Annotated in this window: 68 protein-coding genes, 1 other RNA gene and 6 pseudogenes; 65 read left to right on the forward strand and 10 right to left on the reverse strand. The window is 38.5% G+C overall.

What is annotated here, in order from left to right:
- The first annotated feature begins 893 nt into the window (after positions 1-893).
- The 11 genes from AC3WLU_RS00005 to AC3WLU_RS00055 all read left to right on the forward strand — a co-directional run bounded on the left by AC3WLU_RS00005 (position 894) and on the right by AC3WLU_RS00055 (position 14,631).
- Positions 894-1,511 (forward strand): hypothetical protein, encoded by a 618-nt coding sequence (locus AC3WLU_RS00005; RefSeq protein ID WP_057277581.1) that lies wholly within the window; start codon positions 894-896, stop codon positions 1,509-1,511.
- Between the two features lie 901 nt (positions 1,512-2,412).
- The gene (gene galU, locus AC3WLU_RS00010; RefSeq protein WP_034306886.1) at positions 2,413-3,318 is read left to right on the forward strand and encodes a UTP--glucose-1-phosphate uridylyltransferase GalU; all 906 of its coding nucleotides are present in this window, start codon (positions 2,413-2,415) and stop codon (positions 3,316-3,318) included.
- 1 nt (position 3,319) lies between these two features.
- A complete protein-coding gene (locus AC3WLU_RS00015) occupies positions 3,320-4,639 on the forward strand; it encodes a UDP-glucose dehydrogenase family protein (protein WP_492596549.1) in 1,320 nt (439 codons plus the stop codon).
- Between the two features lie 375 nt (positions 4,640-5,014).
- On the forward strand, positions 5,015-6,520 hold the full coding sequence (locus tag AC3WLU_RS00020; protein WP_492596550.1) for a glycosyltransferase: 1,506 nt from the start codon (positions 5,015-5,017) through the stop codon (positions 6,518-6,520).
- Positions 6,507-7,688, forward strand: coding sequence for a hypothetical protein (locus tag AC3WLU_RS00025; protein ID WP_427524820.1), 1,182 nt, complete (start codon positions 6,507-6,509; stop codon positions 7,686-7,688). Before AC3WLU_RS00020 ends, AC3WLU_RS00025 begins: the two co-directional genes overlap by 14 nt.
- A gap of 355 nt (positions 7,689-8,043) precedes the next feature.
- Entirely contained in the window at positions 8,044-9,048 is a 1,005-nt protein-coding gene (locus AC3WLU_RS00030) for an NAD-dependent epimerase (protein WP_063577735.1), read from the forward strand.
- A gap of 288 nt (positions 9,049-9,336) precedes the next feature.
- Positions 9,337-9,669, forward strand: coding sequence for a hypothetical protein (locus AC3WLU_RS00035; RefSeq protein ID WP_063576167.1), 333 nt, complete (start codon positions 9,337-9,339; stop codon positions 9,667-9,669).
- Positions 9,666-11,360: a glycosyltransferase gene (locus tag AC3WLU_RS00040; protein WP_492596551.1), complete on the forward strand. Its 1,695-nt coding sequence runs from the start codon at positions 9,666-9,668 to the stop codon at positions 11,358-11,360. Before AC3WLU_RS00035 ends, AC3WLU_RS00040 begins: the two co-directional genes overlap by 4 nt.
- Before the next feature lie 113 nt (positions 11,361-11,473).
- The gene (locus AC3WLU_RS00045) at positions 11,474-11,692 is read left to right on the forward strand and encodes a hypothetical protein (protein ID WP_413005282.1); all 219 of its coding nucleotides are present in this window, start codon (positions 11,474-11,476) and stop codon (positions 11,690-11,692) included.
- Positions 11,644-13,374: a phospho-sugar mutase gene (locus tag AC3WLU_RS00050; RefSeq protein ID WP_413005284.1), complete on the forward strand. Its 1,731-nt coding sequence runs from the start codon at positions 11,644-11,646 to the stop codon at positions 13,372-13,374. Before AC3WLU_RS00045 ends, AC3WLU_RS00050 begins: the two co-directional genes overlap by 49 nt.
- Positions 13,375-14,244: 870 nt before the next feature.
- A complete protein-coding gene (locus AC3WLU_RS00055) occupies positions 14,245-14,631 on the forward strand; it encodes a DUF192 domain-containing protein (RefSeq protein ID WP_057277585.1) in 387 nt (128 codons plus the stop codon).
- 767 nt (positions 14,632-15,398) lie between these two features.
- Here the strand turns inward: AC3WLU_RS00055 and AC3WLU_RS00060 are convergent.
- On the reverse strand, positions 15,399-16,589 hold the full coding sequence (locus tag AC3WLU_RS00060; RefSeq protein WP_098185960.1) for an MFS transporter: 1,191 nt from the start codon (positions 16,587-16,589) through the stop codon (positions 15,399-15,401).
- Positions 16,590-16,890: 301 nt separating this feature from the next.
- Here AC3WLU_RS00060 and AC3WLU_RS00065 point away from each other — a divergent pair, with 301 nt between their 5' ends.
- The 10 genes and pseudogenes from AC3WLU_RS00065 to speD all read left to right on the forward strand — a co-directional run bounded on the left by AC3WLU_RS00065 (position 16,891) and on the right by speD (position 25,625).
- Entirely contained in the window at positions 16,891-17,106 is a 216-nt protein-coding gene (locus AC3WLU_RS00065; protein ID WP_034306869.1) for a hypothetical protein, read from the forward strand.
- Between the two features lie 424 nt (positions 17,107-17,530).
- Positions 17,531-17,929 (forward strand): hypothetical protein, encoded by a 399-nt coding sequence (locus tag AC3WLU_RS00070; protein ID WP_063576171.1) that lies wholly within the window; start codon positions 17,531-17,533, stop codon positions 17,927-17,929.
- Between the two features lie 67 nt (positions 17,930-17,996).
- A pseudogene (locus AC3WLU_RS00075) lies at positions 17,997-18,457 on the forward strand (flavodoxin).
- A 36-nt stretch (positions 18,458-18,493) separates the two neighbouring features.
- Positions 18,494-19,276 carry a hypothetical protein gene (locus AC3WLU_RS00080; protein WP_440438525.1) on the forward strand — a complete coding sequence of 261 codons (783 nt, stop codon included), beginning with the start codon at positions 18,494-18,496 and terminating at the stop codon, positions 19,274-19,276.
- Positions 19,277-19,812: 536 nt separating this feature from the next.
- A complete protein-coding gene (locus AC3WLU_RS00085; protein WP_492596552.1) occupies positions 19,813-20,988 on the forward strand; it encodes an acyl-CoA dehydrogenase family protein in 1,176 nt (391 codons plus the stop codon).
- A 208-nt stretch (positions 20,989-21,196) separates the two neighbouring features.
- Positions 21,197-22,351, forward strand: a complete 1,155-nt coding sequence (locus AC3WLU_RS00090) for a betaine/proline/choline family ABC transporter ATP-binding protein (RefSeq protein WP_053535096.1) — start codon at positions 21,197-21,199, stop codon at positions 22,349-22,351.
- 12 nt (positions 22,352-22,363) lie between these two features.
- The gene (locus tag AC3WLU_RS00095; protein WP_063576176.1) at positions 22,364-23,017 is read left to right on the forward strand and encodes an ABC transporter permease; all 654 of its coding nucleotides are present in this window, start codon (positions 22,364-22,366) and stop codon (positions 23,015-23,017) included.
- An 11-nt stretch (positions 23,018-23,028) separates the two neighbouring features.
- Positions 23,029-23,946 carry an osmoprotectant ABC transporter substrate-binding protein gene (locus AC3WLU_RS00100; RefSeq protein WP_492596553.1) on the forward strand — a complete coding sequence of 306 codons (918 nt, stop codon included), beginning with the start codon at positions 23,029-23,031 and terminating at the stop codon, positions 23,944-23,946.
- Between the two features lie 17 nt (positions 23,947-23,963).
- Entirely contained in the window at positions 23,964-24,626 is a 663-nt protein-coding gene (locus AC3WLU_RS00105) for an ABC transporter permease (protein ID WP_034306858.1), read from the forward strand.
- A 162-nt stretch (positions 24,627-24,788) separates the two neighbouring features.
- Positions 24,789-25,625 (forward strand): adenosylmethionine decarboxylase, encoded by an 837-nt coding sequence (speD, locus tag AC3WLU_RS00110; protein WP_054395755.1) that lies wholly within the window; start codon positions 24,789-24,791, stop codon positions 25,623-25,625.
- Positions 25,626-25,649: 24 nt separating this feature from the next.
- Here the strand turns inward: speD and AC3WLU_RS00115 are convergent, their stop codons facing one another.
- Positions 25,650-26,675 (reverse strand): YeiH family protein, encoded by a 1,026-nt coding sequence (locus AC3WLU_RS00115; RefSeq protein WP_492596662.1) that lies wholly within the window; start codon positions 26,673-26,675, stop codon positions 25,650-25,652.
- Positions 26,676-26,808: 133 nt separating this feature from the next.
- Between AC3WLU_RS00115 and AC3WLU_RS00120 the strand changes: the two genes are divergently transcribed.
- The 14 genes and pseudogenes from AC3WLU_RS00120 (at position 26,809) to AC3WLU_RS00185 (ending at position 46,282) form a co-directional block, all read left to right on the forward strand.
- Positions 26,809-27,702 (forward strand): selenium metabolism-associated LysR family transcriptional regulator, encoded by an 894-nt coding sequence (locus AC3WLU_RS00120; RefSeq protein WP_063576179.1) that lies wholly within the window; start codon positions 26,809-26,811, stop codon positions 27,700-27,702.
- Between the two features lie 238 nt (positions 27,703-27,940).
- A complete protein-coding gene (locus AC3WLU_RS00125) occupies positions 27,941-28,846 on the forward strand; it encodes a hypothetical protein (RefSeq protein ID WP_057277591.1) in 906 nt (301 codons plus the stop codon).
- A 498-nt stretch (positions 28,847-29,344) separates the two neighbouring features.
- A complete protein-coding gene (locus AC3WLU_RS00130; protein ID WP_098185970.1) occupies positions 29,345-29,971 on the forward strand; it encodes a metal-dependent hydrolase in 627 nt (208 codons plus the stop codon).
- A gap of 222 nt (positions 29,972-30,193) precedes the next feature.
- Complete coding sequence (locus AC3WLU_RS00135) at positions 30,194-30,364, forward strand: hypothetical protein (RefSeq protein ID WP_492596554.1); 171 nt, start codon at positions 30,194-30,196, stop codon at positions 30,362-30,364.
- Positions 30,336-30,638: a C40 family peptidase gene (locus AC3WLU_RS00140; RefSeq protein ID WP_492596555.1), complete on the forward strand. Its 303-nt coding sequence runs from the start codon at positions 30,336-30,338 to the stop codon at positions 30,636-30,638. Before AC3WLU_RS00135 ends, AC3WLU_RS00140 begins: the two co-directional genes overlap by 29 nt.
- A gap of 967 nt (positions 30,639-31,605) precedes the next feature.
- Entirely contained in the window at positions 31,606-33,735 is a 2,130-nt protein-coding gene (locus tag AC3WLU_RS00145) for an ATP-dependent Clp protease ATP-binding subunit (RefSeq protein ID WP_492596556.1), read from the forward strand.
- A gap of 388 nt (positions 33,736-34,123) precedes the next feature.
- A pseudogene (gene pulA, locus AC3WLU_RS00150) lies at positions 34,124-36,010 on the forward strand (type I pullulanase); the annotation flags it as partial.
- A gap of 178 nt (positions 36,011-36,188) precedes the next feature.
- The gene (gene fdhF, locus AC3WLU_RS00155) at positions 36,189-39,152 is read left to right on the forward strand and encodes a formate dehydrogenase subunit alpha (protein ID WP_440438522.1); all 2,964 of its coding nucleotides are present in this window, start codon (positions 36,189-36,191) and stop codon (positions 39,150-39,152) included.
- Positions 39,145-39,666: pseudogene (locus AC3WLU_RS00160) on the forward strand (helical membrane plugin domain-containing protein); the annotation flags it as partial. The gene fdhF and the pseudogene AC3WLU_RS00160, both read left to right, overlap by 8 nt.
- A 508-nt stretch (positions 39,667-40,174) precedes the next feature.
- Positions 40,175-40,375, forward strand: coding sequence for a hypothetical protein (locus tag AC3WLU_RS00165; protein ID WP_492596557.1), 201 nt, complete (start codon positions 40,175-40,177; stop codon positions 40,373-40,375).
- A gap of 549 nt (positions 40,376-40,924) precedes the next feature.
- Entirely contained in the window at positions 40,925-41,428 is a 504-nt protein-coding gene (locus AC3WLU_RS00170; RefSeq protein ID WP_170956451.1) for a PCYCGC motif-containing (lipo)protein, read from the forward strand.
- A gap of 1,630 nt (positions 41,429-43,058) precedes the next feature.
- Entirely contained in the window at positions 43,059-44,234 is a 1,176-nt protein-coding gene (locus tag AC3WLU_RS00175; protein WP_492596558.1) for a trans-sulfuration enzyme family protein, read from the forward strand.
- 16 nt (positions 44,235-44,250) lie between these two features.
- Positions 44,251-45,222, forward strand: coding sequence for a UV DNA damage repair endonuclease UvsE (uvsE, locus tag AC3WLU_RS00180; protein ID WP_187049417.1), 972 nt, complete (start codon positions 44,251-44,253; stop codon positions 45,220-45,222).
- Positions 45,223-45,709: 487 nt separating this feature from the next.
- Positions 45,710-46,282: a site-specific integrase gene (locus AC3WLU_RS00185; protein ID WP_194719377.1), complete on the forward strand. Its 573-nt coding sequence runs from the start codon at positions 45,710-45,712 to the stop codon at positions 46,280-46,282.
- Between the two features lie 574 nt (positions 46,283-46,856).
- Here AC3WLU_RS00185 and AC3WLU_RS00190 read toward each other — a convergent pair.
- On the reverse strand, positions 46,857-47,567 hold the full coding sequence (locus AC3WLU_RS00190) for a Dph6-related ATP pyrophosphatase (RefSeq protein ID WP_063576190.1): 711 nt from the start codon (positions 47,565-47,567) through the stop codon (positions 46,857-46,859).
- A 391-nt stretch (positions 47,568-47,958) separates the two neighbouring features.
- Between AC3WLU_RS00190 and AC3WLU_RS00195 the strand changes: the two genes are divergently transcribed.
- From AC3WLU_RS00195 to AC3WLU_RS00215, 5 genes are all read left to right on the forward strand, one after another.
- Positions 47,959-48,630 (forward strand): GntR family transcriptional regulator, encoded by a 672-nt coding sequence (locus tag AC3WLU_RS00195; RefSeq protein WP_106026344.1) that lies wholly within the window; start codon positions 47,959-47,961, stop codon positions 48,628-48,630.
- A 17-nt stretch (positions 48,631-48,647) separates the two neighbouring features.
- The gene (gene lhgO / locus AC3WLU_RS00200) at positions 48,648-49,865 is read left to right on the forward strand and encodes an L-2-hydroxyglutarate oxidase (protein ID WP_098864534.1); all 1,218 of its coding nucleotides are present in this window, start codon (positions 48,648-48,650) and stop codon (positions 49,863-49,865) included.
- A 26-nt stretch (positions 49,866-49,891) separates the two neighbouring features.
- Positions 49,892-50,233, forward strand: a complete 342-nt coding sequence (locus AC3WLU_RS00205; protein ID WP_034306813.1) for a DUF3870 domain-containing protein — start codon at positions 49,892-49,894, stop codon at positions 50,231-50,233.
- Positions 50,234-50,561: 328 nt separating this feature from the next.
- Positions 50,562-51,500 (forward strand): glutarate dioxygenase GlaH, encoded by a 939-nt coding sequence (gene glaH, locus AC3WLU_RS00210; RefSeq protein WP_095392070.1) that lies wholly within the window; start codon positions 50,562-50,564, stop codon positions 51,498-51,500.
- A 207-nt stretch (positions 51,501-51,707) separates the two neighbouring features.
- Positions 51,708-52,469, forward strand: a complete 762-nt coding sequence (locus AC3WLU_RS00215) for a uracil-DNA glycosylase family protein (RefSeq protein WP_264641266.1) — start codon at positions 51,708-51,710, stop codon at positions 52,467-52,469.
- Positions 52,470-52,786: 317 nt separating this feature from the next.
- On the opposite strand, the pseudogene AC3WLU_RS00220 reads toward AC3WLU_RS00215, so the two are convergent.
- Positions 52,787-53,105 (reverse strand): annotated as a pseudogene (locus tag AC3WLU_RS00220) (transposase); the annotation flags it as partial.
- Positions 53,106-53,479: 374 nt separating this feature from the next.
- Positions 53,480-54,595: an NAD(P)/FAD-dependent oxidoreductase gene (locus AC3WLU_RS00225; RefSeq protein WP_492596559.1), complete on the reverse strand. Its 1,116-nt coding sequence runs from the start codon at positions 54,593-54,595 to the stop codon at positions 53,480-53,482.
- A 173-nt stretch (positions 54,596-54,768) separates the two neighbouring features.
- On the opposite strand from AC3WLU_RS00225, the gene AC3WLU_RS00230 reads away from it, so the two are divergent.
- Complete coding sequence (locus AC3WLU_RS00230; RefSeq protein ID WP_098864531.1) at positions 54,769-55,365, forward strand: branched-chain amino acid aminotransferase; 597 nt, start codon at positions 54,769-54,771, stop codon at positions 55,363-55,365.
- A 438-nt stretch (positions 55,366-55,803) separates the two neighbouring features.
- Positions 55,804-56,742, forward strand: a complete 939-nt coding sequence (locus tag AC3WLU_RS00235; protein WP_413002320.1) for an MBL fold metallo-hydrolase — start codon at positions 55,804-55,806, stop codon at positions 56,740-56,742.
- Positions 56,743-56,947: 205 nt separating this feature from the next.
- Here AC3WLU_RS00235 and AC3WLU_RS00240 read toward each other — a convergent pair whose 3' ends face one another.
- Positions 56,948-58,555, reverse strand: a complete 1,608-nt coding sequence (locus AC3WLU_RS00240) for an FMN-binding glutamate synthase family protein (protein ID WP_268565949.1) — start codon at positions 58,553-58,555, stop codon at positions 56,948-56,950.
- Positions 58,556-58,696: 141 nt separating this feature from the next.
- Positions 58,697-59,791 (reverse strand): CdaR family transcriptional regulator, encoded by a 1,095-nt coding sequence (locus tag AC3WLU_RS00245; protein WP_492596560.1) that lies wholly within the window; start codon positions 59,789-59,791, stop codon positions 58,697-58,699.
- Between the two features lie 300 nt (positions 59,792-60,091).
- Here AC3WLU_RS00245 and AC3WLU_RS00250 point away from each other — a divergent pair, with 300 nt between their 5' ends.
- From AC3WLU_RS00250 to AC3WLU_RS00265, 4 genes are all read left to right on the forward strand, one after another.
- Positions 60,092-61,237 carry a glycerate kinase gene (locus tag AC3WLU_RS00250; protein WP_492596561.1) on the forward strand — a complete coding sequence of 382 codons (1,146 nt, stop codon included), beginning with the start codon at positions 60,092-60,094 and terminating at the stop codon, positions 61,235-61,237.
- A 4-nt stretch (positions 61,238-61,241) separates the two neighbouring features.
- Positions 61,242-62,588 (forward strand): GntP family permease, encoded by a 1,347-nt coding sequence (locus AC3WLU_RS00255; protein WP_063576201.1) that lies wholly within the window; start codon positions 61,242-61,244, stop codon positions 62,586-62,588.
- Between the two features lie 160 nt (positions 62,589-62,748).
- Complete coding sequence (locus AC3WLU_RS00260; RefSeq protein ID WP_063576202.1) at positions 62,749-63,096, forward strand: PadR family transcriptional regulator; 348 nt, start codon at positions 62,749-62,751, stop codon at positions 63,094-63,096.
- The gene (locus AC3WLU_RS00265; protein ID WP_098864526.1) at positions 63,083-64,072 is read left to right on the forward strand and encodes an HAAS signaling domain-containing protein; all 990 of its coding nucleotides are present in this window, start codon (positions 63,083-63,085) and stop codon (positions 64,070-64,072) included. Before AC3WLU_RS00260 ends, AC3WLU_RS00265 begins: the two co-directional genes overlap by 14 nt.
- 176 nt (positions 64,073-64,248) lie before the next feature.
- On the opposite strand, the gene AC3WLU_RS00270 is transcribed toward AC3WLU_RS00265, so the two are convergent.
- Positions 64,249-64,776, reverse strand: a complete 528-nt coding sequence (locus AC3WLU_RS00270) for a DL-endopeptidase inhibitor IseA (protein WP_057277613.1) — start codon at positions 64,774-64,776, stop codon at positions 64,249-64,251.
- Between the two features lie 647 nt (positions 64,777-65,423).
- On the opposite strand from AC3WLU_RS00270, the gene AC3WLU_RS00275 reads away from it, so the two are divergent.
- The 5 genes and pseudogenes from AC3WLU_RS00275 to ssrS all read left to right on the forward strand — a co-directional run bounded on the left by AC3WLU_RS00275 (position 65,424) and on the right by ssrS (position 70,402).
- On the forward strand, positions 65,424-65,816 hold the full coding sequence (locus AC3WLU_RS00275; protein ID WP_063576204.1) for a sporulation protein: 393 nt from the start codon (positions 65,424-65,426) through the stop codon (positions 65,814-65,816).
- A gap of 22 nt (positions 65,817-65,838) precedes the next feature.
- On the forward strand, positions 65,839-66,720 hold the full coding sequence (locus AC3WLU_RS00280; protein WP_034306785.1) for a mechanosensitive ion channel family protein: 882 nt from the start codon (positions 65,839-65,841) through the stop codon (positions 66,718-66,720).
- A 459-nt stretch (positions 66,721-67,179) separates the two neighbouring features.
- Positions 67,180-68,425, forward strand: a pseudogene (locus tag AC3WLU_RS00285) (MFS transporter).
- A gap of 204 nt (positions 68,426-68,629) precedes the next feature.
- On the forward strand, positions 68,630-70,111 hold the full coding sequence (locus AC3WLU_RS00290) for a UDP-N-acetylmuramoyl-L-alanyl-D-glutamate--2,6-diaminopimelate ligase (protein WP_412992145.1): 1,482 nt from the start codon (positions 68,630-68,632) through the stop codon (positions 70,109-70,111).
- Between the two features lie 104 nt (positions 70,112-70,215).
- Positions 70,216-70,402: non-coding RNA, 6S RNA (ssrS, locus tag AC3WLU_RS00295), on the forward strand.
- Between the two features lie 139 nt (positions 70,403-70,541).
- Here ssrS and AC3WLU_RS00300 read toward each other — a convergent pair.
- Positions 70,542-71,084 (reverse strand): ribonuclease H-like YkuK family protein, encoded by a 543-nt coding sequence (locus AC3WLU_RS00300; RefSeq protein ID WP_034306780.1) that lies wholly within the window; start codon positions 71,082-71,084, stop codon positions 70,542-70,544.
- A gap of 871 nt (positions 71,085-71,955) precedes the next feature.
- Here AC3WLU_RS00300 and AC3WLU_RS00305 point away from each other — a divergent pair.
- From AC3WLU_RS00305 to AC3WLU_RS00325, 5 genes and pseudogenes are all read left to right on the forward strand, one after another.
- The gene (locus AC3WLU_RS00305) at positions 71,956-73,161 is read left to right on the forward strand and encodes a nitrate/nitrite transporter (RefSeq protein ID WP_268564052.1); all 1,206 of its coding nucleotides are present in this window, start codon (positions 71,956-71,958) and stop codon (positions 73,159-73,161) included.
- Between the two features lie 53 nt (positions 73,162-73,214).
- Positions 73,215-75,536: a nitrite reductase large subunit NirB gene (gene nirB, locus AC3WLU_RS00310; protein ID WP_492596562.1), complete on the forward strand. Its 2,322-nt coding sequence runs from the start codon at positions 73,215-73,217 to the stop codon at positions 75,534-75,536.
- 106 nt (positions 75,537-75,642) lie between these two features.
- Positions 75,643-77,793, forward strand: coding sequence for an assimilatory nitrate reductase catalytic subunit NasC (nasC, locus tag AC3WLU_RS00315; protein ID WP_492596563.1), 2,151 nt, complete (start codon positions 75,643-75,645; stop codon positions 77,791-77,793).
- Between the two features lie 101 nt (positions 77,794-77,894).
- Positions 77,895-78,665, forward strand: coding sequence for a uroporphyrinogen-III C-methyltransferase (gene cobA / locus AC3WLU_RS00320; protein WP_413002338.1), 771 nt, complete (start codon positions 77,895-77,897; stop codon positions 78,663-78,665).
- 348 nt (positions 78,666-79,013) lie between these two features.
- Positions 79,014-79,204: pseudogene (locus tag AC3WLU_RS00325) on the forward strand (transposase); the annotation flags it as partial.
- 244 nt (positions 79,205-79,448) lie between these two features.
- Here the strand turns inward: AC3WLU_RS00325 and AC3WLU_RS00330 are convergent.
- The gene (locus tag AC3WLU_RS00330) at positions 79,449-79,775 is read right to left on the reverse strand and encodes a MerR family transcriptional regulator (protein WP_034311054.1); all 327 of its coding nucleotides are present in this window, start codon (positions 79,773-79,775) and stop codon (positions 79,449-79,451) included.
- A gap of 204 nt (positions 79,776-79,979) precedes the next feature.
- On the opposite strand from AC3WLU_RS00330, the gene nirB (AC3WLU_RS00335) reads away from it, so the two are divergent.
- The 9 genes from nirB (AC3WLU_RS00335) (at position 79,980) to AC3WLU_RS00375 (ending at position 89,183) form a co-directional block, all read left to right on the forward strand.
- Complete coding sequence (gene nirB / locus AC3WLU_RS00335; RefSeq protein ID WP_492596564.1) at positions 79,980-82,394, forward strand: nitrite reductase large subunit NirB; 2,415 nt, start codon at positions 79,980-79,982, stop codon at positions 82,392-82,394.
- A gap of 17 nt (positions 82,395-82,411) precedes the next feature.
- Positions 82,412-82,729 (forward strand): nitrite reductase small subunit NirD, encoded by a 318-nt coding sequence (gene nirD / locus AC3WLU_RS00340; protein ID WP_054395784.1) that lies wholly within the window; start codon positions 82,412-82,414, stop codon positions 82,727-82,729.
- A gap of 197 nt (positions 82,730-82,926) precedes the next feature.
- Positions 82,927-84,543 carry a family 14 glycosylhydrolase gene (locus tag AC3WLU_RS00345; RefSeq protein WP_492596565.1) on the forward strand — a complete coding sequence of 539 codons (1,617 nt, stop codon included), beginning with the start codon at positions 82,927-82,929 and terminating at the stop codon, positions 84,541-84,543.
- Positions 84,544-85,054: 511 nt separating this feature from the next.
- Complete coding sequence (locus AC3WLU_RS00350) at positions 85,055-85,480, forward strand: OsmC family protein (protein ID WP_095678434.1); 426 nt, start codon at positions 85,055-85,057, stop codon at positions 85,478-85,480.
- Between the two features lie 360 nt (positions 85,481-85,840).
- Positions 85,841-86,161, forward strand: a complete 321-nt coding sequence (locus tag AC3WLU_RS00355; protein ID WP_492596566.1) for a hypothetical protein — start codon at positions 85,841-85,843, stop codon at positions 86,159-86,161.
- 270 nt (positions 86,162-86,431) lie between these two features.
- The gene (locus tag AC3WLU_RS00360) at positions 86,432-86,899 is read left to right on the forward strand and encodes a hypothetical protein (RefSeq protein ID WP_492596567.1); all 468 of its coding nucleotides are present in this window, start codon (positions 86,432-86,434) and stop codon (positions 86,897-86,899) included.
- A gap of 889 nt (positions 86,900-87,788) precedes the next feature.
- Positions 87,789-88,112, forward strand: coding sequence for an ArsR/SmtB family transcription factor (locus AC3WLU_RS00365; RefSeq protein ID WP_189337287.1), 324 nt, complete (start codon positions 87,789-87,791; stop codon positions 88,110-88,112).
- 2 nt (positions 88,113-88,114) lie between these two features.
- Positions 88,115-88,507: an SRPBCC family protein gene (locus AC3WLU_RS00370; RefSeq protein WP_278089441.1), complete on the forward strand. Its 393-nt coding sequence runs from the start codon at positions 88,115-88,117 to the stop codon at positions 88,505-88,507.
- 82 nt (positions 88,508-88,589) lie between these two features.
- Positions 88,590-89,183, forward strand: coding sequence for a YdeI/OmpD-associated family protein (locus AC3WLU_RS00375; protein WP_413002345.1), 594 nt, complete (start codon positions 88,590-88,592; stop codon positions 89,181-89,183).
- Positions 89,184-90,037: the final 854 nt, after the last annotated feature.

Raw genomic sequence — 90,037 nt, forward strand, 5'->3', positions numbered from 1 at the left:
AACACTCTGTACATTCTAAATACTAATAAATTAATTCAAACAAAGACATTGACTAATCGTAAGAAAGGCATGAGCCCGGTACAATACCGAGCTCATGCCCAACAGGCTGCCTAACGATATAACCTGTCTAACTTTAGGGGGTCAGTTCACATAAAGGAGTTCGACTTTTTAGTTTGGAATTCTCCAGACTCTAAAATTCGCAATATGGGCGGAAATGCATTATTTCTCCCGTTCCTAAAAGTGCACGTTCGGCATTTATTAGGACAAATTACAATATTCGTAAAACCATTTTTACAAACCAGATAACGATTTTTCCTTATTAAAGTGGTTTTTTTATTTTTTTTTTTGATGATGTATAAGTTTAACGTCTACACATGACAAACGCTCAGTCATTCAAAGGCGTGTTGAATAACTATAGAAAGAAAGTGATGGTTATTTATCTATGAAAGATCTGTCTATGCAAATAAGAAAATCGGAAACCACATGTATGGTTTCCTAAACTAAAATGAGGTGAATCATTTTCAAACATCCCTAAATTTGATACCAAACATTTAGATTAAGACTGCTTAAACTGTACCATTTTTTGGGCTTCCATTTCTCTTGAAGTATAGACCGGAATGATTACGATGGATCAGTTGTTGTCCCGACACAATAAATTACAAGTACATTGCTATCATTATGATCGGCAACGGCAACACAATCATGTCGACAATACTAAGAAATAGTGAAATAGCCTATCTCCGATTGTCCATATACTGATTCTGCAACAAAAGTTATTTGAAACATAAAAAGGTGAAAGTAATTTCAATCGGGAAGACGATTTTTCCAACTACACAATATGTAATACAAATGTGCCTCCATAACCAATAAATAGTGAAAAGGGTGGGAACCTAATGGGTAAAAATGATCAAACAGATAATCACAAGGAAGACAACAGGAAAAAATATAACCATATATTAGAAAATATTCAAGGCCAACTCCAACTCCAAGAACAAAAACAGAAGGATCTTCAGGTTCAACTTCAGAATCAATTAATTAAACAACAAAATGATACTTTAAATAAAATCTTACAAGAAATAACGAAGATTTCACAACCACTGGAAAAAATTCAAGACCAACTCCAACTCCAAGAACAAAAACAGAAGGATCTTCAGGTTCAACTCCAGAATAAATTATCTAAACAACAAGATGAGCATTTAGATAAAGTCTTACACGAAATATCGAAGCGTTCACTGCCACTAGAGAAAATTCAAGACCAACTCCAACACCAAGAAGAACAACAGAAGGAACTTCAGATTCAACTTCAGAATCAGTTAATTAAACAACAAGATCAAACTTCAGATAAAATCTTGCAAGAAATAACGAAGATTGCACAACCACACCCCCCCTTATTAAAATCACCTTTTAGCATAATCGATACCCTTGATTTAGATGTAGAAAAAAAGGCGCAAATTGCGATGTTTATAGCAAATAGCAGTAGTGGTAATAAAAATGAAGATGAAACTCAATAAAGAAGAGGCTGTTAAAGCCTCTTCTTCTTTATTTGAAAACAAGTTCATTTCCATCGGATTTCGGTGCACAGTAGTTGCCATACGTCGAAACTAGACGAAGGTTGCAAATGGAGCGAAATGATTCATTAGAATTGTATCCAATATGCTAAGTTTTGCTCTTCACGTACCGAGAAAGTAAAAGTGTTGCATTAGCCTCTAAAAGGATGATAAGTGTTGTTGCTTTAGGAGTGAAATTCCTTAACTATATCCATTCAACATAGATCGAATTCTTATTAAAAAAACCTCCCCTTTCATTTGAAAATTCCCACCTCAAAATCATGAATACAGTCCGTCATATTTTTTAAAATGGCTGTTTTCACATACTTTGTTGCTATTTACCAAGTAGTGAGGTGTGGTTGATTTCCCCTCCAGATGCTCGCTTTCCTTGGTGCGGGCGGTGAGCCCCCTCGGCGTAAACGCCTGTGGGGTCTTCACCTGTCCCGCCACTCCCGCAGTAGTCTCGCACTTCCGCTCCAATCAACCTTAGATAGTTTCATTTTAAAAACAACAACCTTTACGAAAAGAGCCTTTAAAATTAAACAAAAAACTGATCCTGCGATGGAGTTTTTCAAAGAAAGAGAAAGGGAAATCGGTTAGGTTACTGTACCGGAAAAAGCTCTACAGTGGTTAATCCAAACCGTATATCGATCATTTCAACATCCATTACTTAAAAAGTGTAATTGATGTTTTAAAGGGCACTAACCGACAGGCTGCGGGGCCCGGCCACAGCCAGATTGGAATTCTTCCATATATATCCTACTGGCCCCTGTTAAATAAAAATGGACGAATTGGGCTACTAACTAGACCGTAAGTTGTCCTATTGCATATAAAGGATTAATGAATGACAAAAGGGAGGCAGCTTATGAAAATCCGAAAGGCCATTATTCCGGCCGCAGGTCTAGGGACCCGATTTTTGCCTGCTACAAAAGCTCAGGCTAAGGAAATGCTGCCGATTGTTGATAAACCAACGATTCAATATATTGTTGAAGAAGCAGTAGCTTCGGGCATAGAGGAAATAATTATCATAATCGGTAGAGGAAAAAGATCAATAGAGGATCATTTTGATAAATCCTATGAGTTGGAAGATGCACTTTTAAGAAAAAATCAGCTCGATATTTTAGAGGAAGTTCAGAAAATATCCAGCTTGGCAAATATCTATTATGTCCGCCAAAAGGAACCGATGGGGCTAGGACATGCAATTCTCTGTGCTAAAAGCTTCATTGGAAATGAACCTTTTGCCGTTTTGTTAGGGGATGACATCGTTATGTCTAAAACACCCTGTCTGAAACAAATCATCAGTGTTTTTGAGTATTGCAACAGTTCAGTCGTAGCTGTTCAGAATGTTCCGGAAAAGGATGTCAGTAAATATGGAATTATTAAGCCAAAAGGGACAATGATTGAGCCAAACCTTTTTCATATAGATTCTTTGGTGGAAAAACCGAAAAGGGAAGAGGCGCCTTCCAGATATGCGATAATGGGGCGTTATGTTTTTAGACCCGAGATTTTTGAAACGCTTTCCAAGCTTCCGGTTGGACATGGTAATGAATTACAACTTACTGATGCCATTAATGAGCTAAATAAACAGCAGGCTGTATTAGCATATAACTTTGAGGGAAACCGATATGATATTGGTGATAAAGTTGGATTCATTAAGGCAACAATAGACTTTGCTTTGCGCAGGGATGATATAAGAGACGAGGTACTCTCCTATTTAAGGGATGTAAATAAGAAAGAAAACCTCCAAATTATAAAGAGAGAGCTTGAATGATATGAAAATAGCTGTTTTGGGTACAGGTTATGTCGGGCTGTCCACTGGTGTTTGTTTGTCAGAAATAGGTCATAATGTCATTTGTATCGATACAGATGAACAGAAAATTAAAAGCCTACGTCAAGGGATTTCTCCAATATATGAACCTGGTCTGGAGAATTTGCTTATTCAAAATGCTGCAGCGGGTAGACTGCTATTTACTACATCTCATCGAGAAGCGCTAAATGGTGCCGAGATTATCATAATTGCCGTAGGAACACCGCAAATGGAGGATGGGGGAGCAGATTTATCTTATATTGTGCAGGCCGCGAAGGATATTGCTGCGAACCTGGTACAGAGTCCAGTAGTCGTTATAAAGAGTACTGTGCCTGTTGGTACGAATGATTTTATTAAAAACATCATTGAAGAACATTGTAACGAAAGTGTCACCTTTAATATGGTATCAAATCCTGAATTTTTAAGACAGGGGTCTGCCGTCATGGATACGATGCAAGCAGATCGAATCATAATCGGTTCTGAAGATGATGAGGCTGCTAAGAAAGTACAAGAAATGTATCGTCCATTAAATGTACCATTTATACTAACAAGCATTCGAAGTGCGGAAATGATTAAGTACGCATCTAATGCCTTTTTGGCGACCAAGATTAGCTTTATCAATGAAGTTGCCAATTTATGCGGAGTAGTGGGGGCAGATGTTAAAGATGTAGCAAAGGGAATGGGAAAAGATAAAAGGATCGGAGAAGCTTTTTTACAGCCCGGCATTGGTTATGGAGGATCTTGTTTTCCAAAGGATGTTAAAGCGTTGCTTCATACTGCCAATTTAAATGGAGTACATTTTTCCCTGTTAAAAGAAACAGTAGCGATCAATGATTTTCAGCAGGAGCTCCTTGTAACCAAAGCGATAAATCGCTTAGGAGATTTAAAAGGGAAAAAAGTTGCAATGCTTGGTCTCGCTTTCAAGCCAGAGACAGACGACATGAGGGAAGCTCCATCAATCAAAATTGCGCGTTCATTAACCAAACTTGGAGCAGAAGTGGTAGCTTATGATCCGGTTGCAGTGGATAATGCGAAGAACATATTAGGGGATACAATCAGGTTTGCAAGCACAGTCCGCGAAGCGGCAGTGAATGCGGATGCTGTATTCATTGTTACCGAATGGAAAGAGTTTAGACTTTTAGATTTGAAAACATTGATGACAACAATGAGACGGCCAATCGTTTTTGATGGTAGAAATTGTCTTGAAGAAGATCGAATCAGGGCCTGCAAGAAAATTGAATATTACCCAATAGGAAGACCAGCAATTGTTATTGGAATGACATAAAGCGAAAAAAATTTTCTAACACTTCTTTAACTCAGACATGTTGAAAATGTATATTAGGTTCAAACTGGCAATGTAGCACCTTTGATCGTATCTTGGGTACTTTTTTATATTTCTTAAATAGAAGAAAAATCATCATCGACGATTAAAACTTCAGATTAACATCAACTATAACATGTTGTTTTATTATCATTGTTTGTAAATGATCTAGTGTCATGGCACCTACTTAAATCCCACTTTGTATTAGACAAACGCATACTCTCTGTCATTTAGCTTTACTGTATGTTATTAGTCCATGCGTACCTAGGGAGTCCTGCATAATATACTTGAAAAGGTCCAGGAAATTTGCCTTACTATGCATGAAAGGAGATCATTTATTTGCACACAGTTATGCATTTGAATTTAAGAGTTGATCCGACCCAATATATCTCACAGATTCGAGAAGTTCCTGATTATGATTATATTCATATGGTACGACAACCTAAGTATATGTTAGATCTTTCCCTTTTAAATGAGAAGGTTCATTATCTCAATGAAGTTTTCTCACCAAAAGAATATGTCAAAAGAAATAATATCTCCCTATTACATGCTCATCATGGCCAATTAGGGATGTTATTACTTCCTTTTAAAGAGGAAACAAACCTTCCGTTGGTAACAAGTATTAGAGGCAGGGATGCAACCCTGGCTAATCAGCCCATTGGCTATCTAGATAACATGAAAATGCTATTTGATCGAGGGGAGCGTTTTTTTCCAGTTTGTCAGTATTTAGCAGATAGGTTAATTGCTTGGGGTTGTCCTTCAGAAAAAATTAGAGTGCTATATGGGGGCGTTGACCTTAACGAATTCAAATACCGGGCACCACATAAAGGGGATTCTCAAAACATTCTATCCATCGGTAGGTTGGTGGAAAAAAAAGGACATCACATCTTAATGCAAGCTTTCCAAAAAATCAGAGGTAAATTTCCAAATGCAACCTTGACGATTATCGGTAGAGGGGGGCTTGAAGAATATCTCATTTCATTGGCAAATCAACTTAATTTAGGAGACTCTTTTCGCCTATTAAACCATCTCCCTAAAGATCAAGTTCGAGAACAAATGACCAATGCAGATATATTTTGCGCCGCGAGCTTAGAAGCTGCCGATGGAGATGTAGAAGGTATACCTAATACATTAAAAGAAGCTATGGCGATTGGAGTACCAGTGATTTCGACCAATCATGCCGGCATCCCTGAATTAATAACAAATAACAAAGAAGGGGTTTTAGTACAAGAAAACAATGTAGATGAACTGGCAGATGCTCTTGAATTTATGCTATCTAACAGAGAGAAATGGGAAACATATACAGTAGCGGCTCGTCAAAAAGTAGAACAAAACTTTAACCTCGCCCAACAACTTCAACAACAAGCTGAATTTTATGATGAACTTGTAGCCCCTTATAAAGTAGGTAAACGATATTTAGTAACACCGCGCCAAGAAGATAAAAAAGTCCTTAAGGAGACTCCACAGTCTCAACAGCAAGGTAAGTATGATGGCGAAACGATAAAGCCTGGAAAAAAAGCCGAATTAGCCGAAAAAGCCCTTATTTATATGCAACAGCTACAACAGCTTCAAGGACTTCCACAGTTACAACAACTTAAACAGTTTCCGCAGCTACAACAGCAGACTAATGATAAAGTCAAAGATGAACTTGTAACATCTATTAAAAAAGAAAAAGAAGCTAAAGTTCAACAGGGAGCTAAGGATCAAGATGAAAAAATAGCTTTTCGTAAAAAAGAAAAAAAGGCTCAGAAAGCCGAAAAAGTAAAAAAAGCCCTTTATAAAATTCAAAAATTTCAACAGCAGGCCATAGATGAGCAGTTAGGAGGAGATCATGGAGGACTTTAAAACCATTACTGTTACCAAAGGTGAAAAATCTTTGGAAATTCACAATCCAACAAGCTATCCGCTGATTGGAATGGGAGCTCAAGGTGCAGTTTTTCAACTTTCAGAAGATAAATGTGTAAAAATCTATTCAGACCCAGTACAAGCGAAAATGGAGGAAGAAGCTCTTGCAGCTGGAAAACATCTACCCTTTATGCCTTTGATATATGATACAGGACCAAACTATATAGTCATGGAATATTTTAATGCCCCGACCTTAAAAGAATATCTGAGAAATTGTACGTATATCCCTGATTCTATAGTAAAGAAACTTCTCTATATATTAAAGGAATTAAAACAAGCAAAGTTCACCATGATAGATGCCCCTCTACGCCATATTTTTGTCGTCGGTAATGAGGAACTTAAGGTGATTGACCATGTGAATTCCTTCAAAAGGATACACCCTGTACCATTAAAATTATTAAGAGATTTGAAAATAATCCTTTTAAAGGACTCGTTCCTAGCTCAAGTGAAAAAGCTTGAACCGGACACCTTCAATGAGTGGGAGGATTATTTCAATCAAAATAGTTTGGACTTTAGAAATATTCCAGTCCACTCAGGAGGTTCAGGTAATGGAGTGAAAGTGGATAGCGCCATAACACAAACCCTCATTGGAAAAGGGCATCAAGGTGCTGTTTATCGAGTGTCTGAAGAGACTTGCGTCAAACTTTATGGAAAAACTGAACATGCAAATCAGGAAAAAATGGTCCTTTTATCAAGTCAAGACTTGCCCTTTATACCGAAAGTCTTTGAAACAGGACCCAATTATATTTTAATGGAATATCTATTAGGACCAGATTTAAATACGTTTCTTAAAAAACAATCTGTACTTTCTGAGGACATCACAAAACGGTTACTCTATATATTGAAAACAATGGAAAAATCAGGTTTCAAACAAATTGATGCCCCATTACGACATATCATTATAACCAAGAATGGTTTTAAATTAGTCGACCATGTGTACTCTTTTTCACGTGAACAAAAAAGACCTCTCGAGTTATTTAAAGACCTGCGGGAAAGAAATTTTTTAGATGCCTTTTTAGAACAAGTAAAGGCGATAGATCCAGATACGTATGCTGAATGGACAAAAACACCAATCCCATTAGATGAAAATGAAAATACCCTTGTATAGTCTTAGTTATCTAACCGTAACCGAGCATATAAAAAACCGATGATGATTTCGCATTCACCGGTTTCCAAAATGGTTTTAGCATTAACTCACTTAAGTAAGTGCTAGTTCACAGCGGGTATAAGAGTGAATAACTCATGAGGCTTAAAGCGAAAAAAATAGCATGACATTAGTGGTTTACGAATAAAACGTAAGTCTCTCTCCAATGAGAATTTTGAGTTTATTTCCTCTTTTTATCCGTCATGAATTCTGTTCTGTTGGTGTAAAGAATCGAAAGTATCACTTTATAAATAATGTAGTCAGTGTTCCGAAAAAGTGTCAGAATCCTAATGTAATAGAAAGGATTGAAATTAATGCTATGAACATTTTAGTAACAGGGGCAGCAGGATTCATTGGTTTCCATTTAACAAAACGTTTGTTAGCCCTAGATAACAAGGTTATTGGAGTAGACAATATTAATGATTATTATGATGTTATTTTAAAAAACAATCGACTGAAGATATTAGAAGAAAACCCTGATTTTGAATTCCACAAAATGGATTTGTCAAATAAAGAAAAATTAAATCAATTATTCAAAGACAGAACCATTGATATAGTCATTAACTTAGCAGCCCAGGCTGGAGTACGTTATAGCATAGAAAATCCGGATTCTTATGTTAATTCCAACCTTGTTGGGTTTGTCAATATCTTGGAGGTTTGTCGACACAATAACGTAAAGCACTTAATTTATGCATCCTCTAGTTCTGTATATGGAGCAAATACTAATATCCCCTTCTCAACCAAAGACCCAGTGGATCATCCAGTAAGTTTATACGCTGCCACTAAAAAGTCTAATGAATTAATGGCTCATACGTATAGTCATTTATATAATATTCCAACCACAGGACTCCGTTTCTTTACAGTGTATGGCCCATGGGGGAGACCTGATATGGCTTATTATTCTTTTACTAAAAATATTATCGAAGAGAATACAATAAAGGTTTTTAATAATGGAGATATGAGAAGAGACTTCACTTATATTGATGATATTGTTGAAGGAATAGTCCGGTTACTTGATAAACCACCGATTCATACTATTGGATGGGACAGAGCTAACCCTGATTCAAGTTCAAGCTATGCCCCATACAAAATTTATAATATCGGTAACAATAAACCTATAAAATTAATGGATTTCATTAACACATTAGAAAAACTAATTGGCAAAAAGGCAAAAGTAGAATTCTTACCAATGCAACCGGGGGATGTTAAGGAGACATATGCAGATATTGCCGATTTACATGCTGATGTGGGGTTCCATCCTTCAACAACAATAGAAGAAGGTTTAGCTCATTTTGTAAATTGGTACAAAAAGTACAATAAATAAGGAAAAAGAAACAGTGAGTTTTACCAAATGGGATATTAATCGATAAAAAATAAAAGTAGGAATCTCTTTTGAAGTCCAGCCTTGAGGAAATGTTACTAGTCATGGGTGTATGTGAAAAATAGGTGTTGTCAAACTTCAATGTGCATATTAGGCAGCACTGATCAATAATCAATAAATTTAAAGTTTAATATGTAAAAACCCAAAACCAAAGAATGGGTATATGGACGAATAATGCAAGTGAAAAAGATAAATTAAAAATTTTGTAAGTTATTAAAAGGAGAAAGTAATTTGAATCCTGAAAATATGAAAACTCCATTGGAAGTTCTTAATGAGTATAATTTGTCAGATTTTCTCATGACATCCATTAAACGAAATTCTACAAAAAAGCCTCTATTCAAATTAAATCCTCTGTTTGAAAACTACTTTAAAGTTTGTTCTGAAGATCTGCCATATAAAGACATTTATAAAGCCGATTCTATGTTCCCTCAAGAATTTCACAAACAAGTGAAACAAATTGCAGAACGAGGAAAATTAAAAAAATCAGGCAAATATCATGAACTTTCAGTTTTAGCAGAACGCGAAAAGAGAAAATTTCTTATTAAAGGGACTGAGGTGGCATGAAAACCATTGCTTATTTTGTAAGTGAAAACATTAAAACACACCAACGTTTTATATATAATCAAATCGTAAAAATAACTAACTATCGCACAATCGTAATCGGTCCATTCGACAATACCGACCGTACAGAATTCCCCTTTGAAAACTACTATAATATAAACAAAATTAAAGATCTAAAAAAGTTCTTCGAAGAACAAGATATCATAGCCATTCATGCTCATCACGGATCACACGGACAAGAGATTTTGCCATTATGTGAAAAATATAATATTCCTTTGATTGTTAGCATTAGAGGACGAGATGGTTCGGACAGACCGGAAATTTTCAAAAAAAATGCTAAGCGATATTCAGCTTTAAATAAACATGGTGCACACTATTACCCTGTATGCCAATATCTTGCAGAAGGATTAAGAAGGTTAGGAATTCCGGCTAGGAATATGCATGTATTATATGGTGGTATCGAATTAGATCTTTTCCCCTATGCTAACCGCACTCTTCCTACAGTAGGCGAAATAAGAGTTCTATCGGTAGGTAGACTTGTAGACAAAAAAGGATTTGTAACTCTTATAAAAGCATTTAAACACATTTATTCACAATATCCAAATGCTAGACTGCATATTATTGGAGCAGGTGAAGATGAGAAACGAATTAAATCCACCATTGTAGAATATAACCTTAAAGATGTTGTGATTCTTAGAGGAGCTATGGATTCAAAACAGGTTTCGGACGAATTGAAAAATGCCCATATCTTCTGTCTAGCAAGTCAGACAGCTAATAATGGTGATATCGAAGGTATTCCTAATGCCTTAAAAGAAGCAATGGCTAGCGGTGTACCTGTCGTTTCCACTCGACACGCAGGAATCCCTGAATTAATTGAACATCAGAGAACAGGATACCTAGCGCCAGAAAAAAATGATATGGAGTTAGCGAAAGGCATACAATTCTTTATAGAAAATCCAGATGTTTGGACCGACTATACGGAAAGAGCACGGAAAGTCATTGAAGAAAAATTTGATGTCAATAAACAAATTATTGAGCAACAAAGACTATATTCTCTTGTAAATACAGTGAAAACAGAAAATGCAACAGAAAAGAAAACGTATACGCAAACGGAAACGGAAAAGAAAACGAAAGCGGAAACGGAAAAGAAAACCAAAGCGGAATCGGAAAAGAATACGAATACGGAAACGGAAACGGAAAAGAAAACGAAAGCAGAAACGGAAAAGAAAACCAAAGCGGAATCGGAAAAGAATACGGAATCGGAAAAGAAAAAGAAAACCAAAGCGGAATCGGGAAAGAATACGAATACGGAAACGGAAAAGAAAACCAAAGCGGAATCGGAAAAGAATACGAATACGGAAACGGAAACGGAAACGAAAAAGAAAACCAAAGCGGAATCGGAAAAGAATACGAATACGGAAACGGAAAAGAAAAAGAAAACCAAAGCGGAATCGGGAAAGAATACGAATACGGAAACGGAAACGGAAACGAAAAAGAAAACCAAGGCGGAATCGGAAAAGAATACGAATACGCAAACGGAAAAGAAAAAGAAAACCAAAGCGGAAACGGAAAAGAATACGAATACGGAAACGGAAACGAAAAAGAAAACCAAAGCAGAATCGGAAAAGAAAAAGGAAATGAAAAAGAAATCGAAAACAAAAACGAAAACGGAAAAGAGTAAAAAGAAAAAATAAATCAAGTTAGGAAACAGCGGTGCGTGAAGGAAAAGAAGAATAAATGACACTCTTCTAAATTATTGGTAGGTAAAATGATTAGAGTGTAACCAACAACTTTGGAGGTAGCGCATTTGGCGATGCTACCACGTCCGTTACGGGATGAAGAACGAGAAAAGGGAGCTAATGCTCTAGGAACGATGGTTAGACTTCATATTCAATTGATCGCTTGCAATGTGTACTACGATCAAAAAGAAATGCCAAAGAAAGCAAAAAACATACAGGCAGGAGGAGCTGTATTTTCATGGACTGGAAGTCTTTATATACTATTTGGACTAGTTATCCCAATTTAAATAATGAAATGCGTTTAATGCTTGAAGAAATGAAGGATGATGAAATATCACTTGAAGACGCCTTTTATAAAAATTTGGAATTCGGGACAGGTGGTATGAGAGGGGAAATGGGTCCAGGTACGAATAGGATGAACATTTATACTGTTCGTAAAGCGACTTTAGGACTTGCTGAATATATTCAATCGTTTGGGAATGAGGCAAAATCCAGAGGAGTCGTAATTGCTTACGATTCAAGACATAAATCTCCCGAATTTGCATTGGAAGCAGCCAAGACTTTGGCCACAAAGGGAATTAAAGCTTATGTATTTGATGAATTACGCCCTACCCCACAGCTCTCTTTTTCTGTACGTAAGCTGAGTGCATTTGCAGGGATCGTCATTACAGCAAGTCATAATCCGCCTGAATATAATGGGTATAAAGTGTATGGTCCAGATGGGGCACAACTACTTCCTGAGGCGGCGGATCAAGTCATTAATTACGTGAACGCGATTGAAAGTGAGCTTTCCATTGTAGTGGAGGAAGAAGAAGCCCTAAAGAACAGAGGGCTCATTCAAATCATTGGCGAGGAGCTGGATACTGCTTATAACGAGCATTTGCTCACTATTCCGGAAGATTCAAAGTTAGCAGATGAAATCGATGTAAAGCTGGTGTTTACACCGCTTCATGGTACAGCCAATAAATCAGTAAAACGTGCTTTGCATGATCTAGGATATCGAAATGTCCATATTGTTAAAGAACAGGAATTGCCTGATTCTCATTTTCCTACTGTTAAAGTGCCTAATCCAGAGGAACATGATGCTTTTGAATTGGCCATTGCGCTGGGGAACCGTGTTAATGCTGATTTATTGATTGCCACCGATCCGGATGCGGATAGGCTTGGAATTAGCGTGAAGAACAATGCTGGAAATTATGTCGTATTAACAGGCAACCAAACTGGCGCTCTCTTTTTGAATTATTTAATTTCACAAAAACAAAAGAAAGGGACCCTTCCTCAAAATGGAGTCGTATTAAAGACCATCGTGACTTCAGAAATAGGACGGGCGATTTCTGAGCAAAATGGTTTAAAAACTGTAGATGTTTTAACTGGATTTAAATACATTACAGAAAAAATCAATGAATACCAGACAAGTGGAGAACATTCTTTCCTGTTTGGCTATGAAGAAAGCTATGGATATTTGATCAAAGATTTTGCTCGTGATAAGGATGCCATACAGGCTACTATTCTGGCAGTGGAAGTCTGTGCCTATTACAAAAAGCAAGGTAAAACGATGTACGAAGGTTTACTGGATGTATTCGATAAATATGGATACTATATGGAAGATTTACGGTCGTTGACTTTAAAAGGAATTGAAGGTACGAAGCAAATTCAAGCGATTCTCAATGAATTCCGGAGTAATCCACCAAATCAAATCTCTGGTCATCAAGTCGTGATTCAAGAGGATTATCTCAGCAGTAAAAAATACATGTATGGGACAAATAGGGAAGAGGACATCAAACTCCCAAAGTCGAACGTATTAAAATACTTTCTTGAAGATGGGACATGGGTATGTTTACGCCCTTCCGGAACAGAACCTAAAATAAAATTTTATTTCGGTGTTCAAGGAAGCTCGATGAAGGAAGCTCAGGGAAAATTATCCGCCGTTACGACAGGCTTTATGAAAAGTATCAATAAAATGCTTTAAAGAAGTACCCTCATTCAGAGGATTTTCATAAAAACCTAGAGTCAGCATTCAAGAAATGCTGGCCTTTTTTTGTCCATTAATGGATAGCACCCATCCTTTCGGTATCATAAAGACCCTTCTTAAAAATCAAGAATTCCGGGGGGCGAATTAAGTTTTTGTGGCTGAATAGTCCAAACATGTTCAGGGGATCGGGGGCTTATGCGGATATGTATGACCATTAGACACTAACTGAAATATTGAGCATATAATATACTATTCCAATCCACCAAATCCCCCTATGATAGTAGCCTTGCTGATACCGTATGACGTTACGTAGTACAGTTGTACAGGCCCTAGGATGGGCCTTATGAAAGGTGCTAAATAGGGAGGGTTTTTTTAGGATCCTCATCGGCACTCATGTTGAGGCCATAAAGTCTTAAAAAGTAAGACAAGTACATTGAAAATCATACATAATCGTACATTCAAACAAAAAACTGCCAATATAACTATGGCATAGTAATGTTATAAAGATATATTTATATAACCTGGAACCCGATCTGGTTCCCTACGGTGTCTCCATCACTTTCCGCTTGACTTGGCGAAATCATAAAGGAACTGGAGTAACCGTCACTCAGTCTTTCGAGTTGCTATACGGACAGCAGGTTTTGATAAAAACAGGGTATTAAATTTAAAAGTCATGGAATAAAGTATTAGAAGTCAAATGGACCCTGCTTAGTTATTTTTTTCCTATATTCGCTTCATGATCAATTTTCTTCCCTTTTTATTCTTTAGAAGCAGGGAAAGAAAGTTGCTGTCTTTTTAAAAGAAGTTCATGAGATTGACATTTTCTTTTTTTGAAATAAGGTCTATTCCCTGCGAAGGTGAGTGAACATGAAAAATAGAATTAAAACAAAAGTGATAAAAATAATCAGTGGAAACAAGGTAACTGGATTAACTGTTCAAGTTGCAGATACTCAAAGAAAAAGAGAAAAGGGCTTGATGTTTGTCGGAAAATTACCCGAAAATGAGGGGATGTTATTTGTGTTTTCAGAAGAAATATATGGTGGATTTTGGATGAAAAACACATTTATCCCTTTATCCATCGCTTTTCTTGATTCATATGGGGAAATTCTAAAAATACTTGATATGGAACCTTGTATAGAGGATTATTGCCCTACCTATGATCCAGGAATTTTTTATTATTATGCAATTGAAGTGAATCTTGGATGGTTTGAAAAGAATCAAATCAAAGAAGGGGACTATGTAAAGTTTAATTGATTCCTATCTCCACCTCTAGTTCTTGGAGGTGAACTTTTAAAAATGGGTATTTATATTGATTATGCTAGGAAGATTGTGAAGAATTTTACTTAAACGAACATGGTGTTTTCCCTTCATTACCGAAAGCTCAGCAGCTCCTATTCTTATGCAACTAGAGAGGCAGGTTTCTTGAAGGGGCAACTTATATATTAACTTTTATTTCTCCGTACCTAACAAAGGCTACCCCCAGGCCTTGCAGTAGTGGAACCGCACCATAAGTCATAAGGTTTTTAAATTATGCCAAGCCATATTCCTCACTTATGAATTCAAAAGAAGTTTGACAGCATGATTAATAAATTTTAAGTAATGGAGAAATTTCACCCAAAGATCTATTCTGTATAAAACAAATCTTCTATATGATGAACTACAATTTTAATATTTCACTATAAAGAAGTAGATGAATTCAAAAAAGCCTTCTTAAAAAAAAGAAACCGAACTCAAATGACCGGTTTTCTTTTTATTATGGCTCTTTTCGTAAAGAATGTTGTTTTTAAAACGAAACTATTTAAGGTTGATTGGAGCGGAAGTGCGAGACTCTGCGGGAGCAGCGGGACAGGTGAGACCCCACAGGCGTTTACGCCACCAGATGCTCACCGCCCGTCCCGAGGAAAGCGAGTATCTGGAGGGGAATCAACCACAACTCACTACCTGGTAAATAGCAACAAAGTATGTGAAAACAGCCTTGATCATTGATGTTTATATACTAATCGCCTCAATCCTTTAACATCTTATGCTGCCTGCTTTTGTTTCTGGTCTAAGCGATGACTCAGGAAAGTTAAAAGACTTGCCAAGATAGCAATCAGCCCGCCTACCCATGTGACACTCATCAAATTTCCCTGATGGTAAACAATTCCGCCTAATGCGGAACCAAAGGCGATACCGACATTGCTTGCCACAGGCATCAGTGAAGCGGCCAATCCTGTAGCTTTAGGTTGATAAATACCTGCTAGGTCTATCAAATATAGCTGGGTAGATGTTGTTAAAAGGATGGCCATTAATGACATCAAGCTAATGTTAACCAAGCCAAAGATAAAATTATCTGTCGTCCAATATAAACTGATCAGGACCACTGCTTGCACGAGAAAAACAAACCGGAGGCGTCCGATGGCATTGTAGCTGGCAATTTTACCAGCGAGTATGTTGCTGAAAATGGAAATGAATCCGTAGCCAAACAAGATCCAACTGATTGAACCACTTGGTGCTTCCATTCCTTTCAGGATCGGAACAAGATACGTATAAACGGCATACGTCGCTCCAAATCCAAGTGATGGAATGAAAAAAGCCATTAAGATTCGCGGGTGTGTCAACAAAGAAAATTGATCACGCATTGAACTGCGGAATGGACTGTGCATAGTAGGCAAAATGAAGAAAGATGCCAAAAATGCAATAGCTCCGAGTAAAGTCGTTAACAGGAAGGTTGCATTCCAGTCGTACCTTTCAGCGATGACAGTTCCAATTGGTACTCCGATCACGTTTGCAAGTGTAAAACCACCGAAAACGAATGAAATAGCAAGTCCACGTTTTGCGATTGGCATGTTTTCACTGGCAACGATCATGGCAAGAGAAATTAAAACTCCTGTTACAATCGCAGTCATCATCCGAAGTGCAAGGAGCATGACGTAGGTCGTCGAAATCACGCACAAAGCATTCAGGATGATGAACAAACCTATCAAAAACAACATCCATTTCCGTTTTGGAAAATGGCTGGTTGCCGACATCACGAGCGGTGTGGCAATGGCAAACGTAATGGCAAACGCAGAAACGAGTGTGCCTGCTTTTGCATTTGTAATATGGAGACTCGAGGAAATATCGGTTAAGATCCCGACGATAACAAATTCGCTTGTCCCGAGAACAAATGTTAATAAAGTAAGTGTTAAGATGAGCAGCCAATGCCGCTTGGTTAATTCTGTGGTGTGCATAAATACCTCTTTCCTTGATGAATGTAAAGTTGTCACAGGGTGGAAAAACAATCTAACTATCATACCATAAAACATTTTTATGAGGAAAACTCTTGCTTGCATAGTACCCATGATTATTTCCTGCTAAAAAAGCTTGTACCTGAATCATTCACTCATTTTACCGTAACCTGTTATGATATTAAAACAAAAAAAGAATTCGAAACGGATTAATAAGGAAAAGCATAAGGGTAACAAGATAATAAAAATGTAATACTCTATATCAGGGAGAAGAAATAAATCAAACAAGAAGGATGTGATCCTGATGGTTGATGAAATAAAACGGGAACAATGGAAAAAGAAAGTTATCGAAAATCTGAAGAGGGAAGCTGTCAAAAATATCATAGCAATAACGGGAGACCTAGCAAGATTAGATGCTAAAGTCAATAATACTTACACTGTATACATCAAGGATGGAAGGATGATAAAGAAGCAAACAAATGGGAAGTGTGTTGTCATTAATGGGAAAATACAAGGATAAAAAGTAGTGTAGGAACAAAGAAGGCACTTTTTAGAATGCGAAGGAATATAGCGGCAGGACAGCTTCCTGCTTTTAAACCGGGTAAGGGATAAAGACGATAAAATAGTTGTATAGCGTAAAAAATACTCTGGGATGAGTTATTCTCCAGAGTATTTTTTTGTACTTGGCAGCGGTAGTTAGGCATCTATTTTTCCGAGGCAACAAAACAAAAATATGAAAACTTAGCTAAAACAGATTGATAATGATAATCATTATCACATAAAATACTAATTGAAAATGATTATCAATTTCGATTGTTTCTCTGCATGTTTATAAAATGAATTTCGAATAGGCGGTACCTCTGTCAAAAACGAACGGACTGACCCTAGTGCCAAGGTTGAAGAAGAATTCAAAAAAACTGAATGTGAGTGAAGGAGGAGCACCTATGGATAAAAATTTTATAATTTTAGAACTATTTCAGCATGAAGTAAGCTGCTGCTGCCCGGGTCAAAGGCACCAACATATAATTGAGTTTCTTCAAGGAGATGTTTGGACAATTACAAATGAACGGAAGTACATTGATTGCCTAGGATGGCATTCTTTAATAGTTGTCAACAACGAGTTTCAGTTTTTTATGCACGTGGAAGATATCGAGGAACTGTATTCCAAGGGCAGCATTTGCTCCATTTTAGATTTGAACCTTAAAATTAACCATTTGAGTTTTAAAGTAAACGAAGCACTCGATGCACATGATAGGGAGTCATTTCTTTCATTTTCCGATGAACTGAGCAACGTACAAAAAATTAAGAATAAAATGAACTCTGGTGATGTACATGCTTTTTAAGAAAACAAATTTCATGTACATATAACATAAAAACAATAAATCGTTCGAGATGTTGGAAGGGGAACTCATGTCTAAAATCATTATAATTTTTGCCAGTATGAGTGGAAATACAGAAGAAATGGCGAATACCATTGCAGAAGGAATCACAGAAATCAGCGATGTGAGTATCGAAAAGATAGATATTATGGATGTCCTGAAGCTTCCATGCTTGAAGATTACGATGGGATCATATTAGGAGCATATACGTGGGGAGACGGAGAGTTACCCGATGATTTTTTAGACTTTTATGAGGATATGGATCATATCGATCTAACTGGAAAGAAAGCTGCGGCGTTTGGTTCCTGCGATTCATCTTACCCACAATATGGTGCAGCCGTAGATATTTTAACAGAAAAATTAAGAGAACAGGGTGCTGTTATCGTCCTGGAAGGGTTAAAAGTAGAATTAACCCCAGAGGATGAGGATATTAAGAACTGCCAAAATTTCGGGAGGGAATTTATTAAGAATAGTTTTGTCACTTCAATATAGAATTTGAAATTTTATGAGGAGAGAGAGGAGAAGGGAATGATTGGTAGGGAACATCGGATTTCCATTGCTACTTTAACTGATTATCATTTACAGGATTTTATAAGATGTCCTTATCAATTTTACTATTTACATATAGAAGGAAAAATCACCACTCAATCGGATTGGAGGAAGATGGTTCAAGTTGTGGTTAATCAAGTTGTAAGTCGATATTATAAACTTCCTCCAAAAAGTCAGACGACTAAGAAGGTTTTGGAGTTCATAGATGATCATTGGAGTGCCATTGAAGTACGTCAGTTCGAGTCGAAGATTCATTATTATAAGGCTCTTGCTATTATTACAGATCATTTACTCCAATGTTTAACTACTGAAAGAATTGAAAATCCACCTTTGTTTTTATATGAAAAATTTAACATGAATATGGATGAGTTGGGTACCGAACTTTCCTTAACTTTTGAAGTGGCAGAATGGTCAGGCAACTCATTCATCATAAAGAAGTATTTAGTTGATACAGATGAAGAAATGAATCTTTTATTTAATAATATGATTTCGGTATTTTGTGAAAAGGCATTTGGTCAATTACCGGAAAGAATAGAGATATACTCGCTTATGGAAGGTAAAAAAGGAACTTTTATACCGACCAAGAAGGATGTTTCTGGTGGATTGGAATACCTCAACATGATCAAGAATCTTTTACAAGAGCCCAAAAAGTATTTGAAAACGGATTCCTTAACAGTTTGCAAAAGCTGTTCACACCAAAAAAGATGTTATGATGGAATTAATATAAACCAAGAAAGATTTAGTAGTCAAAAATCGTGTTAAAAAAACTGTAATTTCAATCTGTATTATTACTAATTATAGTTTATTAAAGAGAAAAGAAGCGTTCCTAGCTTTTGCCTAATTAACTGAATCAGAGAAATATCCTTCCTAAAAGGTTTTGGAGGGTTATTGGGCATGGCCCAAAATAGTGGAAAATAAAAATTTTAGAGTAGGATTTGACATGCTATTAGCTGTATATTTCACTAACGAGGGCTGTTAAAGCAACCATTGTATTAAGCAAAAAAAGAATGAGATTTGAGCGTAAAAAGTAGAATTGTCTATTTATTACATTTTGTATTCCAAGAATAACCTCGACAGAATATAAGTTCAAAACCAAAACCAAAGCAGTTAAGTCATAATCAAACCATTAAAAATGGGGAAAAATTGATTTTTAAAAGGAAATTCCATACTTTTGTTGAACATGAATATTGAGGAACATTTTAATTGTTTGGAATTGTAATCGTTTACATCGAAGCGTTTAACATATTTTATTTGTTAATGGTGGTAATTATTAGTAATAAAAGAATGGAGGTTAGCCCATGGTTAGCACGATGGCAATCAATAAGGATGATTCCCGTTCCTTTCTAACGGAAGAACTTCTAATATTTAAACAATCAATTCGTGAATTTCTCGCCAAGGAGGCTGTCCCCTTTTATGATCAATGGGAAAAAGAGGGGGAAATACCTTACTCATTTTGGGGAAAGGTAGGAGATAATGGATTTTTATGTCCATGGATTGAAGTGGAATTCGGTGGAATAGGAGCAAATTTTGGATATTCTGTTGTACTGGCAGAGGAATTGGAGAGGGTGGGTTCAGCCTTGGGGGGAATATCCATTCATTCTGATGTTGTAGCCCCTTATATTGCTTCATTCGGAACAATAGATCAAAAACAAAGATATTTACCAAAGTTCATTACAGGGGAAATGATTTCTGCCTTTGCATGGACAGAGCCGGAAATGGGATCGGAATTAGCTGATATTCAAACCACAGCCATCAAGAAAGATGGCTATTATCTTCTCAATGGAGCCAAAACGTTCGTTACAAATGGCTTTAAAGCTGACTTCATGATAGTAGCATGCAAAACAGATCTAAATGCTGTTCCTCCCAAGGACGGAATCAGTCTACTGCTCATTGATAGAGATACACCAGGGTTATCACGGGGTAGAAAGCTTAGTAAACCAGAACAGGGAAGCCTAGGTACAGCCGAACTATTTTTCGATGATGCTTCAGTTCCAGTTGGCAACCTCCTTGGGGAGGAAGGGAAGGGCCTTTCATATATCATGCAAAAACTGCAGCAGGAAAGACTAATCTGTGCGATCAGTTCTATAATGGCAGCAAAAGACATGCTTCACTTGACGATGAATTTTATAAAAAGTCAAAAAGCTATTGATAAGAAAAGAAGTGCATTTAAAAATGCACAGTTTACCATCGCTGAAATTGCGACAGATATTCAACTGGGAAGAACGTTTATTGATGAGTTGATCTGTAAACATATGACTGGGGAGAATATCATAACTGAAGTATCGATGGGTAAACAATGGGTAACGGAGATGTCTAAGCGAATATCTGATAAGTGCATGCAGCTGCATGATCGTTACGGAAGTATGGGTGACGATAAAATTGCCCGGCGTCATCGGGACATTTCTTTGCCAACATTCTTTACAGGGACAGATGAAACTATAAAAACCCTGATTGCTAAAAATATAGGATTTTAATTCATTTTTAATACTATAAATCTATCAAACTGCCTCAGTTAAAATGGGGCAGTTTTTTTTACCATTTTATCAATATAAATACAATGAACTAGTTTTTTATAAAAAATGGTTTAAGCAGTTTACCTTATGGGTACAAGAGACTGTGCATATCAAAAATTAATATTTTTGTAAAATTTGTAATTGTATGCGAATGATGGAGGTGCTTTTTATGTTAAAAATCGAAAATGTATCGAAAATCTATAAGGGAGGAAAGAAAGCTGTAAAAAATATATCATTGGATATTAAAAAAGGGGAGTTCATTTGCTTCATTGGTCCGAGTGGATGTGGAAAGACAACGACAATGAAAATGATTAACCGTCTTATCGAACCATCTGAAGGCAAGATACTTATTAATGGTGAAAATATCATGGATAAAGACCCAGTCGAGCTTAGAAGACAGATCGGGTACGTTATCCAGCAAATCGGCCTTTTCCCTCACATGACCATTCTTGAAAATATCACCCTCGTTCCAAAACTTCTTAAATGGAATGAACAGAAGAAAAAGGAACGCGCACTGGAATTGCTTCAGCTTGTCGATATGGGACCTGAATACCTGGAAAGGTATCCCTACGAATTGAGCGGCGGGCAGCAACAAAGGATAGGCGTTCTCAGAGCGCTTGCTTCCAATCCTCCACTCATTTTAATGGATGAACCTTTTGGCGCACTAGATCCAATCACCCGCGATGCCCTTCAGGAGGAGTTTAAAAATCTGCAGCGCACACTTGATAAAACAATCGTTTTTGTTACGCATGATATGGATGAAGCCATTAAGCTAGCCGACAGGATCGTCATCTTAAAGGCTGGTGAAATCGTCCAAGTGGGAACTCCGGATGAAATCCTCAGAAACCCAGCCAATGAGTTTGTTGAAGAATTCATCGGCAAAGATCGTTTGCTTCAAACTAGACCTAATGTTGAGTTGGTTGAACAAATCATGAGTCGAAACCCAATTTCCATTACAGAAGAAAAATCCCTTACCGATGCTATTACGATAATGCGCGAGAAAAGGGTCGATTCTTTACTTGTGGTCGATGAGCAAAATGTTTTGAAAGGCTTCGTAGATGTTGAAACGATCAGTGAATATCGAAAAAAAGCTAAATTTATCAGCGAAGTCATCAATACTGAAGTCTATTCAGTGAAACAGGATACTTTAATCCGTGATTCCGTTCAAAAGATTTTAAAACGAGGTTTCAAATACGTGCCTGTAGTTGACCAAAATAAACATTTGGTCGGAATTGTCACTAGGGCTACATTGGTCGACATCGTATATGACAGCATTTGGGGAGAGGAAGAAAATCAAGTGGCAGAAGTAGTAGAAATGTTTTAGGAGGTGTAAGAGATGGAAACAATGCTCGATTTTTTACAAACGAACTGGCAAGAATTGATTTTTAAAGCATGGGAGCACTTATATATTTCCATGATCGCTGTTTTCCTTGGAATAATAGTCGCTGTACCACTAGGGATAATGTTGACACGAATGAAAAGGAGCGCATCGATTATAATCGGAATTGCGAACATTATGCAGACATTGCCAAGCTTAGCGGTTCTCGCCTTTTTCATTCCTTTCCTTGGCGTTGGGAAAACACCCGCAATCATTGCGTTATTTTTCTATTCCGTTTTACCCATACTCAGGAATACATACACAGGCATTAAAGGAGTAAATGAAAATCTGCTGGAATCCGGACGGGGCATCGGGATGTCAAGCTGGGAGAGGATTCGTCTGGTAGAATTCCCGCTTGCACTTTCCGTCATTATGGCTGGTATCCGTACGGCTTCCGTCTATTTAATTGGATGGGCCACCTTAGCTTCCTTTATTGGAGGCGGGGGCTTGGGAGATTACATTTTTATCGGTTTGAATTTATACCAAACAGAATATATCATCGCTGGTGCAGTTCCGGTAATCATCATGGCTATCCTGGTTGATTATGTATTCTCGATCATAGAGCGAAAAGTCGTACCAAAAGGCTTGAAAGGCATGAAGGAAGTTGCTTGAGGAGGATTACCATGAATAAAAAAATAAGAAATACAATTTTAATGGCTCTTATCGTTTGTGCATTAATGATCACCGGCTGTTCTTTGCCTGGTCTAGGGTCATCTTCTGAGACTACTGTAAAGATCGGTGCCCAAAGCATGACCGAATCTGAAATCCTGGCGAACATGATCGCTCAACTCCTTGAAAGGAATACGGAACTTGATACGAAAATCATCAAAAATCTAGGTTCGAATTTCGTTCAGCAAAAAGCGATGGAGACCGGTGATATAGATATAGCCGCAACTCGATATACAGGGACTGATTTAACGAGTGTCCTGGGACAGGAAATCGAAAAGGACCCAGTAAAGGCGATGGAAATTGTTCAAAGGGAATTCAAGGAACAATATGGGTTCAAATTTTTTGATTCTTATGGATTCGATAATACATATGCCTTTACGATTTCAAATGAATTGGCTGAGGAAAAAGGGTATCAGAGTATATCGGATCTGGAAAAGGATGCAGATAATTTAAGGTTAGGTGTGGATAGTGCTTGGCTGAAAAGAAAAGGGGATGGTTATAAAGGATTCGTCGATACATATGGATTGGAGTTTGGCGAAATTTATCCGATGCAGATTGGCTTGGTTTACGATGCAGTCAAAAATGGTCAGATGGATATTGTCCTTGCATATTCCTCGGATGGACGGATTAAGGTTAATGATTTGAAGCTCTTAGAAGATGATAAACAATATTTCCCTCCATATGACTGTTCACCGGTCGTTACTGAAGAATTGTTGGAACGGTATCCTGAAATTGAAGAGGAACTTAACAAGTTAATTGGCGAGATCACTACTGAAACCATGCAGGAACTGAATTATGAAGTGGATGGGAACTTGAAGGAGCCATCGGTCGTAGCATCGGAATTCCTTAAAGCACATAAATATTTTGAATAATTGGGAGGTGCAAACTAATGGAAACCTTGCAACAGTTGGGAACTTATTATTCCCAAAATTGGATGTATGTTCTTACTGAATTTTATCGCCATTTTTTAATGTCTGCTTATGGAGTGTTATTTGCAGCAATTGTAGCCATCCCGATAGGCATTTTCATCGCGAAACATAAGAAATTGAGTAATTGGGTATTTTCGATAACGAATGTCATACAAACCATACCAGCATTGGCTATGCTTGCACTCCTGATGCTAGTGATGGGGCTGGGGACAAATACGGTAATCTTATCGTTGTTTTTGTATTCATTATTGCCAATCCTGAGAAACACGTATGTCGGGATTACAAGCATAGATCATGCTTATTTAGAATCTGGCAAGGCAATGGGAATGACAAAGCTCCAGTTACTAAGAATGGTCGAACTGCCATTATCTCTATCTGTCATCATGGCTGGCTTACGTACAGCTCTTGTCGTTGCAATTGGGGTAACTGCTGTCGGTACATTCGTAGGGGCAGGCGGACTGGGAGATATCATTGTCAGGGGAACGAATGCGTCAAATGGAACGGCAATCATACTTGCAGGAGCAATTCCGACGGCATTGATGGCCATTCTTTCGGATCTTTTACTCGGATGGCTGGAACGGATTCTTTCACCGATAAAGAAGAAAAAAGTTCATACTGCCTAGAACAAATCAAGAAAATAAAAAAGCCGTTGCATGTTAATGCAATGGCTTTTTCTTAGCTTACCGATTAGAAGTCAGAAGCTTAGACTGGCAGATTTAGTTTTTTATTTCACGAAAAGGGTAACTATAAGGGTAGTCCTAAAAAAAGTATAAGGGGAATCATTCATGAAACTTACACCTGAGCAGCGTATTGAACTTCATGGCTTTAATAATCTTACGAAATCTTTAAGCTTTAATATGTATGATATTTGTTACACAAAAACCAGGGAAGAGAGGGAGTCCTACCTGGATTATATCGACGAACAATATAATGCAGAGCGGCTTTCGAAGATCCTGCACAATGTTGCGGATTTAATAGGGGCGCATGTTTTAAATACGGCCAAACAGGATTATGTCCCTCAAGGCGCCAGTGTAACCATTCTTGTTTCAGAAGGGCCTGTCGTCGAAGTGCCTATGGGGACTTATGAGGAATCACCAGGGCCTTTACCTGATAATGTGGTCATGCAACTGGATAAAAGCCATATTACCGTACATACTTACCCTGAATACCATCCAAATGAAGGCATTAGCACATTCAGGGCAGATATCGATGTCTCTACATGTGGAGAAATATCACCCCTTAAAGCCCTTAATTATCTCATTCATTCCTTCGATACCGACATTATCACGATCGATTACCGAGTAAGAGGATTTACGAGAGATAAAGATGGGAGAAAATTGTTCATTGACCATGATATAAATTCCATTCAAAACTATATTCCTGATGAAGTAAAAGGTTTATATGACATGATCGATGTAAATGTATACCAGGAAAATATTTTCCATACGAAATGTAAGCTGAAAAGGTTCGATATTAATAATTACTTATTCGGTTATACAGAGGAAAAGCTGAATAAAGAGGAAAGGCAGGAAATTATAGAAAGGCTTCAAACGGAAATGGATGAAATTTTTTATGGTGCCAATGTTCCGCATCCAATAGAAAAAAACAAGCATGCCGATTAAGGGATGCTTGTTTAAATTGAAAAGTTAATTTAAATGGAAAGCCTGAACCAATACATACCCGAGGCAAGTCAAAAATATAGAGCCGACTAGTCCAGCAATAAAAGGTTTACCGCCATATTTCTTAAAAGTGACAAGGTCAATGCTCAATCCTAGTCCCGCCATCGCCATTGCCATGAAGATATAGGAAAGCATAACAAGCATTTCGCCCAAAGGTTCAGGAACTGCACCTGAAGAATAAATGGCACTCATCAATAAAAACCCAAAAATGAACCACGGTATCTGAATGGATTTCCAGGAAAATTCCCTTCCGGTATCCGTTGACCGTTCTTTCCAATTCATGATGATTCCAATTAAAATGGCAACGGGAATGAGCAGGGCCACCCTAGCTAATTTGACCACCACTGCCAAGTCGACAGCCTCATTTCCCCCTGGTGCCGCAGCAGCGATGACGTGAGCAATTTCATGGAGTGTTGCACCCGAAAAAACACCATATCCTTGATCGGATAACTCCAATAATGGATATAGGATCGTATATCCGAAAGTGAAGGTTGTACCTAATACAGCAACCGTCGCTACAGCTATTGCCGTATCTTTTTCTTTTGCTTTTATTTGGGAGGAAATTGCCAGTATGGCAGCAGCTCCACAAATTCCCGTTCCGCAAGCTGTCAATATGCCAAGCTTTTTCTCAACATTAAATAGGCGGGTCAATCCATAAACTACCAATATACCAAATGCAAGACTAATGGCACCAACTGCAAATGTTTTCGGACCGGCATAAATAATATCCTTTAGGTTCAAGCGCATACCCAATAAGATAATGCCCACTCTCAAAAGGACTTTACTTGAATAATTTGTCCCTGCAACGGCGTAAGCCGGGACACCGATTAGCGATTTCCAAACAACACCAATCAGAATTGCAATGACTAACTGTCCCATTATATGAAGGAATGGAAGCTCCGCTAAGTATTTTGCTGCAATGGCAATTAGAAAAGTCAATGCTATTCCTTTTGTAAATCCGAGTTTTCTAGTTTCAACTTTTATTTGTTCCAGTGTGATCACTCCATCTATGTTGATGCTTTAACTTTAAAACTAAATTAAAAATAAGTGAAATATATTTTTGCTATTTCAATGATTACTTCTACTTATGGTAAAATGAAACGCATAGGAAAATAAGGAGGTAACAATGGATCCGTTAAAAGTATTCGTAACTGTAATCGAACAGCAAAACTTTTCAAGGGCTGGGGATATCCTGAACCTGTCGCAGCCAGGAGTCAGTCTTCACATAAGGAATCTGGAAAATGAGTTAGGAACGAAATTAATTTATCGTTCCCCCAAACAAGTTCAAATAACAGAGCCGGGAAAAATTTTGTATAGACATGCAAAGCAAATGCTTAATCATTATGAAACAGCAAAAAGAGAAATAAATGAATTTAATAACGTGGTTAGCGGAACGATGAAAATAGGTGCAAGCTTCACGATAGGGGAATATTACCTTCCAAAAGTATTGGCAGAATTTGCGGCACAATATCCGATGGTGGATATACAAATCATCATCTCTAATTCAAATGATGTCATTCAAGGAATCCGTTCGAATAAGCTTGATATAGGCTTGATTGAAGGGGAAACGGATTATAAAGATATAGATGTCAGGCCCTTCATGAATGACGAGATGATTGTGGTCGTTCCCCCGGATCATCCACTTTCACAGATGGATCTCATCGAGGGCAATATGCTCCAAAACCAAACATGGGTACTTAGGGAGCAAGGATCGGGGACCCGTACATATTCCGATAAACTTCTGAGCAGTCTGGAGTTAAACATAAAAAAAACCTTTATTTTCACCAGTATCCAAGGAGTGAAAGAAGCGGTGATGGCTGGACTCGGCATTGCCTTGTTATCCCGATTGACAGTACAAAAAGAATTGAAGTCCAATGAATTGAAAACTTTCCATTTGAAAAATGAGCCCCTAATAAGACCTTTTTCGATCGTGAAAAAGTTGGACTTTGAAGCATCAAAAGCCATGGAGCTGTTTCTAAGGAAGGTCGAAGAATTTGCGATAAAGGGCCGTCCTAAATAAAACCCTGAACATTTGCTCATCCTTTCATTTTCAATGAAGAGGTTGGGCATTTTTAACGACGAATTATTATTAATTTTAATGAAAACGTCGAAAGTAATTTGGAATATGTCAATGTTTAAACGAATTTTACGTATTTTAACATAATTGCAAACATATAAATTAAATAGGTAGTCTCCAGGAAATTCTAAGCCCCTGTAGACTTTTCCTGATATTAATAATCTTAAAAGGAGCAACCACATTGGCTATAGAGGAGCAGAAAGATAAACGGATTTCTGTTTTCGACAGGATTATAGGATTCATGCCAAAATTTTATGTGATTGGGACAATTTTAATTTTTGTTTACACGTTAGTCGCGATGGCTCATTTAGGTATCCAAACTTTAAAAAAGCCAGAGGAAACCATTGTACCTGCCCCCCCTGTTTCTCAGGGATTTGAACATACATTGATATCGTTAATCATCGAACCTATCGTAACATCTGAATTTTATCAAATCATCTTTAACACATTATTCCTTTACCTAGTTTGGATATTGCTATTCCTATTAGCCCCGATTGCTTTTTACCGTTTAAAACACTTTAAATTCTTTAATATCGAAATTGAAATTGAAAAACAAGATGCAGCCGTTTATGAAGTATTCAGCATGAGCAGTTCAAAAATGAAATTTGCAGCCTATTTAACATCCGAGGAATTTCAATTGGAGATATCAGAGGAAATTGCCAACAGCAAAGACTTTAAAACACCCTTAATCTATACATTGGACTGTGCCGTGGATTTTTATTCCGATCAATTAGGTCTTTCCTTTACCTATGATATCTATACCCTGAACCAGTTCAAAAAAGCAAAGCTGCCTAAATCCATCAAAGCGATGCTTGAAAAGTCCATTCAAACCGGCGATCCGTGCATTACGAATAAAAGCAATAGCGATAGTGAATATTACAAGAACTTTCTTATCCATTATTTCGAAAACATGGACGGGAAATTCGTCACCGTCTTAAATAGTTATCAAACTGAATTCGATACATTCGATAAATCACTGCTTAAAATCCTGCAAAACGTCATATACGATTACTATTTACAATATAACTATATTTACGAAGCAAGTGAGAAGTTGGAAAAGAATGAAACCATTTCCCCTAATAATTAAAAAAACCACCCTACAAGTGGTTATTTTTTTTGGAAAGGTGATTGTTAATTATATTTTGGACAATTACATTATTACCAATGAGCTCCGACGATTTATTTACATGCTGTTCCCGAAAATCCATGTTCTTTATTTTCTTGGACTTTTTCCCATTTTTAAAATTATTGAAGGCATTTAAAAAAGCTATCTGAATCACTCCCCTTATAGATTAGTATATTCATATTTTGGATAAAATTTCATGAAAAACCTCAATTTACTGAAAAATATTTTGCGTATTTAGAGTAATGAAATTACCTAAAAAAAGCAATTATAGACATTTAGAAAAAGTGTTTTAAATGTACGAAAAGGTATTTTATTTGCTCTAATCACTGATTTCTTTGGCTTTATTTATAAGAACTAGAGAAATTTTCCCCAAAATGTTGTATAGTTAGATATGCAGAGATTCGAACAAACATTCGTTTCCTTGAGCAGATTACTTCTTAGAGGGACAGGAGAGAGACAGTGAACGGGACAGCACACATGGCCATAGGGGCAACAGTTGGATTCTTGACGGCAAACACACTTCAAACAGATCCGACCACCACTTTATTCTTGGTGGGCATCGGGGGGGTTTCAGGGCTGATGCCTGATATGGATATTGATGGGAAGTTAAGTAATAGGATTACCTTTTCACATAAGTTTATCCGAACGATAGCACAAACGATTGGGATTTTAATGATCATTTATAGTCTTTTGGAAGGCTCTGAAACGGAAAAGTGGATCGGGGCAGGGGCAGGAATCGGAATCATCATTATTTCGTCTTTCATTAGGCAAAGGCATATGCTGACCTTGACTGGATTAGCGGTATTAGGAGGCGGTTTATCTTTGCAGGAAAGCTGGTTGTGGCTTTTTGGAGTCTATATTATCCTGGCATCCTTTACACCACATAGAAGTTATACCCATTCGATTGCCGGTATCGCTTTCTTTGGCATCATTGCCTTTCAATTCGAAGCCTTTATGGGGATTGACGGAATTTTCGCCACTTGTTCATTAGGATACATAAGTCATTTAATTGCAGATTTGAAATGTTTACCTTTTAATAAACGTGGAGTGAAATTATTTCTTCCATTTTTCTCAAAAGAATTTTGACAGTGGTTTTTTACCGCTGTTTTTTTATGAAGAAAAGATAGTTTTATTAAAGGTGCTTTTCAATATATTGAATGGACACTTGATTCGACTTATTTCTATGTTTTATATGGTCATTCTTCCTAAATCTACTAAATGTAACATATTCGTAAAGATCCTGTGATGCGAGTGATATAGCTTTTCTAGTATATTAGGTTTAGCAAATCACATCAGGGGGTAAATAATTTGTTTAAGAAAATTGTCGTCGGATTGTCATTGGCTATCACGCTTGTAACCGCATCCTTTGCCGGAAACCAAGCGGAAGCTGCTTCATATCATACAAAAGCGATTAAAGTGGCTAAAAGTGAACTAGGTACAAAATACAAAAATGGGTGGCTTTTCTTCATCAGGTTTTGATTGTTCGGGTTTAGTGAAGTATTCATATCAAAAGGCTGGTAAGAATTTACCAAGAACTGCTGCTGACATATATATAAAAGGAAAGAAAGTTAAAAGCCTGCAAAAAGGTGATTTAATGTTCTTTGCACCAAATAAAGCGAAAAAACCCACACATGTGGCCATATACATAGGAAACAATGAATTCATACACTCGTCATCATCAAAAGGAGTGTCATACGCTAAAACCAATAATAGTTATTGGAAGCCAAAGTATATCGGTGCGAAACGTATATAATAGAAGAAAATCAATCTTAATATAAAAAAGCTAAGAGACTTAATGATGTCTCTTTCAATTTGTAGACAAAAAGGTTTCGGAATGATTCATTCCGAAACCTTTTTGGTTTTTTATTGGAATTGAATCAGCTATTGCGGAAAGGAAAGCATGGCATGGGTTGAACAACGAGGGGACTTTTAAGAAAGTATCGATATCACCTCAAGTATTAATACTGCTTAAAAACAAAAAAGTATTCTATCGTAAAATTAAAACAAAGATGATTGGAACGGAAGGTGCGAGACTCCTGAGGGAAAAGCGCGTCAAGGGGAGACCCCACAGGTGCGAAGACGCCGAGGAGGCTCCCCGACCGCCCGCGGAAAGCAAGTACCTGGAGTGGAAATCCAACGTTTAAAAATTGTACTAACCATAAAGAGACTTAATAAAGTCTGTTTTTGTTTTAAAAAATAGGCTCTTTTCGTAAAGATTGTTGTTTTTAAAACGAAACTATATAAGGGTGATTGGAGCGGAAGTGCGAGACTCCTGCGGGAGCAGCGGGACAGGTGAGACCCCACAGGCGTTTACGCCGAGGAGGCTCACCGCCCGCCCCGCGGAAAGCGAGCATCTGGAGGGGAAATCAACCACACCGCACTACTTAGTAAATAGCAACAAAGTATGCGAAAACAGCCAAAAAATAAGAGTGAATGAGGCACATGGACAAGAGAATTGGCATTTTGCTAATAGTTTAAGGTTATGGTAAGTCCTGAATTGGGTAATCGGTAGTATGAAGCATTCATGAAAGCTTTTTAGTTGACTGGAAATGGATAGTTTAATATGCTAAGCAAACCAAATCGAAGGAATTCCTTTTTTTCAAAAAAATTCCCAGACAAAATTATTGAAAGTCAAAGAAGGTCAATGTATAATAAAGTCAGAAAGTCAAAGAAGGTCAAAGATTTGCTTTCAATTTAATTTTTTAAAGGAGGAGTACTACATGCTTTGTGAAAAATGCCATGTAAACCAAGCTAATATTCAAGTTCACCTAAATATGAATGGTCAGGAGCATGATGTGAAACTGTGCTCCACTTGTTATAAAGAAGAACGAAACAAACTTGGAGCAGCTATGGGCGGAATGGATATGGGGAAATTCCAATTTAACGGATCTCCAAATTCATTCAATCCATTTAATTATAATGGTGTACCAAAACCGGATTCAGCTGAAAATGGCGAGGACGGAGGATTGCTTGAGGAGTATGGCCGCAATTTGACCGATGCTGCTAAAGCAGGACTTATTGATCCGGTAATCGGACGAAATGAAGAAATCAAACGCGTCATTGAAGTTCTAAACAGACGCAATAAAAATAATCCAGTTTTAATCGGTGAACCTGGTGTCGGTAAAACAGCCATTGCTGAAGGTCTTGCTTTAGCGATTGTTGAAGGTTCGGTGCCAGTGAAATTACGTAATAAGCTAGTATATATGCTTGATGTAGCATCCCTTGTTTCCAATACTGGAATTAGAGGGCAATTCGAAGAAAGAATGAAGCAATTGATCAGCGAATTACAGGAAAGGAAAAATGTCATTTTATTCATCGATGAAATTCATCAGCTTGTGGGGGCAGGTTCGGCCGAAGGATCAATGGATGCAGGAAATATCTTGAAGCCTGCACTTGCACGCGGCGAACTTCAGCTTGTCGGAGCAACCACTTTATCCGAATATAGGAAAATTGAAAAAGACGGTGCCCTTGAAAGACGTTTCCAGCCTGTACAGGTTAACGAACCTACAACGGCTGAGGCATTGGTCATCTTACGCGGTTTAAAAGAAAGTTATGAATCTTATCATGGTGTAACATATAGTGAGGAAGCCTTAAAAGCGGCTGTTGAACTTTCGAACCGCTACATTCAAGACCGATTCCTCCCTGACAAGGCAATAGACTTAATGGATGAAGCTGGTTCCAAATTGAACTTGACCATCGAAGACGGCCAGGTAGAAAACATGAAAGAACGACTGGCGCAAATTTATAAAGAAAAAGAAATGGCCTTAAAAGAAGAAGCATATGAAAAGGCTGCCGTTCTTCGTGATGAAGAAGAAAAACTGGAAAAGTCATTGCAAGCAGGGGAAGATGCAATTAAGCCAACCGTAACCATTGAAGACATTCAAAATATCATCGAACAAAAAACCGGCATTCCTGTAGGTAAGCTCCAAGAAGATGAGCAAGAAAGAATGATTCATCTCCAAGCGGAGCTGATGAAAAAAGTAATCGGGCAGGAAGAGGCTGTCAAAAAGGTATCCAAGGCTGTTCGAAGAAGTCGTGCTGGGTTAAAATCCAAAAATCGTCCTACCGGTTCTTTCCTTTTCGTCGGTCCGACAGGAGTCGGTAAAACCGAATTGGCGAAAACTCTTGCCGAGGAATTATTCGGGGACAAGGACGCTATGATTCGTCTTGACATGAGTGAATTTATGGAGAAACACAGTGTGTCCAAATTAATTGGTTCTCCTCCTGGATATGTAGGACATGAGGAAGCTGGACAATTGACGGAAAAAGTTCGCCGCAAGCCTTACAGTATCATCTTATTGGATGAAATCGAAAAGGCACATCCGGATGTCATGCATATGTTCCTGCAAATCATGGAAGATGGCCGCTTAACCGACAGTCAAGGCCGGACCGTTACTTTTAAAGATACCGTGATCATCATGACGAGTAATGCAGGAGTCGGTGAGAAACAAAAAGTAATGGGATTCGGAACAAGTTCAGCTGTGGAAGAGGCTTCAATCCTGCAATCTTTAGGGAGCTTCTTCAAACCGGAATTCTTGAACCGGTTCGATAGCATCATTGAATTCTCTGCATTGAAGAAAGAAGATCTTCTGCAAATTGTTGATATCATGATTAACGAGCTAGACGAAACACTTGCTGCAAATGGTTTATCTTTAGATGTGACCAATGAAGCGAAACAAAGGCTAATTGAACTCGGATATCACCCAACTTTCGGGGCGAGACCGCTCCGCCGTGTTCTTCAAGAACAGCTCGAAGATGGCATCACTGACTTTATCTTTGAGCAGCCTGAAGTTAAGAACTTCACTGCAATTGTTGAAGATAACTCAGTGAAAATTATTAAAACACCATAAAGAGTACTAGAAATGCCTCCAAGACCGTAAAACTGTTATGGAGGCATTTTTTTCTTTTTTTGGATTCACTTTTCATTAAACGATAAGTAAGGTCCAGCAAAATGACCTGCTGCTTTCGATTATTAAATATAGATTTCTGAATTTTCGACATAATTTGCAGATTGGATGTTTTGATGGGTAATGCCTGTGGAATCATAACATAATGGAAGATTCGCTCATGATTATAAAAATGAATAATTCCTGTTCTAAAATGGGAATTTCAATGGAGGAATGACCTATTAAAGATTCACTTTCTTATTTTGAAGAGGAAAATAAAAATAACCAAAAACCTATGAATAATGAAACGGAAAATCAGTTGGAATCCCTGCCGATTGCTAATATTAATCCGGTAAACCCGTCAGAATTGGATGATTTATATTTCTATGAAGGCAAAGATTTAGGGAATTCCTATCTTAAAGATAAAACGGCATTCCGGTTATGGGCACCACTTGCATCTGAAGCCAAGCTAGTTACTTATAAACATTGGGATGATACAGATGGAATGGAGATTCAAATGGTTCGTTCGGAAAAGGGGACCTGGACCATTGAGCTGAACGGAAATCAGGATGGATTGATTTATACATATAAAGTGAAAGTGGGAGAAACCTGGAGTGAAGCCGTCGATCCCTATGTTCGCGCAGTTACTGTTAATGGTGAAAAAGGGGTCGTGATAGATTTAACAGATACGAACCCAAAAAGGTGGACACGGGATAAACCACCTCTTGAAAAAGCTGAGGACATAGTCATTTATGAATTGCATACACGGGATTTATCGATTCATCCTGAAAGCGGAATCCATCATAAAGGTAAATTCTTAGGAGTAGTTGAAGCCGGAACCAAAGGTCCAGAAGGAGCGAAAACGGGTCTTGATCATATTAAAGATCTAGGTGTTACCCATGTTCAGTTTATCCCGATATTTGATTTTGCTACAGTCAATGAAAAGAAATTGAATGAACCACAATATAACTGGGGATATGATCCACAGAATTATAACGCTCCCGAAGGCTCTTATTCGACTGATCCGTATCAGCCAAAAGTAAGGATCCGGGAGTTAAAGGAAATGATACAAGGTTTACATGACCACGGGTTACGAGTGATCATGGATGTTGTATATAATCACGTTTATTCTGTGGAGGACTCAAACTTCCATAAACTCGTTCCCAAATACTTTTTTCGCTATAACGCCGATGGCACCTTATCGAATGGAACTGGTGTAGGAAATGATACTGCTTCCGAACATAAAATGATGCGAAAATTCATCGTTGAATCCGTGACCTATTGGGCGAAGGAATTTAACCTTGATGGTTTCCGTTTCGATTTAATGGGTATTCACGATGTTGAAACGATGAATGTAGTGAAAAAGGCACTGGCAGAAATTGATCCGACCCTCATTGTTTTGGGCGAAGGCTGGGATATGGATACCCCCTTGGCCCAAGAGCTGAAAGCAAATCAAAAGAATGCTTTTAAAATGCCTGGAATCGCTCACTTTAATGATGCGATCCGTGATGGTTTAAAAGGGTTTGTCATGAATGAACATGATAAGGGATTCGTCAATGGCAAACCAGGAATGGAAGATATTATAAAAAAGGGCATCGCTGGTGGTTTGGAATATGATGAAGATATCGCCACATATCAAAGACCAGATCAGGTGATCAATTATGTTGAAGCACATGATAATTATACGTTATGGGATAAGCTGCTCATCACTAATGCAGATGCTACGGAAGAAAAACGGAAACAGATGCATAAATTAGCTTCGGCAATTGTCTTACTGTCACAGGGAATTCCCATGATACATGCTGGACAAGAGTTTATGCGCACGAAGGATGGAGATGAAAACAGCTATCAATCTTCTGATTGGATTAACAGGTTGGATTGGAAAAGGAGAGCGGAGTTAGATCGGGAAGTGGAGTATATGAAAGGGCTGATTTCTCTCAGGAAAAATCATTCTGTTTTTAGGTTAAGCACACCCGAAGAAATTGAGGAGCAATTACAATTCATTGATGCTCCGCCAAATGCGGTTGCATTCACCTTACAACATCAAGATTATAAAATGGCAGTGATTCATAATGCAAATTGGGACGCGATAACCATTACTCTTCCGCACGAAGGTAATTGGTCCGTTTTAGTGGATGGTCAGCGTTCGGGCCTGGAAGAAATTGATAGGATTAAAGGGAGTCAGATAACCGTTGCCCCTTTAAGTTCGTTTGTATTGAAAGCAAACACTAATCAATGATACTAAAGTCGAAGTGAGTGAATACTATGTCTCACTTCGGCTTTAGTTCATTTTCTAATATGAAATTGGTCAAATGAAGACTTCCATTATTCACTTTCACAAGTTTGAGAAAATTTGTGCGAGGGTAGAAAATACCAAATGATGAATTTTATCGTTTTTTAAGAGGGGAGCGATTATTTTGCCAGAGAAAGTGCATATAAAAATCAATGGTGCTGAGACCAGTGTGGAAGGTAATCAAACAATATTACAAATGCTGACGGATAGCTCGATTGAAGTCCCGAATGTTTGTTACCACCCTAGCCTAGGTCCTATCGAAACATGTGATACATGTTTAGTGAGCGTTAATGGGGAACTAGTTAGATCTTGTTCCACCAAGATCAAAGATGGGGATGTAATCGATACAGCCGGAGCAGAGGTAAAAGAAGCACAGGTCATGGCGATGGACAAGATATTATATAACCATGAGCTTTATTGTACGGTTTGCGATTATAATAATGGCACTTGTGAAATACACAATACCGTTAAGGAAATGAAGGTAAATCATCAAAGTGTTCCTTTTAATCAAAAACCCTATGAAGTGGATCGGACGAATCCATTCTATCGATATGACCCAGATCAATGCATCCTTTGCGGCCGTTGTGTTGAAGCTTGTCAAGATGTACAGGTCACTGAAACATTGACTATTGATTGGGAAGCAAAACGTCCGCGTGTCATTTGGGATGATAATGTTCCGATCAATGAATCTTCATGTGTGTCATGTGGGCACTGTTCCACCGTTTGCCCGTGTAATGCAATGATGGAAAAAGGGATGGAGGGTGAAGCCGGATTTTTAACTGGCATTGCTAAACAAACTCTTCGACCTATGATAGAAATTACGAAAAATGTTGAAACGGGTTATGGCTCGATTTTAGCGATTTCAGATATGGAATCCGCCATGAGGGATGCAAGGATCAAAAAGACAAAAACGGTTTGTACATATTGTGGTGTAGGATGCAGCTTTGACGTTTGGACCAAAGGCCGTAAAATCCTTAAGATCGAACCGCAAGTGGAGGCACCTGCAAATGGAATTTCGACTTGCGTTAAAGGGAAATTCGGATGGGATTTTGTGAATAGTGAAGAAAGACTAACAAAACCTTTAATTAGAGAAGGGGATGCGTTCAGAGAGGCTGAATGGGAAGAAGCCCTTGAATTGATTTCCCGTAAATTCACCGACATCAAGGATTCTCACGGTCCGGATTCGATGGCTTTTATAACGTCTTCCAAATGCACCAATGAAGAGTCCTATTTAATGCAAAAGCTGGCTAGGGGCATCATCGGCACGAATAATGTTGATAACTGTTCCCGGTATTGTCAGACACCGGCTACTTTGGGACTATTCAGAACGGTTGGATATGGTGGAGATACAGGGGGCATAAAGGATATCGAAAATTCCGAACTTGTATTGATCATAGGCTCCAATACATCCGAATCACATCCCGTGTTGGCTACAAGAATCAAGCGTTCCCATAAACTGGGGAAACAGAAGCTGATCGTCGCAGACATCAGAAAGCATGAAATGGCTGACCGTTCCGACCTCTTCATCCAGCCTGCTCCGGGATCGGATATGATATGGCTATCGGCCGTCACTAAATTTATCGTCGATAAAGGTTGGACAGATAAAGACTTCATTAAAAATCGTGTAAATGGGATGGAGGAATATATCAAGACTTTAGAACCCTACACAATGGATTATGCGGAAAAAGTAACAGGCGTAGCTAAGGAAGATTTAATTACGTTGGCAAAAGCCATTCATGAAGCGGGAAGCGTTGCAGCGCTTTGGGCCATGGGCGTTACCCAGCATGGCGGAGGAAGTGATACGAGTACTGCAATTTCCAATCTATTGCTCATAACGGGCAACTACGGTAAACCTGGAACAGGCACTTACCCTTTACGCGGACATAATAATGTACAAGGAGCCAGTGATTTTGGCAGTATGCCGGATCGCTTGCCAGGTTATGAAAAAGTAACGGATGAAAAGGTACGCGCGAAATATGAAAACATCTGGGGTACAAAAATACCCGAAAACCCTGGCCTTAATAATCATGAAATGGTCGAAGGGATTCATTCAGGTACCATTAAAGCCATGTACTTAAAAGGTGAAGATATGGGTCTGGTCGATTCGAATATCAATCATGTCCATAAAGCATTTGAAAAACTGGACTTCTTTGTGGTACAAGATATCTTCTTATCAAGAACGGCTGAATTCGCGGATGTCGTTCTTCCCGCAAGCCCAAGCTTTGAAAAAGAAGGTACCTTCACGAATACCGAACGCCGTATACAACGCCTGTATCAAGTCTTTGAACCGCTTGGCGACTCAAAGCCTGATTGGCAAATCATTATGAATGTGGCGAATTCGTTAGGAGCGGGGTGGGAGTATCGGCATCCAAGTGACATCATGGAAGAAGCAGCTAAATTATCGCCTTTATATGCTGGAGTAAGGTATGAACGCTTGGAGGGTTATAACAGTCTTCAATGGCCAGTGACGCCAGATGGTAAAGATACGCCACTGTTATTCACGGAAGCATTTCCTTTCCCTGATGGAAAAGCAAGGTTATTTCCAGTCGAATGGACCAAACCGATTGACTTTGGGGATGAGTTCGATATCCATGTGAATAATGGCCGTTTATTGGAACATTTCCATGAAGGAAACATGACCTATAAATCAAAAGGCATCACTTCCAAAACGCCAAAAGTCTTCCTTGAGGTATCCCGGGAATTGGCAAAAGATAGAGGGCTTGAGGATGGCACCCTTGTTCGGCTCACTTCACCGTATGGACATGCAAAAGTGGAATGTCTGATTACGGATCGTGTAAAAGGTAAAGAAGTTTATCTTCCGATGAACGATTCAGGTGACGGGGCCATCAACCAATTGACAAGCAGCCATTCAGATAAAGATACTGATACTCCCGCCTATAAGGAAGTTCAAGCAAAAATGGAAGTTCTTAGGGTCAAAGGAGACAATCCATTGCCGAGCATCAACCATCGTAATGGGAATCCTCAACCGCAAATGGGTGTACAAGTACAAAAAAAATGGGCCCGCGAAGATTATATATTCCCTGGTGACCTCTTGAAGATCAAAAAGGAGGAGAGGAACCGTGGCTAAAGCGACAAAAGTGATCAATCGAATCAGCATTAGTGATGAAGAAAGAAGAAGGATTGAACTCGAGGATATCGAGCGTACCCTATTGGAAAATAAAGAAGTGATTAAAGAAACGTTTGAAGTCATGAAGGGCATGCAGGATCGTGGGATATTATCGATGGTTAACAGCTTGTTGAAGGAAGGGGATAAAGTGCTGAACATTCTTGTCAAGACAGCGGACACCCCAGAAACGGCAAATACGCTGAAAAATCTGCTTCTCATACTTGGCACATTAGGGACACTTAATGTTCAGCAGCTTGAACCGCTAATCCTCAAAGTCAACTCAGGGATTGCCCGTGTGGCCGAAGCTGATAAAACGCCAGAAAAGCCAAGTTATTTAGCATTACTGCGTTCCTTGAATGACCAAGAAGTCAAACAAGCCATGACCTTCCTGATGACTTTTATTAAAGGAATGGGAGAAGATACAAGCGATTTGGAAAGAACCACCCAATTACCGGAGAATCAGCATTTGCATAAAACGAATGAAACAGCGGAAATAGAACGGCCCGCCTCAAGAAAATCATACGGATCAAGTACTCCCAGTAAAAGCGGAAGCGATAAAAAACGAAACACCGGTTGGTTTTGGATTGCAGCTGGAGTTTCACTCGTAACGATTCCACTAACCTTAGCTAAAAGTAAGAAATAAAGTGCCTTGCTCGTTAAACTTATTGAAATGGACGTAGAATCGTATAAGAAATTGACTTTGTTTTTTGAGAACCCACTAAAAATATTTAAGCCGATGATCGCCAAAAGGGAATTCATCGGTTTTTTTCGATGAACGTGCTATCAAAATTTCTCTCGCCATCCTTTTATTACATATACTTATCTTAGATCCAAATAATAAAAGCGATCATTGGTGAAACGAACACACACTTAATTAGTAAGGGGCGGAAAAGTGAGGATAGGACGTTCTCTAAAAAGAGCTAAAGAAAAACCTACAACCGATGGCACCTATTATGTGAGGGAGTGAAAATGTAAAGAGATTTATGAAAGAGCTCGGTCATAGTTCAGATATGTCCGTGCGAATGATTGAATCTCCACACCAAAAATCGGTAAAGCCAACTGTAATCCATCTTGACGGATTGTCGGATGGTAACATCATTATGGCATGGAAAGAGTTGATTCCTATAGGTATCACCGTGCCTTTTGGAAAGTTGATTACGATTACGATGATCCTTCCGTATTGAATAAAAAGAGTTCTGTCGTTAAAGTGGGCCTCTTTGCATAATTATAGGTGGGGTTTCCTTAACCCTCATTCGATCGTTCTTTGTCCGTATTAGGTCCTTATTGATAACCGCATATAAAAAACAAAAAATTAAACCAGCTGCTTCATGAAGAGGGAGGCTGCCGGTTTTTGATAGCTGAGGATATAAACAAATATAAAAAAATATGGTAAATAACAAGAGCAGAAAGGAATCTTCTCCACGACCTACGATCAAATATTGTTTGATTCTAAAGAAAGAGCCATATATTCAAGACCTGTAGGTTGTCGAGGAGTATAATAAGTAAATACGTGCCTAAAAAACACAATGATGGTAGCGCTCTTATCACAGTATCACCTCATTCTTTTATCTTAAAGCGTGGTAAATACTTTAAAATTATGTACGAAAGTCGTACCAGAAAGCCATTTTAGTATAATTGACATTTTAAATCCTAATAATTAAGGAAACTTATGCTTGTAGAAACAGCTTACGTGCCATAAAATGGGAGTATTAAAAGGAGCAAGGAGTGTAAAAATGAATTTGAAATTAATGACGGTCACTATGGGAATCTGTTTTTCGATAATACTTTCAGGTTGTTCAAGTGAAGAGGAAAGTGTTGTACAAAAAGAAAGCGGCCATGAAGGACATTCAGAGCATACGGTATCCGGAGATCTTCAGGAGGAGACAAGCAGTAAGGAAATAGCACCTGATTTCTTAGCTGAAAAACCTGAGGATATGAAGACAATCTATTTAGCTGTTGCACAAAATAAAGATTTACTAGAAAAAATACCTTGTTATTGCGGTTGCGGAGAGTCAGCTAACCATAAAAATAATTATGATTGCTTTATCCATGAGAATAAAAAAAATGGGGAAGTGGTTTGGGATGACCACGGGACAAGATGCGGAGTTTGCTTGGAAATTGCTGCGCAATCCATATTGGACTTGAATGATGGCATGAGCGTCAAAGAGATCCGGAATAAAGTCGATGAAAAATATAAAAGTGGGTATGCCAAACCAACTCCTACCCCTGAAGTGTAATACAAGACAGACATGTTAACGAAGATGGCGCGATGCAGCTAAACAGTTAGACAAATACGAATGTTCAGAACGGCAACTCAACCTGAACTTGACGAAGAAAACATGGACATTAATGACGCGGAAAATCAATTGACTGAAGTAAAAGACCAGACCGGTAATAATCTGTTCAAGTTTCCCAATCATGAAAAGGTTAAACTTTAACTTTCCAGAATGAATTCCTCCATCCGTATTGATTAAGGAAGAGAGTTATATTATTTCATGAATCAGTATATTGCAGTGTTCATTTAGTTAGTAAACACTACAAGAACGTTCATTTTAATAAACATTAACAGGAACAAATAAAATATTTATAGTGAAAATACTCTGGGTTAGTTCCCAGAGTATTTTTTATTTAAAAGTCGTATTTGAACGAGCAGAAAGAAAGATCGGAGAAGCGATTTTAGGGGGAGAGGAAATATAGATTTTATGCGCAAGAGTAATCCATTCTTTTAGTACGAGGATGACTTTATTTACATAATAGGAAATTTAAAATGATAGGCATAAAATCACTATAAACTTATTGTCAACTACTGGTAAGGAATGTTTTAATCTTGCCCAATGAATAGAATTCATAAGGCGGGTAAATTTCTTAGGAAAAGACATAATAGTGTAACACGAACTAGGTCTTCAACAATAGCCCAATCAGGTCAATGAAACTGCGAAGCTTTGGTTGTCAAAGGATTATGTTCTTATTAATACAAAGAGAATATGGACTCCTAATGGAAAATGCATGAATCTTGCAGCTTTTTCTTCCTTGATTTTTTAACAACCTAAAAATCGGGTAGTTTTTTCGACTTTTTCACTCGAAATCCTAAAAATTTTTTGGTGGATAGACCGATTATTATGCAATTATTGAAAAAACAGAATATGATTCAGTGATCTAAACAAGTGCGATTTCATGAAGTATTCAGTTTCTATCGCATTACTTTATGCCATATACAGTTACCTGGAGTTAAATAATAAATTTAAGAAATGGCTTGTTCCAAAAGAAACGATTCTCATTGATAAGGGGGAAATACTAAATAAGGGCGGCTTAGTATAAAGAGAGATTAGAAATAGAAACTTTAATAGCCCAGATGAGAGTTAATGGATACACGGATATAATTATAGAGCGACCAAGGGAACAAACCGGAGAAATTAGCTTTATTCCTAATGAAGATGTAAGGCCACTTCAGCCAAAAGATATTCTTTTGCATCCCACACCCACCTAGATTCGTATCCCTATAATTATAGACGGCGAAATACAAACATCTAATTAAAGTTATTTAGTAAAAGATCAGGATTGGCTTATTACACAATTAACTTCTTATATAAAGAATTGGATAAAGTGTTCTAGCAACATATAATATTCGTGCGGTTCTTGATTTAATCCTAAAAGGGAAATAGGGAATGCAATTAATGTAAAGGGGAATAATCAGGTTTACCAGAAATTAAATAGCATAAAAATGAAAGCTTTAACCACTAAATGGATATACTAACATCCGTTACTGAACTGATTCTTAAGATGAACTCGCAGGAATGAATAACTAAAATAATTATTTTAAGATATCCATTACCTTTAATCACAAACTAAGGATAAAAGGAGGAAACCATGCAGCCATCTGATAATATCTCTAGTGATCAAGAAATTTGTATGCATTTTGATACGGGATCTCAACCGTTTTTTGGGGCGATTATTCCTCCAATATTCGGGAATTCCTTATTTGTCTACCCCACACATGAAGAGTTTGTTCAAGCAGAAAAAGATCAACAAAATCATTATGTATATTCACGAGGAACCAATCCAACTGTTGAAATAGCGGAAAAAAAAATGGCCGCATTGGAGCAAGGGGAGCAGTGTAAGTGCTTTGCCTCGGGAATGGCTGCGATTGCTGCAGCAATTTTCAACAGCGTAAAAGCCGGGGAACATGTATTATGTATAAGTAACATCTACAAATCAACGATGAATCTGTTGACTTATATGGAGAAGTTTGGGGTTAACCATTCAGTTGTCTACTCGACTTTGAAGGAAGATATCGAAAAAGCCATCTTGCCCAATACAAAATTAATATTTTTGGAAAATCCAACAGATATGAACCTCCAACTTGTGGATTTAAAGTCTATTGCTGATATGGCTAAATCATGTGACATTCGCACGATTATTGATAATACAAGGGCAACTCCCCTGTTTCAAAAGCCTTTAACTCATGGGATTGATATTGTTATTCATTCCGCCTCTAAATACTTGGGAGGACACAGTGATTTGGTAGGCGGAGCATTAATTACTAGTGAGGAAATAATGAAGGATCTTTTTAATAAGGAGTATTTGTTGTTTGGTGGAACAATGGGGCCTCGAGAAGCTTCACTATTGTTGCGTGGATTGCAAACATTGCCTTTACGTATGAAAGTACATCAGGAAAACACCAAGCAAATCGCAAATTTCCTTTCATCCCATTCAGCTGTAGCAAAGGTAAATTATCCTGGACTTCGCTCGAAGCATAATTCTGAGTTAAATAATAAACAGCTAACCGGATTTTCAGGTTTAATGACCTTCGCACTTAAAAATGCAAATTATGAAACAGTTAAGGCAGTGATAAACAAAATGAGGATATTTAAAATTGGAGTGTCTTGGGGTTCTTTCGAGAGTCTTATTATGTCCCCTAATTTTGGTAACAATGCTGAAACGTTGATCAAGGATCATGTAAGCCCAGGGTTAATCCGTCTCTCTGTAGGAATGGAACCAGCAGAAGAATTAATCGCAGACCTTGAACAAGCACTGGAATTATGAGAAAGGAGCCATCACTTTGACATTAATTCGCCTTGGTTATGTAGCCATGAGTAATCATGTGCCAAACTGTTCGCCATCCCAAACGATGACTTATACTCAGTTTTCGAAGATTAAGGACAGAGATGCAGCGATAAGGAAGCTCGAACGCCTTTCAATATCCAATCTTCATAATTGCTGGCGTTTACTGATTCATAACGAAGCCAATAATATTCAGTTCTTTAGGCTTTCTTCAAAACTTATCCCTTTAGCCAATCATCCGGAAATTCCAGAATGGGATTACATAGAAGCTATTTCAGAAGAACTGGCTAAATTAAAAACATTCATAAAGAATCACCCCAAAATAAGGGTAGATTTTCATCCAGATCATTTTGTCATCTTGAATAGTTCAAATATCGATATTCTGAAGACATCCTTAAAAACATTAAGGATGCATTATACATTATTAAAAAAAATGGGAGTGGATCCCGAACATCGCTGTGTTTTACATGTTGGCGGGGGGTACGGCGAGCATGTACAGGCATTAGAGCAGTTTATCCATAATTGGGGTTTGATTCCGGAATCGATTCAAAGAATGGTCATTCTTGAGAATGATGATACTACCTTTACTTTGTCGGAAACCCTTTATTTATGTGAAAAATTGGGAATACCAATGGTTTTTGATTATCACCATCACCTCGCACATCATTTACCAAATGAAGATTGGAAAAATCATTGGGACCGAATATTGACTACCTGGAGTAATTCCAAACTACACCCTAAAATGCATATTTCAAGTCCAAGGTCCGATAAAGAATTTCGAGCACATGCTGACTTTGTGGATACTGGGATGTTCATGGAATTTTTGCAACAAATAAAGGGAAGCTTACCACATCTCGACTGCATGATTGAAGCAAAACAAAAAGATGGAGCGCTTTTCCAGCTGATGGAGGAGCTGAAAAGTCACAAAGACATAGAAATCATTGATGGTGCCAGTTTTTATATTCATTAATGGATTGGGGGATATTTGACAAAGGGAAGTAAATTGAATTCTCTTTGTTAAATTTAAAATGAAGAAATGTTTAAAACAATAGTTTACATAATTAAATTATAGTAAATTAAATGAATTGCCAAATGAATGGAAAATTGATTGGGTTATAGGGGTGTTATACATTATTTTACAAAAATATTAAAAAAGTCAAAAAAACGAGCTCCATATTTGGATTTTAAAGCTATTGTTTTAATTCATTGGAGTCATAAGTCAAGAACAGATTAAAAGCGCTCTATGAAGCTATAAGACGGCGAAAGGAGGATAGTAGATTACAAGCTCTTCCCGGGTCACTTTTGTTAGAATATTCCGAATGTAACAAAGGGCCTCTATTGATACATTCGAAATCCCGTTAAATCAAGGTTTATAAGCGTATCAAAATTTATAAAACTTGCCTTTTTTTAAGCTGTTCACGTACAATGAAAGAAGGAGAAAGGGGAATGAGCCGTTCATGCAAGCAACCTCTCAAAGAATTAAAAATGTTCAGCCGATACGCAGGTTGGATCACATAGAAAAGATGAAAAAATCACTATTAAAATATTGCAGCTACAGGGATTATATGATGTTTTCAATCGGGATAAACATCGGATTACGTATAGGGGATCTTTTACAATTGCGAGTGAAAGACATCCTTGAGGGTACGCATATAGTCATTGTGGAGCAAAAAACAGATAAAATTAAGCGGTTCCTTGTCAATCCTCAGCTTCGTAAGGAAGTTAGGAAGTATGTCCGCAAATCGAACCTGAAAAATGAACAGTATTTATTTCCAAGTCGAAAAGGTAATGGTCCAATCACCAGGGTGCAGGCCTATCGAGTTCTGAACAAAGCGGCTGAAATGGCAGACATTCCGGATGTCGGTACACATACCCTCCGAAAAACCTTCGGCTATTTGCATTACCAAAAATTCAAGGATATCGCTTTACTGCAGCAAATCCTTAATCATTCCAATCCCAAAGATACGATGATTTACATAGGACTCACACAGGATTTAATGGACGAAACATTAATGGATTTCTATTATTAATTGAACGGACGAAGACAACTCCTTATTTTTCATTCTTTTTATATGGATAACACAGTCCTTAAATAGAGAACATTATTTCGTTATATCTGAAAGGGGAGATAAAACCGGCATCATTGATGCGGAGAGATGAAAGGGGTTTCGGAGGGGGATAAGCTCCTTATACTAAGAAAATCGCCTTCACTGAGGATTTTTGAAAAATATAAGAGTTTTGTTAGGGCAACAGTTTTAAATTAACCGAATACTTTTCAAAAAAGACTAGAATATATAGTCTTTTTTTTTGAAGTCACCAGTACTGATTTTTATCGCTTAATTTCTTATTAAAATAGTAAATTAGAAATATTTTTTCTTCTAAAAGTCTGTTGTTCTCCTATTTAACAAATAATGAATCAGAAAGTTATCAGCAATGAATGATTGCTGTAAAGTTAAATTACTATAATTTTATTATGTTAACTAAAATAATCTTATCCTATTGTTAAAGGACTCCTCAGATGAACTGCACCTCAATCCTTAAAGAAAAAAACATAATTGGGGTGCAGTATAGAGTTGTTGCCAGGAATATTGATAATAAGTTCGGTTATAAGGTACTCTTATTCGTCATCTTATCTAGCTCCAAAGGTAAAAAAGCATACTCCCCGTCTTTAATAATCTCACATTTACGAACTGGAATTGGCTGTTTAAAAATAGGCCCATTTATTACTGTTGTATGAAACTCTCCACCTTCTCCGCAGGGGTCAATGCCGCGAGCTTCAAGTTCCTTCACGTATTCATGGGTTAATGTTCGTCCTAAATCATCCTCTCGCATTCCCAATGATAAATTAACGGTTACAATGATCGTAACGAATCCTAGATTCATGAACTCTTCGACAGCTTCACGATGGTTCATTTCCCATAAAGGCATTCCAAGCTTCAATCCGGCATTCTTCGTAACTTTTTCATGCCAACAACCATGGGCAGGCATATCCAGGTCTCCAGTTACCAACACTTCTGCTCCTTGATTCTTTGCATCTTCTAAAAGGCGCATAAATACCTTTTCATAATCAGTCCAACTCGCAGCCGCAGTATATACAGGCAAACCTATTGATTCAGCTTGGGCTTTTATGAGTTCCGGAGGCATTCCATGGGATCTGGAACGTTTTCCTTCCTCCTCCAACATGACAATCAGTCCTACAGCTTCTCCAACCTTCAATGCCTTATATAAGGCTAAGACACTATCCTTTCCTCCGCTAAAAGATGCTATGAATTTATGCCCGTGAGCACTATTTTTCCAATCGATTAATTCTGCCATGCAATTTTCCCCTTTATTCTAATGACTTTTACCAATTTCATATTTTGTACTTCATAACTATATTTGTTTGATTTTAACATGGTTGAAGCCTGCAGATAAGATATTAATGTATCTTGATACAAAAAGACTTGATTTGAATCGAATTTCATCCCAAAAAAACTTCTCTATACTGAACTGAACAATATAAGATGATTATTTTAAATCACTAGTGTATAGCTACATATAAATGAATGCCATAAATTATCTTTATATGAGAAAAGTAGATGTTTACCTAGTATTGTATCCAGTGTTTTTTAAATTGGATACAATTTATTTAATTTTCTGTATTGTAATCGCTTCATTAAGTTGATATAGTTAAAATTGTATCCAATATCGAAAGGTGGACGCTGGATTGGATAATGCTAATTCTAAAAGAGATAAATCTACAATCGTAAAAAATGTAACGAAAAGTCTTAGGAAGGCGATTTTGAATGGGACGTTAAAAAAGGGGGAGCGACTCATCCAAGAGGAGTGGGCAGATCGCCTGGAAGTAAGCAGAATGCCCATTCGTGAAGCCCTTACACAACTTCAAATGGAGGGGTTGGTGGAAATGGTTCCTCATAAAGGAGCAATCGTCACACCGATTACCCGGGATGATATTGAAGAAATTTATCATACCAGGTCTCTGCTTGAAGGCCTTGCTGTAGAAAAGTCGCTTCCTTATTTAACAAAGGAGGATAAAGAAAAATTAAAGGGAATTTTGATTGAAATGGAAGGGATTCAGTTATCTGATGAAACCAATGAACATTATATCCTTTTGAATGCGGCTTTTCATGAAACCCTCCGAAAAGGGTGCCCATGGCCAAGAGTTCAAAAAATGGTAGAAACGTTGGGTATCTCACCCATTGCGCCGAATTTGCTGATTGATTATTACCCAGAAACGCAACGGGAACACCGGATGATATATGAAGCGGCACTAAGAGGGGATCCTGCAGAACTAAGGGCAGCAGTAGAATTTCACATCTTACGGACTAAGAACAATTTAATTACGTATATGGAGTTGCTGAATACTAAAAATCATTAATAAAAGGAGTGTTAATTGTGTATGATTTCGCAATTGTTGGCGGGGGAATTGTAGGTTTATCGACGGGAATGGCCCTTTATCAGCGGTTTCCTAATGCTAAAGTGGTAGTCATTGAAAAAGAGGCTGTTGTTGCAGATCATCAAACGGGGCATAACAGCGGAGTCATCCATTCAGGAATTTATTATAAACCAGGCAGTTTCAAGGCACGGTTTGCCCGTCAAGGAAGCAAATCAATGACGGAATTCTGTAGGATGCATGGAATTGATCATGATATTTGCGGCAAGGTCATTGTTGCAACAAAACCAGAAGAGTTGCCCCTTCTAGATGATTTATTTTCACGCGGTTTACAAAATGAGCTAGCTATCCAAAGAATCGGTGTGGAAGAGTTAAAGGAAATTGAACCGCATGTTAATGGACTTGGAGCGATTCGCGTCCCGCAAGCTGGCATCGTCAATTATCGTCAGGTAAGTGAAAAGATGGCGGATATCATCCGAGGCAACGGCGGTGAAATCAAGCTGAATACAAAGGTGGAGAAGATTGACGAGGATTCTGATGAAGTAATCATCGCTACGAACAACGGGACAATAAAAGCAAGGATAGTCATTAATTGCGCTGGATTGCACAGTGACCGTATCGCAGCAGCCGCGGGGTATAAAACTGATATGAAAATTGTCCCGTTTCGCGGTGAATATTTTAAATTGAAGCCCGAAAAGCGCTTTCTTGTCAATCATTTAATTTATCCGGTACCTAACCCTAAGTTTCCATTTCTAGGAGTTCATTTCACACGGATGATTAGCGGCGAAGTAGATGCTGGCCCAAATGCTGTACTAAGTTTCAAACGTGAAGGTTATAAAAAAACCGATTTCAATGCGAAGGATTTAACTGAAGTTTTAAGCTATAAAGGTTTTTGGAAACTGGCCAGTAAATTCATGAAGGAAGGGATGGAAGAATATGTCCGTTCTTTTAGTAAAAAGCAATTTACGAAAAGCCTTCAGGAATTGATTCCGGAAATTCAAGAAGATGATTTAATCCCTGCACCTGCCGGAGTCCGAGCACAGGCGTTACAGGATGATGGTAATATGGTGGATGATTTTCATATTATAATGGGGAAACGGACCATTCATGTTTGTAATGCACCGTCACCTGCAGCAACAGCCTCCATTGAAATTGGAAAAGAGGTTGTTACCCGCATTCCGGAACAAACACACTTATTGGAAGCTGTATTGACAAAATAATATTGTTAAAGAGAGGAAGAGGCCTCATGTTCAATGGTAAAACAATTTTTATTGCAGGTCATGCACGTTTACCTCAAGGGATGGCGGCGAAAAGTGTCTTTGAAACATTGACCATCACTGCAGAAGTCGATGCTAAATATGGTGTTATCCTGGAGGCGTCTTGTACACTGGCAACAGAGCATGGACGGGAATTTATTGGGCGTTTATTAAAAGGTATCAGTTTAAATGATGGTGTTGATGAAGCGATAGAATCGATTACATCTTATTATCGGGGGAAAGCGGCTAATGCATTGATTGCTGCATTGAAGGACCTGGATCTCCATTTTCAGCAAATTAAAGCGGCAGAAAAAACGAAACTACCAAGTTAGTAAAATAATTTATCAGAATAATTTGTAAAAGATGTTGACAATTATATAAAAAAACGTTTTAATGTAATTAAGCCAATATTATGACATTAACACCTTTTGGAAACTACCTTTTCAGAATCGTGTAAAGATCTTAATGATTGGAAACAGGAAAAATAAATCATACATAAACTGCATATTCGCTGTGACTCTATTTGCATAGAGCAGTGAAGTGAATATAAGCCAGTTGTACAGTTGGATTCCCATTTTATTTGGGAATCATGTGCGACTGGCTTTTTATATTTCCTGTTAACTTTGTCACCTATATTACAAATAACAGGAGGAATCATTCATGAACATTGCAGAAAAAAAGAGAGCGAAGTTTGAAAGGAAAACAGAAAAATACGAGGTTAAAGTTCACCCTCAATCCAGCCGTTTATATCATATTGAAATTTCAAAAGAGGCGATTGCTGCTTTTTTAGAAACGGTATCCAAGGATAATCAGTCTGTTCAACATCTGGAATATACGCCATATGCACGACTCATCATTGCTTCATATCTTTTGGATCAAGTAGGGGAAGACTTTGGTGAATTGCTTCGTAACATCGTTCATGATCGGGAATCCGGCGGCTTCACCCTTGGCTTGGAGGGTGTCACGGAGAATACAGATGAATATGTCATTTTTGCAACGGCCATTTCATACTTGCTGGGAACTCCAAACCATGATTCCATGTCAGGGAAATATTATGCCCGCTTCAGTGTTCAAGACACGGATAGCAGTGATTCATATTTACGTCAGGCTTATCGTTTATTTACACTTCATACAGATGGCACCTTTGTAGATGAACCAACGGATTGGTTACTAATGATGAAGATGATCGAACAAAATGCACGCGGTGGCGAATCACGTTTATTGCATTTAGACGATTGGAAAGAGCTTGATATGTATGTGAATCATCCATTATCCAGCCACAAATTCACGTATAAAGCTCCAAAAAGCAAGAACGTTGACCAGGAAATTGAAAGATTGACCTTCTTCAATCATAATAACAAACCTGGTGTATGTTTTATCGATCAATTTGTTTATCCTGAATCAATCGAACAAGCCAAATACTTGCGCGATTTATCCAATTCATTAGAAAGTGATGAAAGTGTACTCGAACTTGAACTGCCTGTTGGAGATTTAGTTGTTGTCAACAACATATTCTGGCTTCACGGCCGCGCTGCATTTGAAAAGGATCCGAACCTGAATCGTGAATTACTTCGCCAACGCGGAAGATTCAATCAATAGTTTCAATTTGTAAACCCAAACATTTTTTTCATCCCCAAATACCATTTTCAAGATAAATTCTTTTCAATCCAAGGGTTGGAAAGCAATTTATCTTTTTTTTGAGAGGTTTCCAACAAGGTTCATAATGCCCCTATGTCGGTGGCAAATCTGAATTTCTGATATACTATATTGGCCAAAATAAATAAAGGGAAGAAGGGGTAGTAATTTATGGGGATCGCTAATTTTTCTAAGTTTACACAATTTAAAGACTTAATTAAAGCTTTACCTGCTGTCTATACAGATGAAATGATAAAGAGTGAGCAATTTTTGCTTGAAAGAGAAGAAAAGAAAAAACTCGAAATATATTATGCTCCTTTCGAATATATAAATGAACGGGCCAAAGTGGTGATTGTCGGAATCACTCCTGGTTTACATCAAATGAAAAAATCTTATTCTACCGTAATTAATGCAAGAGGGCACCTGCATGGTGACGAAGAGATCCTGCACGAAGTAAAAAAAAATTCCAGTTTTGAAGGAACGATGAGAAAAAATTTAGTTAAAATGTTGGATGAGCTTGGATTACACACATACTTAAACATTTCGTCCACACTGGATCTTTTTGACGAAGCGAGTCACCTCGTTCATACTACCTCAGTTTTAACCTACCCAGTTTTTTATAACGGAAAAAACTATAGTGGAACAACTCCGAACATTTTAAAGACCGAGTTGCTTAAAAAAAATATAATGGAAGGCTTTGCTACCGAAATAGGTACCATTGATCGTCCGCTTATTATTCCTTTAGGCGTTAATGTTACCAAGGTCTTAAACTATTTAGCGGGTCAAGATTATTTGGATGCCAATAACATACTTCTAGGATTTCCTCATCCATCTGGAGGAAATGGTCATCGTCATAAGCAATTTGCAGCAAATAAAGAGCAAATGAAAATGATGTTACAGCACTATTTTTCAAAGGAAATGACCGTGGGTTAAAAAGGAGTGCTGTGCTCATTGAAGCTTTTGTAGGTATGAAAGGATGGGGAACAGTTGATTATTGAATTCTATAATTCATCTATTTGTGTTAAAAGTAAAATTAACTATTTACTACTGATATTATGGTGATTATAATAGGAACGAATGTTCTTAATTATAGGAGGCATTAACATGGATGAATTAGAGGAATTTTTAAAAACACTCACTATTGAAGAGTTAAAAGTTATTTATGAAGAAGTAAGTGAACCTGATATTAATAAATAGATGAAATAAATTGAAATGGAAGATTCTTTTTTTTTCATTTCAAAGAACAGCATGTTTTTTCCTGAACGTGGAGTAGGAGGTACTTTATCATGAAAATCATAGCCTAAGAACCAACGGTAAGCCTTATTTGTTTCCGCTTCTTCAATCGTTTTACGCATGGAACGAATACCAAAGGTATATTGGCTAAAATAACTGGATCAATACTTGGGCGTCCTAACTCTGAATACATATCTTTCACCAAGTCATAAATGAAAGTGAAGTCAATGGCAGCCTCCATTTACGAACCAAATGGTTCGGTGGCACCAGTTGAACTAAATCTAAAGTAATCATTTCAAGTTGATCTCGCTGAATAGAATCATGTTTAGAAAGAATCTTCATCACCTCATGTTTTAATACTTCTATTTTAAAATGACCCTAGGCAGAAGTGTTCTATCTAAGAGTTCAAGCAAAGTTGATTGGAACAGGTGTTCGAGACTCCTACTTAGAAAAGCGCGTCTAAGGGAGACCCCGCAGGCGAAAGCCGAGGGCCGACCTCCCGCGGAAAGCGATGCCCTACGTTCCAATCAACGTCCCAATTGGACAAGCCATAAAAATAGACAAACTCGATTTTCCTCGAGTTTGTCTACAGTCTGAATCAAGGACCCATTAAAGGTCCTTGATTTTTTTTGAAAAGGACCATTTGAAAAAAACGGAACTGATCATTTTTTGATCAGTCGAGTTCATACAGCAAGTTAAATAAAGGGAAGTTAAATTAGCGCACCTCTTACATCATAATTATCGATTTCGATTTCAATTTCTCTGTCAAGTGCGAGGTTTGCCAATAGTGAGCCTATATATGGGCCCATAGTTAAACCTGAAGCTCCAAGACCATTGGCTACGATTATGCCTCCCCAGCCAGGTAAAGGTCCCATGACGGGAAGGAATCCCGGCGTGAATGGACGGAATCCGACCCTCGCTTCAACAAACGTGCTATCTGTCAAACCGGGGGCGGTTTGCAAGGCTTTGTTGAAAACCTCCTGCAGCCCTCCTGCGGTCATTCGGTTATCGAAAACTTCCGTATTTTCATGAGTCGCCCCCGCAACGATGTTATTATGATCAAAAGCCAAAAGATATTGATCACTCGGAGGCATGACTACAGGCCAGTTATTTGTATTTTCATTTGCCATTTCCAGATGAATGATTTGAGCCTTTTGGAAAGTGACTTGAAAATTCACGCCCAGTGGTTTCAGTAATTCCGGTGCCCAAGCGCCAGCACAAACAATTACTTTATCAGCAGGAATGAATTCATCTCTAAGTGTTACACCTGACACTTGATTACCGTTATATGTAAGTTTAGCTTCGCCATACATAAGTTTTGCACCGTATTTTTGTGAAGCCCTCAATAAGGAATCACGTAGTGCGCGTCCATTGACCCGCGCTGCACCACTCACATGAACGGCTGCATATTCTCTGGAAAGAGGCGGGAATAAGGCACGTGTTTCCTCTGCGGAAAGTAAGGTGATCGCCCCCATCTCCGGTGCTTCTTCTTGCCGTTTTGCCGCCCGGTTCTTCATGGCATTCAATTTAGCTTCATCTGTATGCAGACTTATGGCACCGACCTGGGCATACCCAGTCTCGGTTTCACCGTCCCGTTCTAGTTCTTCAATTAAGCCCGGGTAAAAGGCCGCACCATTTTTGGCAAGAAGATACCAAGCTTGGTTGCGCCTTTGCGATATCCACGGGCAAACGATTCCTGCAGCTGCAGATGTTGCCTGACCGGCATCTTGGCGGTCAATAATGATCACTTCAACCTGATTTTTAGCCAATTGATAGGCAGTGGAAGCTCCCAAAATTCCTGCACCAACTACAATGATTTTTTGCATGATTCAACATCTCATTTCTTTCATATGTATAAACGCTTACCACTACTATATCGGAGACCAGAAATGATTTCCACATTTGATATTGTAATTTCTTTCACAAAGTTATTTTATCTATACTGAATATGCTATGATTGAAATTGTGAAAGCTTGAAAAGACACTAGGAGGACATATCATGCTAAAAAAACAAATGGAATCATACATATCAGAATCCGTAATCGAAAACAAGATTGAGTTATTTAAAGAAGAAAAGGATTATGTTGAAAAGCATAAATTACTCGCCGAGGATATCATCATAGTGGAAAAAGAGAATGCATCGCGTTTTACGGATGCTTATATAGAGCGCAGTAATAAAGAGAGCGAAGAATTAATCTCTGAAGAGAACTCTGCATTTTTATCACAACCGATTGAGTATTTGAAAAAAAACAAAGATGAATTCCTTTACTTTGAATCACGATGGTTCGAATTAATCGGCGTTGAGGCACTTTCGTTAGAAGTCGATGATGTTTTCGGTACATATAACGCGATGTTCGGATTGAAATTCCAGAAAAAAATGGGAGAAGTTTTAAAAACGTATTTAACCAAGGAACTTCAAGCAGAAAAAATTGGTTCGTTCAGTTTAATGTTTAACCAGGGCGACGGGCTATGGGATGTGAATTTAGCCTTGGATAACATTAAAGGGTTTCAAGAAGACATGTCATTGGAAGAAGCTTTTCATTTAATTTATCATTTTCTTTTCAACCTTGTTCAAACGATCGAGGAAGATATGTAAAACGAAGTGCCGTAAAAGGTAAGACAAAGTTGATTGGAGCGGGAGTACGAGACTCCTGCTTAGAAAAGCGCGTCTAGGGGAGACCTCGCAGGCGAAAGCCGAGGGCCGACCGCCCGCCGAAAGCGAGTGCCCTACGTTCCAATCAACGTCCAAATTGTAAAGCCATAAAAATAGACAAACTCGGTTTTCATCGAGTTTGTCTACAGTTTGCCGCCATTAATTTTAATGGCGTTTTTTTAATTTTCATGAATTAACCATTGCGCCCAGGCTATGGCTTCTAGATTTTAATCGATTGGCTCTGGATATGATTAAAGGAAACTGAGAAAATTCGTCGAATTGATTAATGATATACGTTATTTAATAAACTTAAATGTTTTGTTTTTAGCAATTTCGATTTTTTTCATGTAAATGTAGTTACATCGGAAGGGGAAGTTATACTTGCTGAATGAATTGAAAGTTACTCAAATTACGATTCCATTGCCTTTTAGATTGGACCATGTCCATTGTTACTTGGCGGAAGGTGAAAAAGGATGGACTATCATTGATGCGGGATTAAATAACAAAACGACCAGGGATTTATGGAACCCAATTATCGAAAAACACGATATTGCCGATATTATCATCACACATTATCACCCAGATCATTTCGGGTATGCAGGGACATTACAACAATTGACCAGTGCGGATGTATGGATGACAGAAGTGGATGAGCATGCGGGAACTACGTATTGGGAAGCCGATTCGTTGAATCTGCTTAAAGATAATTACAATGCGTGTGGTATGGAAGAAGATGTCGCCGCGGCCTTATCCAGTGACGAAAGCGGATTCATGCCCCAAGTAAAACCCTATCCTGCCGTAAATCATCATCTTGAAGAAGGAATGAAGCTGCATTTTGGCAAATATGAGTATGAAGTGCTTTTCACTCCGGGACATTCGGACGGCCTGATTTCCTTATATAATAAGGAAAATAGTGTCCTTTTCTCGACAGATCATATATTGCCCAAGATATCTCCAAATATATCTTATTGGTTTAAAGGTTTCAGCAACCCATTGGAAGAGTTTTTTAATTCTTTGAAAAAAATACAAAAGCTTGACGTTGAATATGTCATCCCTTCTCATGGGAAACCGTTTCAATATGCCAATAAAAGAATTGTTGAATTGTTGGATCACCACCAGGACCGGTTGCATGTAATTCATGAAAACATGAAAGAGCCGATTTCTGTAAAAAGTGCTTGCCAGATCTTATTTGGAAATCTGTCCATTCACGAAACCAGATTTGCTGTAGGTGAAACATTGGCACACCTAGAATACCTTCTTTTGAATGACCAATGCAGAAAGTTTAAACGTGATGGCAAATGGTATTATCAATCCATCTGAAATTTTTTCCAAACTATAGTAAAGTCATCTAAACCGCTAATTACTCCATCTTATGTTTATTATCGCTATGGAAAGCTGGCGGGTAAGGGAAGAGCGGAGACAGGTGATACTCGAATACATACCTGATACAATTGGCCTATAACGGATTCATTCATTGATCGAAAAAGAAAAAACCATCGCCCATCATACTTGGGCGGTGGTCTTTTCATTGCCTGGACCCTATTTGTCCATTAACTTCTTTCATAATATCTTCAAGAGATATGACAATTCCTTTATCGTCCTTATAGCTAATGTGCTTAGGCTGAAAATGGAGAGGCGATTCTAAACCAGCTGCGGCTGAGATCCGAAATAATCCTTTTCTAAGGGTTACAAGAAAGTTAACCACACGGTATTTCTTTTCATCGATGACAAGTGCTTTTTGCAATTCCGGATCAGTGGTGGCTACCCCGACAGGACAAGCATTGGAATGGCATTTCATCGTCTGTATACATCCTATCGCAATCATGAAACCCCGGGCTATGTTAACAAGATCTGCTCCCATGGCTAGAGCGATCGCAATTCTATCAGGCGTGAACAATTTACCGGAGGCGATGATTTTGACCCTATCACGGACTCCGTATTTTTCCAATGTCGATACTAAAATCGGTAAAGCGGATTTTATCGGCAATCCTACGCTATCGATCAACTCCTGATAAGAAGCACCGGTTCCTCCTTCTCCGCCATCCAATGTAATGAAATCCGGACCTTTCCCGGTTTCTTTCATGTAGCTAGCAAGCTCTTCAACACTGTCAGTTCCGCCGATTACCATTTTGATGCCGACCGGGATTCCTGTATGGTCCCTGATTTTTTCGATAAAATCGCACATGGATTTTACGTCATCGTATTGGTGAAACCGATTCGGACTATCAATTGCCTTGTACGGAACGACCTTACGGATTTCAGCGATTTCCGGATTCACTTTTTCAGCATCGATATGCCCTCCGCGAGTTTTGGCGCCTTGGGCCAATTTGATTTCAAATGCTTTGATTTCGGGTATTTCACTTTTTCTCTTTAATTCATCCCAATCCATTTCGCCGGTACTATCCCGAACCCCAAACATGGCTGGACCAATTTGCATGATGATATCGACGCCGCCGATTAAATGGTAAGGAGATAGTCCGCCTTCACCTGTATTCATCCAGGTGCCTTTTGCTGCAGCCAATCCCTCAGAAAGCGCAGTGATTGCGTTCTTACCCAAAGAGCCATAACTCATGGCGGACATTCCGATAAGACCTTTTAGCCGAAAGGGATTCTTAGTGTTTGGGCCGATGATTACGGCATCCTCATCATCCAATAAGAATGCAGAGGAAGCTTCATCTTCCCATTTTTCTTCTCGTTGTGAGAAAAGCGGGTCTTTCAATAGAATGTATCTTTTTGTCGTCACTTTGGTTTCACGATCATATTTTTCTTCTTCGGCCAATTTTGGAAACATGCTATTTTTAACAAAGAAGCCTTCCTCATCAAAATCCCGCTTTGAACCAAAACCTATGACATCCCGTAAATATTTTGAACTTTTCACCATATGTTCATAGTCATCGCGGGAAAAGGGTTTTCCTTCGTTATCACTGTTAAACCAATATTGCCGCATCTCAGGTCCGATTTTTTCCAGAAAGTATCGTATTCTCCCAAGCACGGGGTAATTTCTTAAAATTGCATGGTGCTTCTGCATGCGATCAAAGAAAATCATATAAATTAATAGTAAAACCAAAATGATGATAATGATGAAAATAACGGTAAATCCAAGGATAATTAATACATTTGCGATGCCACTCATTCAATCCCTCCTGATATGCAAAAAAATCATGTATTTTTAATCTACTCGGTAATTCGATCAATTATACAAAATTCCAATGCAAGCTTTTATAGGATTGAACGAAAAAAAATTAAATGGGCATTATCGTTCTCACAATATCTTTCAACTTCTCCTTTTCGATTGGCTTACCCAAATGGCTAACTGCAAAGTTATGGCATCATGCAGCACTTGTGGATTATATCCGGTAATTTCCTTGATTTTTTTTAATCGGTATATAAGGGAATTACGATGGATATACATTCTTTTGGCACATTCCCCGATATTTAAGTTACTAAGGAAAAATTGATGCAGTGTCTCAATCAACTTCTCAGATAAGTTGCCTAGAATTCTTTCCTGAAATTGCTGTTTCGTCCGCTCATCTATCCTTTCCAACAGAGCTTTTGTTTCCACATCAGTATATCTAGATAAAGCTTGTTTTGCTTCACCTAGTAAAAGTGCTGTTTCAGCTTCGCGGAAAGAGTGGACGATGGATGATTCCTTATCCACGATAGAGCCCAAACCGATTCGTATAACGAAGTCTTTTGCTTTTAATTGTTTGATGGCTGAATCCAGTCTTTTCTCAATGTTATTTCCGCTAAGCGCCGTAGTGAGAATGAAAACCCGATTCACACTCAGGAACCCAACAAGGGCATACTGGGAACTAAAAACAGATTCAGTCATCTGAATCAGCTCATTCTTATTTAACGGATTTAATTTCATTTCCATTACCCCCACTTGATAGGGAGGTTCTAATTTCATTCCAATCAGTTCAAGTCTCTGATCAATCGAATGCTGATTGATATCTTCCTTTAATAAGTCTTCAAATACCAATTCTTTCAAGTGTTGTTTCCATTCGAGTTGTTCCGCCATAAAAGCTTGATGAAGCATCATTTCCGTTATCATTTTCACCAATTCGCCGAATTCCAAAAGTTCAGTCGGATCTCCGGTGATCCCGATGACACCTATAATTCCATTTTGAAAATTAATCGGCAAATTAATTCCAGGAAGGACACCTACCCATTGATGACAATCCTTTTCGGGAATGATTAACGGCTTTCCCGTTTTCAGTACTTCCCATGCTCCTAAATGCAATTGGTCGATGCGTTCATGATTTCCGGAAGCGATGATGATTCCTTTATCATCCATAATATTAATGTTTCTGTTAAGTCTATTGGTGGTTTGTTTGACAATTTCCATTGCAATTTCTTGGGTCAGCATTCAAGTCATCCTTCTAGAGTTTTTTTATTTGCTAACAGAATGGTGATCATATTTTATGCAAACAAGCTATGATTTTTCATGTAAAGGGGGATCGTCGATAGTTTAAGCCTTTAGCTATCTTATATTTTATGAAAATAGGAAAATAACAGAAAACTTTTCAGACAGATTATTTTTTCTGTATAGTATAACCAAAAAAATCCAATATGTCATACTTATTTTCGTTTAGAATGAACGATGATTAAAATATTTCCGAAGATTATAATTAATTGATATAAAAATATATTCAAAGGGGAACTGAGCATGAAAATTGTTATTGCACCAGATTCCTATAAAGGAAGTTTATCAGCAACAGAAGCTTCAAAGGCTATTGAGAGAGGAGTCAGGAAGGCACTGCCGGATGCGGAGACAGTACTGGTTCCTGCGGCGGATGGCGGGGAAGGCACGATGGATAGTCTTGTAGCAGCTACAAATGGTCGAAAAGTTGAAGTGACCGTTAAAGGACCTTTACTTGAAGATGTTCAGGCAGCATATGCAATCTTGGGCGATCAAAAAACTTGTGTGATTGAAATGGCTAGTGCATCTGGTCTTTGCCTTGTCGATCCAGCTGAGTTGAACCCATTGATCACTACTTCATACGGGACAGGGGAGCTTATTCAAAAGGCATTGAATGATGGCTGTCGAAAGTTCATTTTAGCGATTGGCGGAAGCGCTACCAATGATGGCGGTGTCGGTATGCTCCAGGCTTTGGGAATGAAGGTGTTTGATGAAGAAGGCAAAACTCTGGGATACGGAGGTGCCGAATTATCACGGATATCAAGCATTAATACGGAAGATTTTGATTCCAGAATAGCGGATTCTGAATTTTTGATTGCCTCGGATGTCCAAAATCCGTTAGTCGGTCCTGATGGGGCATCAAGGGTATTCGGACCTCAAAAAGGGGCGACTTCTGACATGGTTGAAATGCTTGATAAAGCTTTATCATCATGGGCTGATTTGGTGGAAATCAAAACAGGCATACACTTGCATGATAAAGCAGGTGCTGGTGCTGCAGGAGGAATTGGAGGTGCATTTCAAGCCTTTTTCCGTGCAGAAACTAAAAGGGGCATCGATATTGTCATGGAGTATACGAAACTGGGTGAAAAATTGTCCGGTGCCGATTGTGTCTTTACCGGTGAGGGCCAAATCGATTACCAGACTGCTTCAGGCAAAACACCCATGGGAGTTGCACAAGAAGCCAAAAAGCATGATATTCCGGTATTTGTTTTGGCTGGATCGATCGGAACAGGTATTGAAGTTTTATATGACCACGGAATAACGAGTGTTCATAGTTTGGTGAACGCTCCCATGCCTTTAAAGGAAGCAATGGAAAGAGGAGCTGAATTGTTGGAAGTTTCAGCCGAACAAGTAATGCGGGCTTTTTTGGCAGCGATCAAAAATAGGGGGTAATCTTATGTTATTTATTGTTTTGGCCATCGGCGTGTTCTTAATTGTTTTTTCGACAACTAAATTCAAGCTGCATCCGTTCTTATCGCTTCTATTAGGCACTTTATTTGTGGGTTTTGCTTCTGGAATGCCTCTGGATCAGATTGTTGAGAATATCAACGGCGGTTTTGGCGGATTGATGACAAGCATTGGACTTGTAATCGTTTTCGGTACAATAATCGGGACCATTTTGGAAAAGGCCGGTGCCGCATTAAGAATGGCCGAAGTTGTATTGAGGATTGTCGGCCCTAAAAGACCGCAGCTTGCCATGAGTATGATTGGCTTTATCGTATCCATACCCGTTTTTTGCGATTCAGGTTTCGTTATTTTATCGAGCTTAAGAAAAGCGTTGGCAAGACGCGCAAAAGTAGCAGTTGCTTCCATGTCAGTTGCACTTGCAACTGGTTTGTATGCAACACATACACTTGTACCTCCAACTCCAGGGCCAATTGCGGCAGCCGGAAATATCGGAGCGGACGGATACTTGGGGACTGTCATTTTGATAGGTCTTATTACGGCCATACCAGCTGCACTTGCTGGTTATATATGGTCAATGAAAGTAGCGACCAAGATAGAAGTTGAAGATGACCGAAGTGACCTGGATTACGATTATGATGAAATTGTCCGTTCATTCGGCAAGATGCCTTCTGCCTTACAATCATTTTTACCGATCGTTTTACCGATTGTCCTGATTGGAGCCAGTTCTGTATTAACGCTCTTTGGAACGGAAGGGGGGATTGCCGCATTTTTCGTATTCTTGGGCCAGCCGGTCATCGCATTGCTCGTAGGAGTAATTTCCGCTTTGACATTGCTGCCTAAGTATGATGAAGAAACATTAACAAACTGGATAGGAGCCGCCTTATTGGATGCTGCGCCAATTTTATTGATCACCGGGGCGGGCGGAGCATTTGGTACCGTCATTAAAAATACGGGGATTGCAGACATCATCCAAAGTTGGGATATGGGCAGCATCTTTAGCGGTTCCTTGTTCCTGTTGGTCCCGTTCCTAATTGCTGCTGGGTTGAAAACGGCTCAGGGTTCTTCGACAGCATCACTGGTCATCACTTCATCTTTGATTGCCCCCATGCTTCCAACGTTGGGTATTGAAGGGGCTGTTCCTCTTGCATTGGTAGTCATGGCTGTTGGAGCAGGTGCGATGACAGTAAGTCATGTAAATGATAGCTTCTTCTGGGTGGTCACCCAATTTAGCGGGATGAAAGTGACGGATGCCTATAAAGCTCAAACAATGGCAACCTTAATACAAGGAGTGGTCACGATTATCACGACGATGATATTGTGGGTCATTCTTGTGTAATATGAATATTGGAAAAACGGAGAGGCGTGACCCGCTTCTCTTTTTTATGCTTTAAATAAAATATATTTTCATTTTTATGGTGTTGTAAGAACTAAAATAGTGTATGATGCATAGTATAAGGTATGGTGTACGTCACATAGTATAGAGAAGGGGTGATTGGATGAGCACTTTACTGAATTCATTAACCACTGAGCTGCGCAGAGGCACTTTGACGTTAGCTGTCTTAAGTCAGCTCAAAACTCCGCAGTATGGGTACTCGCTTGTCCAGCGTTTAGAGAAGTCTGGAATTACCATTGATCAAAGTACTTTATATCCTTTGCTTCGCCGCCTGGAAAAACAAGAATTGGTGACCAGCAGCTGGGATACTTCTGAAAGTAGACCGCGCAAGTACTATTCTTTAAGTGATTATGGGGGAGAAATCTTCACGCAGTTAAAGGAAGAATGGGAAAAAACTTCTCAAGAGCTTTATATATTATTAAAAGGAGAGGGAGAACATGGAGCTGATTGAACTTTATATTCAGGAAGTGACCCGAAGGCTGCCAGAAAAAAACCGGGCGGATATTGCGCTTGAGCTTCAATCCACAATCGAAGATATGCTTCCGGATGATCATACGGAGCAAGACGTGAAAGCGGTACTTTTAAAATTAGGAGATCCGGTTACACTGGCAAGTGGTTATCGTGATCGGCCAATGCATCTGATCGGACCTCGTTATTATGATGTTTATATCAGTCTGTTGAAGATGATTTTACCAATCGCTGCAGTCATTTCATTGATCGCATTAGTAGGGGACAATCCGTTTCGGGATACGGGGAATACGGTTATGGAAGCAATTTTAAAAATAATCGGGAAAGGAATTTCAAGTATCATCAGTACAGGTATCCAAGTGTTTTTCTGGTTAACGCTTTCATTTGCCATTTTAGAACGCTTGGACACTTCAAAAGACCAGTCGCCCGTAACAAAAGACTTGAAACCATGGACACCGGAAAACTTAAAAGATATTCCGAACATTTCAAAGATAAAAGCGGTCCCTATGATCGAGGTTTTTGCAAGTTTGTTAGGCCTTTCCGTATTCGCAGCCCTTTATTTCAATGCAGCAAACCTGTTAGGCGTCTATGAAAAAAGAAATGGCAGTCTCATTTTCGTGACACCTTCTTTTAATCAAGATGTATTGAATTCCTATTGGCTGCTGGTATCTTGCGTCATTATCATTGGGGTGCTCTTAGCGATATATAAATTATTTTTAGGTCGATGGACCCTGAAATTAGCTTTTTTTCATGCCATATACCAGCTGTTGTACACTCTGGCCTTCATCATCATCATTAGTAATCCTGATTTATTGAACCCGGAATTCCTTGCATACCAAAGAACACTATTCTCAATCGATGAATGGAAAAGCTCGATATACTGGGGTCTCATACTCCTCTCCATCATTTTTGCCGCCTACGATACCTATCAAGGCTTCCGAAAGGCAAAAATCCGTTAAGGCACAGCATCTTAGCTGTGTTTTTTTTTTGAATGTTTTGTGAAGTGAAAGGTGAGCTGATACAAGCCAGAAAGATTATTTCTCAAGATATAATGGTCAACAAAAAAACACCTCATATGTCATATAGTTTTTAACTAACTATACAGCATATGAGGCGTTACATTTAAACCAATGTTTTATTGAACTGCATCGAACTGATTGACTTTCCAAGTAGATCCGGACTTATAAAAGGTCACCGTTCTTTTTACTGACTCACCGTCGACTGTAGGTACTGTTAAATTGTATGACCTAACGTTTTGTTTTTGATAGACTAATTTAATTTTTGCTTTTTTCCACTCTAACATGCTAAAGCCGTCTCCGACTGGACGGGCTAATTTCCCTTTATGGGTAATGTAATTATATTTAGTCAGCCCTTTTTCAACTGCATTATTAGTAAATGTCTCTGCTAAGTAGGCAGTCAATTTATCTTTTGTATTAAACTCTTGGCAAAGGTATGAATACTCTGTCCCTTTATAATTGAAAGTTTTTTGCGAACATGAACGGGTTTTGTATCCATATAAAGCATTCCAAAAATGTTTGCTGGCATTATCGGCTATCTTTAATGCATTTGCGTCAGACAATGATGTCGTTTTTGCGGTAACCGGACCACTTAATGTGAAAAATAAAATGATAATGGATAATAACATACCTAAAAGTTTTTTCATATCATATCTCCCCAATCCCTAATAGGATACTTATGTAACGAAGGTTTAATAAATATTACAATTGTTACATTTATATTACAACATGTTTGGCATAAGTAAAAGAGAAAACTTGTAAATTTTTAAATAAATTTTAGGTTTTATTACATATTCATAATTTGTTCACTATATTCTTTTTGAAAGGGCGTTCACAGATTTGCAATAGAATGAGGTTACATACTTCCTATTCCACCAACTGACCTATTTAAAACCAAGAAGTGAATACTTTCAACGGACAAGTTCATTCATTATATTTTCATTAATAACAAGATATGTTCAAATAACCCGAATTACCCGGGCAGAGCCCGAAAAAAATAAAATATAATGGTTTGACAAACTTTCTAATTCTACCGTATTATAAATTATATACTTGAATACATTCTCCAAAGGGGAGTAGCTTTTACAACAATGTCGTCATTACGGAGCTCTTTGCTCTCGGTGTTGTTGGCAGCATATTGTTGTTAGCCAGACCTTACCTATTGGTAAAGGTCTATTTTGTTTTAGTAAACCTTTACCAAAGTGGTAAAGGTTTTTTTGTAGTCCCCTTAAGGAAATGTATAAACATGTAGGTTTTAATAGAAAAACAAATAAATATAAATGGAGTGTATTCTTTGATACTTAGAAAATCTTTGCTACTTTTAGGAATAGGTTCTGCACAAATAGATTTAATCCTTCCGAAAAATACGTATAAATCCGGCGAATGCATAAATGGATATTTTTTGATTAAGGGTGGTACCCTTGCGCAAAGAATAAGAAGGATTGAATGTGATTTGATCATGGATACTCATTCTACGGGAATGGAAGAGATCCTTAAAACGAGCACCATTTTGTCTACAAGGGAGATAAATTCAGGGGAAAGCAACGAAATTCCTTTCAACTTTTGTCTGCCTATATTGAAGGAGCCTTATAAGCGAGGGGTATCCTATCGCCTTAAAACGAGACTTATCCTTGATAAAGGGATAATCGGAAAGGATGATGACTGGATTTTAATCGAATCTGAATAAACGTGAAAATGGAGGTGAAAACATGAATATCTTGAAATTTTCTGAGCTTGCTGTGGATTACTGGGAAGAATTTTTATTATTGAGGCTTTTCATTTTGGCTATACTGTTATTGGCTGTTTATTATATTTTGAATAAACTGGTTGAATGGTTTTTTAGAAGATCCAATTTTTTCGACGAGGAAGTCGAAAAAACAATACAGGGGGTTACTCGTTCTTCTCTTAGGTACGGTATATCCGGACTTTTCCTTATATATTTGATTGGACAGTTTATAGACCTAAAAGGAATTTTAGCCGGAGCTGGTATTTTAGGGGTCGTGATCGGATTTGCCGCTCAGCAAATGCTTAAGGATATCTTATTGGGATTTGTAAGGCTTTCGGATAATGAATTCCGAGTCGGGAATTTCGTGACATTCAACGGGACAAGTTCCGGGACGATTGAGGAAATCGGTATCCGGTTCATGCAGATCAGGGAATGGTCAGGAAAATTGCTGACCATCCCACATAGTGAAATCAGGACGATTCAAAATTTTAATAAAGGGAGAATGCGAATCATTGAACGCATTACAGTAAGTTACCAGGAAAATCCTGAAAAGGTAAAACGGCTGTTGGAGGATATATGTATTATCTGTAATGATAAGTATGGTGAAAGCCTTCTAAGGCTAGAAGATGGTACACCCGAAGAGGATTTTAGATACATAGGCATTACGGATTTAAATCCAAATCTAAAATATGTTGGATATGAACTATGCATAGTGGGACTTGTGAAACCTGATGATTACTTTGAAACATCGAGAAGCGTGAGGTTTGAAATGATGACTGCTTTACATGAACATCAAATTCTAATGCCATCTTCCCATTTGCTTGTACAGGGCAATCCTAATCAAGAACGTTTATTGGAAAACTGAAAAGAAGAAACACATTTGCTTGAGATAATCCGGGAAAAGATCAAGAAAAAATGATGGATAAGGTAACAAAGGGCAGAAGCCATATTCGGCGGCAGCCCTTTGAAGCTTAAGGATATTAAAGGGCTTTCTTTTAAAGGAAGTCCATTTTTTATATTAGATAAATAGAACAAACCCATCCCCAAAAATAGTTTTATTTTATTAATTTTCCCCTTGATTTATCAGATTAAATAAATTATTATGAAAATAACATAAAATGGAAGGGTGACCTTTAAACAATGATCATTTAATCCTATTTTTTAAGAAAAAATGCGTGCTTAAAACGAATTTTTTTCTGGATAGGATTAGTCTGTACATTAAAATACAAACAAAGATCATTGTGTCCTTCGATTGGGATATTTTTCCTTGTTATATTTGTATTGTACTGCCTCCTGTCCAGATATTTTACAGGAGGTTTTTATATTGGCGAATAACACATCTGAAACATTAAATAAAAAGGAACTTAACATTTTTAAAAATCGAGTATTCCAGGCCATTATCTTCTCAGGGTTGTTTTTACAAATAGGGATATGGGTACGGAATTTTGCCGTTTTGTTATTCGTCATGGAGAAGACAAATGGAGATGCCTTTGCCATTTCCATGATATCAGTAGCAGAATTCGCACCCATTTTTATTTTTTCATTTATTGGAGGCACATTTGCTGACCGCTGGAGTCCGAAAAAAACGATGGTTTGGTGTGATGTTTTAAGTGCAATGTCTGTATTTGCTGTGCTTATTTCGCTAATCTTCGGCAGTTGGAAAATGGTTTTCTTCGCAACTTTAATTTCGGCGATACTTTCTCAATTTTCTCAGCCATCAGGCATGAAGCTATTTAAGATGCATTTGCCAGAAAGTCAAATCCAGACAGGGATGTCAGTTTATCAGACCGTTTTTGCAGTATTTATGGTTTTAGGTCCGATTCTTGGTACATTTGCCTTCCAATCTTTCGGGATCAACACCTCGATTGCGATTACTGGCCTGGCGTTTCTACTTTCAGCTGGCGCACTCGCCTTTCTTCCAAAAGATCGCAAACTGAATGAGGGGACAGCAAAAACAACATTATGGCAGGAAATGAAAAGCGGTGTGAGCTACGTATTAGGAAAAAAAGAACTAAGTTTGCTTGGTTTATGTTTTCTGGCTGCCGGGCTCGGACTGGGTTTCATTCAGCCGCTCTCGATATTCCTTGTTACAGAACAACTGGAACTGCCTAAGGCAATGGTTATTTATGGTGAATGGGTTTGGTATGATTTTAGGCGGAGCCGGTGTAATGATCTTTGCCAAAAAGGTGGCACCTCAAAGATTATTAGCTTTCGGAATGCTTGTGAATGCCATAGGGTTGGCGGTAATGGGGCTTTCGACAAATCTTTGGATTACACTTACTGCCGAGTTCTTTAATGGGCTAATGCTTCCTTGTATCCAAATCGGGATCAATACATTGATATTGCAGAGGACCGAGGGAGAGTTCATCGGAAGGGTCAATGGAATCTTAAGCCCATTATTCACTGGATCGATGGTGTTGACCATGAGCGCGGCAGGCGTGCTGAAAGAGCAATTTTCACTCGTCGCCATATTTGAAACCGCGGCTTTCTTTTTTATTCTAGGAATGTTTTTCATATTGCCATTGTACAATCAGAAGGCCGAAACGAAACCTCTGGAAGTTCAATCGTAAGCATCTTGCGGTGTGCCAGCACCTAAATACAGCTACAACCATTAGAAAAGCAGCCAAAATTGGCTGCTTTTCTTTCTTCTTTCTTCATACTGTTATTAAAACTTACAAATTCTGGATTTACATTTATTTTAGGAGTACTGGTTAATACTAAAAATGGGCTTATTGTACTTATGCAAGTGAATAGCTTACAAAGGAGAAAAGTTAATGATCCTTAAAGACATATTGAAAGAAGCGATAAACGGGGATTTGCCGAAGGACGTTGAACATATATCCATAACAGGTTTAACCGATAACTCTAAAGAAATAAAAAAAGGATTCCTTTTTGTTGCCGTAACCGGATATAAGTCCGATGGCCATAATTACATCAATGATGCAATTCGCTTAGGGGCATCGGCTGTGATTGGCAATCGAGATATTAAGGGTTTGGAAGTTCCTTATTTAAGAGTGGAGAACAGCCGTAAAGCATTAGGACAAATCGCCAAAAGGTTTTATGGAGATCCCAGCAATCAAAAAATAATGATAGGAATTACGGGCACAAATGGAAAAACTACAACTAGCTATATGCTTCAGCAAATATTAGAAGAGAATGGAGTAACCTGTTCAGTCATTGGTACGATACAGCATATTATCAATGGGAACAAAGTCGATTCGCATAATACGACTCCAGGTACCATGGAATTGAATTCCTTGCTGGTTGAAAGTAGGGACATGGTTGTCATAATGGAAGTGTCTTCACATGGATTAGCTCAATACCGTTTAGAAGGAATTGAATTTGATTTCTGTGTCTTCACGAATTTGTATCATGACCATCTTGACTTCCACGGTACGATGGAGGATTATTTCCTGGCAAAATTACTGCTTTTTGAAAAATTGAAGCCTAGTGGTCTTGCGGTTATTAATGGAGATGATTTCTGGGGGGGGAAACTGCAAGAATACTTATGGGAGAAGAATGTCAGAGCCTTTGTTTTTGGAAAATCCAATCGCTGCGATTTAGCCATAACCAATTATAATACCGCAACGAACCCCTTTATTTTATTGAATGAGAAACAAGACTTTGTGAAAATTGAGTTACCTTTACCTGGACTTCATAATTTATATAACGCAACAGCTGCCTATTCCGTAGCGAAGATGTTTCCAATTTCAAAACAGGAAATTCTCACTTCATTGAAACGATTTTCCGGTGTACCAGGAAGGTTTGAAATATATAAGAAAGCATCTGGGCCGACTATAGTCATCGATTATGCACATACTGCAGATGCCATTCATCACATGCTTCAAACGGCCAAAGAATGTGGGGCCAAAAAGATTTATCATATCTTTGGTTTCCGGGGTGGACGAGATACAACCAAAAGGGCTGAAATGGTTAAAGTATCTTCGGAACATAGTGATGTTTTGATTTTGACAATGGATGATCTGAATTCGGACGGGATGGACGGGATGGAATCCACACTAAATAAACTGCTTAGCGATTACTCAGCTGGAAATGGGAAGGTTATTCCTGATCGTACCTTTGCTATCCAGGAGGCGTTACAAGCAGGAAAAGAAGGGGATTGGATTATCATTACAGGTAAAGGAATTGAGAGGTATGATCAAAAATTCGGACTGCCAACCATTTCTGACAAAGAAACGGTATTATATCTTCAAAATGAGGACCAAGGGGATTTTATCGGTTATTTTGATCAATAGTTTATTATAACGAATCCAGCTTCCATCCATTCCATAGCCATAAGCGATTTTAAAATGGTGATTATTAACATTGTAACATGTGAGTAATTCAGGTATGATAATTATACAAGCTGCACTGTTCGTAATGATAATAAAGTTTTAACCTTTAAGCTGTAATAGGGAGTTTTATATTGAAACAGGAATGTTATGCCTCGTCACTGACTTGGACAACAGGATTTTTTCTGCAAACACCCACTTTGAGGAGTGGTGGTTTAAAACTTTCTTACTGAATACGGCATTGGCGGCTTATATCTTAAAATGTTAAAGCCGGTCTCGGTCTGAGGCCGGTTTTTTGCTTTATTTAAAATTGCGTACCGAAAAAAAGTATGTAACGCTTTGCCGTCTGAAAATTCCCAAACCATATTGTGCAATTACATATTTTTGTAAACATTCACTCTTGTTTTGTATAACGGTTGGCATAACTTGAAGCTACGAAAGCATCCGGTTTGATTTTTGGTTCCACCCCCATGGATTCCATCCTGGCTACCATTTCTTTTACAAACTCACTGGTTTTGTTACGCTTTCCAACCCCGATATCAATGTGACCTTCCATTGTGAATGTCGCACCTTGATATACAGCAGGCAGGACAATATCGATTAATTGATTTTTTCTTTCTTCCGTAAACAGTGATACGATTTCCTCTGTTAACGACAACTCTTGAGAAATACGTTCATGTAAATGCAGCATCCTTCTAGGGATCATCACTTTTCTTATACAACCCCATACACCATTTCCGACCTGCCGTATTACGATGCCTGTAATGAAAACCGTATGTTTTTTATGTACTTGCGAATCTGTCCCGACCATTAATTGATAGTTACCGGAAGGATTTAATTCCATAAACTCAACAATATGAACGAATACCTCTTCAAATGACATATCCTTTTTCTGAAGATTTTGAAATGGGATGTTCTGAAATGGATATTGCTTCATATTAGTGCACCCAACCTTTCCCCGGATAGAATCAGATTATTAAATATCTCATACCGTTCATAACACATCATATGAAAGAGGTCCTTGTTTCGTGCCGTGGGAAGAACCCGCCTCTAAAGAAGAGGCAGTCATCATTTAAAGTTAATCTCGCTGAATGGATATCACCTCAAGTTTTATTTCTTCTATTTAAAAACAAAGGCTCTTTTCGTAAAGATTGTTGTTTTTAAAACGAAACTATTTAAGGGTGATTGGAGCGGAAGTGCGAGACTCCTGCGGGAGCAGCGGGACAGGTGAGACCCCACAGGCGTTTACGCCGCGGAGGCTCACCGCCCGCACCAAGGAAAGCGAGCATCTGGAGGGGAAATCAACCACACCGCGCTACTTAGTAAATAGCAACAAAGTATGCGAAAACAGCCTAAACAAAAAGACTGTAGGTAAAAGGAGTTCTATCTTATGTTAAACAAAGTTGTTTGGGAGCGGGTGGCTGGAATGAATTAACGGACAAATATAAAACTGGAAAAAAACTCCATTATAGTCGGGTTTATCTACAGGCTGGAAGAGAAGCTTAAGCATTAGGCTTCTCTTTTTTTGTATGGAGAATATTTCAAAATGTTCTTGGAGTTTATTCCGGCCATAAATGAAAAGTTAAACAAGCATGTAACTTTACATCACCTAAGTAAACCACAATATCATGCGATTTTTATAAGAAAAAGGAAATGAATTTATTAAATTTTGTCCAATACCTACTTTAAACAATTTAATAACTTACAAAAAAAGTGTGTGATGTTTTCTTACATAAACAAAGAAATCTTACTTTTATAAGAGTAAAATAAACGAATATTCAATTAATAAAGTATTGGAGAGATGAAAAATGAAAATATCTGAATTGAAAAAAAGCGGTCATGCTCCGTCATTATTAGCTTCATTCCTTTATTTTGATATCAGTTTTATGATTTGGGTATTATTAGGGGCACTCGGTGTCTATATTACAAAGGATTTCGGACTTTCCCCAGCTGAAAAAGGCTTGATTGTGGCTATTCCGATTTTGGGAGGCTCGTTTTTTCGAATCGTCCTTGGTTTTTTGACTGACCGCATCGGCCCGCGGAAAACCGCAATCGGCGGGATGCTTGTAACGATGATTCCACTTTTTTGGGGATGGTTATTCGGTGAAAGTTTAGCGGAGCTTTATTTAATAGGGATATTACTAGGGGTGGCAGGAGCAAGTTTTGCTGCAGCACTTCCTATGGCCAGTCGTTGGTATCCCCCGCATTTGCAGGGTCTTGCGATGGGCATTGCAGGTGCCGGTAACAGCGGAACTCTTTTTGCGACATTGTTCGGACCTCGTCTTGCAGAATCTCTTGGCTGGCATAATGTTATGGGTTTAGCTTTGATTCCTTTAACCATCGTGTTTATCATTTATATTTTAATCGCAAAAGACGCGCCATCTCAACCGCCGGCAAAACCACTAAAGGAATATTTCAACGTATTTAAAATAACGGACACTTGGTATTTTTGTATTCTTTACAGTGTGACTTTTGGGGGCTTTGTCGGGTTCACTAGCTTTTTAAGCATCTTTTTTGTTGATGAGTATGGGTTAACACGAATAAGGGCGGGGGAATTCGTTACATTATGTGTCATTGCCGGAAGTTTCTTTCGTCCCGTCGGAGGATTTATTGCCGATAAAATAGGTGGAGTTAAACTGCTTATGTTTCTATTTATTGGACTCACTATATGTATGTTTGGGATTAGTTTTCTTTATTCTCTTACTGTCGTTACAATCCTTCTGTTCATCGGAATGCTATTTCTCGGTATGGGCAACGGAGCTGTCTTTCAGTTAGTTCCACAGCGATTTTCTAAAGAAATAGGTTTTATCACAGGGATTGTGGGAGCTGCCGGAGGTGTTGGCGGATTCTTGGTTCCAAACATACTAGGTACGTTGAAACAGATCACTGGCACATATGCTACAGGATTTTTAGTATTTTCCGCAGTTGGAATCGTGGCTTTGCTTATCCTGGGCCTAGCTCAGCTTTCATGGAGAAAAACGTGGGTACTCGGAAAGAATTCAGTTAAGATCTAGAACTTTGTTTAATTAGTTTGGCTTTTTACAGCAATTGTTTTTGGGGGGATAAAATGTATAAACAAAAACTGATCTTAGTTGGGAACGGAATGGCAGGATTACGTTGTGTTGAATCCATCATTAGTAAGGATCCGACTGCCTTTGAGATTACTATTTTCGGAAGTGAACCGCACGTTAACTATAACCGAATCTTATTGTCGACTGTGCTTCAAGGCAACACCTCTTTTGAAGATATTACGATAAATGATCGAAACTGGTATACGGAGAATAATATCCAATTGTTCTCAGGTGAAACGGTAGTAAAAATCGATAAAGAGACTAGGAAAATAAAAACAGACAAAGAACGGGAAGTTTACTACGATAAGCTGATAATTGCCACAGGTTCTGTCCCGTTCATTCTTCCTGTCACAGGTGTAGATAAAGAAGGCGTCATTGCATTTCGGACGATTGAAGATTGCCAAAAGATGATTGAAACTTCACGCAAACATAAAAAAGCAGTCGTAATCGGAGGCGGTTTGTTAGGTTTGGAAGCAGCGAGAGGGCTGTTAAACCTTGGTATGGAAGTGCATGTCGTTCATATCGCTGACTATTTAATGGAAAGGCAGCTCGATTCAACGGCATCACTTTTACTGCAAAAAGAGTTGGAAAACCAGGGAATGAACTTTCTTTTAAAAAAGGAAACACAGGAGTTAATCGGTAACGAGCGTGTAGAGCGCGTCCGTTTTAAAGATGGAACGGAGCTGGATGCAGATTTGGTCGTTATGGCTGCGGGAGTCAGACCGAATATTCAATTGGCCAAAGAAAGCGGAATTGATACAAATCGTGCAATCATTGTAAATGACTATTTAGAAACCAGCATCCCAGATATTTATGCGGTTGGCGAATGTGCTGAACATCAAGGCATGGTTTATGGGCTTGTTAAACCTCTTTACGAACAAAGTGAAGTGCTGGCAAAGCATATTTGTGAGATGAAATGCAGCGGATACCAAGGCTCGGTCCTTTCGACCCAGTTGAAAATATCAGGAGTTGAGCTATTTTCTGTTGGTGAATTCCTTGGTGACGAAACAACGAAATCCATCACAACTTTTGATGAATTGGATAGTGTTTATAAAAAGTTGGTTTTTCAAGGAAGAAAAATCATAGGTGCTGTGCTTTATGGAGATACAAACAACAGCTCACGATTACTCGATATGATTGTAAAGCGGCAAGAAGTATCGTCAGAGGAAAGGCGTTCAATGTTCCAGTCACCAAATACGGCTGAGGGATTAATCGCTTCGATGGCAAATCATGAAATCATTTGCCATTGTAATGCTGTTTCAAAGGGGGGAATCATTGAAGCGGTTCAAAATAAGGGGTTAACGACTGTGGAACAAGTTAAACAATGCACAAAGGCTTCCGGTTCTTGCGGAGGATGTAAGCCGGCAGTGACCGAGCTTTTGACCTATATTCAAAGTAATCTTACTACTCAGGATGAGAAACAAACTGCATTTTGCTCATGTACGAAATTAACGGAAGATGAAGTTGTGTATAAAATGCAGCTCCAAGACGTATCGACTGTCCAAGAAGCGATGGATGCTCTTGAATGGGAAAATACAAAAGGTTGTTCAACTTGCAGGCCTGCATTGAGCTATTATTTAGGGATGATTCATCCAGAGTACGAGATCAGACAGCAAACTCTTTTCATAAACGAAAAAAAGAATGCAACAGTTCAAAGTGATAACCGATACTCAGTTATCCCGCAAATGTACGGCGGGATGACGAATGCAAATGACTTGCGAAAAATTGCTAATGTTGCCGATAAATATGAAATATCCCAGGTTGCGATAACAAGTGAACAAAGGATTCATTTAATGGGGGTGAAAAAAGAAGACCTCCCAGGTGTGTGGGCTGATTTAGATATGCCGTTAAGTTCGAAATATGGTAACACCGTTCAAAACGTCAAAACATGTATCGGTGAACATGTTTGCTCTTGTGATAAACAGCAATCCCTATTACTTGCTGTAGATTTGGAAAAAAGATTGGAGCAAGTATCTACACCATACCGTATAAAGATGGGCATATCCGCTTGTATGCATAACGGTGCAGGATCAACAACGAAAGATATAGGTGTTATGGGCATTGACAGGGGCTGGGAAATATATGTGGGCGGAAGCAGCGGGCGTGATGCACGTGCAGGTGAACTGCTATGTGTAGCCGGCACAAATGAAGAAGCCATTGAAATCATCATCGGCTTTATTCAATATTATCGGGAAACAGCCAACTACTTAGAACGGACTTGGCAATGGATTGAACGATTGGGATTAATTCATGTTAGAGAAATATTGTTTGATGATGAACTTAATCAGCAACTATCTCAACGAATGGAACTGGCCTAGATCAGGGAATGAACAAAGGGGAAAACTAGTTGCAGGACTTAGGAAGCGGTTAAATGTTTGTACCATGAAAAATCCATAGAAATCCATGAGTAAAGGGTGAGGAGCCTTGACCGAATTATTATTAAAGTATTTCCGCACGAAGCAACAAGAGGTCCAATCAGAAAAACGATATGATACACAATGTCCATTTTGCAGCATGCAATGTAAGATGCAGCTGCTGGAACAAACAATAGTAACAAGAAAAAAGTATATGACGATTGGAAAAGATAATCCAACCTCAGAGGGGCGCTTATGCATTAAAGGAATGAATGCACATCAACATGCTTTGCATAAAGATCGAATTAAATACCCACTATTGAAAAAAAATGGGGAATTTGTTCGAATATCATGGGAGGAAGCATTAAGCCACATCAAGGAGAATTTCGCTAAAATACAAGCAGAAGATGGTGTACATGCATTATCTGTTTATGGGAGTGCATCCATTTCAAATGAAGAAGCCTATTTGCTTGGGAAGTTTGCAAGGGTGGCTTTAAAAACAAAGTATATAGATTATAATGGCCGTTTGTGCATGTCTGCAGCTGCTTCGGCAGCCGGCCAAACATTTGGTATCGACAGGGGCCTGACCAACAGCTTATCAGAGGTTCCGTTCACAAAGTGCATAATCTTGGTGGGTACGAATATTGCGGAATGCCAGCCCACAATCATGCCGTACTTTGAGCAAGCGAAACAAAATGGGGCATATATCATTGCTGTAGATCCCCGGGAAACCGCAACAACGAAAATGGCCGACTTACATCTAAAGGTGAAACCTGGGATGGATGCCGCCTTGGCAAACGGATTATTGAAAGTGATCATTGAAGAGGATCTTATTGATGAAGCGTTTATCCGGGAACGTGCAAATGGCTATAAAGAAGTTAAAGAGTATGTCACATCTTTAGAGTTGGAGGAAATTGCAGAAATGACAGGGGTTCCAAGTGACCAAATCCAAAAAGCGGCTGCCATGTTCGGGAAAGAAGAATCAGGAATGATTTTTACAGCAAGGGGAGTTGAGCAGCAAACAGATGGTTCGGCCGCTGTCCGTAATTTTCTTAATATTCTTATTGTTACAGGGAAAATTGGAAAAGTGAATTCGGGTTATGGAGCTATCACCGGACAGGGAAATGGGCAGGGAGCAAGGGAACATGGCCAAAAGGCAGACCAACTGCCGGGGTATCGCATGATTGAAAATGAGGAACATAGATTACATATTGCAAGTATATGGGGAATTGATGAGGCTGATTTGCCGCGTAAAGGTGTATCGGCATACGAAATGATAGAGAAGATAAATGAAGGTGAAATTACCGGCATGTTTTTAATGTGTTCCAATCCAATTGTTTCAAATCCCAATGCTAACTTTGTCAAAAAGGCTTTGAAGAAATTAAAGTTTCTTGTCGCAGTAGATATGTTCGTTTCTGAAACTGCTAGATTGGCTGATTTGATTTTACCTACTTCGTCTTATTTAGAGGATGAAGGAACGATGACGAATTTGGAAGGACGGGTAACGTTGCGGGAAGCAAGTTTTTCATCACCTGGGGAAGCGAAGCATGATTGGCAAATCATTTGTGATATAGCTAAAGCTCTTGGGAAAGGGGAGCATTTTCCCTTTCAATCTGCAAATGAGATATTTGAAGAACTAAGAGTGGCAAGCCGTGGGGGAACCGCCGATTATTATGGTATAACGTATGATCGCTTAAGAAAAGAAGGAGGCATTTTGTGGCCATGTCCATCCATTGACCATAAAGGGACTAAAAGGTTATTCGAATCGTCTTTTGCCCACCCGGACGGAAAGGCGGCCATGGTTGTGGTTAATAACGTGCCTCATGTTCCAAAAGAAAAGCCATGTACGGAATTTCCGCTTTATTTAACAACAGGAAGAATCATGTCACACTATTTAACTGGAGTACAAACGAGAAAAAGCTCATCATTAGCCGCAAGAAATTTTGAATCATATATGGAAATCCATCCAGAAACAGCTAAGAAATATCATATTTCAGACAATACTTTGGTGAAAATTGAATCAAGGCGCGGAAGTATTGTTGTAAGAAGCAAATGGTCCGCAACGATTCGCCATGATACTATATTCGTTCCTTTTCATTGGGCAGACTCCCAAAATGTCAATCGCCTCGTTTCACAGGATTTAGACCCGACATGCAAAATGCCTGGGTTTAAAGTCAGCGCTGTAAAAGTACATCCTATATTAGAGTTAACGTCTCATTAAGGGGAGGGGATCTTCCCCTTCACCATATTTTTTTGATTCAATCATAATCGAAAAATGGAGCTAATCACATTTCATGACTAAACAACAAAAGGGGATAAAGGATGGAAAAAGGTAAGGTCTATATCGTTGGTGCCGGTCCTGGTGATCCGGACTTAATTACTGTCAAGGCAATCAAATGCATCGCGGAAGCGGATGTCATCTTGTATGATCGATTGGTAAATCGTGAATTGCTTTCAAACGGCAAACCTGAAGCTGAATACATTTATTGCGGTAAAGCGCCTGGTATACATTGTGTCCCTCAAGAGGACATTCATCAATTGTTAATAAGTAAATCAATGGAGAGAAAAACGATTGTTCGTCTAAAAGGGGGAGATCCTTTCATTTTTGGCCGTGGCGGTGAGGAAGCAGAAGCGCTAGCAAAGCACGGAATTCAATTTGAAATAGTCCCTGGAATCACATCTGGAATCGCTGCGCCAGCTTATGCTGGAATTCCCCTGACTCACAGGGAATGGGGGAGTTCCTTCGCAATTGTCACAGGACACTGCGTGACTGGCAAACCTGATAACATCAACTGGCATCATTTAACACATGGTGTTGACACCATTGTTATTTATATGGGTATGAAAAACCTTCCATATATCTGTAAACAATTACGCTCCTGCGGAATGAAGCCTGAAACTGCCATTGCAGTCATCGAACAAGGAACGACAGGTTTTCAACGAACTATTACAGGAACAATCGATTCAATAGTGGCGATCGTTACAAGAGAGCAGGTTGCCAATCCCGCCATGATCGTAATAGGAGAAGTGGTGAATTTATCCGGGAAATTATCATGGTTTTCCGAGAAAACAAAAGATAAGGAGTTCGCTTAGAAAGGAATTATTACCTAAAAAACTTTTACTGTAATGAAACTGGAAAACTGGACATGAAAGTCATCATGTCTTCAGTTTTTTTGCTTGTACAAATTTGGACGTTGATTTCCACTTCAGGCACTCGCTTTCCGCGGGCGGTCCGGAAGCCTCCTCGGCGCCTTTGCGCCTGCGGGGTCTCCCTTGGACTCGCTTTTCCCGCAGGAGTCTCGTACCTTCCGTTCCAATCAACTTGTTTTAACTTTTAGATAGTATCCTTTTGCCTAAAGTCTTCATTGTTTTGAAATAGCATTAATAAAACTTGAAGTGATCAGGATGCTTTCTTAACATGATTCTATTTAATGAGATCAACTGGTGCCAGCGAACCATTTGGTTCGTAAAATGGAGGCTGCCATTGACTTTTCTTTCATTTATGATTTGGTGAAAGATATGTATTCAGAGGTAGGATGCTCAAGTATTGACCCGGTTATAGTAGTTAAACTGACTTCATTCAATATACCTTCGGAATTCAATCAATACGTAAAACAATTATGAAGTTGAAACAAAAATGGCTTAACATAGTGGCTCGATGAGACCAAATCTCTTAACCTTTGGTCAAAATTCTAAGGGAATTTTAAAAGGGGTTCGGAATCTTTTAATTCCGAACCCCTTTTGTCTGCAAACTGACTGGACATGAAAGTCATCATGTCCAGTTTAACAATGTTAACTGCTATTTTAAAAAGACAAGGGTTTATGGACAGTTAAAGTACTTATTGAATCGGTTAATTATAACGGTTGCTTAGAAAATCAATTACGCAGGCCAAAGTGTGCATTTAATTGGCCCTGCAGCATTTTTTTTCGCATTTTTTCCTGTTCAATTTTTCTTTTCTCTTTTAATTTTTCCTGTCTAATTTCATGGGTTTGCACTCCATCCTCTATTTTATCGGCGATTTCCACTAATGCCTTGACGTCGGAAAAAGAGTATTTACGGTTACCACCCTTAGACCTTTCGGGGAAAACTAGTTTTCTTTCTTCATAATACCGGATTTGCCTATCGGATAGTCCGGTTAATTCTCTGACCACACCTATGGAAATTACCTTTCTATCTATATAAGATTCTTTTTGCTGGACGATGAAAATCACCTCATTTTGGATTTATGCTGAATCAATAAGGATATTATATCCTAATTTTCTGAATATTTGTAATAAAAACTAACATTAAATATTAATTTTTAAAAAATATGTAAGATTTTATTACATGATTGTGGCGATAAAAAGTGACGTCACCTATAATCAATCATATCATCCTTTCAAAAAAATCTTATTGGAGGACAAAACATGTCTAAGCAGAAATTGGCACTCATTGGGAATGGTATGGCTGGAGTAAGATGTATAGAAGAAATTTTGAAAATTCAACCGGAAAGGTTCGAGGTGACTGTCTTCGGAAGTGAGCCGCATCCGAATTATGATCGAATCCAACTATCGAATGTATTGCAAGGGGCTACGACGATAGATGATATTACAATAAATGATTGGAACTGGTACAAAGAGAACAATATTACACTTTTTTCAGGTGAAACAGTCAAGAACATCGACACCACTAAGCAAATCATATATTCAGATGCTAATCGCGAAGTTGCATATGATCAATTAATTTTAGCTACCGGATCAATCCCTTTCATCCTTCCGATAAAGGGAGCTGATAAAAAAGGAGTGACCGCCTTTCGAAATATTGAAGATTGCGAAAAGGTGATTGAATATTCTAAAAACAACAAAAAGGCTGCAGTCATTGGTGGAGGATTGCTGGGTCTTGAAGCAGCAAGGGGGCTTTTGAATCTAGGTATGCAGGTAGATGTAATTCACCTTTCGGAATATTTGATGGATAGGCAGTTAGATCCAGCAGCAGGAAAAATGCTGCAAAGGGAACTGGAAAGACAGGGAATGAATTTTTATCTCGGGAAACAGACTCAGGAGGTTTTAGGTGAATTTGATGTCAAAGGATTACGCTTTAGTGATGGCGAGGAAGTCAGCGCCGACTTAGTGGTCATGGCAGTTGGGATTAAGCCAAATGTTGCAATGGCCCAAAATTCCGGCATCCCTGTCAATCGAGGAATTATCGTGAATGATTATATGGAGACAAAGATCCCGAATATTTTTGCGGTTGGTGAATGTGCGGAACACCGTGAGATGGTGTATGGTTTGGTCGCTCCCCTATATGAACAGGGCAAAGTATTAGCCAAAAGGATTTGCGGACTGGAAAGCAAACCTTACGAGGGGTCCGTGCTTTCTACTAAGTTAAAAATATCTGGTGTTGATGTATTTTCAGCTGGAGAAATTTTCGAGGATGAACAAGCCAAATCAATCAAGGAATTTAATGAATGGAATGGTACTTACAAAAAAGTAATGATTCGAAATGGGAAAATTTCTGGGGCGGTATTATTCGGGGATACAAAGGAAAGCAATATCCTATTGAGCATGATCAATAAAAATGCCGACGTTTCGGAATACTTGAATGTTGGAACAAGTGAACCCAGTGTCAGCCTTGTCACTTCGATGTCAAATGAAGAAATCATCTGTGGTTGTAATGGTGTAACGAAGGGCGATATTGTGACGGCTATCGAATCTAATGGTTTAACAAGCATTGAGGAAGTAAAAGGCTGCACAAGTGCTTCGAGATCATGCGGTGGTTGTAAGCCGTTAGTCGGTGATATTCTCGAGCTGACATTAGGCACTGGTTTCAGTAAGTCAAACCAGAAGGAATCCATATGTACGTGCACCACTTTATCAAGAGATGAGATTGTTGCCGAAATACGCGAAAAAAATCTGACACATACTCGTGAAGTCATGAATGTTCTCGGCTGGAATACAAGTGATGGATGCTCGAAATGTAAACCGGCACTGAACTATTACTTAGGCATGATCCATCCTGTTGACTATGAAGATGAAAAAGAATCCCGCTATGTCAATGAAAGGCTACATGCAAATATTCAAAAGGATGGTACATTTTCCGTTGTGCCAAGAATGTATGGCGGCGTCACAAATCCCGATCAATTACGGAAAATAGCAAATGTTGCCGATAAGTATAATGTTAAGTTACTTAAGGTAACAGGCGGTCAAAGAATAGATTTGTTCGGCGTTGAAAAAGAGGACCTTCCAAGCGTATGGGCCGACCTGGATATGCCTTCTGGATATGCGTATGGAAAAACGCTTCGAACTGTGAAAACATGTGTCGGTGAAAACTTTTGCCGGTTTGGCACCCAAGATTCAATCGGTCTGGGTATTGCCATGGAGAAGAAATTCGAACGTGTTGGCACACCGCATAAGGTTAAGATGGCTGTGTCGGCATGTCCTCGTAATTGTGCTGAATCCGGTATCAAAGATCTTGGTGTTGTCGGTGTTGACGGTGCATGGGAAATTTATATTGGCGGCAATGGCGGTACCCATTTACGAGCTGCTGAATTATTATGTAAAGTGAAAACAAGTGATGAGGTAATTGAAATTACGGGTGCGTACATCCAACATTATCGAGAGACTGCCAATTATTTAGAAAGAACGTCGGTCTGGGTTGAGCGTGTCGGGTTCGATACCATTAAGGCGATTATTGGTGATAAGCAAAAAAGGATGGAGCTTAACCAACGTTTGGATGAGGCCTTATCCGTATTGCAAGAACCGTGGAAAGAAATCATTGAGAGCAATGCGATCCAAACCGGTTTATTTCAAAAAGTGAAAATTCCGGCTATATCAAAAAAATGAATATGGGGGCAGCCTAAATGGGGAAAACACTTCAAAAGATAAAGGTCTCAACCGTAAATGAAATGCCAAAAAACCTGGGGAAAACAGTAACCATAGGATCTCATGAAATTGCTCTTTTTCATTTAGCAAATGGTGAATTCCGGGCTATTGAAAATCGTTGCCCACACAAAGGTGGGGTACTTGTGGAAGGCATCGTGAGTGGTGATCACGTATTTTGCCCGATGCATGACTGGAAAATCAGTGTCAAAAATGGAGAAGTCCAAAAACCTGATAATGGTTGTGTAAAGACATTCCATGTTGAAATAGAAGATGGTAATGTTTATATAGTTTTATAACCAGTTGCTATGGATAGTCTCTAAGACTATCCATATTTTCTTTGCAGTTTTTGAACTAAATTTACCCGGCAGAATAATTGATAAATATTTCCAAAGGCAATATACTTTCAAGTATAGGAATTCTTTTATTAAAACGAATGAATGTAAGCGATTTCGAAGAACAAATGAATAAAGTTATAGGGGAAGGTTGGCGTTTTATGAACAAATTATCGGTTGGCGTTTTTACCTTTATGCTGTATTTTGTTCCTTTATCAAATACACCTGGAATGGCAGAAGTACAACCAGATTACAAGCTTTATGTGATGGCCCCCTTGGGTGAAATAACAGATTGGGAGGCATTTAAAGCAGAGCTGACCCAGTTGAAGGAAAATGGAGTATATGCAATAACGACAGATATCTGGTGGGGATTGGTCGAGAGTAAAAAAGATAATCAGTTTGATTGGTCCTATTATAAAAAATATGCGGAAACCGTGAAAGCTTCCGGTTTAAAATGGGTGCCCATTTTGTCTACGCATCAATGCGGCGGTAATGTGGGGGATGATTGCAACTATCCCATCCCAAGTTGGCTCTGGAATAAAGACACTGCCGAAAACATGGCTTTCAAGAGTGAAAGTGGTTTCTGGAATAAGGAAGTACTTGCTCCTTGGTGGGAGGGCACAGCCGGTCAGTACAATGAATTGTACAAATCCTTTGCAGAGAACTTTGCTGATAAGAAGGATTTAATAGCAAAAATATATCTAAGTGCAGGACCGGCAGGGGAATTAAGATATCCCTCCTACCAGAATGCCGATGGCTGGGATTATCCTGAGAGGGGACAGCTTCAAGTTTATACAGAAGGAGCAAAACGGGATTTCAGGCTTGCCATGAGAGAAAAATATTCCACGATAAAAAAATTAAATGCTGCTTGGGGCAAAACGTATAAAAACTGGAATGAGATTCAGCCGCCAGGAAATGGGGATGAATTTTTCACCATGGGAGGAGCAATCGACACTAAATTTGGATACGATTTTATGCAGTGGTATCAAGGGGCACTCGAAAAGCATCTTGCAAAAATTTCGAAGTTTGCCCATAAACATTTTGATGAAGTCTTTGGCGTGCCAATTGGAGCTAAAATCTCAGGAATCCATTGGAAAATGAATGATCCAGTAATGCCGCATTCAGCAGAATATAGTGCCGGGTACCATAACTACTCCAAATTATTGAATCAATTTAAGAAATCGAATATGGCCCTTACATTCACCTGTCTGGAAATGGGAGATCAAGACGCACATACTGCACCGTCCTATAGCGCCCCTAAGACTTTGGTGACCCATATTGCCTCTTTAGCTAATGAAAAAGGAATTTCTTTAAACGGGGAAAACGCACTCCCTCTCATCGATAATGAATGGGGCTTTGACAATGTAGCAGAAATGCTTTTTAACCATGGTTTTGAGGGATTTACATTGCTTAGGATGTCTTATTTATTCGACGATGAAGGAAATCCAACTAATGAGTTCAGGATGATGGCTGATAAATTGGAAGGCAAGTCGATTCCCGTTACATTCACAGTTGAAAATGTACCTGCCACACAGGGAGTTTACTTAATTGGGAACAGAGGGGAAATCGGCCGATGGAATCCTGAAGATTACGAATATAAACTCACTCAAAACACAGAAGGCAGCTGGAGTGGAACATTTCGTTTAGCTGCAGATCGATTCTATGAATTCAAGTTCGTTCTGAAAGATGAAAATGGCAATATCACTTGGCAAGATGGCGAAAATAATAGGTATAAAACTCCTTTGAATGGAGAAGGAAACTATAAAACTGCATGGTAAATGGGTTAATAGGGCTATGATTTAAAATTCAGACGACATAAGGTGGTTCGGAATGCTCTCACAACCATGATTGGTAAACTTAATATCCTTCTGTTTTTTTACTGCTTTGTATACATCAATCCCTTAATAGATTAAAGAAATTTGCGACAATCCTGCCGAATAACTGTCTGCCAAGCCGCTTTGCTTTGATGCGGCTCGGCAAACAGTTGGCGGAAAGGGAGCGGATTTCTGAAATCATCTGGAATATTTTTTTAGGTTTTAAAGCCTGAAGAGGTAATCAACGTTCAAATTTTACAGTATGACTAACTAAGCAGGACTTGTGGGAAGAATATAAGGTATGGAAAATCATCACAAGTTAGGGTATAAAAAATCCAGAATCCAAGTGATGTATATTTGCATACTGACCCCATTACGGCAATATTTTTTAATACTTAAATGATATAAATTTACATTAATTGAAATGTAGTCCATTTTTAGAACAAAGCAACAAGAAAGGGAGGAATCGAAATATATGAAGACAATGATTACATGGACAGGGGAACTGGCCTTTTCTGGCACAACTCCGTCGGGACATGAAATAAAGATGGATGCCGCCGAAGAAGCAGGAGGTAAAAATAGTGGAGCAAGACCCACAGAATTACTTTTACACTCTCTTGCCGGCTGTACAGGAATTGATATTGTCATGATTTTAAAGAAAATGCGATTTGAAACAAAGGCCTTTCAAATAGAAATAGAGGGGGTACGGTCAGAAAATCACCCTAAACGTTTTACCGATTTTCATATCCATTATTTATTAGAGGGAGATCTACCTGAAGATAAAGTCGTCCGTGCGATTCAATTATCCAAAAATACGTACTGTTCAGTGTATCACTCATTAAATGCCAACATTAAAATCAGCTATTCAATAAATGGTGTTAAAGGAAAACAAGACATATAATATGTAATTTAAAGGACTATTGTTTAACAGGAAGTTGTTTTACATCCGTATAATAAAAACAGCCCCATTTTTGAACATGGGGCTGTTTTGACTGAAATGAACATCCTCATTTCAAGAATAATCATCTATATCAAAACGCGCAAACCACAGGAAATAATCCCTCTCATGGTAATCCGAGGGTATTATACCGAAAATATCAATCTAAAATTGGTTTTCAAGGTTAGCGAACTCCATTTTACGGAAGGAAAGGGATAATTCAGTAAGCAAGTAATCAAAATGTAATGGTTTGGTCATTGGAATGCCCTTGATGTTAGGAGTTTATCCATATAAACTTTAGATACTATTGAGGAGTGGTTAAAGTTGAAAGAGATAACAATTGACAAATTAATTTTTAAAAATCATTTATCGATGATTGAACAATATTCATTGAAAGATTTCATGTTTAAGTGGCTCGGCAGCCCCGAAGAAGGTTTAGATGATCTTCTCCCGCTTACATACACAGATGAAGTTTTTGCAAAAATGGAAACGACATCGGAGACTAAAATCAAGATTCATGGAGAAGAAACCTTCAGATATGTCACCATTACGGAAGATAATCAAATTATAATAGGGGGCTTGGATCCGAATCAAGAGTTAAAGTTTAGAATTGTGTCCCTGGAAGAGCGTTTGAAAAGCTACTAAAACTGAATCAAATTTTCAAAAATACCTTAAAAAGGCCATTCCTGTGGAATGGCCTTTTTAAGGTATTTTTTTCATCACGTTAAGAGAGTCGTGAATACCACATGTTAACTGTACTCGAAAGTAATTGAAACCCTTATCTTATGCAAGTTAAACGAGTAACTCTTTTAACTCGCGATATTTTTGGATTAATTTAACAAAATATAAATGTTTATTGGTTTGTCTTAGTATATTATAAAGTAATGAAGTCGACTAAACATTGGGGGGATTGAGATGAGTGAGACGTTGGCAAGTTCAATAAAAACGCTTTTGAAGGAAACGTTTGAAGGACCGGGAAATGAAGGAAGCTATTATACTGAATCAAAACCGAATACCGGGGTTTTTGGTACACTTGATGGTTTAACCGCAGTAGATGCTTCACGTTCCATAAACGGATCGACAATTGCGGCACACGCAGACCACACCCGGTATTATTTATGGGTGATCCAATCGATGATCAATGGCACAGACTTTGAAAAAGATTGGGAAGAAAGCTGGACCATCACTACTGTTGATGAGGTGAAATGGGCTGAAATCAGAGAGGAATTACATAAAGAATATGTATCTCTTTTCGCAGAAATCGAAACAATCGATTTAGGAAAATGGCTGACTAATGTAAATGCGACCATTGCCCACTCAGCTTATCATCTTGGAGCGTTACGGCAAATGATAAAAAGCCTTGAATATAGAAAAATAATATAATATATTGAGAGTTTTTAAACTGATTGGAACGTATGGCACTCGCTTTCCGAAGGAAGTTCGCCCTCGGCACTCTTGCGCCTGGATTCTCCTTTCGACACGCCTTTTCCGCGGGAGTCAGGTACACGCGTTCCAATCAACTTTGTTTGAAAAACCCAGATAGATACTTTTAGTCTTAGTCAATAAGAGGGGTTCAAACGATCTCATCCCTAAGTTGAGGGTTTATAATATCAGATAGTTTATTTCCTTTTTCATACTTTTGAATGAGTCATTATTGATTTATACTTACTTCGTCCGAATCTCGTTCCGTAATTCTTCTCCTTCTATTCCATTTGCCTGTCATTTGCTTTTTTACTTTCTTGCTCAGCCCATATGAAAGCAGAGTTAAAAATTGGGCCTCCTTATAAAATCCCCAGTAACACCCATATCTCTGAATTTCCGCAATCAAAAGAGTCTCTTTTTTAAGTACCATACATAATATCTGAGTTCAGATCTCAAGTAATATACTTCCATTCTCCGAATGAATCATCATAATCCCTACCCAATCCGTCTAGTGAATTAAGGAATAGTAAACGCCTTCACGAATGATTAAGTGCATCCCAGATATGGAAACCAGTAAAACTTTTTTCCGCTTTGCTTATCAATGAAGATATAATTCCAAAATACTCCTTTGCTGAAACACGAGCATATCCAATATTCAAAAATAGCAATTGATCATATATGAATCACTTTAACTGACGGGGCCAATTTAGTTGTAAAAGGATTTAATAATATACTTGATGATATTAGAATAAAACAAATAAAGTGTGTCAATAATAAAATTGACAGGACACCAATCAGTGTCATATAATAAAAGACACCAATTGATGTCCAATTAAAAGGGTGGGTGATTTTGAACGAGAAAAATCAAGAACGTGATATTTATATAGCCATTGCTGACCCAACAAGACGTAAATTGCTACGTTTGTTGGCGGACGTGGAGGAATTGCCACTAAATGAGTTGACCGTACATTTTGAAATGGGCCGTACTGCGGTTTCAAAGCATTTGGCAATCCTTAAAGAGGCAGGTCTAGTAATCAGCAGAAAAGTCGGCAGGGAAACCCGTTATCGACTGAATGCTGGTCCGTTGAGAGAAATTGAGGATTGGGTATCGTTTTACAGAAGATTCTGGAGTGAAAGAATATCACTTTTAAATCAAATATTAGAGGAGGAATAAAAATGAGTTTAACAGTAACACAAGATTTTAATTTTAAGAGCCCGATCGAGAAGGTATGGCTTGCCTTAACGGATGCAAATACTCTTGGGAAATGGGTAATGGCTAATGATATTAAACCTGTCGTCGGACATAAATTCCAGTTTCGAAATGAACAGTGGAAATTAATTATTGATTCCGAAGTTCTTGAAGTCGAGGAGCCTTATAAGTTATCTTACACCTGGGTAGGTGGCGGTATAAACACTACAGTCACATGGACCTTAAAGCACGAGGATGGAACAACCCACTTACATCTCGAACAAACAGGATTCGAAAAAGAAGATCAAGCGTTCAATGGTGCGAAATATGGTTGGGCGAAAATGGGCGAAGAACTTAATAACGTGTTAGAGGTATTGTAAGACCAAACCTCTGCCTTGTTTTTTAGTATTTAGCTAACGTATAAGAAAAAAGCAAACTGCTCGGAAAGAGGAGTGTTCCGTGATGACAAAAAGTAGAACGAATCCTAAGGTTGATGAATTTTTAGGTAAAGCTAATAAGTGGAAAGAAGAATATGAGACATTAAGAAATATCGTTCTTGACTGTGAACTGACTGAAGAATTTAAATGGATGCATCCCTGTTACACGTTTGAGAATAAAAACATCGTTTTAATACATGGATTTAAAGAATATTGTGCGCTTCTGTTTCACAAAGGTGCCTTGTTACAGGATGCCCACGGGCTTCTAATTCAACAAACGGAGAATGTACAGGGAGCGCGCCAGATTCGGTTCACTAATGTTCAAGAAATAGTTGCAACGGAATCCATTCTGAAAGCCTATATTCATAAAGCCATTGAAGTTGAAAAAGCCGGGTTGGAAGTGGAATTTAAAAAGAATGAAGAATTCATAATTCCTGAAGAACTTCACAATAAATTCGATGACATCCCTGCCTTGAAAACTGCTTTTGAAGCATTGACCCCAGGAAGGCAAAGAGCATACATCCTTTATTTTTCACAAGCCAAACAATCCAAAACCCGAGAGTCAAGAATCGAAAAATGCATGCAGAAAATTCTCGATGGGAAGGGTTTAAAAGATTAATATATTTGATGACAAAATAAATTAATCATGTTTTGGATTTCACCCCACTTTGCGTTCATTCGAACTCCTTTTTGGAACGCAAGTAACCACTCAACCGAATAATAAAATGGATAAAAACAAAAAAGTGATCCATAGAGTGTAAGCGATCTGCCGTGAAAAAGCCTACTTGTTGCAGCTAAGGAAAGAAAAAAGCTGCACACCAAAGTGTACCTTGTTTTTTTGCTTAAAGGTCAATTTTTTTTTAGCTAACGGGTGCTTATCTTGAACAAGGTTTAAGTAATGATTTCAACATACCACCAATAAAATATGGTACTTTTACGGAGTAGCAAAAAAGCCCAATTTCTCAATTTTATTACTGAGAAATTGGGCTTTTTTCGAATATTTCGATTCAGGAAAATGCTAACGACCATGGCCCACTTCGCGTATCATCTTGGAACGTTACGACAAATGATAAAAACCCTTGAAATGGAAAAATAAGATAACAATCTGATGGTTAACATGATTGGAAAATTGGGCAATCTTTGTATTCTTGGGCACGCTTTTCCCGCAGGGTTCTCGAACACCCGCTCCAATCAACTTTGTGTTAAAAGATGTCCACAGTTTTTTTGAGAACTCCAGGCACTCGCTTTCCGCGGGCGGTCCGGGAGCCTCCTCGGCGCCTTGCGCCTGTGGGTCTCCCCTGGACTCGCTTTTCCCGCAGGAGTCTCGAACACCCATTCCAATCAACTAACGTGTTTTAAATGAAAAAAATGCAGGCTGATCTTATGCCGAACCATGTTTAAGACTAGTTTATCCTTCATGTTTTTCTCCTGTAATCCTTATTGGATGGAAGAAATTGCGACACTCCTGCCGAA

Source organism: Peribacillus sp. FW305-BF15, assembly GCF_058783805.1.

What these genes read in the sequence shown, in the direction of transcription:
- AC3WLU_RS00190 (WP_063576190.1), bottom strand. Translation starts at nt 47,567, where the DNA reads ATGGCAGAATTAATCGATTGGAAAAATAGTGCTCACGGGCATAAATTC.
- AC3WLU_RS00255 (WP_063576201.1), top strand. Translation starts at nt 61,242, where the DNA reads ATGTTATTTATTGTTTTGGCCATCGGCGTGTTCTTAATTGTTTTTTCG.
- AC3WLU_RS00265 (WP_098864526.1), top strand. Translation starts at nt 63,083, where the DNA reads ATGGAGCTGATTGAACTTTATATTCAGGAAGTGACCCGAAGGCTGCCA.
- AC3WLU_RS00225 (WP_492596559.1), bottom strand. Translation starts at nt 54,595, where the DNA reads ATGCAAAAAATCATTGTAGTTGGTGCAGGAATTTTGGGAGCTTCCACT.
- AC3WLU_RS00040 (WP_492596551.1), top strand. Translation starts at nt 9,666, where the DNA reads ATGAAAACCATTGCTTATTTTGTAAGTGAAAACATTAAAACACACCAA.
- AC3WLU_RS00240 (WP_268565949.1), bottom strand. Translation starts at nt 58,555, where the DNA reads ATGAGTGGCATCGCAAATGTATTAATTATCCTTGGATTTACCGTTATT.
- AC3WLU_RS00375 (WP_413002345.1), top strand. Translation starts at nt 88,590, where the DNA reads ATGACAAAAAGTAGAACGAATCCTAAGGTTGATGAATTTTTAGGTAAA.
- AC3WLU_RS00085 (WP_492596552.1), top strand. Translation starts at nt 19,813, where the DNA reads ATGGTTAGCACGATGGCAATCAATAAGGATGATTCCCGTTCCTTTCTA.
- AC3WLU_RS00205 (WP_034306813.1), top strand. Translation starts at nt 49,892, where the DNA reads ATGTTCAATGGTAAAACAATTTTTATTGCAGGTCATGCACGTTTACCT.
- cobA (WP_413002338.1), top strand. Translation starts at nt 77,895, where the DNA reads ATGGAAAAAGGTAAGGTCTATATCGTTGGTGCCGGTCCTGGTGATCCG.
- AC3WLU_RS00140 (WP_492596555.1), top strand. Translation starts at nt 30,336, where the DNA reads ATGGGTGGCTTTTCTTCATCAGGTTTTGATTGTTCGGGTTTAGTGAAG.
- galU (WP_034306886.1), top strand. Translation starts at nt 2,413, where the DNA reads ATGAAAATCCGAAAGGCCATTATTCCGGCCGCAGGTCTAGGGACCCGA.
- AC3WLU_RS00250 (WP_492596561.1), top strand. Translation starts at nt 60,092, where the DNA reads ATGAAAATTGTTATTGCACCAGATTCCTATAAAGGAAGTTTATCAGCA.
- nirD (WP_054395784.1), top strand. Translation starts at nt 82,412, where the DNA reads ATGGGGAAAACACTTCAAAAGATAAAGGTCTCAACCGTAAATGAAATG.
- AC3WLU_RS00100 (WP_492596553.1), top strand. Translation starts at nt 23,029, where the DNA reads ATGAATAAAAAAATAAGAAATACAATTTTAATGGCTCTTATCGTTTGT.
- AC3WLU_RS00025 (WP_427524820.1), top strand. Translation starts at nt 6,507, where the DNA reads ATGGAGGACTTTAAAACCATTACTGTTACCAAAGGTGAAAAATCTTTG.
- AC3WLU_RS00105 (WP_034306858.1), top strand. Translation starts at nt 23,964, where the DNA reads ATGGAAACCTTGCAACAGTTGGGAACTTATTATTCCCAAAATTGGATG.
- AC3WLU_RS00145 (WP_492596556.1), top strand. Translation starts at nt 31,606, where the DNA reads ATGCTTTGTGAAAAATGCCATGTAAACCAAGCTAATATTCAAGTTCAC.
- nirB (WP_492596562.1), top strand. Translation starts at nt 73,215, where the DNA reads ATGTATAAACAAAAACTGATCTTAGTTGGGAACGGAATGGCAGGATTA.
- AC3WLU_RS00345 (WP_492596565.1), top strand. Translation starts at nt 82,927, where the DNA reads ATGAACAAATTATCGGTTGGCGTTTTTACCTTTATGCTGTATTTTGTT.
- AC3WLU_RS00080 (WP_440438525.1), top strand. Translation starts at nt 18,494, where the DNA reads ATGATTGGTAGGGAACATCGGATTTCCATTGCTACTTTAACTGATTAT.
- AC3WLU_RS00370 (WP_278089441.1), top strand. Translation starts at nt 88,115, where the DNA reads ATGAGTTTAACAGTAACACAAGATTTTAATTTTAAGAGCCCGATCGAG.
- AC3WLU_RS00215 (WP_264641266.1), top strand. Translation starts at nt 51,708, where the DNA reads ATGGGGATCGCTAATTTTTCTAAGTTTACACAATTTAAAGACTTAATT.
- AC3WLU_RS00245 (WP_492596560.1), bottom strand. Translation starts at nt 59,791, where the DNA reads ATGCTGACCCAAGAAATTGCAATGGAAATTGTCAAACAAACCACCAAT.
- AC3WLU_RS00050 (WP_413005284.1), top strand. Translation starts at nt 11,644, where the DNA reads ATGGACTGGAAGTCTTTATATACTATTTGGACTAGTTATCCCAATTTA.
- AC3WLU_RS00065 (WP_034306869.1), top strand. Translation starts at nt 16,891, where the DNA reads ATGGTTGATGAAATAAAACGGGAACAATGGAAAAAGAAAGTTATCGAA.
- AC3WLU_RS00120 (WP_063576179.1), top strand. Translation starts at nt 26,809, where the DNA reads ATGGATCCGTTAAAAGTATTCGTAACTGTAATCGAACAGCAAAACTTT.
- AC3WLU_RS00170 (WP_170956451.1), top strand. Translation starts at nt 40,925, where the DNA reads ATGAATTTGAAATTAATGACGGTCACTATGGGAATCTGTTTTTCGATA.
- AC3WLU_RS00350 (WP_095678434.1), top strand. Translation starts at nt 85,055, where the DNA reads ATGAAGACAATGATTACATGGACAGGGGAACTGGCCTTTTCTGGCACA.
- AC3WLU_RS00260 (WP_063576202.1), top strand. Translation starts at nt 62,749, where the DNA reads ATGAGCACTTTACTGAATTCATTAACCACTGAGCTGCGCAGAGGCACT.
- AC3WLU_RS00165 (WP_492596557.1), top strand. Translation starts at nt 40,175, where the DNA reads ATGAAAGAGCTCGGTCATAGTTCAGATATGTCCGTGCGAATGATTGAA.
- AC3WLU_RS00005 (WP_057277581.1), top strand. Translation starts at nt 894, where the DNA reads ATGGGTAAAAATGATCAAACAGATAATCACAAGGAAGACAACAGGAAA.
- AC3WLU_RS00305 (WP_268564052.1), top strand. Translation starts at nt 71,956, where the DNA reads ATGAAAATATCTGAATTGAAAAAAAGCGGTCATGCTCCGTCATTATTA.
- nirB (WP_492596564.1), top strand. Translation starts at nt 79,980, where the DNA reads ATGTCTAAGCAGAAATTGGCACTCATTGGGAATGGTATGGCTGGAGTA.
- glaH (WP_095392070.1), top strand. Translation starts at nt 50,562, where the DNA reads ATGAACATTGCAGAAAAAAAGAGAGCGAAGTTTGAAAGGAAAACAGAA.
- AC3WLU_RS00290 (WP_412992145.1), top strand. Translation starts at nt 68,630, where the DNA reads ATGATCCTTAAAGACATATTGAAAGAAGCGATAAACGGGGATTTGCCG.
- AC3WLU_RS00280 (WP_034306785.1), top strand. Translation starts at nt 65,839, where the DNA reads ATGAATATCTTGAAATTTTCTGAGCTTGCTGTGGATTACTGGGAAGAA.
- speD (WP_054395755.1), top strand. Translation starts at nt 24,789, where the DNA reads ATGAAACTTACACCTGAGCAGCGTATTGAACTTCATGGCTTTAATAAT.
- AC3WLU_RS00230 (WP_098864531.1), top strand. Translation starts at nt 54,769, where the DNA reads ATGCTAAAAAAACAAATGGAATCATACATATCAGAATCCGTAATCGAA.
- AC3WLU_RS00030 (WP_063577735.1), top strand. Translation starts at nt 8,044, where the DNA reads ATGAACATTTTAGTAACAGGGGCAGCAGGATTCATTGGTTTCCATTTA.
- AC3WLU_RS00060 (WP_098185960.1), bottom strand. Translation starts at nt 16,589, where the DNA reads ATGCACACCACAGAATTAACCAAGCGGCATTGGCTGCTCATCTTAACA.
- AC3WLU_RS00055 (WP_057277585.1), top strand. Translation starts at nt 14,245, where the DNA reads ATGAAAAATAGAATTAAAACAAAAGTGATAAAAATAATCAGTGGAAAC.
- AC3WLU_RS00300 (WP_034306780.1), bottom strand. Translation starts at nt 71,084, where the DNA reads ATGAAGCAATATCCATTTCAGAACATCCCATTTCAAAATCTTCAGAAA.
- AC3WLU_RS00360 (WP_492596567.1), top strand. Translation starts at nt 86,432, where the DNA reads ATGAGTGAGACGTTGGCAAGTTCAATAAAAACGCTTTTGAAGGAAACG.
- AC3WLU_RS00175 (WP_492596558.1), top strand. Translation starts at nt 43,059, where the DNA reads ATGCAGCCATCTGATAATATCTCTAGTGATCAAGAAATTTGTATGCAT.
- AC3WLU_RS00070 (WP_063576171.1), top strand. Translation starts at nt 17,531, where the DNA reads ATGGATAAAAATTTTATAATTTTAGAACTATTTCAGCATGAAGTAAGC.
- AC3WLU_RS00015 (WP_492596549.1), top strand. Translation starts at nt 3,320, where the DNA reads ATGAAAATAGCTGTTTTGGGTACAGGTTATGTCGGGCTGTCCACTGGT.
- AC3WLU_RS00270 (WP_057277613.1), bottom strand. Translation starts at nt 64,776, where the DNA reads ATGAAAAAACTTTTAGGTATGTTATTATCCATTATCATTTTATTTTTC.
- AC3WLU_RS00090 (WP_053535096.1), top strand. Translation starts at nt 21,197, where the DNA reads ATGTTAAAAATCGAAAATGTATCGAAAATCTATAAGGGAGGAAAGAAA.
- AC3WLU_RS00185 (WP_194719377.1), top strand. Translation starts at nt 45,710, where the DNA reads ATGCAAGCAACCTCTCAAAGAATTAAAAATGTTCAGCCGATACGCAGG.
- AC3WLU_RS00095 (WP_063576176.1), top strand. Translation starts at nt 22,364, where the DNA reads ATGGAAACAATGCTCGATTTTTTACAAACGAACTGGCAAGAATTGATT.